The sequence below is a fragment of the Cupriavidus sp. 09_S30 genome (assembly GCF_056930435.1).
The window spans coordinates 57672-171569 of the sequence record NZ_JBXOWI010000002.1 but is presented as its reverse complement, the minus strand read 5'-3'; the positions used below and the strand labels follow the sequence as shown (position 1 = coordinate 171569).

The following is a 113898-nucleotide window of genomic DNA, read 5'->3' as shown; positions in this document are numbered from 1 at the left end:
CAGGTTGAAGAACAGATCTACCCCGACATCCGCGAGGCCGTGCGCGACCTGTGCGCCGGCTTCAACTCCGCCTATTGGCAGCGCGTGGAAGAGCAGAACGCCTTCCCCGAGACCTTCGTGCAGGCGCTGACGCAGGCGGGCTGGCTGTCGGCGCTGATTCCCGAGCAATACGGCGGATCCGGCCTGCCGCTGACCGCCGCCACGGTGATCATGGAGGAAATCAACCGCGCCGGCGGCAACTCGGGCGCCTGTCACGGCCAGATGTATGTGATGGGCTGCCTGCTGCGCCACGGCTCGGAGGAACAGAAGCAGCGCTGGCTGCCGAGCATCGCCTCGGGCGATCTGCGCATGCAGTCGATGGCGGTGACCGAGCCGACCACCGGCACCGACACCACCAAGCTCAAGACTACGGCGGTGCGCAAGGGCGACAAGTACGTGATCAACGGCCAGAAGGTGTGGATCTCGCGCGTGCAGCACTCCGACCTGATGCTGCTGCTGGCGCGCACCACGCCGCTGGAGCAGGTCAAGCGCAAGTCCGAGGGCCTGTCGGTGTTCGTGGTCGACCTGCGCGAAGCCATCGGCAAGGGCCTCACGGTGCGGCCCATCCGCAATATGGTCAACCACGAGACCAACGAGCTGTTCTTCGACAACCTGGAGATCCCGGCCGAGAACCTGATCGGCGAGGAAGGCCGCGGCCTGAAGTACATCCTCGACGGCCTGAACGCCGAGCGCATCCTGATCGCCTCGGAGTGCATCGGCGATGGCTACTGGTTCGTCGAGCGCGCCAGCGGCTATGCGCGCGAGCGCATCGTGTTCGACCGTCCGATCGGCCAGAACCAGGGTATCCAGTTCCCGATCGCGCGCGCCTTCTGCAATGTGGAGGCAGCCAGCCTGATGCGCTACAAGGCCGCCGCGCTATTCGACGCCGGCAAGCCTTGCGGCAAGGAAGCCAACATCGCCAAGCTGCTGGCGGCCGATGCCTCCTGGGAGGCGGCCAACGTCTGCCTGCAGACGCACGGCGGCTTCGGCTTCGCCGCCGAGTACGACATCGAGCGCAAGTTCCGCGAGACGCGGCTGTACCAGGTGGCGCCGATCTCGACCAACCTGATCCTGTCCTACGTGGCCGAGCACGTGCTCGAGCTGCCGCGTTCGTTCTGAGTCCCACTACCCTCATATGACAATTCCCGGCATCCGCCCCCTCGATGGCATTCGCGTGGTCTCGCTGGAACACGCAGTGGCCGCCCCCTTCGCCACGCGCCAGCTCGCTGACCTCGGCGCCAGCGTGGTCAAGATCGAACGTCCCGGCGCAGGCGACTTCGCGCGCGGCTATGACGAGACCGTGCACGGCCAGGCCTCACACTTCGTCTGGCTCAACCGCGGCAAGCAGAGCCTGACGCTGGACCTGAAGCAGGACGAAGCCCAGGCCGTGCTGCACAAGCTGCTGGCCGAGGCCGACGTGCTGGTGCAGAACCTGGCACCGGGCGCCGCCGCGCGCATGGGCCTGGATTTCGACACCCTGCACGCCCGCTACGGCAAGCTGATCGTGTGCGACATCTCCGGCTACGGCGACTCGGGCCCCTACCGCGACAAGAAGGCTTACGACCTGCTGATCCAGGCCGCCGCCGGCCTGATCGGCATCACCGGCGGCGCGGACGAACCCTCGCGCGCCGGCATCTCGATCGCCGACATCGCGGCCGGCATGTACGCCTACAGCGGCATCCTGTCGGCGCTGCTGCAGCGAGGGCGCACCGGCCAGGGCCTGCGTGTCGAAGTCACCATGCTGGAAGCGCTGGCCGAGTGGATGAACTACGCGCTCTACTTCGGCCACTACGGCGGCAAGCCGCCGGCACGCTTCGGCGCCTCGCATCCGGCTATCGCGCCCTATGGCGTGCACCGCACCGGTGGCGGCGGCAGCGTCATCTTCGGCCTGCAGAACGAGCGCGAATGGCAGGCCTTCTGCGACAAGGTGCTGGGCCAGCCGGAACTGATCAAGGACGAGCGATTCGCCAGCAACTCCGGTCGCGTGAAGCACCGCGACGCGCTGACGGCGCTGATCGAGGCACGCTTTGCCTCGATGAACGTCGGCGAGGTCGAAGCGCTGCTGGACGCGGCCCAGATCGCCAATGCACCGATGAACGACATCGAAGCGGTGTGGAACCACCCGCAGCTCGCCGCGCGCCAGCGCTGGCGCGAAGTCGGCTGCCCGGGCGGCCCGATCGGCGCGCTGCTGCCGCCGGCCAACCTGTCCGGAGTGGAGCCCGTGATGGGCGACGTGCCGGCGCTGGGTGCGCACACGCGTGCCGTGCTGGCCGAGCTCGGCTACGGTGCAGCGCAGATCGAGGACATGGAGAAGCGGAAGGTGGTTTGAGTTGCCGGGAGCGGTCGAGGAAGCGGCTTCGCTTGCTCGACCACCTGGTTTTCTTTGTAGTGGTCGATGGAGCAGCAGCGCTTGCTCGACCGCTCGGTTTTCTCCCCTCTCCCACTTGTGGGAGAGGGGCCGGGGGTGAGGGTAAGCGCTTGCGGTTGCGACAACATACCTTCCTACCGGCGGCATGTGCCGCTGGCATGAGGAAACGTAGTCGCAATAGCGAGCGCCGGCCCTCACCCCCAACCCCTCTCCCGCAAGCGGGAGAGGGGAGCGCGATAGTGGCCGATGAAGTGGCGACGCTTCATCGACCGCACGGTTTTCTCCCCTCTCCCACTTGTGGGAGAGGGGCCGGGGGAGAGGGTGAGCGCTTGCGGTTGCGACAACATACCTTCCTGCCGGCGGCATGTGCCGCTGGCGAAAGGAAGCGTAGTCGCAATAGCAAACGCCGGCCCTCTCCCCCCAACCCCTCTCCCGCACGCGGGAGAGGGGAGCCCGACAGCGGTCGATAGGGCGGCATCGCTTCATCGACCCAAAGTTTCCCCTGCCCTTCCCCCTCGCCAACGGAAGGACAAGCAGCAGACAGATCGCAGGACAAGGCAGCACCCGACCAGACAACCTCCTCCGGAGCCGGCATGAGCCAACCCGCAGACCATTCCTACCCCACCCGCCAGCTGTGTGAATTCCTGGCGGGCTTCACCCTGGCCGACGTACCCGCCCCCGTGGTGGAACGCACCAAGGATCTCTTCCTCGACTGGATCGCCTCGGCCATCGCCGGCAAGGATGCCCCGGCGGTCCGCCACATCCAGGAGTTCGCCGCGGCGATGGGCCCGCAGCAGGGTGCGAGCGAGGTCTTCGTCGACCGTCGCCGCACCTCGCCCTATTTCGCGGCGCTGATCAACGGCGCCTCCTCGCACGTGGTTGAGCAGGATGACGTGCACAACAGCTCGGTGCTGCACCCGGCGGCCGTGGTGTTCCCGGCCGTGGTGGCCGCGGCCCAGGCCGAGGGCAAGAGCGGTGCCGAGGTGCTGCTGGCCTCCATCGCCGGCTACGAAGCCGGCATCCGCATCGGCGAGTTCCTCGGCCGTTCGCACTACCGCATCTTCCACACCACCGGCACGGTCGGCACGCTGGCCGCCGCCGCCGCAGTGGCGAAGCTTTACGGCCTGGATGCCGAGGGCATCAACCAGGCGCTCGGCTCGGCCGGCACGCAGGCCGCCGGCCTGTGGGAATTCCTGCGCGACGCGGCCGACTCGAAGCAGCTGCACACCGCCAAGGCCGCGGCCGACGGCCTGCAGTCGGCCTGGCTGGCGCGCGCGGGCTTCACCGGCGCCCGCCAGATCCTGGAAGGCGCCCAGGGCATGGCCGCCGGCATGTCGAGCGATGCCGACCCCTCGCGCCTGACCGATGGCCTGGGCACGCGCTGGGCCACGGCCGAGACCTCCTTCAAGTTCTTCGCCTCTTGCCGCCACACCCATCCGGCGGCAGACGCGCTCAAGGCCGTGATGCAGCGCGAAGGACTGCGCGCCGAGGACATCGCCGGCGTGACCGCGCACGTGCACCAGGGCGCCATCGATGTGCTCGGCCCCGTGGTCAATCCGGTCACCATCCACCAGGCCAAGTTCTCGATGGGCACCGTGCTGGGCCTGGTTGCCGTGCACGCCCACGCCGGACTGGGCGAGTTCGAGGACCACGCGCTGCAGGACGCCAAGGTGGCTGCCTTCCGCGAGAAGGTGGAAATGGCGCTCGACGACGAGATCAACGCCGCCTACCCGCGCCAATGGATCGGCCGCGTGACGGTGCGCACGACCGACGGCCGCACGCTCCAAGGCCGCGTGGATGTGCCCAAGGGCGACCCGGACAACACGCTGTCGCGCCCGGAGCTGGAGGCCAAGGCGGTCCAGCTCGGCGCCTTCCGCCACGGCGCCAGCGAGGCCGAGATGCGCGCCATCATCGCCCGCGTGTGGGCGCTGGAGACCGCGCCTAACGTCAACAACTGGCTGCCCGCCGCCCGCTGAGGGCCCGCATCAATCCGCTTCATCCCATGCAGAACGCCATCACCTATCTGTTCGTTCCGGGCGACCGCCCGGAGCGCTTCGACAAGGCGGCCGCCGCCGGCCCCGACGTGATGATCCTCGACCTCGAGGACGCCGTACACCCGGACGCCAAGCCCGCCGCGCGCGAGGCCATCGCCGCCTGGCTGGGCTCGCGCAGCCCGGGCCCGGCGGCCTACGTGCGCATCAACGACTCCGCTTCGCCGGCCTTTCCCGCCGACATGGCGTGGCTGCGCGCGCTGCCGCAGGGCACGGCACTGGCCGGCCTGATGGTGCCCAAGGCGGAAGACCCGGCCGCGCTTGCCGAGATCGCCGGCGCGTTGCGCCACGTCAATCCGCAGGGTGCGCTGGTGGCCATCATCGAGACCGCGCTCGGGCTGCACCGCGTGGACGATGTGGCCGGCGCCGAGGGCATCGCGCGGCTGGCCTTCGGCTCGCTCGACTACGCCGTGGATCTTGGCTGCGCCCACGTGCGCGAGGCGCTGGCCCATGCGCGTGCGCGCATCGTGCTGGCCTCGCGTGTGGCCGGTCTGGCCCAGCCCGTGGACGGCGTGACCACCGCGCTCAAGGACGAGGCCGTGCTGGCCGACGACGTGGCCCACGCGCGCGCGCTGGGCTTTGCCGCCAAGCTGTGCATCCACCCTGCCCAATTGCAAGCGGTGCGCGCCGGCTTCCTGCCCGCGCCCGAGCAGGTCGACTGGGCGCGCCGCGTGATGGCCGCCACGACCTCCGGCAGCCACGCCGTGCAGGTCGACGGCAAGATGGTCGACCGCCCCGTCATCGAACAGGCGCGGCGCCTGCTGGCGCTGCTGCCGGAATCCACCTAGGCTTCGCCGGCCGCGCGCGCCCGCCACGGCGGCGCGCGGCCCGCTCCCGCACAGAATCGACATGACCCAGACCAACAGCACCCTCGAACACCTGCGCCAGTGGATCGGCCGCAGCGAAACCCGCACCGAGACCCTGGCCCCCGAGCCCGTGATCGGCCTCGCCGCCACGCTGGACCTCGACGGCGAGGCCCTCGCGCGCGGACCGCTGCCGCCGCTGTGGCACTGGCTCTACTTCCTGCCGCGCGCGCCGCAGCGCGAGCTCGGCCGTGACGGCCACCCCGCGCTGGGTGGCTTCATGCCGCCAATGCCGCTGCCGCGTCGCATGTGGGCCGGCGGCGAGCTCACCTTCACGCGCCCGCTGCGCGTGGGCGATACCGTCACTCGCACCTCCACCATCACCGACGTGCAGTACAAGACCGGCCGCAGCGGCGAGCTGTGGTTCGCCACGGTGGAGCATGCATTCAGCGTCGACGGCGAGATCGCGCTGACCGAGCGGCATGACCTGGTGTACCGCGCCATGCCCGAACTGGGCCAGCCGCTGCCGCCGCGCCCGCGCCTGCAGCACACGCCGCGCTGGCAGCGCAGCCTGCGCGCCGACCCGGTGATGCTGTTCCGCGTCTCGGCGCTGACCTTCAATGGCCACCGCATCCACTACGACCACGACTATGTGCGCGACGTGGAGGGCTATCCGGGCCTGGTGGTGCACGGCCCGCTGCAGGCAATGCTGGCACTCGACCTGCTGGCGCGCGAGCAGCCCAGCGCCCGCGTCGCCCGCTTCGGCTTCCGCGGCGTGGCACCGCTGTTCGACCACGACACCGTCACCGTAGGCGGCATGCCGGACCCTGAGCAGCCTGGCCGCATCCTGCTGTGGACGGGCGACGATGCGGGCGGCCAATCGATGGAAGCCTGGGCCGAGCTGGCGAGCTGATCGCCCCGCGCCAGCCGGCGCGCCGCGCGCAGAACAGCGGGACCCGCCCGGCGCGGCGTGGTGTACCCAGGGGCGAGCCCACGCAGAGGAGGAGACATCCGATGACAGCAGCCCGCACCATGCTGCGCACAGCCTGCGCAGCCCTTGCCATCGCCTGCGGCCACGCGGCCCAGGCCCAGCCGACGCCGGCCACGCCGGCCTACCCCACGCGCCCCGTCACGCTGATCGTGCCCTATGCGCCCGGCGGCACCACTGACGTGGTCGCGCGGCAGTTCGCGCAGACGCTGCAGACGGCGCTGGGGCAGAGCGTGGTGGTGGAGAACAAGCCGGGCGTAGCCGGCACCATGGGCGCGCTGGCCCTGCGCCAGGCGGCGCCCGACGGCTACACGCTGTCGCTGATGCCGGTCACGGTGTTCCGCCAGCCCTTCATCCAGAAGACCGCTTTCGACCCTGCGCGGGACTTCACCTACCTGTCGCGCATCACCGGCTACATCTTCGGCGTGGTGGTGCGCGCCGACTCGCCCTGGCGCGGCTGGGCCGACTTCCTGCGCGATGCGCGTGCCCGGCCCGGCAGCGTCAGCTATGGCTCGCCGGGCCAGTTCAGCTCGCCCCACGTCACCATGCTGGAACTGGCGGCCCGGGAGAAGCTGACCGTCACCCACCTGCCGTTCAAGGGTGACGCCGACTGCCTCAACGCACTGATGGGCAACCACGTGCAACTGTGCGCGGCCGGCAGCGCCGCCGGCGCCCTCGTCGACGCCGGCAAGCTGCGTTGGCTCAACCTGTGGACCGCCCAGCGCTCGCCGCGCTGGCCCGATGCGCCGACGCTGCGCGAACTCGGCTACGACATGGTCTCCAGCTCGCCGTACGGCGTGGCAGGCCCCAAGGGCATGCCGCCGCAGGTGGTCGCCATCCTGCAGGACGCGCTGCGCCGCGCCACCGAGGACCCGCGCTACCTGGCCACGCTCAAGCAGATGGACCAGGAACCGATGTACCTCGACAGCGCCGCCTACACCCGCTTCGCCATGCAGCAGATCGCGCAGGAAAAGGCGCTGGTTGAGCGGCTCGGCATCAAGGCGGATTAGTCCGCGCCGCGCCATCATGCCCAAGCGCAGCGCCGGCGTACTGGCGCTGCGCAGCACGGCGCACAATCAGCGCAGTGAGCTGGTGATCGACGGTGAGCCGCGCTACCTGCAACGCAGAAGGCCCGCCGGATGAGTCGCCCGCCTTCGCCAATTGCACCAAACCGAACCATCAGCTGGCTTCTTCGCACTTCTCCAGTTATACTGCACCGTTCTCCGGCGCGACGCCCTCCCCGCGTCCGCGTGGCGCGCTCGCTCTCGCCGGGCGCCCCGCGGCGTGAGCGACGCGCCGCCGCACAGTCCGGCCTGCCCTGCAGGCCGTCACGCAAAGGAGGACGTTCGCAGACATGCATGGTTTGCATCTCACCGCGGATCTGTACGGCTGCCAGTGCGCCACGGCACTGCTGACCGACGACCAGGCGCTGGCAGATCTGTGCCGACAGGCCGTGTCGGCCACCGGCCTGACGATGGTGGCCGAGAAATACCACCCCTTCCCCGAATGGCAGGGCCAGCCTGGCGGCGTTACCGGCGCCTGCCTGCTAGCTGAATCGCACCTTGCCGTGCATACCTGGCCCGAGCGCGGCGGCGTCACCCTCGACGTCTATGTGTGCAATTTCTCGGCCAACAACTCCGCCAAGGCCGAGGCGCTGCTCGACGCGCTGCTGATCGCCTTTGCCCCGGCGCAGCAGAGCACCAACCGCATCCTGCGCGGCAGCACGGAGCCGGAGGACAATGCCAACGAGCTGCTGCTCGAATGGCTGAACCAGGACAGCGCCTACGGCTTCCGCGCCACGCGGCGGTTGGAAACGCTGCGCTCGCCGTATCAGATGCTGGAAGTGTTCGAGACCCCGCAATGGGGCCGGCTGCTGCGCATCGACGGCCGCTACATGACGTCCGAGCGCGATGAGTTCTTCTATCACGAGCCCATGGCCCACGCCGCGGCAATCGCGCACCCGGCACCGCGCAGCGCGCTGGTGGTGGGCGGCGGCGACGGCGGCCTGAGCGAGGAGTTGCTCAAGCATCCGAGCCTGGAACGCCTCGTGCTGGCCGAGCTCGATGGCGAGGTGGTGCGCCTGGCGCGCAAGCACTTGCAGTCCATCCACCGCGGCGCCTTCGACGACCCGCGCCTGACGCTGCGCCTGGGCGACGGTTTCGCCTATATGGCCGATGAGGCGGCCGCCCCAACCGGTGCACGCTTCGATCTCATCGTGCTGGACCTGACGGACCCCGACACGCTTGCGCAGGCGCTGTACACCGAAGACGCGCTTCGCCTGGCGAAGGCCCTGCTGGCGCCCGGCGGCGCGCTGACCCTGCATATCGGCTCGCCGGTGTTCCAGCGCGAGCAGGTGGCACAACTGCTCGGCACGCTGCGCCGGATGTTCGCGCAGGTGCACCCCTTCGGTCTCTACGTGCCCTTGTATGGCTGCTACTGGGGCATGGCCTGCGCCTCCGACACGCTGGATCCGCTCGCCATCGCGGCGGATACCGTGGACGCCCGCATCCGCGAGCGCGGCATCGGCGAACTGCAGTACTACAACGGCGCGGTCCATCTGGCGCAGTTCGCGCTGCCGAACTTCTATCGGGAACTGCTGCAGTCGGCGTGACCGGGCGCGCTGCGCTCCGGTCAAAAAAACGGGGCGGGACGGACTTGGATGTCCGGCCCGCCCCACGCCTAAGCGACCTGCGGCATCAGCCTCACTCTGTCTCGATCTTGGCCGTCTTCACCACCTTGCCCCACAGCGCCAGCTCGCGCTGGATGCGGTCGGCCAGCGGCTTGGGACCGGTCACGTTCAGGTCGTAGCCGACTTCGGTCATGCGGTGCTGGAACTCCGGCACCGCGCCCACAAGCTTCTGCGCGGCCACCAGCTTGTCCACCACATCGGCGGGCAGCTTGGGCGGCCCGACCAAGGCATACCAGCCGGTCAGGTCATAGTCCTTCAGGCCCGACTCGATCAGCGTCGGCACCTCGGGCAGCGCGGAATTGCGCGTGCGCGAGGTCACTGCCAGCGCGCGCACCTTGCCGCCCTGGACATGGCCGACGGCGGTACCCGTGATGTCGAACATGAAGGTGACCTTGCCGCTCATCACGTCGGTCATCGCCGGTGCATTGCCCTTGTAGGGCACGTGCAGCATCTTGACCCCGCTCATCTGCGCCAGCAGCTCCGCCGACAGGTGATTGGACGCGCCCACGCCGGCCGAGCCAAAGGAAACGCCGTCCGGGTGCTTGCGCGCATAGCCGATCAGCTCTTGCACGTTCTTGGCCGGGAAGTCCTTGTTGATCAACAGCACATTGGTGTAGTCGGTGATCAGGCCGATGTAGCTGAAATCCTTGGTCGGGTTGAAGTTCACCGACTTCTGGATCAGCGGGGTCATCGTCATCGTCGGACTGGCGACGAAGTACAGGGTGTAACCGTCCGGCTTGCCCTTGGCGGTCATGTCCGCGGCGATGGCGCCGCTGGCGCCGGCGCGGTTGTCCACCACCACCGGCTGCTTGAGGATGCGGCCGAGCTGGTCGGCGTAGATGCGCGCCGCGGTGTCGACCGGGCCGCCCGGCGCATAGCCCACCAGCAGGCGGATCGGCCGGCTCGGGTAGCCGTCTGCCCAGGCGCTGCCCTGCATGATCGTCAGTAGTGCCGCTGCCGCGGCCATCCATCGCTTCATCTGTTTCCTCCTTGGTTGTCTTTGCGTTCTTCCGCGCTTGCTTGAGGCCTGAGGCCTCAAGCCTCAACCCAGCAGCGCGCGCAGCGGCTGCTTGAGCAGCTTGCCGCTGGCCGTGGTGGGAATGGTTTCGATCACGCGAATCTCCGCCGGACGCTTGTACGGTGCCAGGCTGTCGCGCAGGTAGGCCGCCAGCGCGGCGTGGTCCGGCGCGGCACCCTCCTGCGGCTCGACGAAGGCCACCACTTCCTCGTTGCCGTCGGCCGTCTGCCTGCCGACCACCGCCGACTGCCGCACGCCGGGGAAGGCATTGATGACGGCCTCGACTTCGATCGGGTAGACGTTGAAACCCGAGCGAATGATCAGGTCCTTGGAGCGGCCCGAGATGAAGAGCGCGCCATCGGCGTCGAGGTAGCCCAGGTCGCCGGTGTTGAGCCAGCCGCCGGGCAGCAGCGCCTCGGCGGTCTGCTCGGGGTTGCGGTAGTAGCCGGCCATCACGCCCGGTCCGCGCACACGGATCTGGCCGCGCTCGCCGGCTGGCAGGGTCTTGCCTTCGGCGTCGGTGATGTCGATCTCCACGCCTTCGACGATGTAGCCGGCCGAGCAGTCGGCGCGCGGTGCGTCCATGCGGGTGATGAACAGCGAGCCAGCGTACTCGGTGATGCCGTAGCCGTGGTGCAGCGGCTGGCCGAACCATTGCTCGACGTCGCGCTTGAGCGTGGGATCGAGCGGCGCGCCGCCGGTGTACAGGTAGCGCAGCCGCGGATAGCCGCCGGGCGGGTGCGCGCGCGTGGGCGCCACCGCCATCAGCCGCGTGAACATGGTCGGCACGCCCTGCAGGATGGTGATGCCGGGCTCGGCGAGCGCATCGAACACCTCGCCCGCATCGAAGCGCGGCCGCAGGATCAGGCTGGCGCCCGCGTACAGCGTGGCCATCAGCACCGTGGCGATGCCGAAGATGTGCGACATGGGCAGCGCGCCGTAGGCGATGTCGGCCGGTCCCAGGTTGCGCGAGGTCGCCGAGATGCGGGCGAAGTGCGTCAGGCCCGCGTGCGGCACCATCACGCCCTTGGGCGCGCCGGTGGTGCCCGAGGTGTAGATCAGCGTGGCGACGGCGCGCGCCTCTTGCGAGGACACGCGTGCCGGCGGCGTGGCCGCGCGCAGCACGTGCATGCCGGCATCGAACACCGTGCAGTCGTTGGGCTGCGCGCCCAGGCGCTGGCCGTGGCCGGCTGCCACGTCGGAGACATGGCCGGTGAAGAAAGTCAGCAGCGGCGCCGCGTGCTCGCGGATGGTGTCGATCTCGCGCGCCGACAGGCGCGCATTGACCTGGATCGGCCAGGCATGCAGCGCGCTGCAGGCGAACATCAGCACCACCATCTCGCTGCAGTTCTCGCCGGCCACCAGCACCCGGTCGCCCTCGCCCACGCCCTGCGCCGCCAGCCAGTCGCGTGCGGCCTCGATGCGCCGCCACAGCTCGCCGTAGCTGACGACCGCGCCCGCTTCGCGCAGGCAGGGCGACTGTGGCGCCAGTCCGGCCCAGTGCCGGGGGATCTCGTGGATGAATTCAGGATGGAAAGACGACATGATGCTCAGCGATGACGTTAGTGCGGGAAAGCCAATGCAAGGCGCAGGCGGCCGGTGCGCATGCGGTGAGCATGTCCGGGGCCGGCCGGCGCACGGATTCAGTCGGCGCGGATATGGGCCGAGCGGATCAGCCCGTCCCACTTCTCGTACTGCGCGCGCATGTAGACGCCGAACTGCTCCGGCGTCGACGGGAACGGCACGGTGCCCTGCTGGGCCAGCCGCGCGGCCAGGTCGGGCTCGCGCAGCGAGGCCACGATCTCAGCATTGAGCCGTTCCACCACGGGGCGCGGCGTGCCCGCCGGCGCCACCACGCCGAACCACGCGGTCAGCTCATAGCCCTTGACGCCCGCCTGCGCCAGCGTGGGCACGCCGGGGAGCTGCTCGGAGGGCTTCTCGGTGGTGACGGCCAGCGCACGCACACGCCCTTCACGCACGAAAGGCAGTGCGGTCGAGATACTGTCGAACATCATGGTGATGCGTCCGCCGATCAGGTCGGTCATCGAGGCGGCGCTGCCCTTGTACGGCACGTGGCGGATGTCCACGCCGGCCAGGTGCGTGAACAGTTCACCGGCCAGGTGGGAAGAAGAGCCCACGCCGAAGGAACCGTAGGTCAGCTTGCCCGGCTCGCGGCGCGCGAGCGCCAGCAGTTCTTCGACATTGCGCGCGGGCACCGAGGGATGGACCACCAGCACATTGGGCAGGTAGGCCACCGAGGCGACCGGCGCGAAATCCTTGAGGGGGTCATACCCCGGCTTGTCATACAGGCTCTTGTTGACCGCCAGCGAGCCGAAGGTGCCGAACAGCAGCGTGTAGCCGTCAGCCGGCGCGCGCGCCACCGCCATCGCCGCGAGGTTGCCGCCGGCGCCGGGGCGGTTATCGATCACCACCGACTGGTGCAGGCGAGCCGACAGGGCATTGCCGATCTCGCGCGCCAGCAGGTCGGTGGCGCCGCCCGGCGGAAAGGGCACGACCAGGCGCAGCGGCTTGTCTGGGTAGGCGCCCTGCGCACTGCCCGCGCCCAATGCCAGGCCGATTGTCAGCAGTGTGATTCCCAGCGCCAGCGCGCGTGTGATCCAGCGGGCCATCAGCTATGTCTCCTTGTTCCGCACTCGTTCGGCGCGTTGTCTCGTCCAGTCGGAACTGGTGTGCCACCCACTTGGGGCACGGAAGCAGTGTGCGGCAGTGCCTGCCGGCTTGCTATTCCGATTTGACTAAGGCCGCCTTCGGTCCAGGCTGGGACGGCCGCAAAGTTCGGCGGGACGCGGCCTGGGCGGCCACGGTTTTGCTGCTGCGAAGGTGCGCTTTGCGATTGCGGAAGAAGCGAACGCCGCGCCGCCCATACAATCGGCCCACCACGACGAGGCGCGCGCTCGCGCCGCCTCCGACACTCAGGGGACAAGCAGATGGATTTGCGTTTCACCGCTGCGGAACAGGCATTCCGCGAGGAAGTGCGCGGCTTTGTGCAGGCCAACCTGCCCGCCGATATCCGCGCCAAGGTGCTGGGCCACCAGCGCATCGAGAAAGACGACTACGTGCGCTGGCACCGCATCCTGCACGCGCACGGTTGGGGCGCGCCGAGCTGGCCCAAGCAGCACGGCGGCACCGGTTGGAACGCGCTGCAGCGCCTGATCTTTGAGATCGAGGCCTTCCGCGCCGGCGCGCCGCGCCTGCTGCCCTTCGGCCTGACCATGATCGGCCCGGTGCTGATGAAGTACGCCAGCCCCGAGCACCAGGCGCGCTTCCTGCCGCGCATCCCGACCGTCGAGGACTTCTGGTGCCAGGGCTATTCGGAGCCCGGCTCAGGTTCTGATCTGGCCTCGCTGAAGACGCGCGCAGTGCGCCGCGGCGACAAGTACATCGTCAACGGCCAGAAGACCTGGACCACGATGGCGCACTTCGCCGACTGGATCTTCTGCCTGGTGCGCACCGACCCCGAGGCCAAGGCACAGGAAGGCATCTCGATGCTGCTGATCGACATGAAGTCGCCCGGCGTGACGGTGCGCCCGATCAAGACGCTCGACGGCGGCCACGACGTCAACGAGACCTGGTTCGAGGACGTGGAGGTGCCGGTCGAGAACCTGCTGGGCGAGGAGAACCGCGGCTGGACCTACGCCAAGTACCTGCTCGGCCACGAGCGCACCGGCATCGCCGGCATCGGCCACTGCAACCGCGAACTGCGCCAGCTCAAGCACTACGCCAGCCTGGCCACCGACGGCGCCGGCCGCCCGCTGATCGAGGACGTGCGCATGCGCGACAAGATCGCCAGGATCGAGATGGACATCATGGCGCTAGAGATGCTGCTGCTGCGCGTGGCCACGGCGGACGCCGCCGGCCAGGGCCCGGGGCCCGAGGCTTCCATCGTCAAGATCCGCGGCTCGGAGATCCAGCAGGACCTGGCCATGCTGCAGATGGAAGTGGCCGGCCCCGATGCCTGGCCCTACTCGCCGCAGTGGCTGGAGCCGGGCGCCACCCAGCCGGTGGCCGGTCCGGACTGGGCCGCACCCGCCGCCTCCACCTACTTCGACATGCGCAAGACCACCATCTACGGCGGCGCCACCGAGGTGCAGAAGAACATCATCTCCAAGATGATCATCGGATTCTGAAGGAAGCAGCGGACATGGATTTCACCTACAGCGAAGAACAGCGGATGCTGGCCGACAGCCTGCGCCGCTTCATCGATGCCGAGTACACCTTCGACGCGCGCCGCAAGAACGCGCGCGGCGGCGGCAGCCTGGACCGCGCGGTGTGGGGCAAGCTTGCCGAGATGGGCGTGCTGGGCCTGACCGTGGACAGCGAATACGGCGGCTTCGGCGAAGGCGCCACCAGCCAGCTCGTGGTGCAGCGCGAACTGGGCCGCGGCCTGGTGCTGGAACCCGTCACGCCCAGCAGCGTGATGGCGGCCGCCGTGCTCGGCGCCTACGGCAGCGATGCGCAGAAGCAAGCCTGGCTACCCGCCATCGCCGGCGGCGAGCGCATCGTCACGCTGGCCTACCTGGAACCGGGCTCGCGCTACCGCCCCGAGGCCGCGCGCGCCAGCGCCACCCGCAGCGGCAATGGCTACGTGCTCAACGGCAGCAAGAGCCTGGCCTGGCACGGCGAGGCGGCCGACGCCTTCCTGCTGACCGCGCGCGTGGCCGGCAGCGACGAGATCGCGCTGTTCCTGGTGCCGCGCGACAGCGCCGGCCTGACCGTGACGGGCTACCCGACCATGGACGGCCTGCGCGCGGCGGACCTGAAGCTGGCCGACGTGGCCGTGCCCACCGACGCGATGGTGGGCCAGCCGGCCGACGGCCTGGCCGCGCTGGACCTGGGCCTGTCGCACGGCATCGCGGCGCTGTGCGCCGAGGCCGCTGGCGCCATCGAAAAGCTGATCGAGATCACCGCCGAGTACCTGCGCACGCGCCAGCAGTTCGGCAAGCCGCTGGCTGCCTTCCAGGCGCTGCAGCACCGCGTGGCGGACATGCTGGTGCAGAAGGAGCTGGCGCTGTCGATGGCCTACGTCGCCGCCCAGGCGCTGGATGAAAGCGATCCGGCTCAGCGCCGCCGCATGCTTGCCGCGGCCAAGATCACGGTGGCCAAGGCCGGCCGCTTCGTCGGCCAGCAGGCCGTGCAGCTGCACGGTGGCATGGGCATGACCGACGAGCTGGCGGTAGGCGACTACTTCAAGCGCCTGACCATGATCGACCCGCTGCTGGGCGACAGCGACTACCACCTGCAACGCTACACGCAGGTGATGGAAGACTGACGGCCGACTGACGCTGGCCGCGCGTGCCGGCGCGGGAATCCCCCGCCCGGCACGCGCCCTTTCCTTCCGCTGCTCCGCCATTTGCAATCCGGGCGAGGCAACACCATACTGTGCGCTATCGCAATCACGCCCAGGCGAGTTTCCGATGAGCCACGCACACCGACCCGGCCAGCAAGGCCATGTGGGCCACACGGCACCGGCGCATGATGACCATGTGCACACACGCGAGACCGGCCATGACGGCAGCCACGGTCACCACCACGATCACGATCACGGCCACGAAGGCAGCGCGCTCTCCGAGATGGACCTGCGCGTACGCGCACTGGAATCGCTGCTGACGGACAAGGGCTATCTCGATCCCAAGGCGCTCGACGTGCTGATCGAGACCTACGAGCACCAGGTAGGCCCCCACAACGGCGCGCGCGTGGTGGCCAGGGCCTGGGCCGATCCGGCCTACCTGCAATGGCTGCGCGACGATGCCACCGCCGCCATCGCATCGCTCGGCTACAGCGGCCGCCAGGGCGAGCATATGCAGGTGCTGGAGAACACGCCCTCGGTGCACAACATGGTGGTCTGCACGCTGTGCTCCTGCTATCCATGGCCCGTGCTCGGGCTGCCTCCGGTCTGGTACAAGTCTGCGCCCTACCGCTCGCGCGCCGTGATCGACCCGCGCGGCGTGTTGCGCGACTTCGGCGTGGAACTGCCGCAGGAGACCGAGCTGCGCGTGTGGGACTCCACCGCCGAGCTGCGCTACCTGGTGCTGCCGATGCGGCCCGCCCGCACCGAGGGCTGGAGCGAGGAAGCGCTCGCCACGCTGGTGACGCGCGACGCCATGATCGGCACCGGCGTGGCGCTGACGCCTGACGCTGCTGCACATGCCGCCGCACGTGCCGCTGCGCAAGGAGGCCAGCCATGAACGGCGCGCAGGACATGGGCGGCATGCAAGGCTTCGGCCCCGTACAGCCCGACGCCGACCCGCATCCCTTCCACGCCGACTGGGAACGCCGTGTGCTGGCCTTCACCGTGGCCATGGGCGCCTGCGGCAAGTGGAACCTCGACGCCTCGCGCGCAGCGCGCGAGAGCCTGCCGCCGGCGCAGTATCTGACCAGCAGCTACTACGAGATCTGGTTCGAGGGCCTGAAAAAGCTGCTGCTTACGACCGGCATGGCGACGCAGGAAGAGATAGAGAGCGGGAAGCGCAGCATCCCGCCCGTCCCGGTCGCACGCGTACTGGCTGCCGACCAGGTCAGCGCGGCCATGCTGCGCGGCGGCCCGAGCGAACGGCCGGCGCCCGGCCCCGCACGCTTCGCCGTCGGCGACGCGGTGCGCACGCGCCAGCTCCACCCGGCCACGCACACCCGGCTGCCGCGCTACTGCCGAGGCCGGCGCGGACGCATCGTCAGCGTGCACGGCGCGCACGTCTTCCCCGACACCAATGCCATCGGCCAAGGCGAGCAGCCGCAATGGCTGTACACCGTGCGCTTCGAGGCGGCGGAACTGTGGGGCGCCGACACCACGGCGTCCTGCGTGCACGTCGATTGCTGGGAACCCTATCTGGAGGCAATGCAAGCATGAGCCGCCCCGACCTCGACGGCCTGCGCGCGAGCCTGCCCGATCTCCCCTGCGGCGCGGAAGGCCCCGTCTTCAGCGCCCCCTGGCAGGCCCAGGCCTTCGCCATGACGCTGGCGCTGCACCAGCGCGGCGCCTTCACCTGGAGCGAATGGGCCACGCACCTGAACCGCGCCATTCGCGATGCGCAGCAGGCCGGCGACCCGGACCTGGGCGACACCTACTACCAGCACTGGCTGACGGCGCTGGAGCGCATCAGCGCGGAGAAGGGACTGGTGTCCGATCCCATGCTCGAACAGCGCCGGCAGCAGTGGGATGAGGCAGCGCGGCGTACGCCGCATGGGCAGCCGATTGTGTTGGGAATCGCGCCGGGAGAATAGCGCGTTGGATTTCGCCCTGCACTGGTTTGCTCCCCTCTCCCGCTTGCGGGAGAGGGGTTGGGGGAGAGGGCAGGCGCTTGCGAATGGCGACGTGCTGGACAACACCGACGGCTTCGTTCTGGCGCTGGCGTGCTGGACAACACCGGAGGCTTCGTTTGGATGTGGTGCCTTGCTAGACCACCCCTCTCCCCAACCCTCTCCCCATGAGGGGAGAGGGAGCCAAGACACTATGCTTGGCCAACGGCGTTGGCACACCTTGTCGGCTTCGTCTCACCTTGGCGTGCTGGACAACACCGGCGGCTTCGTTGCTTGTGGCGCCTTGCTAGACCACCCCTCTCCCCAACCCTCTCCCCATGAGGGGAGAGGGAGCCAAGACACTATGCTTGGCCAACGGCGTTGGTACATCTCATCGGCTTCGGCTGGCGCCGGGGTTCACGCCGCGACGGTTTCATGAATCGAGCGCCTTCCGCAGGCCGGCGCCCATTCACATCGGCGGCATGGTACCGCCCAGCCGTGCAGCGGCCAACACCGTAAAGGCCAGCAGTACACTCTCCAACCCCAGGCTGACCAGCAGCGGCCGGCGCGCCGCCACGCTGCCGCCCAGCACGCGTGGCAGCGCCACCCAGCGGTTCCAGGCGCCGAGGCCGGCCGCCGCAACCACCAGCGCCAGCTTGAACGCCAGCCACTGGCCGTACTCGCCGAGGCCGCCGCTGCCGTTGCCGAGCAGGCGCCACAGGTTGACCAGGCCGGTCGCGGCCACCACCGCCAGGCAGGTGGCTGCCACTTGCGACAGGCGCCGCAGGAATGCGTCCGGCCAGGCCGCGGCGCGGCTACGGCCCCGCAGCTGCAGCCATGCCACCAGCACGCTGCCCGCCCAGGCGCAGCCGGCGCCGATGTGGAGCGCATGCACCCACACCACCAGGCTGGCGAGGCCGTGCTCGGCCGCGTGTCCGGTGTCCGCCTTGGCCAGCAGGAACAGCAGCAGGCCGGCCGCCATGGCAAGACTCGGCCACGGCCGTGCCCGCGATGCGGGGCGCGCGGCAGATGCCGACGGCGCCGCCAGCGCTGCGCCCGCCAGCACCATGCCGAGCGCACCCAGCAACCACATGGCGCCATTGTGCGTTTGCCACAGCACCAGCCAGGTCGCCCCAGGCAGTTCAGCGGGCGCGGCCTCGGTCAGCACCAGCGCATTGAGCGGGAGAGCGGCCGCAAACAGCAGGCACAGCAGCGCCAGCGCCGCGCGCGCCCAGGCGCGCGCCGAACCCGATGGCCAGGCCGGCGCCAGCAGCCGGATGCCCAGCAGTGTGCCGAGCGCGAGCAGGACAGCGCCGGCCAGCAGCCAGTTCAGCGTGCCAGCCACGCTGCTTGCGGCGCTCCCCACCTACTTCACCGTGAAGCGGTAGCTGCCCTGGGTACGGTGGCCGTCCTTGGACACCACGTTCCAGTTGACCGTGTAGGTGCCGGCGGCCAGGCTGCCGTCGAGCGGCAGCAGCAGCACGCTCGGGGCGGCCGGGTCGACGCTGGCCTTGGCGCTGGTGACCGGCTTGCCGGTGCCATCCATCACCACGATGCGGCTGAGCGCCCCCTCCAGCGGCTCCGAGAACGCCAGCCGTACCTGTTGCGGGGCGGGCTGGGCGGAACCCGCTGCCGGCGATTGCTGCTGCAGGCGAGCGTGCGACCAGGCCGCACCGGCGTAGAGCAGCAGCAGCGCGCAGGCGCCGCGGCGCAGGATGGGGAGAAGGCGGTCTTGTTTCATGCGGGGGTGTGTGGAAAAGAGGAGGAGGAAGTCGATGGCACGCTACGCCTTGCGCGGAACGTCCCGCGGCAGGGCTCCGGCGGCTTCATGCGCGCACCGGACGCCACGCGGCGGCATGCGCCAATGCTACGCGCACAGGTGGCGGCGTGGGAAGTGCAAGAGCCGCCACCGTTATGGATTGCTGGAAACGCTCAGGTATGACAGATACTCTCCGGCAGCCAACATCGGCAAAAGTCGATGACGCGACTGTCGAAATCGGCGCACGAATGGTCGGTGCGATGGCAGGACGGATTTTCGAAAAGGACAGGGTGAGTGGAGGGCATCGTGCGATTGCTCGTTTTCGGACCAGGCTGTTGCGCTTGATCCCATGTGCATCGGGCCTCAAATCACCGGGCAGCGAGCAGCCCGGTCACCTAAACTTTTCCTAATTGCATCCCGAGCATCCCATGCGTGATTGTCGGCAGCGGATTGCATCGGGTCGCGCACTATTCCAAAGGGTAACGCGGCGTTCGTCCCCGTCAACCCGCTCAAAACAAAGCGCGGAGGCCGTATGAAGGAAAAAGAACAATCTGATTCATCGGCGTCCGGGAACGTGAGCGACGACGTCAGCGACGCCTCTCGTCGCCGCTTCCTCCGCAACACCGTCGCGGCGGGCGCCGGGGCGCTTGTCTTTCCCGCCGGCGGCGCTGTTCCCGACGCGCGTGCCGCAACCGGGTCCGCCGCGCGAGCACGCGACAAGCTGCCGAACTTCCTGATCCTGATGTGCGACGAGAATCGCTTTCCGCCGATCTACGAGTCCACACAAACCCAGGATTTCCGTCAAACCTATCTCAAGACGCAGAACCTGCTGCGCCAGAACGGCATAGATTTTCAACGGCACTACGCGGCGTCGGTAGCCTGCTCACCCAGCCGGGCGTCGATCTACACCGGGCAGTATCCGTCGCTGCACGGCGTCACACAGACCACCGGCGCGGCCAAGGAATCCTTCGACCCGGACGTGCTCTGGCTCGACCCCAACAGCGTACCGACGCTCGGGGATTACTTTCGCGCCGCAGGCTACACCACGTACTGGCGCGGCAAGTGGCACGCGTCGGATGCCGACATGCTGATCCCGGGCACACACACTCAGCTCGTGAGCTACGACTCGACGAGCGGTGCCCCAGACAAAGCAGCCGAAGCGGTCTACAGCAATGCCGATCGCCTCGATCGCTTTGGCTTCACCGGCTGGATCGGACCCGAGCCACATGGCAAATCACCGCTCAATAGCGGTTCTTCGGTGCCACCCGGTCAACAGGGGCGCGACGTCGGTTTCGCGCAGCAAGCCAGGAACCTGATCCAGCAGCTCGACCACGACAGCAACGCCAACCCGTGGCTCATCGTGACTTCGTTCGTCAATCCGCACGACATCACGCTCTGGGGCCTGTGGGCGAACACCGGGAAGGTCGGGGATTTCTATTTCTCCATTGATCCCTACGTGCCGACCGTGCTGTTCGACCCCGTGCGATTCAACCAGACACAGCGTGACGATCTATCGAAGAAACCCTCGGCGCAGGCGTCCTATCAGGAAAGCTACAAGGAATGGATGCAGCCGATCCTGAACGACCCGGTGACGCTCGCGAAGTACTTCCGCTACTACTACCAGTTGCAGAAGAACGTCGACGATCAGATGATGACCGTCTGTCAGGCACTGCTCGCGTCAAGGTTCGCCGACAACACGATCGTCCTCTTCACCTCCGACCACGGCGACCTGCTTGGTTCGCACTCCAACATGCATCAGAAGTGGTACACGGCCTATGACGAAGCGATCCGCGTTCCGCTGATCATCTACAGCAAGACGCTGTTTCCGAATCCACGATCAGTCGACGCGCTGACCAGTCACGTGGATCTTCTGCCGACGCTGCTGGGACTCGCAGGAATAGACGCCGAACACATTCGCCGGCAACTCGCCGAAGATCACTCCGATGCGCTGCCGCTAGTGGGCCGTAATCTTGCGCCGCTGGTGCTGGGCGAGGTTGCTCCGGCAAGCGTCAACGACCCGCTTTATTTCATGACCGATGATGATCCGAGTCGCGGGCTCAACCAGGACAACTGGACCGGTATCGGATACAACTCCGTCGTGCAGCCGAATCACCTGGAAACGGTGATCGCGCGCCTGGCCGATGGAAAGGTCTGGAAGTACACGCATTACTTCGACAATCCGCAGTTCTGGAGCACGCCAGGCTACCCTGGCGATACCGGCGATCCGAGCTACCCGAAAGTCGAAGACGTGGTGACTCGCCAGGTGGAACCGCCTCCCGCACCGCCGCCGTATCCTGGTGCGGACGTGGGCCCGCAACCGATTGCGTACACGGTGACGGTCAAGTCGACGCCGCACAGCGACGAATTCGAGATGTACAACGTCACCGATGACGCGATGGAGCTCGCCAACCTCTATGACGACGGGATCCATGCGGCGCAGCAGCGTCAACTCGCACAATTGCTGAAGCAGCAGCGATGTGCGAAGCGGCTGACGCCGCAAAGCGGGACCGTTTCGGGACAACCACCAAGCTGCCCGTAGACGCGGCCGTTATAGTGCGGCGACAGGTCCGCCGAGGCATTACCCGCCCGCGGGTCGGCGCCCGCCTGCTGCGCCGGCGCCAGCAGGTCGCGCGCGGACAGCCTGCGGAACACCATGCCGAGACGTTCTGGCGCGCGCCATCGATCCGGCGGTGTGCCGCGGTGGCGGGCGCTCGGGCGGATGCGAGCGCTGCGCAGAGAGGTGGGAAGTAACTGCCTAGCTGGCGTGGGTCCGGCACGCGCGGAGCAAGGACATGCCTATTGCAAATGCAAGCGAGTTGTCGGGGGGCTACCGCCTGCCATGTTTGCTCCATGGCTGGTCGCAGATCCCGCTTGCGGGGCCATGCTGCTAGTGCGCCGGCAGATGCCGGCGCACCCTCTACGGCTACAGCGCCGCTGCCGTCCCCAGAAGCGCCGTCGACTGGCTCGACAGCGTCCCGCCATTGCCATGCACCAGCGCAATCTCGGCATCCTTCACCTGCCGCTCGCCGCATTCGCCGCGCAGCTGGCGCACCGCTTCGATGGTGATGAACATGCCGTACATGCCCGGGTGCACGCACGACAGGCCGCCGCCGTTGGTGTTGACCGGCAGCCGTCCGCCCGGCGCGATGGCGCCACCGGAGACGAAGGCGCCGCCCTCGCCCTTGGGACAGAAGCCCAGGTCTTCGAGGAACAGCAGCGTGTTGATGGTGAAGGCGTCGTAAAGCTCCAGCACATCGACGTCGGACGGCTTCAGGCCGGCCATGGCGAAGGCGCGCTCGCCGGATTCCTTGGCGGCCGTCACGGTGAGGTCGGGCATGCAGGAGATCTGGCGATGCCAGGTGGCCGTGGCATTGCCCAGCACGTAGACCGGCGGCTTGGCCAGGTGCTTGGCGCGGTCGGCGCGTACCATCACGTAGGCGCCGGCGCCGTCGGTGACCAGGCAGCAGTCACGCACGGAAAGCGGGTCCGAGACCATGCGTGCCTTGAGCACGTCCTCGATCGAGAGCGGATCGCGCATCATGGCTTCGGGGTTGAGCTGCGCCCACTTGCGCGCGGCCACCGCCACTTCGGCCAGGTGCTCGCGCGTGGTGCCGTACTGGTGCATGTGGCGCTGCGCGGCCAGCGCGTAGGAGCTGATCGGGCTCAGCGGCTGGTAGGGGTTCTCATAAGGCTGCGGATCGAGCACGGCGCGCACCTTGCCGATGCCGGCGCGGCCCACGGTCGAGGTGCGCTGGTTGCTGCCGTAGCAGACCAGCACCGCATCGCAGATGCCGGCTTCGAGCGCCATCATCGCGGGCAGCATGTGCGCCACGAAGCTGGAGCCGCCGATCATGGTGCTGTCGACGAACTTCGGCTGGATGCCCAGGTACTCGGCCACGGGCATCACCCACATGGTGGCGCCCACGCTGGCGGTGGCGATGCCGTCGATGTCGCGCATCGACAGGCCCGCGTCCTTGACCGCCGCCTTGGCGGCCTCCACCAGGATTTCCATTTCGGTCTTGCCGTGCGCCTCGCCGAGGCCGGCCTGGCCCACCCCTACGATGGCCACGCCACCGCGCAAATTGGAACCGCTCATGTTCTTCAGCCCTCCACCGGATCGAACACCACCAGGGCGGGTTCGCCCTCGGCCTTGCCTGGCGCCACTCTCGCCTTGACGCGCATGCCGATGCGCACCGAGGTGGGTGTCACGCCCTCCACACGGCTCATCATGCGCACGCCTTCATCCAGGTCGACCAGCGCGACGTTGTAGTCGCCACCGGCTTCCGCCTTGCGGCGCACGACCGTGGTGGAGTAGACGGTGCCGGTGCCTTTCGGCGCGACCCAGTCGAGGTGATCGCCGCCGCAGTGCGGGCAGATGTTGCGGGGAAAGAATACGTGCCGGTGGCAGTCCTGGCACAGCTGGATACGGAAATTGCCGGCGGCCAGTGCCTCGGCGTAGACCTTGTCCGGACCCGCCGCCGCTTCTTGCTGGGGCATGGTGTCTCCTGGGTTGAACGATGCTCGTGCAGGCGCGCCGCGCGTGGCGCGGCCCGCCTGGATGGGATTGCCGATGGCGCGCTGCGCACGCATGGCTCGACCGTGAGATTGCCGCAGCTGACGCGGCGCCGCAATTCCGATCTGCCGAAGGGTGGATTTTCGAATGCGGAAAGCCGACCAGGCTGCTCACGCGGCGCGGCCGCACCCTTGGGGCTTGAAGACGCGCTCGGTGGCGGCCGGGAACCGCGCCAGCTTGTCCGCCGGACGGCGCGGACGCGCCACCAGCTCGCCGCCGCAGTTAGGGCAGCGGCCAGCCAGGACCCCATCCGCGCAATCGGCGCAAAAGGTGCATTCGAAGGAACAGATGCGCGCATCTGCGGCATCGGGAGGCAGATCCTTGTCACAGCATTCGCAGCCGGGGCGAAGTTGCAGCATGGCGGACTCCTTATCAGCGTTTCCGGATAGAGAATCAATCGCCTGGCCTGCGGGCACGCTCAGGACATGCCCGCAGGCAGGCTTCAGATCACCAGCTCGATCAAGAACGGGCCCTTGCGCTGGTTGGCGCTGCGGAACAGGTCGGCGAAGCCCTCCATGTCGACGGCGCGCGCGGCCTCCACGCCCATGCCGTTGGCCAGCTTGACCCAGTCGAGGTCAGGATTGCCCAGGTCCAGCATGTCGAGCGCGGTCTTGCCGGGATTGGCGCCCACGCCCGCCAGCTCACCCAGCAGGATGGCGTACTTGCGATTGGCCAGCACCACCACCGTGACATCCAGTCGTTCGCGCGCCATGGTCCACAGCGATTGCAGTGTGTACATGCCGGAGCCGTCGGCCTGCAGCGCCACCACGCGGCGGTCGGGCACGGCCACGGCGGCGCCGGTGGCCAGCGGCAGGCCGTCGCCGATGGCGCCGCCGGTCAGTTGCAGCCAGTCGTGCGGCGCCGCATGCATGGTGCCGGGATAGAAGGCGCGGCCGAAGCTGACGCTCTCCTCCACCACCACCGCCTGCTCAGGCAGCAGCGCGGTCAGCGTCTGCGCCACCGCTTCCGAGGTGACCGCGCCGCGCGCGATCTCCGGCGCCGGCTTGCCGGCCGCGGGCGGCTTGACCGCGGGCGCGCCGAGTTCGTCGGCCAGCCGTGCCAGCGCCTCGCCGAGGTCTTCCTCGGGTCGGGCCAGTACGTGGATGGCGGCGTCTTCCGGATAAGGCCGTGGCGACTGGCCCGGGTAGGCGAAGAAAGTCACCGGCGGCGGCGCACCGACCAGGATCACGTTACGGATGCCGGCCAGCCTGGCGCGCGCCACGTCGCCCGCGTAAGGCACGCGTTCGACCGCGAAACGGCCGCGCCCGCGCGACACGCGTGCGTTGGACATCGGCGTGATCAACCGCGCGTCAGTGGCGGCGGCGATGCGGTGCGCATCGGCCAGCGCGCCCTCGCGCAATGCCGCGCCGGCCAGCACCAGCAGCGTGGGCTGGCCCGAGCGCAGCACTCTCGCGGCCTGCTGCACGGCATCGGGCGAGACCTTGGGCACGGCCAGGTCGGGCAGCGGCGCGGCCACGCGGCCGCCGGCATCCCAGCACACATCGGAAGGCAGGATTAGCGTGGCCACGCCGCCCGGCGCGCTGCGCGCGGCCTGCACGGCCGTGGCCGCATCGGCGCCGACCGAGGCCGCGTGCGTGGCGGTGCGCGTCCATACCGAGACCGGGCGCGCCCAGCCTTCGGTGTCGGCCGTCAGCGGCGCGTCGAGCGGACGGTGATAGGTGGCCTGGTCGCCGACGATATTGACCACCGGCGTCTGCGCGCGGCGCGCGTTGTGCAGGTTGGCCAGGCCGTTGGCCAAACCCGGGCCGCAGTGCAGCAGGGTGGCCGCGGGCTTGTCGGCCATGCGCGCGTAGCCGTCGGCGGCGCCGGTGACGACCCCCTCGAACAGCCCCAGCACGCAACGCATGCCGGGAATGCGGTCCAGCGCCGCGACGAAGTGCATCTCGCTGGTGCCAGGATTGGCGAAGCAGGTGTCGACGCCGCAGGCCAGCAAGGTCTTGACCAGGCTCTCGGCGCCGTTCATTTGTTCTGGAGTCTCCATGTTCTCGGTTCCGTTGGGTGGGATGGGAGGCGGTTCGGCTTCAGCAATCGTCCTGGCCTTCCCTGCGCCCGGGGGCGAGCAGGTCGAAATCCAGGCAGACGAACTCGGTCGGGAATTCGATGCGGGCGTAGTAGACGATGACGTCGTCGACGCAGGCATAGCGGCGCAGTTCGGCCAGCGGCGCGCCCACAGGCAATTCCAGGCGCGCGGCGGAATCGGCCCCGGCGGCCACGATCTGCAGGCGCTGGCGGGCAGCATTCACCTTCAGGCCCGGAAAACGGTCCAGCACCGGCACCGAGGCGCCCTGGCGAAACGCCTCGGGATCGCGCGCGAAGACGCCGGCCTCGATGAACACCTCGCCGATGGCAAAGGGCCGCCCCTGCTGCGTGTGCAGCCGGTGCAGGAAATGGTAGGCGTCCGCGCGCACGGCCGGGCATGGCATGCCCAGGTCGGCCGGCAAGGCCACGTCGGCGGCCGATTCGTGCAGCGCGATGGTGGCCAGGCGCTCGCCCACGGCCACGGCCTGGTCCCAGCTCATGGGCAGGCTCAGCGGGCGGCGCTCGCGGCAGCGCGCCTTGACGAAGGTGCCCTGCCCGCGCGCCCGCGCGATCAGCCCCTCGTCCTCGAGCACGGACAGCGCGTTGTGCATGGTCATGCGGGCCACGCCGAACTGGCGGCATAGGGCGTCGAGCGAGGGGATGCGCGCATCCAGCGCCCACTCCCCGCTCTCGATGCGGCGCCGGAAGATGGTGGCCAGCTGGAGGTAGACGGGCTCGCGGCTGCGCGAAAGCAGGTCGCTGGCGGTCGTTTGCGGCATGGGGCAGCGCGGGACTGGTGTGATGGGATTGGCGTGAAGGCGGCCAGGATCGGTGGCCTTGGCAGTCGGAAAGCCAAGGCCAGCCATGACTCTATAAAGGTCTACTTACCTAGACTACTAGGGTATACCGCAGCCCAGGACGGTACGGCCGGGCGCGTCGAGGGCGCGTCGGTCTACGCACTTGTTCCCATTGTCCGAAAGCGGCGCTTGCATTAGGCTGGGCCTCCACCTGGGTGACCTCTCCGGCTCCCGCGGCCGGTCACTGGAGATGCGATGATGCCCCCTCAGTCGATGCCGTCGCAGCAAGCGGCGCGCATAACCGTCTCGAGCTTCGACCAATGGCGTGAAGTGATCGACACCGGCTTCCTGCCACTGGACTATGCGCGCGAATCGCGGGGCCGCTTCCATTGCGATGTCAGCTACGCGCGCTTCGGGGACTGCGCGGTGGCGGACATGCAGGTCAGCGCGCACCGCGTGGCGCGGCTGACGCGGCAGGCCGAGGGCTCCGACGCGGGCTTCTTCAAGGTCTTCTGGCAACTGCAGGGCCGCAGCCGCGTGGCGCAGCGCGACAACCGCGCCGCGCTCGATCCCGGCATGTGGACCATCTACGATACCGCCCAGCCCTACAGCATCGAGCTGGACGACGGCGCCCGCGCGCTGGTGCTGCTAATGCCGCAGGCACACGCCTACGGCTGGCGCCGCGCGGCCACGACCCTGGGCGGCAAGGCGCTGCGCGGCGAGGGCGCCTCGCGCATCGCCATGTCTGCGCTCGGTGCGCTGCTGCACGACAGGTGCGCCGGCCACCTGCTCGACCAGCAGGGACAGCTCGTGTTGCAGGACTCGGTGGTCGCGCTGGTGGAGACCGCGCTGCAGGGCGGCGGCGCCCTGCCCGCCCCGGCGCCGGCCGGGCCGGACGACGCACGCCTGCGGCGCATCCGCGAACTGATCGACGAGCGCCTGGCGGACCCGGAGCTGTCGGCACAGGACCTGGCGGCCGCGCTCAACGTCTCCCGCCGTACGCTCTACAACCTGTTCCGCGAATTCGGCCTGACCCCGCATGCCTACATTCAGTCGCGCCGCCTGCGCCAGGCCTCGCTGCGGCTCGCGTGCGACGGCGAGGCGCAGCGCAGCATCACTGAGATCGCCTTCGCGCTGGGCTTCGCCGACGCGGCGCACTTCAGCCGCGTCTTCCACGAACGCTTCGGCATGAGCCCGTCGCAATGGCGTCAGCGCCACGCCACCGCGCGCGACTGAGCCGACCCGCCGGGGCGGCCGCAGCGCGCCGCACGCCTTTGCACGCAGCGGCAAGCGTTGTGCACCGGCAGGCAAGCCACGCCGCATGGCGGGTGCTACTTTTGTCGTCCACCTCGTCCAACGCGAGGCATGAGCCACGAACGACAGGAGACAACGATGAACGCACCGATGGAAGGACACCAGGGCCTGGAGCGGGCCATCCGCAGCGCCATGCTGATCGACGGCGAATGGCGCCAGGCCGCCAGCGGCGAAACCTTTGCCGTGTTCGATCCCGCTACCGGCCGCGAGATCGCGCGGGTGCCGTCGGGCGCGGCGGCCGATATCGATGCCGCGGTCGCGGCGGCGCGCCGCGCCTTCGACGGCGCCGCCTGGCGTGACACCTTGCCGGCCCAGCGCGAGCGCCTGCTGCTGAAGCTGGCCGACCTGGTCGAGCAGCATGGCGAAGAGCTGGCGCGCCTCGAGACCCTCAACAACGGCAAACTGCTGGCGCACTCGCAAGGCATGGAGGTGCCTGGCGCGGTGCAATGGCTGCGCTACATGGCCGGCTGGGCCACCAAGATCGAAGGCAGCACGCTGGAGGTGTCGGTGCCCTTCCCGCCGGGCACGCGCTACAGCGCGATGACGCGGCGCGCCCCGGTGGGCGTGGTGGGCGCCATCGTGCCGTGGAATTTCCCGCTGCTGATGGCGGTGTGGAAGATCGCACCGGCGCTGGCCTGTGGCTGCACGGTGGTGCTCAAGCCCGCCGAGGAAACGCCGCTGACCGCGCTGCGGCTCGGCGAACTGGCGCTGGAGGCCGGCTTCCCGCCGGGCGTGCTCAACGTGGTGACCGGCGATGGCGTGCCGGGTGCGGCGCTGGTGGCGCACCCTGGCGTGGACAAGATCACCTTCACCGGCTCGACCGAGGTCGGCCGCCTGATCGGCGCGCGCTGCGGCCAGGACATCCGCCGGGCGGCGCTGGAGCTGGGCGGCAAGAGCCCGGTGATCGTGCTCGAGGACTGCGACCCGGCCGTGGCCATCCAGGGCGCGGCCGGCGCCATCTTCTTCAACCAGGGCCAGGTGTGCACCGCCGGCTCGCGCCTGTACGTGGCACGCAAGCACTATGAGCAGATCGTCGCGGGCCTGGGCAAGGTGGCCGACGCCACCGTGCTGGGCTCGGGCTTCGACCCGGCCAGCCAGATGGGCCCGCTGGTCTCCTCGCGCCACCGCGACAAGGTGATGGGCCTGATCGGCGGCGGCCGCGCCGAGGGAGCGGAGATCGTTGCTGGGGGTTCCGCGCTGGACCGCGAGGGCTATTTCGTACGGCCCACGGTGGTGGCCAACAGCGCGTGCAAGGACCTGACGCTAGTGCGCGAGGAGGTGTTCGGGCCGGTCGTGGTGGCCATGCCTTTCGATGATCCCGAGGCCGTGCTGGCCGAGGCCAACCGCAGCGAGTACGGCCTGGGCGCCAGCATCTGGAGCAATGACCTGCGCGCGGTCCAGCGCCTGGTCGATGGACTGCATGCCGGCACGGTCTGGGTCAACACGCACAATGTGGTCGATCCCAACCTGCCGTTCGGCGGCTACAAAGCCTCGGGCGTGGGCCGCGAGCATGGGCGTTCGGCGATCGACGCTTATACCGAGATCAAGTCCGTCTGCATGGCCTACTGAGCCGGGCCACGCGCGCCGGGATGCCGCGCCCTGGGCGCGGCGTCAAATCCGCGCAAGACGGAGAGCCCCGCGGCGCAGTGCGCAGCAGCTCCCCCACAAGACAGAAAGACAGAAAGACAGAAGAAGAAAAGGAGACATCATGACCCACGCATCGAAGCCTGCCGCGCGTCGCCGCGCGCACCCAGCCACCCTTGCCGCTCTCGCCGCCCTCGCCGCTCCGCTCGCCCTGGCCATCGTCGCCGCCCCGGCCGCAGCCGCCGAGGGCAAGGCCAAGGAAGGCGCCGCGCGCATCCGCGCGGCCACCGGCGCCGTCGACGGCGCCTTCATCCAGGCCAACGCGGCCAAGACCCCCGACTGGCCGAGCTATGGCCTCGACTATTCGGAAAGCCGCTTCAGCCGGCTTACCCAGCTCAACACCGACAACGTCAAGCAGCTCGGCCTGGTCTGGTCCTACGACCTGGAATCCACGCGCGGGGTCGAGGCTACGCCGCTGGTGGTGAACGGCATCATGTACGTCACCGCCTCATGGAGCGTGGTGCACGCCATCGATACACGCACCGGCCGCCGCCTGTGGAGCTTCGACCCGAAGGTGGACCGCGGCATCGGCTACCGCGGCTGCTGCGACGTGGTCAACCGCGGCGTGGCGCTGTACGAGGGCAAGGTCTACGTGGGCGCCTACGACGGCCGCCTGATCGCGCTCGACGCGGCCAGCGGGCGCAAGCTGTGGGAGAAGGACACCATCATCGACCACAAGCACTCCTACACCATCACCGGCGCGCCGCGCGTGGTCAAGGGCAAGGTCATCATCGGCAACGGCGGCGCCGAATACGGCGTGCGCGGCTACGTCACCGCCTACGACGCCAACAGCGGCGAGCAGAAGTGGCGCTGGTTCACGGTGCCGGGCGACCCCGCCAAGCCCTTCGAGGACGAGGCGATGGAGCGCGCCGCCAAGACCTGGGACCCGGCCGGCAAGTGGTGGGAAGCCGGCGGCGGCGGCACGGTGTGGGACACCATGGCCTTCGACCCCGACCTGAACCTGCTCTACGTCGGCACCGGCAACGGCTCGCCCTGGTCGCGCAGCAGGCGCAGCCCCGCCGGCGGCGACAACCTCTACCTGGCCTCCATCGTCGCGCTCGACCCTGACACCGGCAAATACGTCTGGCACTACCAGGAGACGCCGGGCGACAACTGGGACTACACTTCGACGCAGCCGATGATCCTGGCCGACCTCAAGGTCGGCGGCGAGCCGCGCAAGGTCATCCTGCACGCGCCCAAGAACGGCTTCTTCTTCGTTATCGACCGCACCAACGGCAAGTTCATCTCCGCCAAGAACTTCGTCGACGTCAACTGGGCCAGCGGCTATGACCAGAACGGCCGCCCGATCGAGCTGCCCGAGGCGCGCGACGGCGCCAAACCCTACGACGCCATTCCCGGCCCCTACGGCGCGCACAACTGGCACCCGATGTCGTTCAACCCACAGACCGGCCTGGTCTACCTGCCGGCCCAGCACGTGCCCATCAACCTGATGGACGACAAGAACTGGACCTTCAACAGCAACCAGCCCGGCCAGCCGCATGGCAACGTGGGCTGGAACACGGCCAAGTTCCTCAATGCCGAGCCGCCCAAGAGCAAGCCCTTCGGCCGCCTGATCGCCTGGGATCCGGTGCAGCAGAAGGCCGCATGGACGCAGGAATACGTCTCGCCGTGGAACGGCGGCACGCTCGCCACGGCCGGCAACCTGGTGTTCCAGGGCACGGCCGACGGGCGCTTCATCGCCTACAACGCCACCAGCGGCGACAAGCTGTGGGAAACGCCGACCGGCACCGGGGTCATCGCCGCGCCCGTCACCTACATGGTCGACGGCAAGCAGTACGTGTCGATCGCGGTGGGCTGGGGCGGCGTCTACGGCCAGGCGCAGCGCGCCACCGAGCGCAAGGGTCCGGGCACCGTCTACACCTTCGCCGTGGGCGGCAAGGCCCCCATGCCCGCCTTCGTGGCCTACCAGCAGGGCGCGCTACTGTCGGGCGTGAAGTACGATCCGGCCAAGGTGCAGGCGGGCACGGGGCTGTACGTCAGCAACTGCGTGCTGTGCCACGGCGTGCCGGGTGTGGACCGCGGCGGCAACATCCCCAACCTTGGCTTCATGCACACGGCCTACATCCAGAACCTGGACAAGTTCATCTTCAAGGGCCCGGCGATGTCGCGCGGCATGCCGGACTTCACCGGCAAGCTGAGCATGGATGACGTGGAAAAGATCAAGGCCTTCATCCAGGCCACCGCCGACGCCGTGCGGCCCAAGCAATGATGGCTGCGGTGCGGGCCGGCCGGCGCCGCCGCTGGCTGGCCACCGCGCTGGCCGCCGCCCCGGCCGCGGCAGTGCCGGCCGCGGCATGGGCCGCCGTGGCCGGCGCAGTGGCCGAGGACACCCTGTCCGACGTGGTGGTCAGCGCCAGCCGCGCCGAGCAGCAACGCTTCGACGCCCCGGCGGCCATCGACACGGTGCCGCTCGACCCGCTGGCTACGCCCACGCCCGGGATCAATCTCTCCGAAGTGCTCGGGGGCGTGCCCGGCATCAGCGCACGCGACCGGCAGAACTACGCGCAGGACCTGCAGCTCGCGGTGCGCGGCTTCGGCAGCCGCGCCACCTTCGGCGTGCGTGGCGTGCGCCTGCTGGTCGACGGCATTCCCGCCACCATGCCGGACGGGCAGGGCCAGGCGTCCACCGCCGACCTCGTCAACGCCAGCCGGGTAGAAGTGCTGCGCGGCCCCTTCGCCACGCTCTACGGCAATGCCTCCGGCGGCGTGGTGCAGGTCTTCTCGCCCGACCCGCCCAAAGGGCAGGCCATGGCGCGCGCCACCACGGGCCTGGGCTCGGACGGGCAATGGATGACCGGCCTCACTGCCGGCGGCGGCAACGACAAGCTCGGGGCCACCCTCGATGCTTGGACCTTTTCCACCGACGGCTACCGCGACCACAGCGCGGCGCGGCGGCGCCAGCTCAATGCCAAGGTGGTCGCCGAGCCGGCCGCGGGCACGCGCGTCACCGCGCTGCTCAACCTGTTCAGCCAACCACAGGCGCAGGACCCGCTGGGGCTGACGCGCGCCCAGGCCGACGCCGATCCGCGCCAGGCCATCGCGCTGGCCACGCAGTTCAATACCGGCAAGACGGTCGAGCAGAACCAGGGCGGCGTGGTGGTCGAGCACAAGCTGGGGGCGCAGGACAGTCTCGCCTTCCGACTCTACGGCGGCACCCGCCGGCTCACCCAGTTCCTCGGTTTCAGCGGCGCGGCGCCCAGTTCGTCGGGCGGCATCGTGGACATCGGCCGCAGCTATGGCGGCGGCGCGCTGTCATGGCAGCATGACACGCGGCTGGCCGGCCTGCCGCTGCAGTGGACGGCGGGCATCGAGGCAGACGGCATGCGCGACGCGCGCACCGGCTTCGTGAACCAGAACGGCACGCAGGGCGCGCTGCGCCGGGACGAGACCGACCGCGCCAGCAACCTGGGCGCCTATGCCCAGTTCGATTGGACCGTTCATCCGTCTTGGCGCCTGGTCGGCGGCCTGCGGGCCAGCCAGGTGCGGCTGGCCATCGACGACCACTTCATCACCGCCGCCAGCCCCGACGACAGCGGCACCGTCACCTATCGCCAGGTCAATCCGGTGCTGGGCGTGGTCTGGCACGCGCTGGACTCGCTCAACGTCTATGCCAACCTCGGCCGTGGCCTGGAGACGCCGACGCTGACCGAGATCGCCTATGGTCCCGGCGGCACCGGCGCCAACCTGGGCCTGCAGCCGTCCACCAGCCGCCAGGGCGAGATCGGCATCAAGTGGCAGACAGCCACCCAGCGGCTGGAAGCCACGGCCTTCGATGCCGACAGCCACAACGAGATCGTGCCGCTGTCCAACGACAGCGGCCGCGCCACCTACCAGAACGTGGACGGCGTGCGGCGACGTGGCCTCGAGCTGGGCTGGAGCGGACGCTTCGGCCCGGGCGGCCGCATCGGCGCCGGCCTGAGCTACACCTTGCTGGACGCCTACTTCGGCCAGGCCTTCCGTAATGCACAGGGACTGATGGTCAGCGCGGGCAACCGCCTGCCCGGCACCGCTCGGCACAGCCTGGGCGCCGACGCCTCCTACGAGGCGCTGCCCGGCCTGGTACTGGGCGCCGGCATGCACGTGGAAGGCCGGGTCTTCGCCGATGACCTCAACACCCAGGCAGCCCCGGGCTACGCCACCTTCAATCTGCGCATGGGCTACACCTTCCGCGCCGGCGGCGCCCGCTGGTATGCCTACGGCCGCATCGACAACCTGACCGACCGGCGCTACATCGGCTCGGTCATCGTCAATGAGAGCAATGGCCGCTACTTCGAGCCGGCGCCGGGACGGCGCTTCTTCATCGGCCTGCGGGCAGAGATCTAGGCGGGGATTCGGCGCAACAAGGCGCAACAAGGCGCAACGAGGCGCAACGAGGCGGACCGCCGGGCCGGCGGCCGCGAGCGGCCCCGGCTGCGGGAACTACGCCGGCACCAGCCCGCTCGCCGGATCGTGCCGGCACGCACCGGCCGGCTGGGTTTCCAGCCAGCCGTAGACGACGGCCTCGATGGCCTCGATGCGCTGCAGCTTGCGCCGGTAGGCCGAGCGCTTCTTCGAGGGCAGTGACATCACGTCGCGCCGCGGCTGCGCCACCGGCACCGCCACATTGCCGCAGGGCAGGCCCTGCCCGCCGGCCTCGGCCCAGAAGCTCTCGTAGTCGGCCAGGATGGCGCGCGGCGTGTGGCGCTGGCGCCCGACATGGTTCATGCGCGAGACCGCGACAACGCGCGTCACGCCCAGCGCGGCCCCCAGCGCCAGCAGCGCATCCATCACCGCATCCTTGGGCCGCAGGCCGTCGCAGGCGCGCGTGGCCTCGCGGATCCAGTCGCGGCTGGCCTCGCCCGCCGGACCCTGCAGGCCGCCGACGAACAGTTCGATGCCGTGCTCGCCGTGCCTCAGGTAGAAGCTCAACTGCGCCAGGCAGACGCCGCGCGCCTGGTCCATCCAGTAGAAGGCCAGCTCGCCCTCTTTCGGATTGGGGCCGGAATCGGCCAGCCGCAGCGCGTAGGGCGCGTCGGGCAATGCCCAGGTAAACCCACCCGACAGGTAGATGCGTTCGCTGACGGCGACCGGCAGCCTGGCGTGCATGATGCGGTAGTGCTCCAGCACGATGCGCGCGCGCTCGTCGAAGCCCAGCCCGAAGCGGGCCAGCGGCCGGAAGGGCCGCTCCAGCACCGCCGGGCGCGCCGCCGCGACACGCCGCAGCAGGCCACACGACGCCACTGCGCCCAGCCATGTCCGCACCGCCATGGCGCGAAAGGCCGAGCGGCCGATCAGCTTGATGCGCTTGAGCCACCAGCGCCGGACGCCGACGGGGTGACAGAACGCCGAGACCGTGCCCAGCGTCGACAGATACCGCCAATAGATAAGCGGGCCGGCCTGGGGCAACAATCCCCGGGCGTCCGGCCCCGCGAGCCCGGACAGGCTCGACCAAGGTCCTTGCACGAAACGCTCCCCTTCTTACGCCGCGGGAGGTGCCGGTCACCGGTCTTGTCTCCCGCCGCGCCATTACGCGACACCTCTGCAGCGGGCGTCCCGCATGGCCGCCCCGTGTTCCACCGCTAAACCGGCGGCTCCGCTGTGTATCAAGCCGCACACTATTGTAATTTGTTGTAACGCTTTGAAATATGACAGGTTGACTGATTTCCACCACAAAATCGGCAGGCAACAGGTGGAGGCAGGGGCCGGCCTTGCGCGAGCCGTCGATCCACGCTCTGCGGAGGACGTCGGCGCGTCTCCGCTCCCCTATGGTGTGCTCGCGGCGCCACAGGCATCCGGCGTGGGTGTTTGGCACGGCGGACGATGCGCTGAAGTAAGGTACGTGCGCGTGGTCGGCACGCTGCGCTGAACCACCGCCACCCCGCCGCTGGCGGGGCCCCGAACGCAAAGCGGGCCGGCATCAAGCCGGCCCGTTTTGCGTCAACGCTGGCGCCGATACAGCCGCCCTAGCCGCGTCCGGCGCGTCGCTCGGTGGCGAAATAGCACAGCGCCAGCAGCGGCAACGCCAGGCCGAAGCGGCTGGCCAGCGTCCAGCCGCCCGTGGCATAGGCCCATGCCCCAAGCGCCGAGCCGGCCGCGCCGCCAACGAAGAAGATGGCCATGAACAGGCCGTTGAGCCGGCTGCGGTGCTCGGCGCTGAGGGCGAAGATGGCGCGCTGCCCGACCACCAGGTTGGCCGCCACGCCGAAGTCGAGCACGATGGCCGCCACCGTCAGCAGCGCCAGCGCCAGCGGCGAGCCGCTCGGGCCGACGCCGCTCAGCGCGAAGGCGCCCGCGGCCAGCGCCATGGCCAGCGCGGTCATTTGCCGGCTGCGGCCGCGATCGGCCAGGCGCCCGCCGATCGGCGCGGCGATGGCGCCGGCCACGCCGGCCAGCGCGAACAGCGCGATGCCCCGCTGGCTCAGCCCGAAGTCCGGGCCGGCCAGCCACAGCGGCACCGTGGTCCAGAACAGGCTGAAGGCGCCGAACATGCAGGCCTGGTAGGCGGCGCGCCGGCGCAGGACCGGCTGGGTGGCGAGCAGCGTCGCCATCGAGCGCAGCAGGTCGCCATAGCGCACGGCTGGCGTCGGCTGGCGGCGCGGCAGCAGGCGCCGCAGCACGGCTGCGAGCACGGCCATGCCCACCGCCGATGCCGTGAAGATGGCATGCCAGCCCCAGCGGTCGGCCACCAGGCTGGACACCGGCCGGGCCAGCATGATGCCGAGCATCAGCCCGCTCATCACGTTGCCGACCACCCGGCCGCGCATGGCCTCCGGCGCCAGGTGGGCAGCGAAGGGCACCAGCACCTGCGCCGCCACCGAGCACAGCCCGATGGCGCCCGCGGCCACCAGGAAAGGCGCCGCATGGGTGGCGACGCCCGCCAGCGCCAGGGCCAGGGCGCTGGCCCCCAGCAGCGAGACGATCAGCAGCCGGTTCTCGATGATGTCGCCCAATGGCACGATCAGCAGCAGCCCGAGCCCGTAGCCCATCTGGATCAGCGTGACGATCAGCCCCGCGGCCTGCGGCGACAGGCCCAGGGCCTGCCCGATCGGCCCGATCAGCGGTTGCGCGTAGTAGAGATTGGCGACGACCAGCCCGCAGGCGGTGGCCAGCAGCGGCGTCATCCAGACGGCGCCGCCGACTGGGCCGGCATGCGCACGCTCGGCGACATGCGAGGCAGGAGAGGCGGTCTGGCAGGAGGAAGGGCTTGGCGAAGTCATGACGATCCGGCTCGGTGCGGCGGCGCATAGACGGCCGCGCCCGTGCGGCATTGCAGCAAAGGCTGCATGATGCCCGATCCGCGCCAAGCCTGCAGGCGGCGACGACGACGGGCCGCACCCATGCCGCGCGTGCCACCTCAAGGCGGCGTGCGCGTGGGGGCATCGGCCGTCTGGCACCGGGTGACGGGCACGGCGCGCTGCGGCTTCCTGGTCATGAAGCCGCGACCGGTCAGCGGGCCAGCCCCGCCGCCCGTCCCGCTACCCGTCCCGTACGGGCCTCAGTCGGCGGCGCGCACCTTGACCTTGCCCGCCGCCTCCTTGGCGCGCATGCGGGCCACTTCCACGTCGGTGTCGTGCGCCAGCGCCACGCCCATGCGGCGCTTGGCGAAGCTCTCCGGCTTGCCGAACAGGCGCAGCTCGGTCTGCGGCACGCGCAGCGCCTCGTCCACGCCGTCGAAGACCACCGCCTTGGCGTCCACCCCGCCGTAGATCACGGCGCTGGCGCCCGGGCTCTTGAGCGCGGTGCTGACCGGCAGGCCCAGGATGGCGCGCGCGTGCAGTTCGAACTCGTTCTGCCACTGGGTGATCATGGTCACCATGCCGGTGTCGTGCGGACGCGGGCTGACCTCGCTGAACCAGACCTGCTCGCCCTTGACGAACAGTTCCACGCCGAAGATGCCCTGCCCGCCCAGGTTGGCGGTGACCGCGCCGGCGATCTGCTGCGCCTTCTGCAGCGCCACCGGATGCATCGGGTGCGGCTGCCAGCTTTCGACGTAGTCGCCGCTGACCTGAACATGGCCGATGGGCTCGCAGTACTGCGTTTCCACCTCGCCGTCCGCGCCGCGCGCGCGCACGGTCAGCAGCGTGATCTCGTAGTCGAAGTCGATGAAGCCCTCGACGATCACGCGGCCGTGGCTGACTCTGCCGCCGGCCATGGCGTAGTCCCAGGCGGCGCGCACGCCCTCGGGACCGTCGATCTTGCTCTGGCCCTTGCCCGAGCTGCTCATCACCGGCTTGACCACGCAGGGATAGCCGATGCCGCCGTCGATGGCCGCCTGCAACTCTTCCAGCGAATCGCAGAAATGGTAGGGGCTGGTGGGCAGGCCAAGCGTCTCGGCGGCCAGGCGGCGGATGCCTTCGCGGTCCATGGTCAGGCGCGTGGCGCGGGCGGTCGGCACCACACGCACGACGCCGGCTGCCTCCAGCGCTTCCAGCGCGGGCGTGGCGATGGCTTCGATCTCGGGCACCACCAGGTCCGGCTTCTCAGCCTCGATCAGCGCCTTGAGCTGGTCCGCGTCGCTCATGGCGATGGTGCGCGCATGGTGGGCGACCTGCTGGCCCGGCGCATCGGCGTAGCGGTCCACCGCGATGGTCTCGACACCGAGCCGCTGCAGGGCGATCAGCACCTCCTTGCCGAGCTCGCCGGAGCCGAGCAGCATCACTTTGGTCGCGCAGGGAGAAAGGGGGGTTCCGATGGAGCTCATGTCTGTCAGTTCTTCTTCGAGGCCGGGTAAAACCGCGATTGTAAGTCCTGCGGCTGCCTGCCGACGCACGCGCGGCGCGCACGGAACCGCTGCCCCGCCCGGCCCGCGTCGGCGACGCCGCTTAGAGCCGGCAGGGACGGGCGCCGAAGGACCAACGATCCGGCAGGTCGGAAGCCGGCGCCTGCAGCAGCATTTCCTGCCCGCAGGCCCGGCAGCGATAGCTGTAGACCTTCAGCCCGGCTTCATTGCGCAACACCGGTCCGGGCATCAGATCGCGGTGTGGCGGAAAGTGCCCCGGCCGGCCGGCCTGATCGTGACATCGCTCGCATGGTGACATGTCTCGCTCCCTCGCCGGTCGTAGCCGGCATCGCCCGGCGCCATGGAGGGCCGGACCGACGCGCCGGCCACACGGCGCACCGGGGCCTGCCGCGCAACGCATGCGGCACAATTCCCGTCGCATGCGGCACTGCAGCATCGATTATAGGAAGCCTGCGTGAAGCTGCGGCAGCGGCCGCGCTCGCGTGTTGCGCATTGCGCAAATTCGGCCTGCGCAAGCGCCTCCGGCGTCACTGCTCGCGGCGCGAAAGTCCCCCGCGGGGGCTAATGCCGTTCAGTTAGACGTTGTGCTTGAGCCTTCTGGGTGGTCTGCGGCGCAATATGCTGATTGCAGGGCTTCGGTGTTAGGCGGCGGCTTTGGTCTGCGAGACAACAGCTTGTTTCGACTCCCCTGCGGGGAGCCGACCTACTTTCTTGTCTTGCCAAGAAAGTAGGCAAAGAAGGCGCGCCGGATGCGGCTTAACCCCCCCTCGCGGGCTGGCTGAAAGAGCGGCCGGGCCCCAACTCACATCGCCTTACGGCGATGCTCAGACAGGGGGCCCTCTTTTCCGCTCTTTCAGCCAGCCCGCGAGGCGCCGCATACGGCAGGGTAAGGACGCCACGCCTCGCTGCGCATCGGGTGGCAGGTGAAGCGCCAGCTTCGCAGTCGCTTCACGCTAGAGACCTCAGCAGAATTGGCCGTATCGCGAGCACTCGCCAGCCGCCGGTTTGGCCGTTCCCTCCCGTTGTGCGGCGCCTCGCGATTTGCCGCGGCCGCCGATGAAGCCCGTCCGCTGTTTGAGCGGCCGCAGGACGCGAGTTCGGACGGGCGCGGCGGCCGCAGGACGCGAGTTCGGACGGGCGCGGCGGCCGCAGGACGCGAGTTCGGACGGGCGCGGCGGCCGCGGCAAATCGCGAGGCGTCTTTCGCCGCGCCCGGGTCGCCTTCTTTGCCTACTTTCTTGGCGAGACAAGAAAGTAGGTCGACTCCCCCCGCAGGGGGAGTCGAAACAGGCCGTTGCCTCGCAAACCAATGCCGCCGCTTAATACCGAAGGCCTGCAATCAGCATATTGCGCGGCAGACCACCCAGAAGGCTCAAGCAACAGAAGGCCATAACAGCCACGCACCGCCCAAAGAAAAAGGCGCCCACAGGCGCTCCCCGCGGGAGCGGCCTTGCCCATATATCCCGCCTTCAGGCTCTTGACGCCTCACACCTAGGCCAGTTCGATCGGCCCATGGTCGTCGCAGTGATCACCGTGCGGATGGTGCAGATGCCCGGCGACGAGGTAGTCGACGTGGTCGCCGTGCGGCACGGGCTCGTGCCCGCAACCGGGCCCGTGTACGTGTCCGTCCACATGGCCGCCGCAGTGATGCCCGGGCGTGCACTGGTCAGGATTCTTCGCGCTGACCGCGATCCGGTGCTCGTCGACATGGCCGCCATGCGGATGGTGCAGGTGGCCGTCGTGCAGGTAATCGACATGGCCCTCGTGCAGGATCGCCGTGTGGCCGCAATGTGCGCCGTGCTTGTGGTCGTGGTGGGCGTGGTGGGGTTGATTGCAGGTGCTCATGCGCTGCCTCTCTTCGATGGCGGACGGATAGCCGACCGATTGCGGACCGGCAGCCCCGCCGCCGTGGCGCCCGCGGTACATGGCGCGGCGGCGCGGGCCGGCGCGAGATCGCACGGCCTTCGGCCCTTCCTCATGGTAGTTCACGCATGGCCGTGCCACGGACCGCCCGCAGCCGCTCCCTGGAGGAAGCAGGCCACCGGCCGCCTTGATCCGATCTGCATGCGCCACGCGCCACTCTTTACACAATCTTTGCACCGCCGGGCGTTAGATAGAGGCAGGAAACGCAAAAGAGAGGCGCGCAATGGCGGCCATTGACGGAAAAGGTCGGAGAGATCAAGGAGAGTTGGCAATGCTCAGAGTGCTGGTTCCGGTCAACGGATCGAAACATGCGCTGGACGCGGTGCGGCACGCCGCGTTCATGTATCGCGACAAATGTGTCTCGGAGGTGGTGCTGCTCAATGTCCAGACACCGCTGGAATCGGGGCGCGCCGCCGCCTTCCACTCGGTGCAAGAGCTGCGCAGGATGGAGACCATGGATGGCGAAGCCGCCTTGCGCGCTGCACGCAGCATCCTGGACGATGCCGGCGCGCGCTATGTGGCGCAGGTCAAGGTGGGCGACATCGCGCAGACCATCGCCGACACTGCCGCTGCCAACGACTGCGACGCCATCGTGATGGGCACCGCGGCACGCTCGCCGATGGGCGAGCTGCTGGTTGGACGGCTGTCGAACAAACTGATTCGCCTTTCGCGTGTGCCGGTGACCCTGGTCAAGTAGAAAAGGAAACCGGCGAGGCAGAACGGGAGAGACGCCGGAGAGATGGCCGCGGAGAGCTGCGGCGGCGCGTGTGGCGACGCGAAGGCCCGTGCGGTCAGTTCCGCTCATTGCACATTCATCGGCAGCAGCACCATCTGCTTGCCCTGCAGGTGCAGTTGCTCCTGCAGCTCGATCGGAGTCTGGTTGTGCAGGAAGGCCGTGATGAAGTTGACGTGCTTGAAGATAAGCTTGCTGGCAAAGCAGACACTGTTCGGGTACTCGACGGTCACCGCATCGACCAGGCGCATGAATTCCCGCAGCGGGTTCGTGCCATAGGCGGCGCGCGCATCGGCTGCCAACCCGTGGCGCTGGCAGCAGGCCACGTAGTAGCGCAGCGATTCGCCCACCGTCTGCTGCAGGCGGTGCAGTGTCTCCTGCCCCTCGTAGCTCTGCGCATCGACCTCGCCCACGGCGAGGAAAATCACATTCTTGAAGTGGCCGGGAAACAGGCGCTCCACCCATAGCAGCGCATGCATGCTGACACCGCGATGCTTGCCCACCAGCAGGATGGCGGTCGGCGCCGACGGGTCGAGCGGGCGCAGGCGCCCCGCGTCGACCAGCGGCGGGGTGCCGGCGAACAGGGCGTCGGCACGCGCCAGTTCGGCACGCGTGGCAGTGTAGTGGCGCTTGACGTAGAGGCACAGCGCGATGACCAGCCCCGTCACCAGCACCGTCAGCCAGCCGCCCTCCGTGAACTTCTCCACCAGCGTGATGACCAGCACGCTGGCCGTCACCGTCAGGCCCAGCAGCGACAGCGCGAAGTGCACCAGCCAGCGCGGCTCCGCGCGGTGGCGCCACCAGTAGACGCACAGGCCGAACAGCGACATGCTGAAGGTCAGGAACACGTTGATGCTGTACAGCACCACCAGCACCGCCACCTGGCCACGCGTCCACAGCAGGATCAGCAGGCTGGCCACGCCCATCACGATCACGCCGTTCTGCCGCACCAGCCGCGCGGAGAGGTCACGGAAGTGGCGCGGCACCCAGTAGTCGCCGGCCATGTTGGACAGCACCGCCGGGCCATCCAGAAAGCCAGTCTGCGCACCCACCATCAGCAAGCCCGCTTCCGACGCCAGCACCACCGCGAGCAGGCCATGGTTGAGGAGTGCGGAATCGAAGCCGAAGTTGCCGATCACACTGCGGAAGACCACGGCGTTCAGCGTCTGCCCCTCCTGCGGCGTGGCGTGCCACAGCATGTAGAGGAGGATGATGCCGCCCGCGGTGAAGGCAAGTGAACTGGCCATGTAGAACATCGTCCACTTGCCATTGGTCACGCGCGGCTCGGCCAGCATGTTCACGTTGTTCGAGACCGCCTCCAGGCCGGTATACGTGCCGCCGCCTAGCGAGAACGCGCGCATCAGCAGGGCGAGCATTACCACCGCCCCCATCGACTGCGACATGCTGGATGCTTCGCCGAAGGCATCGGGCACCACGGCGCCAAGCCGCTCGCCATGCACGGCGACGCCGTACACGATCAGGCCGAAATGCAGCACCACGAAGGCCAGGAAGATCGGCATCAGGACCAGGATCGATTCCTTCATGCCGCGGAAGTTCAGCCCCGTCATCAGGACGACGATCAGCAGTTCAGTGGCGAGCTTGAAGGGCTGCGCCCCGACCGGCAGCAGGCTGAAGAAGGCGTCGACGCCGCTGGCCAGCGAGGTGCTGACCGTCAGCACATAGTCGACCAGCAGCGCCGCGCCGGAGACCAGGCCCGGCATCGGCCCGAGCAGGGCGGTCGCCACGCGGTAGCCGCCCCCGCCGCTGGGGAACAGCTCGATCACCTGGTTGTAGCCGATCGCGATGACGAAGACCGTGGTCGCCGTGGCCACCGCCAGGAACAGTGCCAGCGGCGTGTGCGCGCCCAGTGCGAGAAAGGCCTCTTCGGGGCCGTAGCAGGAGGATGACAGGCCGTCGGCGCCCAGCCCCACCCAGGCCAGCACGGGCAGCACGGCAATGGCGTGCCGCGTGCCCGGCGCCAGCGGGTCCAGCGGCTGGCCAGCCAGCAGGTTTCGCCACTTGGACTGTTGCGCCATCGTGATCCCCCATGCCCGCTTGCTGCACGGCAACAGCGGATGCGCAGGATGCCCGGCCGGCAATGCCAGCCGCGCCAGGCGGCATGAGCGGGGCCCCGATGTGACTAATCTAGCTGCTAGCCGCGCCCAGCGCCAGCCCGCCCGGTGTGCGCAATGACGCGCCGGGGCGCGATGTCGTGCACGACGCGCTCAACACGCTCAACGCGCTCAATGGGCTCGGCAGGCTCAACGCCGGCGGAGCGCTCCCACCTATCTGGAATGCGACAGCTCAGGCACGCATCGCCTGTTCGCAACAGGGACACACGCGCACGAGCCTGCCCCCCGCCGCCCCGCCAGATCCGGCCGGCGCGAGCACAGCACAGCGGCACCCGGCCACAGCCACGGCCTCCGCCGGGTCGCCGTACCGACCGATGCGGTAGTGCACGCCCAGTTGCACGCGGCGCTCCCATTCGCCCGAAGGATCGAGACTGCAGCAGCCAGAGCCGCGTCTGCCGCGACCAGTGATGGATGGTGTCCGCGCCGACGCCTAGATGGCGCGCCGCTTCCGAGATGGACCAGTGGCGTGAAGCCAGGCCGAAGAAGGCGCGCAGCTTGCTTTCCGGGCGCAACCGCGCCATGGGGGTGCCGGTCAGCCGATTGAAGCGGCGCCCGCAGGCTCGGCACAGGAACTGCGGGAGCCCCGAGCTATCGCAGCCGCAAGCGCTCGCCCCTACCACGCCGCAGCGCGGGCAGGGCGGCGGCCGCCGGCTCGGCGAGCGCAATCGCTGCCAGGCCGACAGCAGATAGTCGGCCAGCGCCAGGTCCGCCGGCACGGCGGCCACGCTGGGCCGCCAGTGCGTCAGCACCACCGCCTCGCGCACCGCACCGGCCAATACGCCGTCCTGCCGCGTTGGCCTCGCCCCGTCCCGCTCGATGTCCGCGCCGCCCCCTTCAGCCGCGCGCCTCATCCGCGCACATTGCCCGGCAGCACGGAATTCCGGTTGCCGGGCTTGGCAGGCTTGGCCGGCTTCTGCGCGCCGGCGCCCGCGGACTTGCCCGCGCCCGCAGCCAGCACCGGGCTGGTGATCAGGCTGCATGCCAGCAGCACACCTGCCAGGCGGCAACGGTTTCCATTCTTGGTGTTCATTTCTGCTCTCCCTGTGATGTGCCGGCTGGCAGGCGCCAGCCGGACACGTTTGGCCGCGCCGGTCTCAGCCCGCTTCGGCCGGCGTCAGCGAGGCGCCATCCGGACCATCCGGGCCGCCCCGGCCATTGCGGTGGCGGTTGACCCAGGCGAATACCACCGGCAGCACCAGCAAGGTCAGCAGCGTGGTGGTCACCATGCCGCCTACGATCACCAGCGCCAGCGGACGTTGCGCCTCGGAACCGATGCCGTGCGACAGCGCCGCCGGCAGCAGGCCCAGGCCCGCCAGCATCGCCGTCATCACCACCGGGCGCAGCCGCAGCGAAGCGCCCTCCACCACCGCCTCGTGCAGGTCATCCGACTGTGCCAGACGGTTCACGTAGGAGATCAGGATCACCCCGTCCTGGATGGCGATGCCGAACAGCGAGAGGAAGCCGATGCCCGCCGAAATGCTCAGCGTCTCGCCGGCGATGTGCAGCGACAGCAGCCCGCCGATGGCGGCGAACGGCACGTTCAGCACCACCATCAGCGCATCCTTGAAGTTGCCGAAGGTGCTGTACAGCAGCAGGAAGATCACCAGGATGGTCAGCGGAACGATCACGGCGAGCTTCTTCTGGGCGACCTTCATCTGGTTGAACTGGCCGTCCCAGAAGATGGTATAGCCGGCCGGCAATGCCATCGCCTTGGCCACCTTGTCCTGCGCCTCGGCCACCGCGCTGCCCAGGTCGCGCCCGCGCACGCTGAACTTGATGGCGATGTAGCGCTTGCCGGACTCGCGGTAGATGAAGAAGGGACCGTCGGTCGCTTCCACCTTGGCCACCATCGACAGCGGGATGCGCTGGCCGTCCGGCGTATCCACCAGCAGGCGGCCGATGACATCCGGGCTGCTGCGCGCAACGTCGTTCAGGCGCACGGTCAAGCCGAAGGTCTTCTCGCCTTCCAGCACCTGCGTGACCGGGTCGCCGCCGATGGCGTACTGCACCACGGTCTGGACGTCTTCCACGCTGAGGCCGAAGCGCGCACTCTTCTCGCGGTCCACCGAGATATTCAGCGTGGGCTGGCCCAGTTCCTTGAAGATGCCGACGTCAGCCAGGCCCGGCACCTTCTTCAGCACCGACTCCACTTCCTTGGCCATGTCCTGCAGGGCGAGCAGGTCGGTGCCGTAGATCTTGACCGAGTTCTCGCCCTTGACCCCCGACAGCGCCTCGTTGACGTTGTCCTGGATGTACTGCGAGAAGTTGTACTCGATGCCCGGGATGCGGCTGAGCCGCTTGGTCAAGCGCTCGACCACCTGCTGCTTGGTCACGCCCTTGGGCCATGCGTCGCGCGGCTTGAAGTAGAGCGCGTACTCCTGGTTGTAGACGCCGGCGGAATCGGTGCCGTCGTCCGGGCGCCCGATCTGCACCGACACGGTGGACACCTCCGGCTGCTCGCGGAAATAGCCGCGCAGTTCGCGGGCAAGACCGGCCGAGTAGTCGAGGTCGGTCGTGACCGGCAGCGTCACGCGCAGCCACAGGTTGTTTTCCTCCAGCGTGGGCAGGAACTCGGTGCCGAGGTAGCGCGAGCTGTACAGCGTGGCGGCCAGCCCGACGAAGGCGGTCAGGAACACCATGCCCGGGCGCTTGAGCAGCGCGCGCAGCAGCGGCTTATAGGCGTTGAGGATCACCTCGATGAAGCGCGGCGAGTGCGGACGCAGCGTGCCGCTGAAGACGAAGGACGTCACGGCCGGCACGAAGGTCAGCGCCAGCACGATGGAGGCCAGCAGCGCGAAGCCCATGGTGAAGGCCATCGGCTTGAAGATGATGCCTTCCACGCCCCCCATGAAGAACAGCGGCGAGTACGCGACGATGATGATGCCGGTCGAGAAGATCATCGCGCGCTGCACTTCGCCGGTGGCGTTGACGATGGCGTCTTCCGGCTTGGCCTTGCCCTCCTCCAGGTGCCGCATGATGTTTTCCATCACGATCACCGCGGCATCCACGATCAGCCCGAAGTCGATGGCGCCGAGCGAGATCAGGTTGGCCGGCACCTTGAAGTGGTCCATGTTGATGAAGGACACGCACAACGCCAGCGGGATCACCGCCGCCACCACGGCCGCCGCGCGGAAGCTGCCCAGGAAGATGAACAGCACGATCAGCACCAGCGAGATGCCGATGAACAGTGCATGCTCGACCGTGCCCATGGTGATGTCGAGCAGGTTCTGGCGGTCGTAGAAGGTCTTGACCTGGACATTGGCGGGCAGCACGTTGCGGTTGATCTCGGCGATCTTCTCGCGCACGCGCGCCAGCACCTCGGTCGCGTTCTCGTCGCGCTTCATCAGCACGATGCCCTGGACGATGTCGTCATGCTGGTCGAACTGCACCATGCCCAGGCGCTGGGCATGACCCTCGCGCACCTCGGCGATGTCGCGCACGCGCACCGGCACGCCGTTGGCCACCGACACCGTCACGTTGCGGATGTCGTCCAGCGTCTGCAGCAGGCCTACGCCGCGCACCACAAACTGCTGCTCGCCCGCCTTCATCAGGCCGCCGCCGGTGTTGGCGTTGGCGCTGGTCACCGCGTCGATGATCTGCTTGAGCGTCAGGCCGTAGGACTGCATCTTCTCGGGCGTCGGCACGATGTGGTACTGCTTGACCATGCCGCCGAAGGCGGTGATGTCGGCCACCCCGGGAACGTGCTTGATCTCCTTGTAGACGCTGTAGTCCTGCAAGGTCTTCAGCGTGGTCAGGTCCACGCCGTCGCCTTCGATGCGGTAGCGCAGGATCTCGCCCGTGGCGTCGCCGTCGGGCGAGAGGTCAGACTGCACACCCTGCGGCAGATTGGCCTGCGACAGGTAGGTGACGAAGTTCTGGCGGGCCTTGAAGTTGTCCACGCCCTCCTTGAACTTGACCGTCACCACCGACAGGCCGAACAGCGACACCGAGCGGAAGGACTGCACGTCCGGCACGCTGGCCAGTGCGTTCTCCACCGGGATGGTGATCTGCTGCTCCACCTCCACCGTGCTGCGTCCCGGCCACTGCGTGATGGCCTGCACGGTCACCGGCGCCACGCCGGGATAGGCCTGCAGCGGCAGCCGCAGGAAGCTCAACACCCCGGCCACCAGCAAGGCGATGGCCAGGAAGACGATCATCAGGCGACGCTTGATGATGGCGCGGATCGGCGAAAAGGCCATCTCAGGACTCCTGCTTGAGCATCAGCTCGTTGAGCAGCATGCCCCCCTGCGTGATCACCTGCACCGGCTGCGCCAGCGGCACGCCCTCGGTCACGGCGAACTTGCCCTCGCCGTGCGGCATGCCCTGCACCACCTGCCGGCGCACGTGCTTGTCGTCCGGCTGAGTCAGCAGCACCAGCTTGCCCTGGTCCTTGACGATGGCCGACTGCGGCACCACCAGCGCCGCCCGGCTGCCGGTCACGATGCGCGCGGTAGCGTACATCTCCGGCTTGAGCATGCCGTCCGGATTGGGCACGTCGCAGCGCACCTGCAGCGTGTGCGTGTCGGCATCCACGTTCGGCGCGATGAAGCTCACGCGCCCCGTGTAGCGCCGCCCCGGATACGCCGGCGTCTCGATCTCGATGGCCTGGCCGAGCTTGACGTGGCGGATGTCCTGCTCGTACAGGTTGCCGGTGAACCAGATCGAGCTGGTGTCGATCACGCTCATCAGCGAATCGCCCACGTTCAGGTACGAACCCTGGTCCATGTCGCGCTTGACGATGGTGCCGCCGATCGGCGCGCGGATCGTCAGCGTCTCGGAGATGGTGCCGCGCTCGCGGATGCGCGCGATGTCTTCGTTGGTTGCACCCAGCACGCGCAGCTTGTTCTCGGCCGACTGCATGGTCAGGCGCGCGTCGTCGAGCAGCTCCTTCAGGTCGCTGCTCGAGAGCGTGTGGTAGGCGTTGTGCGACAGCAGGTACTCGTTCTGCGCCGCGATGTAGTCCGGCGAATACAGCTCGGCCAGCGGCTGGCCTGCGCGTACCTTGGCGCCCTCATACACGAGAATGCGCTCCACCCGCCCGGCCACGCGCGCCGAGGCCAGCTTGGCCTGTTGCACGTTGTAGGCCAGCTTGCCCGGCGTGGGCATGTCGATGCGCACCGGTTCGGCGCTGAAGGTGGCGCTCGCGACCACCTTGGGATCGAAGCCGCCCTCGGGCAGCGTCAGCGTGGTCGGCACCACGCGCGGCTTGGCCGCCACCGCCTTGCCCTGCACGCTATCCGCGCCCTTGCCGGCAATATTGCCGGCCCGATTGCCCGTCCCTTCGCGCGCCGCGCCGCCCGCCAGCGCATCGGCCGCCTCGCGCTGTGCCCAGTACTTGCCGCCCACGGCGCCGCACGCCAGCGCCACCGCCAGGCTGGCGCCCATCATCAGATTCTTGTTCATCTGTTCAGATCCCGCTAACCGTCAAAGAATTTCCCGCCCAACCGCTGCCGCCAGCGTGTAGTACGCCTGGCGCGCGTCCGACTCCGCCTGCGCCACCGCCAGCTCCGCATTCTTCAGCGCGGTGCTGGCCGTCAGCAGGTCGGTAAAGTCGGCGTTGTTGTTGGCATAGTTGGTGAAGGCCATCTTGTAGGCGGCCATCGCCTCGGGAAGCTGTCGGCTGCGCAGGAAATCCATCTGGTTGACGGCCTGGCGCAGATTGTTGTGCGCGGTGTTGACGGCCAGCAGGGTCTGCTGGCGCACGGATTGCTCATTGGCGTCGGAGGCCACCTTGTTGGCCACCGCCTCGTCCACCCCGTACCGCTCCTTGGTGAAGAAGTACAGCGGGATGATCACGTCGAACTCGATACCATAGCTGGCCGGCTTGAACCCCAGCGGCGGATTGTTGCCGTTGAAGGTGCCGATGACCTGGAAGTCCGGCAGGTAGGCCTTGCGCGCCAGCCGCACGCCCTTCTCCGCCGCCTCGACCAGGTAGCGCGAAGAGCGCACGCTTGGGTGCTCGCGCAGCGCGATGTCTTCCAGCTCGCCCAGCGGCACGGCCGGCAGGCGGGTCGGGCTGCCGTCCTGGCGCAGCTCCATCGGGAAGCCGGGCACCTTGCCGATCAGCGTGTTGATGGTCTTCAGGCCGTTCTCATACTGGCGCTCCAGCGTGAAGGCATCGTTCTGCGCGCTGCTTTGCGCCACTTGAGCGTTCAGGTAGTCGACATAGCCGGCTGCGTTGTTGGCATAGCGGATGCGCGCCACCTGCTTGATCTGCTCCAGGCGCTTCACGTTGAGCTTGAGCACGTCGAGCTGCGTCTTCTGCGACAGCGCCTGGAAATAGCCAGTGCTCAGCTCCGCGTAGAGCTGCAGGAACAACGCGTCACGCTGCGCGTCGAGCGATTCGGCCTGCGTGTTGGCAATGTCCGCTGCCAGCGACTTCTTGCCCGGGAAGGGAAAGGCCTGCGTCAGCGTGTAGCTGAACTGCTCGGCGCGCGCCAGCGCGAGCGGGCTGTTCTTGGGCAGGTTGCCCCAGATGAACCCCACCTGCGGATTGTCCGGCGCCGCGATCTGCGGCACCTGGGCCTTGGCGGCCTGGTACAGCGCGCGGGCCTGGATCAGTTGCGGATTGTTCGCGCGCAGCTCCTGCGACAGCTCCCACAGCGAGAAGCCCGGACCGACCAGCCCCTTGATCGGCTCCTGGCCCGGCTCCCCGCCGCCCGGGGCCTGTGTCTGTGCCGGCGCCGGCACAGGCGCCTGCGCCACCGCCTTGGGCGCGGTGCTGCCCGAGACCCGATACCAGCCCTCGCCGGCCGCGGCAGGTGCCGCCGCCGTGCGCTTGCCGGCGCGCACCACGGCGGCCGGATCCGTATCGCCCCTCAGCTCCACCGCGAAAACCGGCTGGCCGAAATGGGCGAGCAATGCCAGCACGCCCGATGCCAAGCTGGCAGGTTTCGTCTGCATCAACACGCTTTTCCCTTCTTTTATCTTTTAGTGGCGCATTTATCGCAAGCACAGCTTTCAGCGACCTTTCCGCCACATTACAGATAGCTTTCGGTCGGGCTAGGGGTTTCCCCTTCTTCACGCCGGGGCGCCGGGCCTGGCTTCCCGGAACCGTGACTTATCATGGGGGTTCCAGGTAACAACCCACGAAGGCGAAGCAATGCGCGCCCACCCACCCGAGCAGTCCGACCTGGCCCGCCTCGGGGCCGCCGAACTGGCACAGGCCCTGGCCGAACGCCGCTGGAGCGCACTCGAGGCCTGCGACGCCGCCATCGCCCGGATCGAGGCCTGCGACGGCGCCATCAACGCCGTGGTCGTGCGCGACTTCGAGCGTGCCCGCGCACAGGCGCGCGCGGCCGACGCGGCGCTGGCGCGCGGCGAGCGGCGGCCCTTGCTGGGTGTGCCGATGACGGTCAAGGAATCGTTCAATGTGGCGGGCCTGCCGACGACCTGGGGCTTCGCCTTCGCGCGGCAGGTGCCGGTCACGGAGGATGCTGTCGCCGTGGCCCGGCTCAAGGCCGCCGGCGCGGTGATCCTCGGCAAGACCAATGTGCCGGTCGCGCTGGCCGACTACCAGAGCAGCAATCCCGTCTACGGCCGCACCGGCAATCCGCACGATCCGGCGCGCACGCCGGGCGGCTCGTCCGGCGGCGCGGCCGCGGCGCTGGCGGCAGGCTTCGTGCCGCTCGAACTGGGCTCCGACATCGGGGGATCGATCCGCGTGCCCGCCCACTTCAGCGGCGTCTGCGGCCACAAGCCGAGCCAAGGCCTGCTGCCCACGCGCGGCCACGACTTCCCGGGCTATGCGGCCGCGCCCGACCCGCTCTCGGCGGTGGGACCGCTGGCGCGCCGCGCGGCAGATCTGGAGCTTGCGCTCGACGTGCTGGCAGGGCCCGACCACGAGACCGGGTCGGCCTACCGCCTGGCCCTGCCGCCCGCGCGGCACGGCGGCCGGATGAAGGGCCTGCGTGTGCTGGCGCTGGACGCGCATCCGGTCGCGCGCGCCTGCGCCGAGGTGCGCCAGGCGGTGGAGACGGCCGCAGGCCGCCTCGCCGCAGCGGGCGCCGAGGTCGCGCACGCCAGCGCGCTGCTGCCCGACCTGGCCGCCCTGCACGAGGACTACGCGCAGGTCCTGCTCACCATCTCTACGCGCGGCGGACCGGACGCGCCGCCCTCGATCTCCGCGCACGCCTGGCTCGGGCTGATGGACCGGCGCATGCAATGGCAGGCGCAGTGCCGGCGCCTGTTCGAGGCCTTTGACGTGGTGCTGCTGCCGCCGTTCGGCACCGCCGCCTTCCCTCACATCGAAGCGCCGGACTGGGGGAGCACCACGCTCGACATCGACGGCGAGCCCGCGCGCTACTGCGACCAGCTCGCCTGGGCCGGCCTGGCCACCCTGCCCGGCTTGCCGGCCACGGTGGTGCCGGTCGGCCGCGATGCGAAGGGGCTGCCGCTGGGCGTGCAGATCGTCGGCCCGCTGCTCGAAGACCGCACGCCGCTGGCCGTGGCGCGCTGGCTGCAGGAAAACGGAAGCTGAGCCGCCCGCGCGGCGGTTTCATCGACGCCGCGCCGATGATCCCCGGCCGGGCTTCAGGGCTGGCAGGCGGCGGGGCATAGCGCCTTGGCCGTCTGCGCGAAGAAGCCATCGTAGACCTCGCGCTCGAGCACGGTCTTCGTGCGCGAATCGCCATTGCTGTCCCACACCGTCCGCTCGAAGCGCGCGCGCACGGCCGATGCCCGGCCGCCCTCTTCCGCCCGCACCAGCACGATGGCCTTCATCCGCTCATGATCGGACTTGGCGGGAAACATGCTGGTGTAGGACTTGAGCGCACCGCGCAGCAGCTGTCGCCACTTCGGCACCAGCGTTTCGCTGCGGCCCGCCTCCACCAGCCCCGTTTCCCTGTCCACCGACACGGGCGCGAAGCCGAGCGCGGCAAGCGCGCTTGCCGCGGCGTCGAGCGTGCGGGCCGGCGCCGCATCGGCATAGGTACGATCGCGCATGGCATGCAGCGCCTGCCGCTCCGTATCGGTCAGGTCCACATCGACCTGCCGCGAGCTGTAGCGCACCAGCGTGCCGCCGCTGCCGGTTTCCCGTTCGTTCGCGGGAGGGCCCGCGCACGCGGCCAGCATCGGCAGGAGGCCGGCGCACGCCAGTGCGATCGCGCGGCGGCGGGCCGGCATCCACGCCAGCGGCCGGCTGGAAGGCTTCGAAGCCGCAGAGGGAGGGAGCGGCGATGGAATCAGCATTTGGGGATTCTCCTGTCGCGCTTATGATAGGGATCCGGCTGCACTGCAACAAACGAGTTTTTCTGACCGACGCTGTAGAACTTCTTCGCCATCCGACCATGCGCCGCTTGCCGCCATTGAACGCCTTGCGCAGTTTCGAAGCTGCCGGGCGGCTGAACAGCCTGACCCTTGCCGCCGAGGAGCTGAACGTCACCCAGAGCGCCGTTGCGCAGCAGATCCGCGTGCTCGAGAGCTTCTTCGGGCAGAAGCTGTTCGAGCGCGACGGGCGCTCGCTGCGCCTGACGCAACGTGCCCAGCACTACCTGGTCGACGTCGCCAGCTGCATCGGGCGCCTCACCGAAGCCACCGAGCAGATGTTCGACGGGCCAGGCCGCCGCCAGGTCAGAGTCAACACCTCAGCTTCCTTCGCCCATGGCTGGCTGCTCCCGCGGCTCGCGCAGTTTCATGCGGCCCATCCCGGCATCGAGATCCAGGTGGTGTCCACGCCCGACCGGGAGATCGAGCGGATCGACGAAAGCAGCGACGTGGTCATCCGCCGCTACACGCCGGACCTGCGGCGCCGAGGCTTCGTATCGCGGCCCCTGCTGGCCAATGCCGCAATCCCGGTCGCTGCGCCCCATCTGCCGGCGCTGCAGGCCGTGCGCGCGCCGTCCGACCTGCGCGGCGCGCCGTTGCTGCACTACGCCGGACTGCCGCAAGCCTGGCAATACTGGTTCCACCGGGCGGGCGTCAGCGTCGGAGAAACGCTGCGCGGCCCCTTCTACGAGGAGTTCTTCCTGCTGATCCAGGCGGCCGTGAGCGGCCTGGGCATCTGCCTCGCGCCACGCGCGGTGGTACAGCACGACATCCGCCAGGGGCGGCTGGTCGCCTTGTTCGAAGAGGTCCTTCTCGAAGGGCCGCCGTTTCACTGCCTGTACCGCGACGATGCGGACGACAGGCCGCTGGGCAACTTCGTCGACTGGTTGATGCACTGCGCGTCCGACGAACGCGGCGCCGTGCCGGCCGGGTAGCGGGCCGGCCGGTTCCTGCCCCGGGGCGCTTCATCGGGGCGGCCATGCGGTTGGCGACATGCTCCGGCATTTCGTCGCAATTCCCTGCCGCGAAGCGCACATGGCAACGATCATTCAGGTCACCACCCCACCCGCCACGCGCGCCGACGCTGGGACGCTCCCCGCCCGCCGCGCGGCAAACCCGGAGACCTGCCATGCTGATCGCCATCTTCCAACACACACCCGGCTGGGTCTGGCTGCTGCTCGCGGCCCTGATCGCCTATGGCCTGGCCCAGACCTCGCCCAAGCAGATGAGCGCCACCCGGGCCATGGCGGCGCCGCTGCTCATGGTGGCGCTGTCCGGCGCCGGCGTGGTAGCGGCGTTCGCGCATCAGCCGCTGGCGCTGGCTGCGTGGGTGGCCAGCCTGGCCACGGCGCTTGGCCTGGCGCGGCGCGCCGGCCTGTGGCAGGGCATGCGCTGGGCGCCGGCGCAGCGCCATCTGATTGTGCCGGGCAGTTGGCTGCCGCTGGCGCTGATCCTGTGCACCTTCGCCGTCCGCTTCGCCGCTGGCGTCACGCTGGCACGCGACCCTGCGCTGGCCTTGCGGACTGACCTAGGGATTGTCTTCGCTTTCGCCTATGGTGGGGTCAGCGGTATCTTTCTGGCACGCGGACTCCTGGCTTGGCGCCTGACCCGCGCGGCGGTGCCCCAGGGCCTGCCGGGCTGAACAGGCGGCAGACCCGCCACTTCCCACCAACGACGCTCGCGCACGACGCGCACGACGCGCACGACGATTAGCCGGCAAACCATGCACGCTCCCGACCGCATCCTGCTCTACACCGCCGTTCCCGCCGTCTTTCTGTCGGCGCTGCTCGAGGGCATCGTGCTCTCGCGCCGGCAGCACTATGACTGGCGCGCCTTCGGCGTGTCGGCGCTCGACCTGGCCGCGCGCATCGCCATCGGCATCGCCCTGCCGCTGTCGATCGCGGGGCCGCTGGTGCGGCTGGCCTACGAGCACCGGCTGGCAACCTTGCACCTGACGGACTGGTCGGCCATCCTGCTGCTCTTCGTCGGCCAGGAGTTCTTCTACTACTGGTACCACCGCGCCGCGCACCGCATGCGCTGGTTCTGGTGCAATCATGCGGTACACCATTCGCCCAACGATCTGAACCTCTCGGCCGCGTTCCGCATCGGCGTGCTGGGCAAGGCAAGCGGTACCGCGCTGTTCTTCGTGCCGCTGGCCTGGCTGGGCTTCCCGCCGGCCACCGTGTTCGCGGTGCTGTCGCTCAACCTGCTGTACCAATTCTGGATCCATGCCACCTGGATTCCCCGGCTGGGCTGGCTGGAGGGCATCCTCAACACGCCCTCCGCCCACCGCGTGCACCATGCCTCCAACCTCGAATACCTCGATGCAAACTATGGCGGCGTGCTGCTCGTCTTCGACCGGCTGTTCGGTACCTACCTGCCCGAGCGGCGCGACCTGCCCTGCCGCTATGGCCTGGTGCACCCGATGACCAGCTACAACCCGCTACACATTGAGTTTGCGCAGTGGCGCGCGCTGCTGCGCGACCTGGCATCGGCGCGCAGCCCGCGCGCGGTGCTGGGCTACCTGTTCATGCCCCCGGGCTGGTCGCCAGACGGCCCGGGCGAGACGACCGAGGCGCTGCGCGCCAGGCAGCGCAGCGGCGGCCCGGCAGGCGCTGCGGCGGACGCCCTCGCCTGCGCAGCCCCCACCGAGGCCGTCCCACAGCCGGCCGCCCACGGTCCGGCGGGCGGCTGAAGTCATGTCCGGCATCGCTAAACCCGCCGCCCGGTGGTCCGTCCTGGGGCGCGAACTGACAGTCTGCGCGGTCATCTCACTGGGCTGCGCGCTGTTCTTCAGCACGATGTTCCGCGAGCCGTTCGGCATCAACCTGGTCTACGCGACCTGCATCACCGCAATGATCCAGTCGCTGATCCGTGCCGGCCGCTACGTCATCCTGCGCTGGGTCGAACATGGGGGGAAGCAGGGCAGGCTTGCCGTCTCCGGCGAGCGCGCCTGGCCGCACTGGCGGCTGATGCTGCCGTGGATCATGGCATCGGGCGTGCTCGGCTACGCCGGCGGCCACGCCCTGGCCACCCTGCTGACCGGCGGCCCCGATCCACGGCTGGCCTTCCTCGACAACCCGCGCGCTCTGATGCTGAGCATGATTGTGGTGCTGGCGCTCTCGGTCGGCATCACGTATTTCCACTACTCGCGCGCCCGGCTGGCCGCCACCGAGGCACGCGCGCAGGCCGCGCAGCGCAGCGCAGCCCAGACACAGCTGCGCCTGCTGCAGTCCCAGCTCGAGCCGCACATGCTGTTCAACACGCTGGCCAACCTGCGCGTGCTGATTGGCCAGGACCCGCAGCGCGCGCAGGACATGCTGAACCACGTGATCGCCTTCCTGCGCGCCACGCTCGACGCCTCCCGCTCCGGCGCCCACCCGCTCGCCGCCGAATTCGCCCGCATCGGTGACTATCTCGCCCTGATGCAGATCCGCATGGGCGAGCGCCTGCGGGTAGAGACCGAGCTGCCGCCCGCGCTGGCCGCACTGCCGGTGCCGCCGCTGCTGCTGCAGCCGCTGGTGGAGAACGCCATCAAGCATGGGCTGGAGCCCGCGGTGGCAGGCGGCTGGATCCGCCTCACGGCGCGCAGCGAAGCCGGCATGCTGGTGCTCACCGTGCGCGACACGGGCGTGGGGCTGGGCACGCTACCGCCCGATCCCGGCTGCTTCGGCACCGCGCAAGTGCGCGAGCGGCTGGCCCACCTGTTCGGCGAGCGCGCCGTACTGGAACTGCGCGCCGCCGCAGACGGCGAAGGCGGCACGGAAGCCATCGTGCGCCTGCCGCTGCCGGACACTGCGCCGCAGGACGCTCGCGAACCCCGCCAAGCCCGGGAGGCTCGGGACGCCCAGGCCGCACCCGGCGCCGACGCCCCGCGGCCAGCACAACACCAACCCTTGACCCACCGATGAACGCCACCGCCCTGATTGCCGAAGACGAAGCCCTGCTCGCCGCCGACCTGCGCGCGCAACTGACACGGCTATGGCCCGGGCTGGATATCGTTGCCATGGCCGGCGACGGCGCCACGGCGGTCGAGCGCGCGCTCGCACTGCAGCCGGACGTGCTCTTCCTCGACATCCGCATGCCAGGCATGAGCGGACTGGAAGCCGCGCAGGCCGTGGCCGAGGACTGGCCCGACGGCGGCCGACCGTTTCCGCTCGTCGTCTTCGTCACCGCCTACGACAACTACGCGCTGCCCGCCTTCGAGCACGCGGCCGCCGACTACGTGCTCAAGCCGGTGCAGCCCGAGCGGCTGGCCAAGACCTGTGCGCGCCTGCAGGCCGCGCTGGGACACCGCGCGCAGGCGGCCGACGGTACAGGCACCTGGCAGGCCCCGCTCGAGCAGCTGCGCGCGCTGCTGCAGAGCGGGATCGCGCAGCCGCCGGCCAGGCCTGCGCCGCTGCAGGTGATCCAGGCCAGCGCCGGCAACACCATCACCATGGTGCCGGTCGACGAAGTGATCTACTTCGAAGCCGCGGACAAGTACGTGCGCGTCGTCACCGCCACGCACGAGCACCTGATCCGCATGACCCTGCGCGAACTGCAGCAGCGCCTGGATCCCGACGTCTTCTGGCAGGTCCACCGCAGCACCATCGTGCGCTGCACCGCCATTGCCAGCGCGATCCGCGACGACGCCGGCAAGCTCACACTGAGCCTGCGGGGCCACCCCGACAAGCTGAGCGTGAGCCGGCTGTACGCGGATCTGTTCCGGGGGATGTAGGCAAGCGGGCCGGCGCGCCTCGCCCGGCCGGCGGCCGCCCCGCCGGTGCGCGTTAACACCAATGGAGTCCATGTCTCCCGCAAAAGACACTTGGGTCGCGACTCTAATGTCGCTAATCAATGACATCCGCGCCCGTCGCGCGCACGCCCTTGTCAGGAGACATCCGCATGGATCGCCGCCAGTTCCTCACCGCCGCCGCGGCCGCCGCCCTTCCGCTTCCCGCTCTTGCCGAAGACTGGCCCAGGCGTCCGGTACGCCTGGTCGTGGCCTACCCCGCCGGCGGCGGCACCGACGTGGTGGGGCGGCTGTTCGCCGACTACCTCGGCAAGCTCACCGGCCAGTCCGTGGTGGTGGAGAACAAGCCGGGCGGCGCCACCATCCCCGCCACGCAGGACGTGATCCGCGCCAAACCCGACGGCCACACGCTGCTGCTCACGCTGGGTTCGTCTGCCACCTCCGGCGCCCACATCAACAAGGTGCCCTATGACCCGCTGACCGACCTGACCGCGCTGGCAGAGTTGGGCCGCGCGCCTGTGCTGCTGGTGGCGAACAAGGATGCCCCCTTCTCCACACTGGCCGAGATGATCGCCTACTCGAAGCGCAGCAAGACGCCGCTGCATTCCGCTTCCTACGGGCCGGGCACCGCCTCGCACTTCGGCCCGCTGCTGCTCAACAAGCTCTCCGGCTCCCGCCTCGAACCCGTGCTGTACAAGGGCTCGGCGCCGGCCACCCAGGACCTGGTGGGCGGCGTGGTGCCACTGATGATCGACGGCCTGACCACCGCCGTGCCCCTGTACCAGGCAGGCAAGACCAAGGTGCTGGCCAGCACCACGCCCGAGCGCACGGAGATGGCGCCGGGCGCGCCCACCTTCCGCGAGCTGGGCTATCCCGGCATGGAGGTGCTGAGCGGCTACTTCGCACTGTTCGGCCCCAAGGGCATGCCCGCCGACACCGTCGCCGCAGTGTCGGCCGCGGCACAGAAGGTGCTGGCCGACACCGCGTACCACAAGCGCCTGTTCGCCATCGGCGTGCTGCCGCCGCAGGCGGTCACGCCGGACGCGTTCTCCGCGCAGGTCAAGGCAGACCATGCGCGCTGGGGTCAGTTCATCAAGGAGATCGGGTTCAGCCTGGATGCCTGAGGGGAGCGCACGCTGCTGTCCGCATAGATTGGCGCGGCTACATGGCCGCACCTTTGGATATACAATTTGTCTTTGTATATCCATCGATGGAGTCACCCATGCAAGTTGCAAAGTGGGGCAATAGCCTCGCCGTGCGCCTGCCGGCGAGCGTAGTGGAAGCGCTGGACCTGCGCGAAGGCGACGATATCGAGATCGTGATCGAGCAGCCGCGCACCTTCGCCGTCAGCAAGAAGCCGGGAACAGACGAACTGCTGCAACGCCTGCGCCGCTTCCGCGGCAAGCTTCCGGCAGACTTCAAGTTCAGCCGGGATGAGGCGAATGAGCGAGGCTAAGTCTCCCCGGGGTGCCAAGGCTGGGAAAGCCGAGGTATTCCTGGACAGCAATGTGGTGCTCTACCTGCTGTCGGCCGATTCCGCCAAGGCAGACCGCGCCGAGGCGCTGCTGCGCGCCAGGCCCGTCATCAGCGTGCAGGTGCTGAACGAAGTGACCCACGTCTGCGTGCGCAAGCTCGGGATGGCCTGGAACGAGGTCGGGCAGTTTCTGGAACTGGTCAAGAGCCTGTGCCGGGTAGCGCCGCTGACGGTGGACGCGCACGACCTGGCGCGGCGGATCGCGGCACGGCATGGCCTGGCCTTCTATGACGCGTGCATCGTGGCCTGCGCGTCGCTCGAGGGATGCCGGACGCTCTATAGCGAAGACATGCAAGATGGCCGGGTCTTCGAGGAAGGCCTCACGCTGAAGAACCCCTTCGTGTGAGGCGGCGGGAAACCGTGCGCGAGGTGGCGCGGCGTCAGGCCGTACACGCCCCACCCATCCCGCCGCTCCCCGCCTGCAAACAAAAAACCCGCCATCGCCCCAAGGGCGATGGCGGGTCGCAGCGCAAGCGCGCAGCGCTTACTCGGTCACAGCATCCGGCAGGCCGTGGTTGTTCTGCTCCTCTTCATCCGGCCAGCTACGGCCGACCATCCACTCGTACAGCGTCGGCAGCACGATCAGCGTCAGCAGCGTGGCGGTGATCAGCCCGCCGATGATGACGATGGCCAGCGGACGCTGGGTCTCGGAGCCGATGGCGCGCGAGATGGCCATCGGGAACAGGCCCAGCATGGCCAGCAACGCGGTCATCAGCACCGTGCGCAAGCGGTCCATCGAACCGGTCAGCACAGCCTGGCGCACCGGCATGCCCTCGTCGCGCAACTGGTTGAAGTAGGTCACCATCACCACGCCGTTGAGCACGGCCTGGCCGAACAGCGCGATGAAGCCGATCGCCGCCGACACTGACAGCGGGATGCCGGTCAGGAACAGCGCGAACACGCCGCCGATCAGCGCGAACGGGATGTTCGAGATGATCAGCGTGGCGCTCTTGAACGACTTGAAGGCGTTGAACAGCAACAGGAAGATCAGCAGTACCGACAGCGGCACCACGATCGACAGCCGCGCCATGGCGCGCTCCTGGTTCTCGAACTCGCCCGACCAGCTGATCTTCACGTCGTCGGCCTTGACGTTCTTGGCCACCAGCGCCTGCATGTCCTTGACCACGCTGCCCATGTCGCGGTCATGGATGAAGATGCCGATCGAGGTGGTGCGCTGGCCGTTCTCGCGGCTGATGTTCATCGCGCCCGAGGCGGCACGGAAGCTCACCAGCTGCGACAGCGGCACCTGCGCGCCGTCGACCGTCTGCATGAAGATGTTCGGCAGGTTGGGCAGCTCGCGCTCACCCGGCTTCAGCCGCACGGCCACGCTGAAGTGCTTCTCGCCTTCCCACAGCTCGGTCGCCGCCTTGCCGGCCAGCGCGGTTTCCATCAGGTCCTGCACGTCGGCCACGTTGATGCCGTAGCGCGCGGCCTGGGCGCGGTCGAAGTCGAGCACATATTGCGGCAGCTCACCGTCGCGGTCGATAAAGGCGCGCATCACACCCTTGACCGACTGCACGTTGGCCAGGATCTGGTCGGCCACCGCCTTGTTGTGCTCCAGGCTGTCGCTCTGCACCTTGATGACGATCTGGCCCTTGATCTGCGAGATGCTCTCCAGGATGTTGTCGCGCACCGGCTGCGAGAAATTGGGCTCGATGCCGGGCAGCAGCCGCAGGTTGTGGTTGATCTCCTTGATGATCTTGCGCTTGTCGTAGTCGGCGCGCCACAGCTTGTCCGGCTTCAGGTCAACCAGGATCTCGACGGTGTTGATCAGCTTCGGATCGGTGCCGTCGTCGGGGCGGCCCACCTTGGAGATGGTGGTGTTCACTTCGGGCGTCTGGCGGATCACGCCACGCAGCCGGCGCGCCTGGTCGCGCGCTTCGACCAGCGAGACCGAGGCGGGCAAGTCGAAGCTGACCCACATCGAGCCCTCGTCGAGCTCGGGCAGGAACTCGCTGCCGAGGAACTTGCCCACGCCAAGCGTGGCCACCAGCAGGCCCACGGCGATGCCGACCACCGCGCGCTTGTGGTCGAGCGCCCAGGCCAGCATCGGCTGGTAGAGCCGCTTGCAGTAGCGCACCACGAAGTTGTCCTCGTGGGCGATGTTCTTCTTGAGCAACAGGTAGCACAGCAGCGGCACCACCGTCAGCGAGATGATCAGCGAGCCCACCAGGGCGCCGGTGACGGTATAGGCCATCGGGGCGAAGATCTTGCCCTCATGGCGCTGCAGCGTGAAGATCGGGATGTGGGCGGCGATGATGATGACCATCGAGAACACGGTCGGCCGGCCTACCTCGGTGGCGGCCTGCAGGATGGCATGCAGGCGCGCCTTGCTGTCCTTGATCTGCTGCTCCTTGAGCTCACCCAGGCGCTTGAAGATGTTCTCCACCACGATCACCGCGCCGTCCACGATGATGCCGAAGTCCATCGCGCCCAGCGACAGCAGGTTGGCGGGAATGCCCACCCAGGTCAGGCCGATGAAGGTGGACAGCAGCGCCAGCGGGATCACCAGCGCCACGATGGCCGCCGCGCGCACATTGGCCAGGAACAGGTAGAGCACGGCCATCACCAGCAGCGCGCCCTCGACCAGGTTGCCGAACACGGTGTGCAGCGTCTTGTCGATCAGCGTGGAGCGGTCGTAGTAGGGCACGATCTTGACGCCGCGCGGCAGGATCTGCGAATCGAGCAGCTCGATCTTCTTCTTCAGCGCCTCCAGCACGAGCGAGGGGTTCTCGCCCTTGCGCATCACCACGATGCCCGAGACGATGTCGTCCTCGTCATCCTGGCCCATCAGGCCCTGGGGCGGTGCCGCACCCACCTTTACGTCGGCGATGTCCTTGACCAGGATGGGCGTGCCACCATTCTCGGCCACCACCACGTTGGCGATGTCGGCCGAGCTGCGGAAGCTGCCCAGCGAGCGCAGCAGGTACTGCTGCCGCCCGTGCGCCACGGCGCCGCCGCCGGCGTTGGCGTTGCCCCGCTGCAGCGCGGTGAACAGTTGCGCGAGCGAGACCTTGTAGTCGCGCATCTTGCCGAGGTTGGGATTCACCTCGTATTGCTTGATGGAGCCGCCGATGGTGACCACGTCGGCCACGCCGGGCACCTGGCGCAGGTTCTTCTCCACCACCCAGTCCTGCAGCGTGCGCAGCTCCTGCGGGGTGTAGCCCTTGCCGCTCAGCCGGAAGCGGTAGATCTCGCCGATCGCGGTCGACAGCGGTGCCAGGTCGGGGTGCACGCCATCGGGCAGGTCGACGCTGCGCAGCCGCTCGATCACCTGCTGGCGCGCGGTCACGTCGGTGGCCTTGTCATTGAAGGTCACCATCAGGAAGGACAGGCCGAACTGGGTATGCGAGAACACCCGCACCGAATTGGGCGTCCCCGCCAGCGCGGTCTCGATCGGGATGGTGACCTGCCGCTCCACTTCCTCGGCGGCGCGCCCCGGGTAGAGCGTGATCACGTTGACCTGGATGTCGGAGACGTCCGGGAAGGCCTCGATGGGCAGGTTCTTGAAGGCGGCGAGCCCGCCGCCGACGAAGATGATCAGGCCGAGCCAGACGAACAGCTTCTGGTGCAGCGCGAAATTGACGATGCGCGAAATCATGTGGCGGCTGTCCTCAGTGCTTCTCGGCCGCGCGCGCGGCGTTGACCGCCGTGGCATCGCGCAGGATGTCCTGCAGGTAGAGGTTGCCGTCGGTCACGACCTCCTCGCCGTCCTTGAGGCCGTCCAGCACTTCGGTGGTGCCCGGCAGCGTCAGGCCCAGCTTGACCTGGCGGCGCACAAAGGTGTTCGGCGCGCTGCGCACGAACACATAGTTGCGGTTCTCCGCCAGGAAGACCGCTTTCGACGGCACCGCGATGCCGTCGAAGGAGGCCGCGCGCAGCTTGGCGGTGACGTACATCTCGGCCTTCAGGCGGCGGTCCTGGTTGGGCACGGCCAGCCGCACCTTGATGCTGCGCGCGGTCGGATCGACGTAGTCGGCGACCTTGACCACCTTGCCAGTGAAGGTCTCGCCCGGGTAGGCGGCGGACAGGAGCTGCACGTCGACGCCGGGCTTGAACAGGGCGATATCCGCCTCGGCGGCGTCGATCTGGGCCCACAGTACGGTGGGGTCGGTCACCAGGAACAGCGGTGCGGCCGGCGGCTGGTCGGGACGCAGTTCCATGCCGGGGTTGATATTGCGCTCGACCACCAGGCCCTCGATGGGGCTGCGCAGGGCGAAGCGCTGGTTGACGATGTCGGCGCCGGCCTGGCCGTACTGGCGCAGGGCGGCCTGGGTCCGCTGCAGGTCAGCGGCGGCGCGCGCGGCGTCGGCCTGGCTTTGCTCAAGCTCCTTCTGCGCGACGATGCCCGCGTCGTACAGTTCGCGCTGGCGCGCCAGCGCCTTGGCCGCGACCGCGTGATCGGCGGCCGCCTTGCGCGCGTCGGCCTGCGCCGAGCCGAAGTCGGGGGAGGTCAGCATGGCGAGCGACTGGCCCGCCTTCACGCCGGTACCCGGCTGGACCAGGATCTCGGTGACGCGGCCGGCGAAGGGAGTGGCCACGCGCACGGTGCGGTCCTCGTCCCAGACCAGCCGGCCCGGCAGGCTCACCATGCGCTCGCCGCCGCGCTTGACAGGCTCGCCGGCAATGCCGGGCAAGGCTTTCACATTGGCGGGAAACGCGATGGTGGCCCCGCTCACCTTCGGTTCGCCGTCATCCTTGGGTGCCTCGGCCTTGCCGCAGGCGGCCAGGGCAAGCGCCGCCAGGGACAGCGCGACCAGCCGCGCCGGCATGCCGAGGCGGTTCAGGATCGAGGATTCGGCGATTGTCACGGACTGCGGATCAAGGATGCGGCGCATCGGTACGGACCTGGGAATTCGTTGAAGAGCTGGGGCGGCTGGCGCCGCCGGTGGAAGAGGACGACTGCAGGGAGGCGCGGTACGCCGAAAGGGCCTTGGCGAACTCGCCCTGCACGGTGACCGCGTCCAGGCGTGTCTGGCGCAGCGCGCGGCGCGCGTCGAGCAGGTCGAGCACGCCCGACGCGCCCTTGCCGTAGGCGAACTCGGCGCTGGCGGCCACGCTCTCGGCCGTGGGCAGCACGGCCTCGCGCATCTGGCGCAGCGACAGCCGCGACGCCTCGACCTGGTCATGCAGGCGCCCGATCTCGTTCTGCGCCTCGAGCATGACGCGGTTGCGGTCGTCGAGCGCGGCGTAGTAGTCCACCTCGGCACGGCGCGCCTCGCCGCCGAAGCTGTGGCGCACGTGCAGCGGGATCGACAGGAATACGCCGAAGCTGTTGCCCGTGCCGGTCTGATTGGCTTCGGACACCGGGTAGTGCTCGGCCTGCGCGCCGACGGTGACGTCGGGCACGCGCCCGGCGCGGGCCAGGTCGCGCGCGGATGCCGCGGCGGCCAGGCGCGCCTCGGCGGCGGTGACATCGGGCCGGCGCTCCAGGGTATCGGGCCCGGCCAGCGGCGCCGCGGCGTCCAGCGCAGGCCAGTCCGGCACCAGGCGGTTGTCCTGCAGCGTGCCCGGCACGCCGATGGACTGCGCCAGCGCCGCCTTGTCGCGCAGGTGGTCGGCGGTGGCCTGGCGCAGGTCGGACTGCGCGCGCAGCGCGTCGAGCTGCAGCTTGGTCACATCGGCGCGTGCCACGTCGCCTGCCTTCAGCCGGTTCTCGTTGGCCTGCTGGGTGCGCCGGTACAGCTCGACCGTTTCCGTCAGCACGGCCACCCGCTCCTGGCTGACCGCCGCACTGTAGAAGGCCTGGTCGACCGCGGCCGACTGCTGGGTGATGACCGCTTGCAGCAGTTCGCCGGCGGCGACATTGGCGCGCCGGGCGGTTTCCGTGCGCAGCCCGCCCTTGTTGGCGGTCTCGATCACCTGGTCGATGCGGATGGTGGAATCCACCGTCTTGTTGCGCGGACTGCCACTGCCAACGCCCAGGTGCGGGTTGATGTTGGCCACGCCCAGGCTGAGCACCGGGTTGGGCCGCTGCGAAGCCACCTGGATGTCGGCCTGGCTGGCTTCCTCATTGCGCCGGGCGGCAATGATGTCGCGGTTACACCGCTGCGCATCCAGGCGGGCCTGTGCCATTGTCAGGGCGGCCTTGGCCGGCGGCGGCTGGCAGGGCCCGTCCGCCGGCAGAGGCGAGCTGTCCGCCTGCGCGCCTGTAGTGGCAACTGCGAACAGCGCAGCGGAAGCTGCACGTAAAAAAGAAAAGCGCACGATCAGAAGGCTTCGATTCGAATCAATAGTGAGATCGGGGATCCCGCGGGCGCGAGAGTCGATTGGCGCACAAACGCAGCGAACTTGCGCAGTTCTTGCTGCAATCTGTGGCATACCTGTTGGCAACCTGCCGAGGAAAGGCGCGCGCGCAAACCCACCGGCGAGATTCAAACCGATGATGATTACAAACGGCTTTCAACCTGGCAAGAAAATGCGAGGCCGCGTGGTATTACGGCGAATACCCAGGGGAAACCCCAGGCATATCAGAAGCCACCCTGCATCACGCGGCACCGCGGCGAATCGGCCGCCGGTCCCCCTGATCGTGATACGGGTGCGGGGCAGAGCACGGCACCCTGCCCACCGCGCGCTCCGCCATGATGGCTGCCATGCGGCCGCACCGCGCGCGGATGGATGCCTGGCGTTCGACGGCCTCAGGGAGACAGCGCGATGGCGCTCAGGCTGCTGCCCACGCCAACCAAACCGAGCCCGGTGACCAGCGTCAGCGCGCCGCTGGCCGGGTCGATGGCGAAGACACCGATGCCACTGCCGTTGCCGCTCGTGACGTAGACGAAGGTACCCGAGGCGTCGACGGCCAGGGCCGTCGGGCTCCGCACCACGATAAAGGGACTGCCGTTCACCGGTTTCAGCGTGCCCTTGGTCGCGTCCGCCGCGAAGGCCGACACCGTGCTGTCATTGCCATTCGCCACGAACACGAACCGTCCATCCGGGCTGACGGCGACAGCCGACGGTTGCGAACCGGTGACAAAAGGACTGCCGGCAACGATCTGCAGGAAACCATTGGCCGCGCTGGTCGAGAACACGGAAACGGTGTTGCTATCGCGGCTGGCCACATAGATGAACGTGCCTTGCGGGTTGATGGCGACGGCCTCCGGCGTGCGGCCGGTCGCCTGCGCGCTGCCAAGGACCAGACTGAGGGCGCCGCTGGACGGATTCACGGCATACGTCGATACCGTGTCGTTGTTGGCCTGGTTGAGCAGGTAGGCAAAGGTGCCGGCGGGATGCAGCGCGAGGGCGAAGGGCCCGCCCGGCGTCAGGAACGGGCTGCCGGTGATATTGCTCAGACGGCCCGTACCGCTATTGATTGCCAGCGCGGAAACGGTGCCACTGCCGAAATTGGCCACATAGGCGAAGGTGCCGGCGGGATGGATGGCCAGGGAAGTGGGCGAGAGGCCCACCTGGACGTCGCCCAGCAGTGGCACGACCGTACCATTGGCCGTGTTCAATGAAAAGGCCGAGACGGAACCGGAGCCCTTGTTCGCGACATAGGCGAAGGTGCCGACAGGGTTCACCGCGACCGCGACCGGCGTCTGGCCGGTGAGGACCGCGAGGCCGCCCGTCGCCGTCAGTGCGCCGCTGGTGGCGTTTAGTGCGAACGTCGTCAGGCTGTTGCCGGTCGAGTCCGTCACCAGCGCGAACTGGGTGCGGGTCGTGCAGGCGACCAGCACGCCGGTCACGTTGGCCGAGCCCATGGTGCCGCTGCCATTGCTGACGGCGCAGCGCTGGCCGGACGGCTGGACGGCGACCGTGACAGCAAACGGGGCGCCGCTGGCCAGCCCCGCCGAGAACTGGAAGTTCCCGTTTGAATTGACGACCGTCAGGTCGGTCCTGTTGTTGAACAGCGAAACTGAAGTGCCTGGTAACAGGCCGGACACTACGCCGCCCACGGTCAGTGAACCGCTGCCGCTGCCGGGGCTGGTGAGGAACACACTGCCGCCATCGCCGCCGCTGCATCCACCCAGCCCGGAAACGAGGGCCAGCACGATGGCGAGCGTGCGGCCTCTGGAAGCAATCGTCATCTCTGTCGACCCCCAAGCTAAACCGGCGGTGGCGCATCCGGCTCCCCGCACGCATGCCCGGCGCGCCGCGTGACGGCGACGTGCCATTGGGGAATTGTGGTATCCCCTGAGGCGAAGTCAAGCGCGCACGGTGCGCCACCACGCCTACGTGGCCGCCCCTTTTGGACGTCTACAATGGGAGGCCACGGAAACAGGCCGCAAAAAAGGGGAAACAGCATGCCCAAGCGAGCACGGGACGCCTTCGAGGCCACGCCCACGGAGACCACGCCGGAGGGCCTGATACGCCTCATTCATCACATCACCCATGCCGCCAGCCACGGCCTGCTCGACCCGGAATTCGTGCGCAAGCTCGGCAAGCGGGTGGAAAAGGAAGCCGAGCTGCTGAAAAGCTCGGCCAGCCTCGACATGTCCCAGGCCGGAACGCTCGATGAAGCGCTGATCCGCCTGGCGAGCGTGGTCTGCGCTTCGGAGGGCGCGCTACTGACCCGGGCCGTCAACCGGCTGCGGGCGGCCGACGCCTGAGCACGGGCCGCCGCGTCATCCCATCCCCGCCTCGCGCTCTGCCTGCTGCCGCACACGGGCCAGCATGCGCCGCCGGATGAGTCCGCTGACCGGACGAATCGCATACCAATAGGGCGCGAAGCGGCGGCGGACAGCCGGCGTGGGGCAGAACACGCGCGTTTCGGTGCACAGCACGGTCCGGCCGGCGGCATCCGCATCGGCAGCAAACCCCATCACCAGCCGGCACACGTCGGTCCGCTCGTTCGACTTGAACAGCTCCGGCGTGCGGATATCCACCAATCCATAGTCTGCGCGCCAGAAGGCGCCGGTCAGCCCGTAGGCGAGCGCGCGGTCGCCGTCGCGGCCCAGGAAGGTGAAATCGCCCAGATCCAGCGCGGGCCGCTGCGACAGGCCGAGCAGGCGCGACGGCAGTTCACGCAGCCGGATGGCCAGCCGGATGAAGGCATCGTCCTGCGCACGCTGGCCCGCAGCGCAATCCATCACAATGCCGGCCGGTGCGCGGATGACGGTGGTGTGGCACTCGTGGAAATCGTAGCCGGGCAGGAATTCGTCGATCAGGGTCATGGCGTGACTATGCCATGCGCACCGGCGATTCTGCATAAGGCGGAACGGACGGGCCCGGCCGCTCAGCCCTGCAATCCGGCCTCGATGCGCGTCGTCAGGCGCGCGAACCACGCCCGCAGCGCGCCGTCGATCGGCGCCAGGGGCACCGAACAGGCAAGGATGCGGTAGACCCCGCTGCGCGGTAGCTTCGAGGCCTTGGCGGGATCCAGCCAGGCATCGTTGCCGACCAGCAGCGACAGGGTCTCGAGGCCGATCAGGATCGGCCACAGGCAGGCCAGGCGCAGGCGGATGGCGTTCGCGGGAATGGCGAGCGTGTAGGCGATCGCCTCCTGGAAATGCGCTAGAGTCGTGCGCACCATCGCGTGCATCAGCGGCCGGCCACGCTGCGAGGCATCGGGCAGCAGCAGGTCTTCCGGGCGCAGGCCGAAGCGCTCGAGCATGGCTTGCGGCAGGTAGCAGCGGCCGATGCGCAGGTCCTTGCCGCAGTCGCGCAGCACGTTGACCATCTGCAGCGCCTTGCCGAAGCGCACGCCGCGCGCCAGCATCGCCGCAGGATCGCCCTTGAGCGTGCCCGGCAGGTGGGCGTAGGTCATCTTGGTCCAGAACTCCCCCACGCATCCCGCGACCAGATACGTATAGGTATCGAGCTCCGCCGGCTCCTGCAGCGCGACGATGCGGCCCGAACGCTCGTCGGGGAAGGTGCGCAGGTCGAACTCCATGCCCTCGGTGAGCGTGCTCACGATCTCGCGCACGGCCTGCCGGTCGGCGAGGTCGAGCTGCGCCAGCACGTCCAGCGCGGGGCCCAGCGATTCCAGCAGCACGCGTTCGTCCGACTGGGTCTGCTGCCCAGCCACCTCCTCGGCCAGGCGCCGCACCAGCGTGCCGTCGTCGGCCGCGCCATTGACCCGATCGCGCAGCGACAGCAGCAGCTCCAGGCGCTGCCCGGGTGGAATCAGCGCGGTATCGGCAATCGTGTCAGCAGCGCGCGCCAGCAGGTAGGCCAGGCCGACCGGATCGCGCATTCCCTCCGGCAGGATGCGCAGCGTCAGGTAGAAGGAGCGCGAAACGCCTTTGAGCAGCGGGCCGAGCAGGAAGGCCCGGGAGGGAGTCGACATGGCAGGGGAAGAGACAGGGACGGGGAATACGGAAAATGCAGCCGCATTGTATCGTCCCCGCGTACGCCGCCAGGCTTCAAGGCGCGCCGCTCTCGTCCAGCCGCTGCACGGCGGGGGCCACGTCCTCCGCCGCAGCCACCCGCATCACGCGAGGCGACGCGGCGTCGAAGCCGGTATCGGCCTCGTGGGCCCAGGTGACGTGGTAGGGCATGTAGATGCCCCAGCCGCCCAGCGCCACCACCGGTTCGATATCCGAGCGCAGCGAGTTGCCGACCATGGCGAAGTGTCGCGCATCGATGCCGAGGCCGCGCAGCACGCGGCGGTAGGTGGCATCGTCCTTCTCCGACACGATCTCGATGCGCTCGAACAGGCTGGCCAGCCCGCTCTGCGCCACCTTGCGCTCCTGGTGGATCAAGTCGCCCTTGGTGATCAGCACCACCCTGTGCCGCGCGGCCACGGCCCGCACCGCCTCGCGCATGCCGGGCAGCAGCTCTACGGGGTGCGTGAACACGGCCTTGCCGATGGCCAGGATCTCGCGCATGTCGGCGCCGCTGATGCGCGCGTCGGTCAGCGCGATGGCGGTCTCCATCAGCGACAGCGTCATGGCCTTGACGCCATAGCCGAACAAGCGGGTGTTGGCGCGCTCCATTTCCAGCAGCCGCTCCCGCACCCGCGCCTCGGCCACGTCGACATAGCGTCCGACAATGGCTTCAAAGTCCGCGTGGGCCTGCTGATAGTAGCCTTCGCTGTGCCACAAGGTATCGTCGCCATCGAAGCCTACGATCTCGATCATGCTGTTCTCCTGTCTGCATCCGGCGGTGGCGCGCCGCCACCCGCCACTATCAGCCTAGCGTACGCGGTCGGCGCGGGTGCGTCCACGCATAAAGCATGCGCGGCGGCGCGCTCAGCAGGTCTCGACCAGGCGCGCGGCGGTGCCGTCCGCGAGCGTGATCCGCGTCCAGCGGCAGCGGCTGGAGCGGATCGGCACCAGCGCGCTGCGGTTGGCGCCCGTATCGAACTCCAGCGCCGGCGGCGCGAGCACGCCGCGCCAGCCCAGTGCCTCCAGCGCCAGCTCCCGGCGCAGGATCTCTTCGGTGGCGAAGCGCAGCATCGGCCGGCCCATCAACGCGGACAGCGGCGCCTGGAACTCGGCGGCGCGCGCCGGCGAGCATGCCAGCAGCCGGTGCGTCAGGTCGCAGACCAGGTGCATCGGGCGCGGACTGTCGCAGATCAGCCTGGCCAGCGCGTGGTCGGCCGCTGCGCTGAGCCGCGCCGACAGCAGCCGCTCCACCTTGGCCCGCTCCGCCGGCTCCATCAACATGGCCCCAGACTCCCAGCGGGAAATGGTGGACTGGGCCACGCCGAACAGCGCGGCGGCGTGCGCCTGCTTGACGCGGTGCAGCCGGCGCCAGCGCCGCAGCGCGGCACCCAGCGGCGCGGAGATAGGAAGCAGATCGGTCATGGCGGTGAGGGGCGGTCGTGGACACGGCCACGTGGGCCGGGTCAGCCAGCATAGGCCCAACGTGTTGCTCGGAGCAACGGGCGCCATGTCGCGCACGATCGATACGCACCAGGTGAGCCGCTCGAACAACATCAACGGTTCACTGAGCTACGACGTCATTCGCACGGCCCCGCGCCGTGCCGGCGCGAACGCCACCGCGCTTGCTGTCGCGAGAACGGCCACGCCCGCTGCGCCGTACATCATCACCCAGCCGAACCCGTGCACGAGCGCCGCATGCAACGCCGCGCCGGTCGGGTCGGCCTGCGCAAGCGCCGGCGCGATCGCCTGCAGCCCGTCGGTGCGGCCGGACGCGATTTCCTGCGCGAGCGTGCGCAGCGCCGCGTCGCCGACCGTGCCGCCAATACCCGCTTTCAGGCTCGCGACGATCCCTGCAACCAGCACGAAGCCCATCGCCGCGATATTCAGCGCGAGCGAGATCATCCGCGCGCTCATGTCGATGCCGGACGCCATCCCGGCGCGCGTGCTCGGCACCGCGCCGGTCGTCGTGTTGGTGACGGGCGTGTTGGTGAGGCCGAGCCCGATGCCGGCGATCACGCAGCCGGGCAGCATTGTGAGCCAGCTCGCATGCTCGGCCGCGCTACCGATCCGCATCAGCGCGAAACCCGCCGCGATCGTGAACAGGCCGCCCGGAATCACGACGCCCGGCCCGTAGCGCAGCGCGAGCCGCTCGCCGACCGGCGGCGCGATCAATGTTGGCAGCGTGTACGCGAGCAGCGCGAGGCCGGCTGTCACGCTGTCGTAGCCGAGTGCAACCTGGAACCAGATCGGCAGGTAGATCATGAACGGCCAGAAGCTGAAGTTCATCCCCATCGAACCGAAGATCGCGCCGGTGAACGCGCGAATCCGGAACACGGAGAAATCGAACATCGGCCGCGCGCTCGCGCGCTCCGCGACGAAGAAGCCGGCGAGCGCCAGCACGGTCGCGCCGAGCACGCAGAGGCCCGCTGCGCTCGTCAGCCCGAGTTCCGCGCTTTGCGTGATATAGAAGGCGAGGCCGAGCACCGCGAGCGACAGCGTGACGATGCCTGCCACATCGAGCTTGCCCGCGTGCGGATCGCGCGACTCCTGCACCGCGCCGCCGATCAGCGCGAGCGCGACGGCCGCAAGCGGCGCGTGGACGAGGAACACCCACGGCCAGCTGGCAAGCGCGACGATCGCGCCGCCGACGATCGGCCCGAAGCCGAGCCCGATCCCGAACACGATCCCCCAGATCCCGAACGCGCGGCCGCGCTCGCGGCCCTCGCGGAACTGGTGCGACAGCACCGCGATCTGGCAGATCAGCATCGCGCCGCCGCTCGCGCCCTGCAGCAGTCGGCCCGCGACGAGCACCGGCACGTTCGGCGCGAGCCCGCACAGCAGCGAGGTCGCGCCGAACAGCACGGTGCCGATCACGTACACGCGCTTGCGGCCGAACCGGTCGGCTAGCGTGCCGGCCGCCATCAGCACGGTCGTGCACGCGATCGTGTACGCGTTCATGATCCACTGCATGCCGTTGAAATCGCCGTGCAGCACGTGTTCGAGCGTCGGCAGGATCACCGGCACGCTCGAAATTTCGAGGCCGAACATCAGCGACGTGAGACAGACGGCCGCGAGCGCGACCGCATTCCTGCGGGAGTCGGATAGCGTCATGCGTATTGCGCGGCGACCCGCGACGGGCCACCGCGCCTCCAATCGAAGAAGATGCGCCGCGCGCGGCCGGTGACGCGCGCTGAACGGGAATCGGTACTATAGTGAGAATTGCCTTCCCCATTGACGCCCGTCTTTCTCATGACTGGGGAACCTCAGGACCCAATCGACGATATCCGCGATGACCGACAAACTCGATGGCGTAACGACCTTCGTCCAGGTAGTGGAATCGGGCAGTTTCGCGCTGGCCGCGGAGCGGCTCGACATGACGCGCTCGGCGGTCGGTAAGGCGATCGCGCGGCTCGAGAAGCGGCTCGGCGCGCGGCTGCTGCAGCGCACGACGCGCAGCCAGAGCCTGACCGACGACGGCCAGGCGTACTACGACCGCTGCGTGCGCGCGCTCGCCGAACTGGAAGCGGCGGAAGCCGATCTCGACTGCGGCCGCCACGAGGCGCGCGGCAAGCTGCGGCTGAGCGTGCCGCTCGCGTTCGGGCATCACTGCGTGATGCCCATCGTGCTCGACCTCGCGCACACCTACCCGCATCTGCGGATCGATGTGTCGATCACCGACCGTTTCGTCGATCTCGTCGAGGAAGGCATCGACCTCGCGGTGCGGATCGGCACGCTCGCCGACAGCACGAGCCTCGCGGTGCGGCGGCTCGGCACGCAATACGGCAGCCTCGGCGCGGCGCCGTCGTATCTTGCCCGCTACGGGATGCCGAAGACGCTCGACGACCTGAAGCACCACCGGACGATCGCGTATTCGCGCTCGGGCGTGATTCAGCCGTGGGACCTGCGCGCGCCGGATGGCTCGACGGTGCGCGTCGACATGCCGCACCAGCTGAGTTTCGACGACGTGCAGGCGATCGCGGCGGCCGGTGCATCGGGGTTCGGGATCGCCTGGCTGCCGAGCTGGCTGCTCGACTATTACGTCAAGCGCGGCGAGATGACGGTCGTGCTCGACCGCTGCTTCGTCTGCGAAGGGGACATTCACGCGATCTGGCCGAAAACGCGCTACCTGCCGCGCAAGACGCGCTGCGTGATCGACGCGCTCGCGCAGGCGATTCCGCCGATGATCGAGCGATGAGTTGAAACGTGCGCGCCGCGCGGCGCGGCGGCTACGCGCTCACGCCGGCCGGAAGCACCGCCGGCCCGCATGGAAGGCGGCGCAATACGATCGATGCTCGGTAGCGCCGCGCGGATGGCCTGCGCTCAGCAGGGCGAGTTGCCCACCGCCGCCACGGCCCTGCGACCCCGCCGAGCCACGGCAACGGAGACCGCCCACAGCACGAAGCCGCCCAGCGCCAGCAGGCTGCCGACCCAGCCCGGCGAGGTCCAGCCCTGGCCCGCCGCGATGGCCAGGCCGCCCAGGAAGGGTCCGAGCGCATTGGCCGCGTTGAAGGCGGAGTGGTTCAGTGCCGCGGCCAGGCTCTGCGCGTCCTCGGCCACGTCCATCAGGCGCGTCTGCAGCACGGTGGCAAGAGAGCCGCCGAGGCCGATCAGGAAGACGCTCAGGGAGATGGTCCAGACATTGCCAGCCATCAGCGGGAACAGGGCCAGCATGGCGGCGCTCCACAACAGCAGCACGCCGGCCGTGCGCATCAGCGCGCGGTCGGCGAACAGCGGCACCACCATATTGCCCACGGTCATCCCCAGGCCGAACACGCTCAGCACCAGCGGCGTCGTCGTGGCCGGAATGCGGGTCACTTCGGCGAGGATGTCGGCCAGGTAGGTATAGACCGCGAACAGGCCGCCGAAGCCCACGGCGCCGATGCCCAGGGTCAGCCAGACCTGGGGGCGCGCCAGCGCGCCAAGCTCGCGCAGCGGGCTGGACGCCGGATCGGCCGGCGTGTCAGGCGCGAACAGCCGCACGCAGGTCATGGTCAGCACGCCCAGCAGGGCCACCAGGCCGAAGCTCCAGCGCCAGCCGACCGTCTGGCCCAGCCAGTTGGCCAGCGGCACGCCGATCACGGTGGCACAGGTGAGACCGAGGAAGATGCGACCTACCACCAGCGTGCGCCGGTTGGCCGGCACCAGCGAAGCCGCCGTCAAGGCGGCGATGCCGAAATAGGCGCCGTGCGGCAGCCCGCTGAGGAAGCGGAACAGCAGCATCCAGTGGTAATCGGGGGCAATCGCGCTCAAGGCATTGCCGGCGGCGAACATCGCCATCAGCAGGATCAGCTGGGTGCGGCGGGCGAACCGCGCGCCCAGCACGGCCATGACCGGGGCGCCAACCACCACGCCGAGCGCGTACGCGCTGATGACGTGGCCCGCGGTGGGCGCGTCGATGCCCAGGCTCTGTGCGAACGCGGGCAGCAGGCTCATGGTCGCGAACTCGGTGGTGCCGATGGCAAAGCCGCCCACGGCCAGCGCGAACAGCACCAGCCCGATCCGCTGCTGCGGCCCGGCCTCCCCCTGCGCACGCGTCTGATGATTGCGGGTCACGGGCTGGCCTGCGGCATCGGCGGCGCGGGCTTGGGCTGGGGGCGGCATCTGTTCTACACCTCGTTGGATCAGGGATGTGGCAAGGCCGCCGGTCGGGCGGCCGCCAGGCAGGCGATGCGCGCCGGATCGGGCCGCATCGCGGCTGATCATTATATTGCGATGCAGCAAATCGCGCTGGCGACGCCACGCGCGGGCGGGAGCGGCAGCCAGGACAGCGGCGCCGGTGCCCAGGACAGGAAGGCGGCGGAACGGCCGTGTGAGGACAGCGGGAGGCCCCGAAGATCCTAAGGCGAAACGGGGGCAGGCCATGACAGTCCGACCCCATGCCCGGCAATGCCACCGCGCGGGCCCACCCGCGCGGCGTGACGAAGTCCGCTGCCGCTCAGGCCGCGCCAGCCTCGGCGAGTTGCCGGCGCCGCGCCTCGCCCTGGCGGTTGAACATCCAGCCCGGGTACTCGGCCGGCAAGGCACTGGCCGAGTCGAGCACGGCCAGCTCCTCTGCGCTCAGCGAGATGCCGGTGGCGGCGATATTGTCCTGCAGCTGGTCCGGCCGCTTGGCGCCGATGATCACGCTGGTCACCACCTTCTGGTGCAGCAGCCAGGCCAGCGCGATCTGCGCGACCGAGACATCGCGCACACGCGCCATGCCGCGCATGGCGTCGATGACGTCATAGGCGCGGTCCAGGTTGACCGGCGGGAAATCGAACGTGGTGCGGCGGCTGCCGGCCTCGGCGGTTACGTCGCGGCCATACTTGCCGCTCAGCAGGCCGCCGGCCAGCGGGCTCCAGACCATCAGCCCGACGCCCTCGCTCTGCAGCATCGGCACCAGCTCGCGCTCCAGGTCGCGCCCGGCGACGGTGTAATAGGCCTGCAGCGAGGCAAAGCGGGCCAGGCCGAGTCGTTCTGCAATGCCCAGCGCCTTCATGATCTGCCACGCGGCCCAGTTCGACACGCCGACATAGCGCACGTGGCCCTGTTGCACCAGCGTGTCCAGCGCGCGCAGCGTCTCCTCGATCGGCGTGGCGGGGTCGAAGCCGTGCACCTGGTAGAGATCGATGTGGTCGAGCTGCAGCCGCGCCAGGCTGGCCTTGACGCCGTCCATGATGTGGTAGCGCGACAGCCCGCGCGAATTGGCGCTCTTGCCGGTCTCGCCAAACACCTTGGTGGCGACCACCACGTCCTCGCGCCGCACCTTCAGGTTCTTCAGCGCCTGCCCGGTGATCACTTCCGAGCGGCCTTCGGAGTAGACGTCGGCGGTGTCGATGAAGTTGATGCCGGCTTCGAGCGCGCTTGCCACCAACCGCTCCGCATCGGCCTGCTGGAGATCGCCGATCTGGCTCCAGAGCTGCCCTTCGCCGCCGAAGGTCATGGTGCCCAGGCACAACTCCGAAACGAACAAGCCGGTATTGCCGAGTTTCCTGTAACGCATGGTAAAGACTCCTGGAATGGAAGGTTCGCGCAGGCGGGCGCCTGGCATGGCTGACGGCGGGTGGCGCTATCGCGCCGCACCTTACAGCACCATCGGCACCATCGGCACCCGCCGCATCGCTGGAGAATTATGCAATCCGGCGACCGGTTTTCCACTGCACGATCCTCGCGCTTTCCTGCCCATTCCTACGCAGCCTCCACGCGGCCGGCGGAACCACCGCCCCGCCCTTCGCTGCCCAATGTATCTCGACAGCCATACGGCCGGCAGCAATCCTCCGGCGGGGCGCCGGATCCTCCTGATTTCCTGCCTGATTCTCCAGACTTGCCGCAGACATGGCGCCGGAGAAACAGGCAGTGCCCGGTTCGGCGTTAAGCTAGCGGACAACGACAATCGATAGCGGGGCAGCGCGATGACCACCACCCAGCCGCGGCAGACCGGCCCGCACCCGCGCGGACTCGCGCCGGAGCAGTTCGACCCGCCGCCGATGCCGCCGCGTCGCGAACTGGTCGCCCTGCTGGCCCGCCACACCGGCAGCCTGGAAGGCTCCATCGAGACCGCCGTGCCGGGGCTGCGGATCCACCGCATCATGCACCCCGGCGAGCCCAAGCATGTGATCCAGGCCGCCGCCTTCGCCGTCATCGCCCAGGGCGCCAAGCGCCTGCTGATCGGGGACGAGGCCTACGAGTACGATCCGATGCACTACCTGGTTTCCTCGGTGGACCTGCCCGCGGTTGCCCAGGTCTCCGTGGCGAGCGCCTGCGAGCCCTACCTCGGGCTGCGCCTGGAACTGGACACCGCGGAGATCCGCGCGCTGATCAGCGACGCCACGCTGCAGCCGCCGGAGCGCGGCGAACCCTCGCGTGGGCTGTACGTGCACCCGCTCGACCCCACGCTGCTCGACGTGGTGCTGCGCCTGCTGCGACTGCTCGACAGCCCGCGCGACATCCCCATCCTGGCGCCCATGATCAAGCGCGAGATCCTGTACCGGCTGCTGATGAACGGCCAGGGCGCGCTGCTGCGCCAGACTGCGCTGCACGACAGCCAGGTCAGCAGAGTGTCCAAGGCCATCCGCCTGCTGCGCGAGCACTACGCGCAGCCGCTGCGCGTGGACGCCATCGCACGCGACGTGCACATGAGCGTGTCGTCGCTGCATTTCCATTTCAAGGAGGTGACGGCGATGAGCCCGCTGCAGTACCAGAAGCAGCTGCGCCTGCAGGAAGCGCGCCGGCTGATGCTGACCGGCGACATCAGCGTCGCGCTGGCGGCGCGCGCGGTCGGCTACGAAAGCACCTCGCAGTTCAGCCGCGAGTACAGCCGCCTGTTCGGCGCGCCGCCGCTGCGCGACAAGCGCCGCTGGCAGGAGGAAGGCGAAGCGGCGGCGCCGGTGCGGGACGGCGCCATGGCAGCAGTGGCGCCCTGAAGTGGCGCCCTGAAGTGGCGCCCTGACGCATCAACCGCGCGCCAGCAGCATATCGGAGGCACCAGTACAATGTGGCGGCCCGATTGCGGCACGGCGCGCGACGGGCGCATCAATACCGCAATGGAGACGAAGACAATGCTTTGGAAAGCAGCACCGAGCGTGGCCGAACTACAGGCCAGGCACAAAGACACCGCCGTGACGCATCTCGGCATCGAGTTTCTGGAGATCGGCGAAGACTCGCTGACCGCGCGCATGCCGGTCGACAAGCGCACCGTGCAGCCCTTCGGTATCCTGCACGGCGGCGCATCCGTGCTGCTGGCCGAGACCCTCGGCAGCTGCGCCGCCAGCCTGTGCCTGGACCCGCAGACGCACTATTGCGTCGGCCTGGACATCAACGCGAACCACCTGCGCTCGGTCACCTCGGGCTACGTCATCGGCAAGGCCACGCCCATCCACGTCGGCCGCTCCACCCACGTCTGGTCCATCGACATCCGCAACGAGGAAGGCAAGCCCGTCTGCATCTCGCGCATCACGATGTCCATCCTGACTCGTTGATCCCGCGCTGATCCCGCGCCGGCGCACGCCGGCAAGCCCCCGCGCTCAGCCCGGCCGGTAGGTGGCGCGGAAGGTATGCGCCACCGCCTCCATGCAGGACAGCAGCCGCGCCGCCGCCAAGGTCAGCGGCCGGTCGCGCCGCACCACGATGGAAGCCACGATCTCGGGCAGCGCCTCGCGCAGGCGGATCACCGAGACCGGCTGCTGGCGCAGCTCGAGCGCGAAGGTGGGCTCGGTCACCAGCGCGAGCACGTCCGTCGTCTTCAGCAGCGCCACCGTCGGTGCCAGCGATTGGCAGCGCAGGATGCGCTCCGGCGCCTCGAGCCCCTGGGCGGCAAAGAACTGTGTGAAGCTGCGGTCGAAGTCGTCGCCCGGCTCGCTGGCCAGCATCCACTCCGCCTCGCGCAGCCTGGCCAGCGAACGCGAGCGGGCGAGCGGATGGCCACGGCGCGCGGCCACCAGCAGGCGCATCGGCAGCAGCGCGCGGGGCTCGGCAAAATCCGGCCAGCGCATGCCCGGCACGTTGTTGACCACGGCAAAGTCGGTCTGCCCATCGCGCAATGCATTGAGCGCCGACGACAGCGAGGCCTCGCGAAAGCTGACCGAGGTCTTGCCATCCTCCCGGCGGAAGGCGGCGAACGCCTCCGGAATGAAGGCGCGCGCCACCGCCGAGGAAACGGTTGCCGACACATGGCCGCCCGCGCCGTCGCGCATGGCGAGCAGGTCTTCGCGCGCGCGCCGCATGTCCTCCACGATCTGCCGGGCGCGTACGCGGAACGCCTCGCCGTACTCGGTCAGGCGCGCGCCCGCCACCGAGCGCACCAGCAGCGGCACGCCCAGCATCTTCTCCAGCTCGCGCACGGTGAAGGTCACGGCGGGCTGTGACAGCCCGAGCGCGCGTGCGGCGCCGTGCAGGCTGCCCTGCTCGACGACCGTGAGAAAGACCTGCAGTTGATGGTGTTTCATCGACGCTCCGCCACCATGCCGCCATCCTGGCGGCCGGGACATGGAAAGCTGCAGTGTAGGGGATCGGTGGGCGGGTGAGGCGGGTGATAAGGAAACTTGATCGGCTTCCAGATTTCTTGTCTTGTGCCGCCGGCCGAGTGGCCGGATCATTTCCCGGCAAGGCGCGGGCGCGCCGCGCGCCACCGATGATAACGACAGAAAGGGAGGCAGACCGATGGACGTCGCAGTGCATTTCGCCGAAAGCTATGCCGAGGCAAGAGAGAAGTTCCTGGCCGCCGCGCGCGCCAGGGGCCTGGAAGTCGAGCGGGCCATCCACCCCGACCAGGCCGGCCCCGCGGGCGAAGCGCTGTCGATCGACAGCGCGCTGTTCTCTCCGCCCGGGGCCCGCGCCGTGCTCGTGCTCACCTCGGGCACCCACGGCGTCGAAGGATTCTGCGGATCGGGCTGCCAGGTTGGCCTGCTCGGCGACGACATGCTGTTCGCCAGGCTTGCAGAGGCCGGCGTGGCGCTGCTGATGGTGCACGCGGTCAATCCCTACGGCTTCGCGCATCTGCGGCGCGTCAACGAGGACAATGTCGACCTCAACCGCAACAGCGCGGACTTCGCCACCGCGGCAGACAGCAATCCGGCCTACCTCGAGGTCGACCCGCTGTTGCTGCCGGCCTCGTGGCCGCCGAGCGAGGCCGACCAGGCCGCGCTCAACCAGTACATCGCCACCAAGGGCATGCAGGCCCTGCGCGACGCCATGACCAGCGGCCAGTACCGCGTGCCCGACGGCATGTTCTACGGCGGCACGGCGCCCTGCTGGAGCACCCGCCAGGTCGGCGAGATCCTCGCGCGCCACCTGCCGCGCTACGCCGGCATGGCCTGGATCGACATCCATACCGGACTGGGCCCCTACGGCCACGGCGAGAAGATCTTCGTCGGCAGCGACTCTGACGAACTGGCACGCGCCAGCGCCGCCTGGGGCACCGACGTGCTGCCGATCACGGCGCCTGGCTCGGTCTCCGCGGTAGTGGAAGGCGCGCTAGTGAATATCGCCTACAAGCAGTTCCCCACCATCGAGAAGACCATCCTGGCGCTGGAATTCGGCACGCTCGAATCGATGCAGGTCATGCAGGCGCTGCGGGCGGACCACTGGATGCACCGCCATCCGGACGTGCCCGCGGACACCCGCGCGGAAATCCGCGAAAACCTGCGTGACGCCTTCTACTGCGACACGCCGGACTGGAAGGGCCTGGTCTACGGACAGGCCCGCGTGGCGGTGCTGCAAGCGGTGGGCAGCCTTGCCCGCCACGCCGCCGCGCAGTAGCCGCAGAGCCGATGCCATCCTGGCCGCGCCGTCGGCGGCCGGACGGCTAGGAGGCCGGCTAGGTTTTCCGCCGGAACACCAGGCTGAAGTTGTTGGCCGGCATCGGCACCACTTCCTCCAGCACCAGTCCGGCCGCCTCGCCCAGCGCCACCACGTCCTCCATCTCGCGCACCCCCCATTCCGGGTCGGCCGCGCGCAATTGCGCGTCGAAAGCGGCGTTGCTGGGCGCGGTGTGCGCGCCATCCCGGCGGTAGGGACCGTACAGGAACAGCACGCCGCCTGGCGCCAGCAGGCGTCCCGCGCCGGCGAACAGCGCCTGCGCGGCGGCCCAGGGCGCGATGTGGATCATATTGATGCAGACCACCGCCTGCGCCGCATCGACGCCCCAGGGCGCCTGCAGCACATCCAGTGCCAGCGGCGCACGCACATTGGCCAGGCCGGCATGCGCCGTCCACGCCGCGATGGACTCGCGTGCCGCTTCGTCGGGATCGCTCGGCTGCCAGCTCAGGCCGGGCAGCGCCGCAGCGAAGTGCACGATGTGCTGGCCGGTGCCGCTGGCGATCTCCAGCACCAGGCCGGATGCCGGCAGCACGCGCCGCAGCACGGCCAGGATCGGTTCCCGGTTGCGCTCCGCCGCGGGCGCCACGTGGCGCGCGTCGGGATTGGGCTGGCTGCTGCTCATGGGTTCTCCTGTGGCGATGAGGATGGTCGGGGTGCAGCCGAAAGCCTAACAGGGGCGCCGGATGCCGTACAGCCAGCCGGTCCGGGCCGCTTCGGCCCAGCCTGCAGGGGCGGGGTGGCAAATCAGGTCGGGCCGGCTGAAGCCATCGGCCATTGCCCGCCAAACCCGGCTAAATCACACTCTCGTCAAGAAGCAAGACGCCGGAGCGGGCCGCACCCGCCGAGGCGACAGAGAAAGTTATGGAGACCATCATGCGTGACTACGCCGAGGCCATCGCCGGCTTCAATTTTCAGGATGCCCTCGCCGACCGGATCAGCGGCAACCTCGACGCCATCAACGCCTGCGTCGAATGCTGCAGCCGCCACGCGCTGCCCGGACGCATCGCCTTGTTCTGGGAGAGCCGCGACGGCACCAGCGAAACCTGGACCTTCACCCAGCTCGACCAGCTCTCGGCGCAGTTCGCCAACTTCCTGAAAGACCAGGGCGTCCAGCCGGGCGACCGCGTCGCCGGCCTGTTGCCGCGCACGCCCGAGCTGCTGGTCACCATCCTGGGCACTTGGCGCGCCGGCGCGGTCTACCAGCCGCTGTTCACCGCCTTCGGGCCCAAGGCCATCGAGCACCGGCTGCAAGGCTCAGGTGCGCGCCTGGTGGTAACCGATGGCGCCAACCGCGGCAAGCTCGACGAAGTGGCGGACTGCCCCGCCGTGATGACCGTGGCCGGCGCCAAGGGGCGTGGCCTCACGCGCGGCGACTTCAGCTTCTGGGCCGAGATCGAGCGCCGTCCCGCCACCTTCGCGCCGGTGATGCGCCGCGGCGACGACCCCTTCATGATGATGTTCACCTCCGGCACCACCGGCCCCGCCAAGCCGCTGATGGTACCGCTGAAGGCCATCGCCGCCTTCGTCGGCTATATGCGCGACGCCGTCGACCTGCGCCCCGAAGATGCCTTCTGGAACCTGGCCGACCCGGGCTGGGCCTACGGCCTGTACTACGCCGTGACCGGCCCCCTGGCACTGGGGCACCCCACCACCTTCTACGACGGCCCCTTCAGCGTGGAAAGCACCTGCCGGGTGATCAACAAGTACGGCATCACCAACCTGGCCGGCTCGCCCACCGCCTACCGTCTGCTGATCGCCGCCGGCGAAGCCGCCGCGGGGCCGCTGCGCGGCAAGCTGCGCGCGGTCAGCAGCGCCGGCGAGCCGCTCAATCCCGAGGTGATCCGCTGGTTCGCCAATGCGCTGGGCACCACCATCCACGACCACTATGGCCAGACCGAACTGGGCATGGTCCTGTGCAACCACCACGCCTTGGGACACACCGTACGCATGGGCGCGGCCGGCTTCGCCAGCCCGGGCCACCGTGTGGTGGTGGTCGACGATGAAGGACGCGAGCTGAGCCCGGGCCAGCCCGGCACGCTGGCGATCGACATGGCGCAGTCGCCGATGTGCTGGTTCGCCGGCTACCACGGCACCAAGACCAACGCCTTCGTCGGCCACTACTACCTGACCGGCGACACCGCCGAACTCAACGACGACCACAGCATCAGCTTCATCGGCCGCGCCGACGACGTAATCACGACGTCCGGCTACCGGGTCGGCCCCTTCGATGTGGAAAGCGCGCTGATAGAGCACCCGGCGGTCATCGAAACGGCGGTGATCGGCAAGCCCGATCCCGAGCGCACCGAGCTGATCAAGGCCTTCGTGGTACTCGCCCCGGCCTACCAGCCCACCCCGGAACTGGCCGAGGAACTGCGCCTGCACGTGCGCCGGCGCCTGGCCGCGCATGCCTATCCGCGCGAAATCGCCTTTGTCGACGAACTGCCGAAGACGCCGAGCGGCAAGGTGCAGCGCTTCATCCTGCGCAACCAGGAAGTGGCGAAGGTGAAGGAGGCGCAGGCCTGAGCTGCCTGCCCGCCCCCGGCCGCGCCCGTCCTGCGCGGCGCGGTGCGGGCGCCCTGGCGTCTGCCATACTGTGCTCCCGGCCCGAGTGGCCGCTGCAGGATCGACAGGCATGGCCGAGCAGGACAAGACACAGCACGCACGGCGCGACGGCGACGCGCCGCCCGGGACACCCCGCGCGCGCCTGCCGCTGCCCACGCTGCTGAACCGGATCGCCATGGCCGTGCTTGCCGCCGGCCTGCTGGCTGCCGCGCTGATCTTCGTCTTCGCCGCCCCCGCTGCACCCGATCTGCTCGAGAACGACGCTGCGCGCCGCCAGTACGAATTCGAGCTGGAGAAGATCGGCGGCAAGGCGGCGGTCCTGGCGGCGGATGTCACTAACTGGTTCGGCAGCCTCTGGCATGGACGCACGCTGGCGTGGACGGTGGCGGTGCTGAGCCTGGTGATCGCGGCGGGTTGCGCCTGGCTGGCGCGGGAGATAGCGCTGCATGGGGGCGGCGGGCCGGACGATCCGCACGACTGAGGGCGGCAGCGGCTCCCGGCTGCTGGATGTCCGAGCCGCGGCGGGCCCGCGGACACCTCATTGTGCGACGTACTGCGTCCCTGGCCGGATCGCCGCTAAGCCACGATTGTCGGGCCAGCCGTCTACTATATTCGAGTGACGGCTGGATGCATGGCCTCCACGGCGTGCTGCATCCTGCGCACGATGGCACGCACAGTATGCAGCGACCGCGAAGGAGGCCTCTATGACACGACGCTTCGACGCCATCATCATCGGCACCGGACAATCCGGCCCGCCGCTCGCCGCACGGCTGTCCGGCGCGGGCATGAAGGTGGCCATCATCGAGCGGGCGCGCTTCGGCGGCACCTGCGTGAACAACGGCTGCATCCCCACCAAGACGCTGATCGCCAGTGCCTACGCGGCCCACCTGGCCCGGCGGGCCGGCGAGTATGGCGTGGTCATCGGCGCACTGGTCACGGTCGACATGAAGCAGGTGAAGGCACGCAAGGACACGATCGCGGGGCGCTCCAGCCGTGGCGTCGAACAGTGGGTCCGCGGCCTGGAGAACGGCACGGTCTTCCAGGGCCACGCGCGCTTCGAGAGCGCGCACACCGTGCGGGTCGATGACGAACGGCTGGAGGCCGAGCGGATCTTTATCAATGTCGGCGGACGCGCGCTGGCGCCGCCGATGCCCGGCCTCGATCAGGTGCCCTATCTCACCAACGAGAGCATGATGGACGTGGACTTCCTGCCGGAGCACCTGATCGTCGTCGGCGGCAGCTACGTGGGGCTCGAGTTCGGCCAGATGTACCGGCGCTTCGGGTCGCGGGTGACGGTCGTCGAGAAGGGTCCGCGCCTGGTCCAGCGCGAGGATGAGGACGTGTCGCAAGCGGTGCGGGAAATCCTGGAAGCCGAGGGGATCGACGTGCAGCTCGATGCCAACTGCTTGAGCGCGCGGCCCGGCGCGGGCAATGTGATCGTCGGATTGGATTGTGCCGAGGGCCCCCGCGAAGTAGCGGGCTCCCATCTGCTGCTTGCCGTCGGGCGCGTGCCGAACACCGACGATCTCGGCCTCGACAAGGCCGGGGTCGAGACCGATGCGCGTGGCTACATCAAGGTGGACGAACAGTTGCGCACCAATGTCCCCGGCATCTGGGCGCTGGGCGACTGCAACGGCCGCGGCGCATTCACCCATACGTCATACAACGACTTTGAGATCGTGGCGGCAAATCTCCTCGACAAGGATCCGCGCAAGGTGTCGGACCGCATCGTGACCTACGCCATGTTCATCGACCCGCCCCTTGGCCGCGCCGGCATGACGCAGGCGGAGGCGATTCAATCGGGGCGCAGGCTGCTGGTCGGAACGCGCCCGATGAGCAGAGTCGGGCGCGCCGTCGAGAAGGGCGAGAGCCAGGGATTCATGAAGGTGATCGTCGACGCGGACAGCGGGGCGATTCTGGGTGCCACCATCCTGGGCGTGACGGGCGACGAAGTCGTGCATTCGCTTCTCGATGTGATGTACGCGAAGGCGCCCTATACGACGATCAGCCGTGCGATGCACATCCATCCGACCGTGTCGGAGCTGGTGCCGACGCTGCTCCAGGAGCTGCGGCCGCTGCCGTAGCAGCCGGAACTGCCGCGGAAGCGCCGGCCGCTTCCGGACACCCCCTGCGCTAAGGTATGCTGTCGCCTTCCGAACGGTCTTCTCCCGAGGGGAACATGCGGCGCGTCGTATTCAATCAGAAGGGCGGGGTCGGCAAGTCGACCATCGTATGCAATCTGGCGGCCATCAGTGCCACTGAAGGCCTGCGCACCCTGGTCATCGATCTGGATGCCCAGGGAAATTCGACCCAGTATCTGCTTGGCGCGCAAGCCGGCGAGGCCAGCCCGACCGTGGCGGATTTCTTCGAGGCGTCGCTGACCTACAGCTTCAAGCCGGTCGATCTGACGTCCTATATCCACGCGACGCCGTTCGAGAACCTCGATGTCATGCCGGCGCACCCCGATCTGGATTCGCTGCACGGCAAGCTCGAATCCCGCTACAAGATCTTCAAGCTGCGCGACGCCCTGCTGGAGCTGGAGGCAGTCTATGATGCGATCTACATCGACACACCGCCGGCGCTGAATTTCTATACCCGCTCCGCGCTGATCGCCGTGCAGCGCTGCCTGATCCCGTTCGATTGCGATGACTTCTCGCGCCGCGCCCTCTACACACTGCTCGACAACGTGAGGGAAATCCAGCAGGACCACAACGATGCGCTGGAGGTCGAGGGGATCGTGATCAACCAGTTCCAGCCCCGAGCCAGCCTGCCGCAGAAGCTGGTCGACGAACTGGTGAGCGAGGGCCTGCCCGTGCTGGACTCGCGGCTGTCTTCGTCGGTGAAGATCCGCGAATCGCACCAGCACGCCACCCCCATGATCCACCTGGATCCGCGCCACAAGCTGGCCCAGGAATACCTGGCCCTGCATCGCGAGCTGGCAGGCTAGCGCATTGCCGAAGCGCGCTGCTCCGAAGCGGTGGCGCGCCCCGAACAGCGAAACGGCCGGGCTGCGAGCCCGGCCGTTTCCTTTTGCGCGCCAGCACGCGGGCAGACTCTTCAGGCTTCGATCTGCTCCAGCACCTGCCCCTTGGTCTCGATGCCGAGGAAATGCACCGCCACCGCCGTCAGCAGCGGCACCAGCGCGAGCGCCAGGAAGGCATGGTCGAGCTTGCCGTTGCCGATGGTGCCGGCCACCAGCGACGGTGCCACGATGGCACCGATCTTGAGCCAGGCACCGCCGAAGCCGCAGGCGGTGGCGCGGATGCTGGTGGGGTAGAGCTCCGGCGTGTAGACGTAGGCGGTGATGAAGCCGCTAGCCAGCAGGCCCATGGCCAGCGCGCAGAAGGTAGCGACCACATAGAGCGAGCTGTCGTGGAAGACGCCCGCCAGTGCCAGCGACAATGCGCACAGCACGAAGGACACAATGATCACCGGCTTGCGTCCCACCTTGTCCACCAGCATGGCGCAGGCCAGCGAGCCCAGCACGCCCAGCACCGAGGCGGCGGCGGCCAGGTTCAGCGCCAGTTGAAGCGGCGCATGGTAGACGGTCTTGTAGATCGTGGGCAGCCAGGTGGAGAGGCCGTACTGGATGAAGCCGCAGGTGGCCCACAGCATCCAGACCGCGAGGGTGCGCCCGCGGTAGGCGCGGCCCAGCAGGTCCTTGACGCTGCGGCGCGGGTGCTTGCGCATCAGCGTGTCGTAGTCGCGGCTGCCGTCCAGCGGCGGCAGCGGCGCCTTGGCGCGCGCCTCGAAGGCGCGCAGCGCGGCATCGGCCTCGGCCAGGCGGCCGCGTTCGGCCAGCCAGCGCGGCGACTCGGGCACCGCGCGGCGCAGGATGAAGAGCAGCACCACCGGCGCGCCACCGATGAAGTACATGATCTCCCAGCCGAAGTGCGGCACCAGCCAGGCACCCACGGCGTTGGAAACCAGCAGGCCGATCGGGAACACCACCTCGTACAGCAGCACGAAGCGCCCGCGCCCGTGGGCGCGCGTCACCTCGTTGATATAGGTGGCGGCCACCGGCAGCTCGCCGCCCAGCCCCACGCCTTGCACGATGCGCAGCACGGCGAAGATCTCGAAGGAGGTGGCGAAGCCGCAGGCGATGCTCATCAGGCCGATGATGCCCGCGCTCCAGGCGACGGTGCGCAAGCGGCCGACGCGCTCGGCCAGCGCGGGAAACAGCAGCGTGCCGATGAGCTGGCCGAAGGCCGGCGCGCCGATCAGGAAGGCGACCTGCCCGGGTGTGAGCGACCACTTGGCGATCAGCAGGGGCAGCGTGGCGGCGATGACGATGACGTCGAAGCCGTCGAAGAAGGTGGCCAGGCCGATCAGCAGGCGCGCGCGCACATGCATGGCATTGCCGGGCATGCGCTCGATGCGCGCGACGATCTGGCCGGGCGTGGTTTCGCCGGCTACCGCGGCGGCCTCATGCGATTGGCTGGAGGACGGGGCGGGCACGCTGGCGCCGGGGGCGCTCAGGGGGGCGGTTTCTTGTCTCTGGATCAACACGCTATGCCTTTTCGTGGTCTCAGCCGGGCGGCGTGGCAGAAAGGCCGGCGCCCGGCGATTGGCGTGGCGGCGCGCGCTATCGGCGATTTGCCTGCGCCTTGCCTTGTGGTCTGACACCGCCACGCCGGATATCCGTTCAATCGGATGGTGCCGCCGGCACGCGGCCAGCGGCGTCTGTCTTGCCCCGGGGACGGGCGCCCCGGGGCGGCCCGCACCCCTACAGGTCGAGTACGAGCCGCGCCCCCTTGCAGCCCGAGACGCAGACCATCATGGTCTTGCCGGACTCGCGCTCGCTCTTGCTCAGCACGCTGTCGCGATGTTCGGGCAGGCCTTCGAGCACGCGGGTCTCGCAGGAACCGCACACGCCCTCGCGGCAGCTATGGTCCACCTCCACGCCCACTTCCAGCAGCGCGTCGAGCAGGGACTTGCCGGCCGGCACCGTCAGCCGCTTGCCGCATTGCGCCAGCTCGACGGTGTATTCGCCCTCCTGCACGGCGGAAACGGCGGGATCGGCGGCGAAGCGCTCGATATGCACGTTCTGGTAGCCGAGGCTGGCGCAGGCGGACTCGAAGGCCTGCAGCATCGGGCCCGGGCCGCAGCAGTAGAAGTGGGTGTCCGGCGTGTGCCCGGCCAGCCTGGCCGCCAGGTCGGGCGCCCCGCCCTGCTCTTCGTCGAGATGCAGGCGCAGCGCGTCGCCATACTGTTCCAGCTCATCGAGAAACGCCGCCTCGGCGCGCGAGCGCGCGCAGTACAGCAGCTCGAAGGAGCGGCCGAGCTGCGCCAGCCGCCTGGCCATGCAGGCGATCGGCGTGATGCCGATGCCGCCGGCCACCAGCACGGTGTGGGCAGCGCTCTCGTCCAGCGCGAAGTGGTTGCGCGGCGCGGTCACGGGCAGCGTGGCACCCACGCGCAGCTGCTCGTGCACGTAGCGCGAGCCGCCGCGGCTGGCACGGTCGTTCAGCACGCCGACCACGTAGCGGTCGCGCTGTTCGGGCGCGCCGCACAGCGAGTAGCTGCGCACCAGCCCGTTGCCCAGGTGCAGGTCAATATGCGCGCCGGGCGCGTAGGCTGGCAATTCTCCGCCTTCGGCTGCGCGCAGTTCCACGCTGATGACGCCGCGCGCCTCGTAGCGCATGGCCTGCACGCGCATCGTCAAGGTCTGGCTGGTACTCATGACTGTCTTCCTTCCTGCTGCTGTCTTCTATTGCTGCTGTCTCATTGCCGCCGCCTACCCACTGCGGGGCCGTTCAGCGCTTTTCCGTGAGGAACTTGCCTTCCGGGCCGCCGGCGTTCTTCTGCCGGCGCGTGTTGCCGTCCAGCCCGCCTTCGATCGCCCATTCGGCGAAGCGGGTCGGGCCCGGCTCGAACTCGCGCGGCTCCCAGCGCGCATCGAGCTGGTCTTCGTCGGCGTAATACTCGATCAGGCCGCCGGCCGGGTTCTTGAAGTACCAGAAGTAGGCCGACGAGATCGGATGCCGGCCCGGGCCGAGCTGGGTCTCCCAGCCGCAGCGCGAGACGTGCAGGCCGCCGCCGAACACTTCGTGGATGTCGCGCACGGTGAAGGCGACGTGGTTCAGCCCTCTCTTGCCCTGCGGCAGCTGCAGCAGGAACAGGTCGTGGTGGCCGCCCTCGGGCGCACAGCGCAGGAAGGCGCCGCGCGCGGGATAGCGGTCGGACGGCACGAAGCCCAGCTTCTCGGTATAGAAGCGCTCGGTGGCCGCCACGTCCTTGACGAAGAACACCACGTGGCCGACTTCCACAGGCTGCGCGCGCTCGTAGATGGGCGCGGGCTGGTTCAGGCGCGGCTTCTCGTTCCAGGTGTTCATGCGCGCGCATTCCACCTGCACCTCGCGCTTGCGGGTGAGCTGGAAGCGCACGGCCAGGCCGTTGGGATCGGTGCAGCCGATGCGCCCGCCGGCTTCGATGAAACCGGCCTCGCCGCGCATGGCCTCGGCCAGGCGCGCCAGCACCGCCGGCGTGTCCACGCCCCACACCACTTCGCGCAGGGTCGGACCGTCCTCGATGGCCGGCGGCAGCGCGGGGTCATCGGTGCGGCGCACCAGCACACGGCAGCCGTTCAGGGTTTCGAAGTCGAGGCCGGCGGCATCCTCGCGCAGCAGGGACAGGCCCCAGTCGGCGAAGAAGCGCTTGCAGGCGTCCAGGTCGTCGGCACCGTAGACGATTTCGTCAATGCCCAGGATCGTGTTCATCTTGCTGTCTCTCTCAATCTATCTCTCTCGCTCGCGGGGCGCGCGGTGCCGGCTCAGTCGGCCCAGGGCAGCGGCTGTTCGTTCAGGCCCCAGTACACGCTCTTCTGCTCCATGTACTGCAGGATGCCGAGCCGTCCCTTCTCGCGCCCGAGACCGCTGTCGCGCCAGCCGCCAAACGGCGTGGAGATGGAAAACTGCTTGTAGGTGTTGATCCACACATTGCCCGCCTGCACGGCACGGGCGAAGCGCCAGGCGCGCTTGTAGTCGCGCGTCCAGATGCCGGCGGCCAGCGCGTAGACGCTGTCGTTGGCCTGTGCGATCAGGCTTTCCTCGTCCTCGAAGGGCATGGCCACCAGCACCGGCCCGAAGATCTCTTCCTGGCAGAGGCGCGCGCGGTTATCCAGCCCTTCGATGATGGTGGGCGTGTAGAAGTAGCCGCCCTCGCAGCCGGCCACGGTGGGGCGCAGCCCGCCGGTGCGCAGCTGGCCGCCGTCGGCCACGCCCATCTCCACATAGGATTCGATGCTGTCGCGGTGCCGGTCGGTGATCAGCGGTCCCATCTGGGTGCGCTCGTCGGCCGGGTCGCCCACGCGCAGCCGTGCCGCGCCCGCGGCCAGGCGCTCCATGAAGGCCTCGTACAGCGGGCGCGCGACGAACAGCCGCGAGCCGGCGATGCAGGACTCGCCCGAGGAGCTGAAGATGCCGTACAGCACGCCGTTGACGGCGTGGTCGAGGTCGGCATCTTCGAACACGATGGTGGGCGACTTGCCGCCCAGCTCCAGCGACACCGGCATCATCTTGTCGGCCGCGATGTGGGCGATGTGGCGGCCCGTGCTGGTGCCGCCCGTGAAGGACACACGGCGCACCAGCGGGTGCTTGGTGATGGCGTCGCCGATCACCGAGCCCTTGCCGGGCAGCACGCTGACCAGGCCCTTGGGCACGCCGGCTTCCTCGCAGATCTTGGCCAGCTCCAGCGCCATCAGCGGCGTGACCTCGGCCGGCTTGACCACCACGGCGTTGCCCGCGGCCAGTGCCGGCGCCATCTTCTGCGCCTCGCTGGCGATCGGCGAGTTCCACGGCGTGATCGCCGCCACCACGCCCATGGGCTCGTGCACGCTCATGGTCAGGCAATCGCCGCGCGACGGGGTGATGGCCTCTTCCAGCGTCTCGCAGGCGGCCGCGAAGAACTGGAAGGTGCCGGCGGCGCTGGCCACCAGCGCGCGCGTCTCGCTGATGGGCTTGCCGTTGTCCAGGCGCTGGCGCTGCGCCAGCGGCTCGGCGCGTGCGCGGATCAGCTCGGCCACGCGGTACAGCACGGCGGCACGCTCATGCGGCTTTCGCTGTGCCCAGCCGCTGGTCTCGAAGGCGCGTTGCGCGCCCTGCATGGCCTCTTCCACGTCGGCCACGCTGGCGGCGTGCAGCTCGGCCACCACCTCGCCGGTGGCCGGGTAGCGCGTCGCATAGCGTTCGCCGGTGCCCAGGCGCCACTCTCCCGCTACGCAGATCGGCAGGCATTGATCAGTCTTCATCTCGCTCTCTCTCGGTCTTGCCGTGGCCCTGCCCGGCGCCTCAGATGGATACCGCGTGCGCGCGGTTGCCCAGTGCCCGCACCACGCTGAACACCGTCAGCGCGGACGTCTTGGGATTGGCCGCCAGCGGCTTGCCGCGCATGGTCAGTTCGAAGCCGCCGAAGGCGCCGCGCGCCGCCACGTGGTGCACGTTCTCCTGCTCGGCCGGGTCGGCCAGCAGCTTGACCTGTGTGCGGTCCAGGCCCAGCCCCGCCAGCGACAGCGTGGCGGCGACGTTGGCGTTCTTCGGGTATAGGCGCGCGGCGTCGCGCGCCGTGCCTTCGAAGATCACCTGGGCCTGCGTCAGCGCGGCCAGGTCACACACCTGCTCGGCCGGCGTACCCAACCAGGCGCGCGGCGGCTTGCGGCCGGTGTAGACGACCTCGTCCAGCCCGCCCACGCGTGCCGCAGCCAGCGCGTCGATGGCGCCGATGGCGCCGGACAGCAGCTGCACCTGCGTGCCGCCGCTTCGCGCCGCGGCCTCCAGCCGCTCGACCAGCCCCGGCTCGGAGAGCGCACCCACCGATACCACCAGGCAGGCGATGCCGCGCTCCAGCGCCGGCACGATGTGCTCGGCCAGCGCCTGGTGGCCGGCGCACTCGACCAGCAGGTCGGGCCGCGCCTCACCGAGCTCGCTCACCACGCGGACCTGGGGCGCCAGTCCGGCCAGCGCCTGCCGGGCCTCGGCCTGCGCCACCTCGGGCACGATCACGGCGTCGAAGGCGACATCCGGATCGTCCTTGAGCAGTTCCAGCACGCCGCGCCCGATCGCGCCGCAGCCCACCATCGAAACGTGCAGCATCTCGCGCTCCCTAATCTCAGGCCGTCACCGTGGCGCGCTCGGCGGCGCGCGCTTCCTGCTCGCCCTGCGCGTCGGCCGACGTGGCCTTGTTCACCGGCGGGCCGGCGAAGGCGGTCTTGAAGCTGCCGATGGCGAGCATGTCGATCTCCAGCAGGAAGGGACCCGGCTCGGCCGTGGCCTGCTCCAGCGCGGCGGTGGCGTCAGCCAGGTTGCCCACGCGGCGGTGGCGCAGCGACAGCGACGCGGCCAGCTGTGCGTAGTCGGGCGTGTGCAGCTCCACGTAGTGGCGGCGGCCGCCATACTGCGCGTCCTGGATGTTCTTGATCACGCCATAGCCGCGATCGTTCATCAGCACGATGACGAGGTCGGCACGCTCCTGCACCGCGGTAGCCAGCTCGCCCAGGTTCAGGATGAAGCCGCCGTCGCCGGCCAGGCAGAAGGTCGTCTTGCCCGAGGCGGTGGCCGCCGCGCCGACCGCGGCGCCGATGCCCATGGCCAGGCCCTGGCCGATGCCGCCGCCCAGTGCGTGCACGCCGGCGCGCGAATCGAAGATGCGCAGCTCGCGGTTGCCCCAGGTGCTGTTGGACACGGTGACGTCGCGCACCCAGTTGAACTGGCGGCCGACCGCGGCCTGCAGCGACTGCACCAGTGCCGCGTAGGGGCCGAGGCCGTCGACCAGGCTGCCGACGGCGGTGTCATGCGCACGGCGCAGGTCGGCGGCGAAGCCGGCGTCGACCTTGAGCTTGCGTTCCAGGCGGTCGGCCAGGCCGGCCAGCGCCAGTGCGGAGTCGCCGCAGACGAAGGCGTCGCTGGCATAGCAGCGGCCTTCGGCCGAAGGATCGGCATCGATGCGGTACAGCGGCCGCGGCAGCTTCAGTTCGTACTTCAGCGTTTCGTTGCCGCGCAGGCGCGAGCCCACCACCACCATGGCGTCGCAGCCCTGGTAGAAGGCCTCGATCGGCTTATGCAGGTTGTAGGCGCCCAGCGAACGCGCATCGTCCTCCGGCACGATGCCGCGGCCCTGCGTGCTGGTGACCACGCCGAAGCCCAGGTCCATCAGGCGCTTGACCTGCGCGCCGGCATGGCGCGCGCCGCCGCCCAGCCACAGCATCGGGCGCTTGGCCTTGGCCAGGCGCTCGGCCATCTCGTCGAGGGCCTCGGCCGAGGGCACGTGGGTGGGCACGGCGAGCGGACGCAGATCGGCCGGCAGTGGGATCAGCGCGGACTGGATGTCGATCGGCACTTCCACGCTGACCGGGCCGGTGGGCGCGGTCAGCGCGGTCTGCACCGCGAGCTTGAAGGTGGACAGCGCGGTGTCGGCGCTGCGCACACGGAAGGCGGCCTTGGACACGGCCTTGAGCATGGTGAGCTGGTCCGGCGCCTCGTGGATGTAGGCCAGGCTCTGGTCCAGGTAGGGCGTTTCGATCTGGCCGGTGATGTGCAGCAGCGGCGTGCCCGCGGTCAGCGCCTCCACCATGGCGCCGGCGGCGTTGCCGGCGGCGGTGCCGGTGCTGGTCAGGCATACGCCCAGGCCGCCGGTGGTGCGGGCGTAGGCGTCGGCCATATTGGTGCCGCCGGCCTCGCCGCGCGCCGGCACGAAGCGGATCTTGCCGCGCTCGCCCATCGCGTCGAGGATGGGCATGTTGTGGATGGAGATCACGCCGAAGGCGGCCTTGACCCCACACTGTTCGAGAAAGGCGGCAATGGCGGCGCCGACGGTGACTTGCGGTTGTTCGTTACGCATGACGGGAGTGTCCTCCGGAGATATCGATATGGCTGCCCGTGGTGTACGAAGACAACGGCGAGGCAAGGAACAGGATGGCGCGCGCGGCTTCCACCGGCAGGCCGAGGCGACCGAGCTGGATATGCTTCTGCTCGGCCAGGCGCGCGGTCCACGCGGCCCAGTCGAGGTGGCGGTCTTCGGCGGGGCGCGCCTCGAAGCGGCGGCGCCACTGGCCCGACTCCACCAGGCCCAGCAGGATCCCGTTGACGCGGATGCCCTTGGGGGCGAATTCGGTGGCCAGCGAGCGCACCAGGTTGTGCACCCCGGCGCGTGCCGCCGAGGTCGCCACCATATGGGGCTCGGGCTGCAGCGCCAGCAGCGAATTGACACAGACGATGGCTGCGTCGCGGCCGCGCTCCAGCTGCGGCAGGAAGGCCCGCGTCGGGTGGATCACGGAGAAGAACTTGAGCCGCAGTTCCTCGGCCCAGGCTTCGTCCTCGGTATTCGCGAAGGTCGACACGCGGCCCTGGCCGGCGTTGTTGACCAGCATCTGCGCCGGTCCCAGCGCCGCCTCGGCGGCGGCGGCGAAAACGCGCACCTGCTCGGGGTCGAGCACGTCGCAGCGTGCCGCATACAGCTTGGCGCCGGCAAAGCGCGCGCGCAGGCCGGCTTCGGCTTCGCGCAGGCGGGCTTCGTCCCGGCCGCACAAGGCCACCGATGCGCCCGCTTCGAGCAGCAATTCCACGGTGGCCAGTCCTATGCCCGACGAACCGCCGGTCACCACGGCCACGCGGCCGTCCAGATCGATCATCGGCATCCCATCACCTTGTTCATCATTCTCGGTATAAGTTGACTACCTTGTTCTCCGCCGCCGGACGGTAGTCCAGCAAGCGCGACAGCTCGTCCGCCGCGCGGCGGACCTTCTCCACCATCGAGTCGAGCTGCGCCGGGTCGATGCGCGACGAGGGAATCGTCGCGCCCATCGCCGCCGCCACCTTGCCGCCGCGGTCGCGCACCGGCGCCGCGATGGTGGAAATGCTCGCCTCGAAGAAGCCTTCCTGCAGCACATAGCCGCGCTCGCGGTCGCGCTGCACCATCTCGAACAGTTCTTCCACCGTGCGCGGCGTGCTCTCGGAGAACACCTCGAGCTGCGGCTCGGGGTAGAGCTGGCGCAGCTCGGCCAGCGTCAGGTCTTCCAGCAGCACGCGGCCGAGCACGGTGGCATGCGCCGGCAGGCGGGTGCCCACGTTCACCGAGCTGGCGAAGGGCGTGGGCGCCACCGACTTGGCCACGTAGACGATCGAGCGCCCGTCGCGCACCACCAGGTTGCACGGGTAGTGGATGTCGTCGCGCAGGCGGTCCAGCAGCGGCCGGCCCAGCTCGGTCAGCTCCAGCGAAGCCAGGTATTCGAAGCCCAGGCGCAGCACGGCCATGCCCAGGCGGAACTCGCGCCCGCCATCGGTGCGCTCGACGAAGCCCATCATCTCCAGCGTGGTCAGCAGGCGGAATACGGTGGAACGGGGCACCTGCAGCCGGCGCGCCAGCTCGGCCGCCGACAGCGTGCTGTCCTTGCGGCTGAATTCGCACAGCAGGCGCAGGCCGCGCTCCAGGCCCGGCACGATGTACTTTTCCTGGAGGTCTTCGGGCATCGATGCTTTGCTCATGGTCTTGTTCATCCTTGCGGTTGGCGATGGGTCAGTGTGGCACGGCGGCGCCGGCGGACGCCGCCTCGGGCAGCAGGCTGCGCACGATGCGCGCCAGGGCCTGTGGCTGCTCGATATAACACACATGACCGGCATCGGGCACAAGGCCGAAAGGCAGGTCCAGGCGCTGTGCCAGCGCCTCGCTGGCGGCCGGCGTGGTGACCACGTCGGCGGCGCCGCAGGCCACCTGCACGTCCACGCCGACGGCGCGCTGCTGCAGGTAGGGTTCGATTGCATCACCGCACAGCATGGCCACCGCCTGGCGGTAGCCGGCTGGGTTCAGGCGCCCCATATTCCAGCGCACCCAATCGCGCGCGCCCGCGTCGGCGGCGGCGCTGAGCAGCCGCTGCGGGCCGCGCTCGGCGAGGCCTTCCACGCCGAGCTGCGCCAGTGCCTGCAGGCGCTGCGCCGACACCTGCGCCGCCTTCTCCTGCTGGCCGGGCGCGCCATAACCCTGCGCCGGGCTCACCAGCAGCAGCCGCGACGGCAGCAGCGCGGGCCGCGCCTGCGCCACGTAGGCCGCTGCCATCAACGCGCCCAGCGAATGGCCGACGATCACGTCCGGGCGCAGCGCCAGCGCCTCCAGCAAACCCTCCAGCCGCGCGGCGTACTGCGACGCCAGCGGCGACGCCTGCGGCAGCGCGTCGGAGGCACCGTAGCCTGGCGCATCCCATGCCAGCACCCTCGCGTGGGCCGCCAGCAGGCTGGCGCAGGGCAGCCAGGAGGCCGCGCCCGAGCTGATGCCGTGCAGCAGCACCACCAGCGGGCCCTGCTTGCCACCGCTGCGGTAGGCCATGCGGGCACCGTCGGCCAGCACGGCCGTGCGCTCGGCAAAGCCGGCGTCCAGCTCGGCGAGCAGGGCTGCCGGTGCCTGGGCGTTGTCCACCGCCGCGCCTGCGCTGACTGGCAAGGATGCGTTCACGATCTCACCCGCGCTTGATCTGGGTGAGCGGGTGCTCGGGCGGATAGGTCGGCGTGATCGGCTTCTTGGCGCCCAGCATCACGCACATCAGCGCGTCTTCCTCGCCGATGTTGATTTCCTCGCGGTACACGCCGGGCGGCACCGAGACCAGGTCGCGGTCGGTCAGGATGGTCTCGAAGCGCTCGCCGTCCTTCTCCAGGATCAGCTTGATCTTGCCGCGCAGGATGAAGAACACCTCCTCCACGTCGGTATGCAGGTGGGACGGGCCTTCATGGCCCGCCGGGATGATCATGGTGGAGAAGGTGAAATGCTCCGACGGCACCGTGTTGGTGTCGGCCGCCACGCCCGTGCCGCCCGTGCCGAGATAGCGCATCTGCGCGCGGCGGTACTTGGGGTCGTAGTCGGCCTGGAACTTCAGCGCGTTCCAGTCGTAGCGGCGGGTGGAGAAGCGCGCCACGCGGCTTTCCATCCATTGGTCGAAGCTGGCGTCCTCGGGACGGTCCCACGACCGCTTCACCTGGTTCGCTTCGCTCAGATCGCTCATCTCTCTCTCCTTCTCTGATTCAATGCATCACAAAACCGCCGTTGACCGCCAGCGTCTGGCCGGTCACGAAGCGGGACAAGTCGGACAGCGCGAACACCACCGCGCCGCACACATCCTCCGGCACTTGCTCGCGCGGGATCGCGCGCTGCTCGCGGTACATCTCGTGGCGCTTGGCGGGGACGTACTCGGTGGCTTCCACCAGCGTCAGCCCGGGCGCGACGGCATTCACCGTGATCTGCGCCTCGCCCAGCTCGCGCGCCAGCGAGCGGGTCATGCCGATGATGGCGCTCTTGCTCGCCACGTAGGCCAGCAGCCGGGGCGCGCCCCACAGCGGGGTATCCGAAGCCAGGTTGACGATGGCGCCGCGGCCCGAGGCGCGCAGGGCATCCAGGCAGGCGTTCGTCATCAGCCAGGTGCCGCGCACGTTCACCTGCATTACGCGGTCCCAGGTGGCGATGTCGATCTCTTCACTGCCGCGGCCGCCGGAGTCGGTGACCGCCGCGTTATTGACCAGGCCGTCGAGGCCGCCGAGTCCGGCGATCGCCTCCTGCGCGCAGCGGCGCACCGAGGCCGGGTCGGACAGGTCCAGTTCCAGCGGCAGCACGGTGTGGCCGCGCTGCGCCAGATCGGCGGCGGCGGCGCGCACGCGCTCGCCCAGCACGTCGGCCATCGCCACGGCGGCACCGGCCTGCGCGATCGCTTCGGCGAAGGCCAGGCCCAGGCCGCGCGCGGCGCCGGTCACCAGCACGCGCCGGCCGGCCAGCAGGCCCTTGTTGGCGGCGTCAGGCATGGGCGGCGGCTCCACTGGCAGGCTGCAGCATGGCGACCGGCTGCTCGGCCACCTCCTGCTCGGCGCGGCGGCGCAGCAGGCGGCGCACGCGCGTGATACCGATGTCATGCTGGTACAGCGTCTCGTGGTCGCGCGCGTTCGGCGCCAGCGATTCGAGCACCACGCGGTCCTGCTCCAGCACGTCCCAGTGCAGGCGCTCCAGGCGGTTGCGGTAGAGGAAGCGCCAGACGTCGCGCTGCCAGCCCTGCACGTGGCGGGTGCGCCAGAAGAAGACCATGCAGTGCTCGGGGTCCACCGGGGTGGCGATGCCGACGATGCCGAAGGGACCGCCGGGGCCGACCTTGCGCTGGTAGGGAATCGACAGGCGCAGCCATGGCGTGCCGGTCTCGCCGAATTCGACCCAGTCGAAGTTCACGCCGCGCTGGCCGGTCTTCTCGAAGATCAGGCCATGCTCGGTCTCGACCACCTGCATCACGGCCGACTTCTCACCGCTGGCCATTGAGTGCGACACCGCATGCAGGTAGGCGCCGTGCATCGGATCCATGACGTTGTCCACCGCGTAGCGGTAGTTGCAGTCCCAGTGAGCCACACACAGGAAGTGGCTGTGCTCCTCGCTCTCCAGTTCCTCGGGCAGGCGCAGTGCGTCGGCCTCGGTGGGAGCGCGGTCGCCGAACCACACGAAGATGGCGCCGGCCTTTTCCTGCACCGGGTAGCTGCGCACACAGGTCTTGCCTTCCATCGGGCAGCTGTCCACGGCCGGCACGCTCTTGACCTGGCCATCTCCGCCCACTTCCACGCCGTGGTACCAGCAGGCAACGCGGTCGCCCAGGTTCCAGCCCATCGACAGCCGCGCGCCGCGGTGCGGGCAGCGGTCTTCCAGCGCCTGCACCTGGCCGGCGCCATCGCGCCACAGCACCAGGTTCTGGCCCAGGCGGGTCAGGCCGACCGGGGCATGGCGCACCGCCCACGAGGCGGCCACCGGGTACCAGTAGTTGCGCAGCCCGGTATTGAGCCGCTCTTCCACTCTTGCCTGCTTGTTCGATTCCATCGTCATCTCTCCAATCCTTGTTGCCCGGCGCGCGGTCCGTTCAGGCGCCCAGCCGGCGCATCTCGGCGAGGAAGCGCTCCTCGGTCCAGCGCTCGCCATCGGCGCACAGCAGGCCGGCGGCATTGAAGGCGCGCACGATGTCCTCGGGACTCTCGGCGCCGGCCTCGAAGGCGGCCTGCAGCGCATCGCCCAGCGCGTTCTCATAGGCGGTCGGCGCCGCGGCACGGGTCTGCCAGACGAGGTTGGCAACCTTGCCGGGCTGCTCGATGCAGCCCTTGCCGGCCACGTTGTTCGGCACCGCCTTTTCCCAGGGCGCGAGGTTCGGGTTGTATGCGACGTCGTCCATTGCGCTTGCTCCTATCCTTTTCTTGCCAGCTTCCGCCGCGACAACGCGGCCCGGGCTTCGCTTTGCGTTTCGTTTCACTAACGAAACAACGATTCATATATTGAACAGAAAGAACTATAGACAAGAAATCGGGAAATGCAGACTGGGGTTAACCCAGGACGCTGCCAGGAAGGGGCTGAGGGGAGTCCAGCGCATCACTCGGCGCAGCGCCATTGCGCGGAAAAGCGCATCGCAGATCACCTTGAAGCGTGAGCGGCAGCCCCGCGTAGCGGAGATTTCGTAGGGCTGTGGGGTGCAAAAGCTGACACCGCCTGAAGCAAAGCGGCAATGCGCTGCATCACGCGGCATCGGCAACGGCTGGCACCGGGAGACTGCGCGCGCCGGCCCCTTCTCCCGCAAGCGGGAGAAGGGAGCCAACAGAGCGAGTTCAAAAGCGACGGCCTCAGGCTTCCAGACTCATCGGCATGGCGCGGCGGCGCTGCCGGGTGGCCTGGTAGAGGGCATGGGCCACGGCCGGCGCCACAGGCGCCAGCGCGACCTCGCCGCAACCCTGGGGTGGGCGGTCGCTGGCAACGATCTCCACCTCGATGCGGGGCATCTCGGCCAGCGAGATCACGCGGAAGTCGTGGAAATTGCTTTGCTGCACCACGCCGTCCTTGAAGGTGATCTCGCTCTTGAGCGTGTTGCTGAGCGCAAAGCCGATGCCGCCTTCGATATTGGCGCGGATCAGGCCCGGGTTGATGGGCCTGCCCGCGTCGACGGCGCACACCACGCGCCGCACCTTGAACGCGCGGCCGGCGCGCTCCAGCTCGACCGCCATCGCCACATAGGTCTGGAATGCCTCGCCGCGCCCGGTGTACACGTTGAAGGTGAAGCCGCGCGTCACGCCCGGCGCCGGCTTGCCGTCCCAGCCCGCCCGCGCGGCGGCGGCATCCAGCACGCGCAGCGCCAGCGGATCGTGCGCCAGCAACGCGCGCCGGTAGCGATAGGGATCGATGCTCGCGGCGTCGGCCAGCTCGTTGACGAAACTCTCCAGCATGAACACGCTGGAGGTACTGCCCACGCTGCGCAGGAAGCTGACCGGGATCGGCTGCTTGACGTCGATCATGTCCACCTTCAGGTTGGGCACCTTGTAGGCGAGGTCATAGACCGCTTCCAGCATGGTTTCGTCCCAGCCGCCGTTCTGCGCCATGCGCTCCTTCTTGATGACGCCGTAGAGCGACTGGCCCGTGATGCGCGCGTGCATGGCCTGGGGCATTCCCTGCGCATCGAGCACGGCACGGAAGCGACCCGACACGCCGGGACGGTAGAAACCGTGGCGGATGTCATCCTCGCGCGAGCGGATCACCTTGACCGGCCTGCCGACAGCCGCCGAAGCGCGCGCGGCATGGACCACGAAGTCCGGCAGGTATTTGCGCCCGAAGCTGCCGCCGAGAAAGGTGGTATGCACGATCACCGCTTCGGGCTTGCGGCTGAACAGCTTGGCCAGCGCATTGCGCACGAAGTCCTGCCCCTGGATCGGCCCCCACACCTCGATGGCGTCCTCGCGCACGTGCACGGTCGCGTTCACCGCCTCCATGGTCGCGTGCACGACATAGGGCGTGTGGTAGTCGGCCTCGATCACCTTGCCGCCGCCCTTGGCAAGCGCGCCGTCGGGATCGCCCAGCCGGGTCGCGACCACGGCCTCGCCGGCAGCGAGCGCGGCGCTGCGCGCGGCGAGGATGGCCTCGCTGTCCAGGCCCTTGGCGGGTCCGGGATCGATCTCCAGCTCCAGGGCATCGGCGCCCTTCTTGGCCTGCCAGTAGCTGAGCGCGACCACGATGGCGGCGTCCGGCGCCTGCACCACTGCCTGCACGCCGGGCATCCTGCGCACCGCGTCGGCGTTGCGCAGCCCCGTGACCTTGCCGGTCACCGACGGCGGCATCTTGAGCGCGCCCACCAGCATGCCGGGCACCTTGACGTCGATGCCGAACTCGGCGCTGCCATCCACCTTGGACGGTGTGTCCAGGCGCGGCAGTGCCTGCCCGATCAGCTTGTGCGCCGCCTCGTTCTTGAGCCGGGGCGATGGATTGAGCGGCAGCCGCGCCGCATCGGCAGCCAGTTCGCCATAGCCCAGCGAGCGGCCGGTGGCGCCGTGCACCACGCGGCCCAGCTCGGTGCGGCACTGGCTGGGCCGGACATTGAGCCGCCGGGAGCCCGCCCGCAGCAGCACCTCGCGCGCCTGGGCGCCGGCGATGCGCAGGCGCTCGTAGAACAACGTGGCCGACATCGATGCGCCGACAAACTGCTGCGGTTCTTCATAGGCGGCACCGGTGCGGTAGGCATCGCGTCCGGTCACGAAGACCACCTCGACCTGGCGCCAGTCGGCATCCAGCTCATCGGCCAAGACCTGCGGCAGGCCGGTGAAAACACCCTGGCCGGCCTCGCATTGCGACAAACCCAGCCGCGTCTTGCCATCGGCCTCGATCCAGATCCAGTCGGTCAGCTCGTTGCTGCCGTGCGGCCCGCTGTCGACGGTGCGGCCAGCCAGCACCGGCAAGGGAATGCATAGCGCGCCGGCAGCGGCCGCGCCGAACTTGAGGAAAGCGCGCCGCGACACGCGCGCCGGCGCCTGCCTATCACTTAGCGGCAACATGGATCGCCTCCCGGATGCGGTGATAGCTGGCGCAGCGGCAGATATTCGTCACCGCCTCGTCGATCTGCTGGTCGCTCGGATGCGGATGCTGCTTGAGCAGCGAGGCCACCGCCATCACCATGCCCGACTGGCAGTAGCCGCATTGCGGAACATCCTTGGCGATCCAGGCCTGCTGCACCTTGTGCGAACGTGCAGGCGCCAGCCCCTCGATGGTGGTGACGCGGCGGCCCGCCACGGCGCTGGCCGGCGTCACGCACGAGCGCTGCGCCACGCCGTCGATATGGACGGTGCAGGCGCCGCACATGCCGATGCCGCAGCCGTACTTGGTGCCCGTCAGTCCCGCGCTGTCGCGGATGACCCAGAGCAGCGGCGTTTCGCCGTCGCCGTCGAAACGGCTGGCTTTCCCGTTCAGTTCGTATTCCACTCGCTTCCTCCTGATGCGGTACACCGTGCGGCTTCGCGCCTCACATCCGCCTGGTGGCGCACACCGATCTCGGCACCATATGTCTCATATATGAAACATCGGTTTTCTGGTAGAACGAGCGAACTATAAGACCTGCGCGAAGGAAGGTTCATGCGGGCTAACCCCTAGGCATTTTCGCTCCCGTCATCGAAGCGCCGACCGCGACCTGCGCGGCAAACCCGGACGGCCTTGTCGCATTGCCGATTCATACCGGCTCCACGTTGACCGTGGCCCACGCCGGAAACGGACCGCTACCGTCGCATTCCCGCTTCACTAGGGATAACCCCCCTGCATCCCCTTGCCGGATAGCGACTATATTTCCCCATCGGTTCCATATATAAGCCAACGTTTCATATATGAAACAAATGTGCGGCAACGCGCATAACAAAACGCTCCCGGCAGGCTCCGGCTGGCACGATGCGGATCGGCAAGAAGGCCGTCGCGATGGGCACGCAGACTCGATGACCTGGGCGCCATTCGACGCCCGTCCCCAAGTCCGGGAGCCGCGGAAGCGGGAACACCACCACAACCGATAGCAATCGGATAAGAGGAAAAGAGGAGGAATCAAGAAATGAAACTCGCAAGGCTTGCCGCCGGCATGCTCGCCGCCGCGCCCCTTGTTGCCGCGCCCCTTGATGCCGCGGCCCAGTCGGTGACGCTGTATGGCGTCATCGACACCGGCATCGAATACGTGAACCACGTCGGCGCCGCCAAGGACAACCTCGCACGCGTGCCGACCCTGACCGGCACCGTGCCGTCGCGCTGGGGCCTGCGCGGCACCGAAGACCTCGGCAACGGGCTGAAGGCGAACTTCGCCCTCGAATCCGGCTTCGCCCCCGATTCGGGCGCGTCCAACCAGGGCGGCCGCCTGTTCGGCCGCCAGGCCTGGGTGGGGCTGAGCAGCAACAACTGGGGCCAGGTCAGCTTCGGCCGCCAGTACACCATGCTGTTCTGGGCCACGCTGGACACCGACATCCTCGGCCCCAACGTGTACGGATCAGGCTCGCTCGACAGCTACCTGCCCAACACCCGCGCCGACAACGCCATCGCCTATAAAGGCAAGTTCGGCGGCCTGACGGCGGGCGCCACCTACAGCTTCGGCCGCGACACGGTCAACGCCGGGCCCAGCCCATCCGGCACCAACTGCGCCGGCGAGACCCCGGGCGACAGCCGGGCCTGCCGTGAATGGTCGGCGATGCTGATGTACGAGACCAACTGGTGGGGTGTGAGCGCGGCCTACGATTCGCTGCGCGGCGGCCCGGGCGCCTTCGGCGGCCTGACCAAGAGCAGCCTGACCGATAACCGGCTGGCATTGGGCGGCTACATGCTGCTGTCCAACACCAAGCTGGGCCTGGGCTGGATCCGCCGCGACAACGACGGCAGCCCGACGCCCAAGAGCGACCTGATCTACGGCGGCGCTTCCTATGACATCACGCCGGCATTCAACATTGCCGGCCAGGTCTACTGGCAGAAGTACCACAACAGCGCCAACAAGGCCTGGCTGTACGCGCTGCGCGGCACCTATGCCTTCAGCAAGCGCACCTCGGTCTATGCCACCGCCGGCTTCATCGACAACGGCGGCAAGCTCGCGCAATCGGTCAGCGGCGGTGCGCCCGGCTCCAACCCCGCACCCGGCGGCAACCAGTTCGGCACGATGATCGGCATCAAGCACATCTTCTGATCGACCCTGGCGCTCGTCCAGATCCGATTCGCACCGAAGCGGCGCGTACGGGCGAGCGCATGCGCGCCGCCGGCCACAGGCAGGCAGCGCAATGAAGGAGACCCGCCAGCCGCGCCCGGCTGGCGCGGCCCCGGGCCGACGACAGCGATCAGAAGCCCAGGCTGGCGAGCAGGTCGTCCACCTGCGACTGGTCCGACACCACGTCGGCCTTGCCCTCGGGACTGACCTGCGGGCCGTTCATCAGCGTGGCCGGCGCTTCCGTGCGGCGATCGGCCGGGACGTTGTCGATCAGCATCTGCAGCAGTTCGTGCTCCAGCGTGCGGATCATGTCCATCATCTTCTTGATGACCTGGCCGGTCAGGTCCTGGAAGTCCTGCGCCATCATGATGTCCAGCAGGTGCGAGGCGGTGGCCCGGGTCTGCTGCGGCACCTCGGTCAGAAAGGCGCGGGTATCCAGCACCAGCTCGCGCGCGTCGCCCAGTTCGACTGGCTCCTTGAACCAGGCCTCCCAGCGCTGCTCCAGCCCCTCCGCCTGCTTCTCCAGCCCGGCCTGGATGGGCTGGGCCAGCTCCACGGCGTTCAGCGTGCGCTCGGCCGCCTGCTCGGTCATGGCGGCGATGTACTTCAGGCGATCGCGGGCATCGGGAATGGCCTGCGCCGCGCGCTCGATCTCTTTGTCGAGACCCAGCTCCCGCATGCTGTCGCGCAGCATCCGTGTCAGATTGCCAATCCGATGGATGATCTGTTCGGTCGCATCGTTGCTGTAAGACGGAATCGTCGCCATGTCGCCCATCTCAGCCTTCCTTGCTCAGCTTCTCGAAGATCTTGGTGATCTTTTCGTCCAGCGTCGCCGCGGTGAACGGCTTGACCACGTAGCCGTTCGCACCGGCCTGCGCGGCGGCGATGATGTTTTCCTTCTTCGCCTCGGCCGTCACCATCAGCACCGGCAGCTTGGCCAGCGCAGCGTCGGCGCGGATCGCCTGCAGCATGGTCAGGCCGTCCATGTTCGGCATGTTCCAGTCGGAGACGACAAACTGGAAGCTGCCGTCCCGGACCTTCTCCAGCCCGGCGGCGCCGTCCTCAGCCTCTTCCACGTTGGAAAAACCCAGCTCCTTGAGCAGGTTGCGGATGATCCGACGCATGGTCGGGAAGTCGTCGACCACCAGGATCTTGATGTTCTTGTCCACTCTTACGGCTCCAAAACAGTTGTGGATGATTGCAATCTCGGCAGGCGCCCCTTGCGGCGATGGCCCGGACACCTGCCCGTTTGTGTCGTTCTGCGTCTTGGTGCGCCTTTTCTGCGTTTCTCGCGTTTCCCGTGCTTCCCGCGTTCACCACGCTTTCTGCATGCGCCTCTTTTCCGGCCGCCCTGCCTCGCGGATGCTCAGACCCGCTGGGCGCGCGCGCCGAAGGTAGCCAGCCGCGCCATCACGCGCTGCGTCATCGCGGCCAGCGGTACCACCTCATTGACCCCACCAGCGGCAATCGCCTCCTTGGGCATGCCGAACACGATGCAGCTTTGCTCGTCCTGCGCCAGGCTGTAGGCACCGGCCTCGTGCATGCGCCGCATGCCCTGCGCGCCGTCCCGGCCCATGCCGGTCAGGATCACGCCGATGGCATTCTTGCCCGCATGCTGGGCCGCCGAATCGAACAGCACGTCCACCGACGGACGATGCCGGTTGACCGGCGGCTCCTGCGACAGGTGCGCGACATAGTTGGCACCGCTGCGCGCCAGGCGCAGATGCATGTCGCCCGGCGCGATATAGGCATGGCCGGGCAGCACGCGCTCGCCGTGCTCCGCCTCCTTCACGGTGATCCGGCACAGGCCGTCGAGCCGCTGCGCGAAGGACCGCGTGAAGCCGGCCGGCATGTGCTGCACGATCAGCACTGCGGGGCTGTCCGGCGGCAGCGGCATCAGGAATTCCTTGATCGCTTCGGTGCCGCCGGTGGAGGCGCCGACGATGATCAGCTTCTCGGTGGAAAGCAGCGGGCTGCGCAGCAGGGGAGCGGGTGGCGGGGCGGCCACGGCGGGCGCGGCCGCGCGCAGGCGTGCACGCGATACCGCGCGGATCTTGTCGGCGATGGTATCGCTGTACTCGATCAGGCCATCCCGGATACCGAGCTTGGGCTTGGTGACGAAATCCACCGCGCCGAGTTCCAGCGCGCGCATCGTGATTTCCGAGCCACGCTCGGTCAGCGACGACACCATCAGCACCGGCATCGGACGCAAGCGCATCAGCCGTTCGAGGAAGTCGAGGCCGTCCATGCGCGGCATTTCCACGTCCAGCGTCAGCACATCGGGATTCAGCCGCTTGATCATCTCGCGCGCCACCAGCGGGTCGGGGGCCGTGCCGACCACCTCCATGTCACCCTGGCCGTTGATGATCTCGGTCATCAGGCTGCGGATCAGCGCGGAATCGTCCACGCATAGCACCTTGATCTTGGCCACGCTCATCGTTCTCTGGTCCTTTCGCTTCAGGAAGTCGTGGAAGTGCCTGGGCGGCGCTCGAACAGCTCGGCGCGCCCGCGCGCCGGGGCTGCGGCAATGGCGCTGGCCAGCGCGCGCTCGTCGCGCGCCACCACCACCTGGTCGTCCTGGCGTGTCAGCCGGCGCACCAGCGCCAGCCCGCTGCGCGGAAAATAGCTCACGCGCCGCGCGTGGGGTCCGCGCAGGTCCTGCGCCGCCACGCGGATGTTCTCTGTCTTGAGATAGCGCAGCACGAAGTCCGCGTTGCGGTCACCGATGTTCAGCGTGGTCATATTGGCCAGCACCGCACCGCCGCCGAACACCTTCGCCTCGAGCCGCTCGCGGCGCGCGCCGAGCTTGAGCAGTTCGTTGACCAGCACCTCGAGTGCGTAGCAACCGTAGCGCATCGACGGTGACAGCATGCGGTCCGCGCCGGCGCCCTCGTCGTCCGGCAGCATGAAGTGGTTCATGCCGCCGACGCCTGCCTGTTCGTCGCGGATGCAGGCCGCCACGCAGGAGCCCAGCACCGTGGTCAGCACCACGTCATCGCCGGTGACGTAGTACTCGTTGGGCAGCAGCTTGATCGCCTGCTTGCCGAACTCGCGGTCGAAGTAGGTGCGGGTGGCGATCGCCTCGGGTATTTGCAGTGTGTGCATCAGCCACCTCCGGCGCGCGCCGCGGACGATGCCAGCTCGTACACGGTCTGGCCGCGCAGCTGGAAGGCGCGCGTCACATAGGAGAAGTTCTCCGAGTGCCCGGCGAACAGCAGGCCGTGCGGCTTGAGCAGTGGCACGAAGCGTTCCAGGATGCGTCCCTGCGTCGGCTTGTCGAAGTAGATCATCACATTGCGGCAGAAGATCGCATCGAAGCGCGCCTGGATGCCCCAGTCCGGCGCGAGCAGGTTCAGCGGCGCGAAGTCGATGGTGGCTGCCAATTCCGGCTTGACCTTCACCGAGCCGGCCCGCTGCCCGTTGCCCTTGAGGAAGAAACGCTTGAGCTGCTCGGTCGGCAGCTTGGCCACCTGCTCCGCGGTATAGATGCCGCTGCGCGCCTTGGCCAGGACCTGGGTGTCGATATCGGTGGCCAGCACCGTGGCCGCGCGCTCGCCCAGGGCCTCGGCCAAGGTGATGGCGATCGAATACGGCTCCTCGCCGGTGGACGCGGCCGCGCACCACACCGAATAGGGCCGGCCGTGCTTCTTGGCATGCGCGGCCAGCAGCGGGAAGTGGTGTGCCTCGCGGAAGAACGCGGTCAGGTTGGTGGTCAGCGCGTTGGTGAAGAACTCCCACTCCGGCGAACGATCGTCGGCTTCCAGCTGCGCCAGGTAGCTGGAGAAATCGCTGAGCTGCAAGGCGCGCAAGCGGCGCGCCAGCCGGCTGTACACCATTTCCCGCTTCTGGCTGCCGAGCGAGATGCCCGCGCGCCGATGGATCAGCGCGCGGATCTTGTCGAAATCCCGCTCAGTGAGCAGGAAATCCCGCTGCTCGTCGCGCCGCGGGGCACCGGCGGCGGGCGCCAGCACGCTACGGGTACCGCCCGCCGCCGGGGCCGGTGAGCGTGGCTGCGTCATGTGCTGACTCCGCTGCTGCGTGGGCGAGGTCCGGGCCTCAGGCCACGGCGCTCTCGACCAGTTCCATCTCTGCGCTGGTCATCAGGCGCTCGATGTCGATCAGGATCAGCATGCGGCCATCGACACTGCCGAGGCCGGTCAGGTATTCGGTCGACACCGACACACCGAACTCGGGCGCGGGCTTGATCCCCTCGCCGGTGAGCGTCAGTACGTCGGACACGCCATCGACGACGATGCCGACCACGCGACCCGCGATGTTCAGGATGATCACCACCGTCTGGTGGTCGTAGCGCACGTTGCCCAGGCGGAACTTCAGGCGCAGGTCGACGATGGGCACGATCACGCCGCGCAGGTTGGTCACGCCCTTGATGAAGTCCGGCGCGTTGGCGATGCGGGTGACGGCGTCATAGCCGCGGATCTCCTGCACCTTGAGGATGTCGATGCCGTATTCCTCGGTGCCCAGCGTGAAGACGAGGAACTCCTGTCCCGCAGCCTCGCTGCCGGGCGTGTCGATATGTCCGATGCCGGCCATGTTGTCTTGTCCTCCAGAGCTTGAGCGGTTACTGCACGACCACCGCGTCGTGCCGGCGCACGCCGGTACGCTGCAGGGCGCCAACGTCGACGATCAGCGCCACGCTGCCGTCGCCCAGGATGGTGGCGGCGGAGATGCACGGCACCTTGCGGTAGTTGGTTTCCAGGTTCTTCAGCACCACCTGGTGCTGGCCGATCAGCTGGTCGACCAGCAGCGCAAAGCGCTTGCCTTCGGCCTGCAGGATCACCGCGATGCCCTGCGTGGGCTCACTCACGGCATCGGCCACGTTGAACACCTTGTGCAGCTCGAGCAGCGGCAGGTATTCGCCGCGCACGTGCATCACGCGTTCGGTGTTGGCGGCGGTGCGCACGTCTTCCTGCTTGGGCTGCAGCGACTCCATCACGCAGTTCAGCGGCAGGATGAAGGTTTCCGCGCCGACCTTGACCGACATGCCGTCAAGGATGGCCAGCGTCAGCGGCAGCACGATGCGGATGGTGGTGCCGTGGCCGGGACGCGATGCGATCTCGACATGCCCGCCCATTTCCTGGATGTTGCGCCTGACCACGTCCATGCCGACGCCGCGGCCGGACACGTCGGTCACGGCCTCGGCGGTGGAGAAGCCCGCCGCGAAGATGAGCGGCCAGACCTCCTCGTCCGGCATCGTCTCCGACACCGGCAAGCCGTTCTGCATCGCCTTGGCCAGGATCTTGTCGCGGCGCAGGCCGCCGCCGTCGTCGCTGACCTCGATGACGATATTGCCGCCATGATGCTGCGCCGACAGGATCAGCTGGCCGGTCGGGTCCTTGCCCGCGGCCACGCGCTTGTCCGGCGTCTCGATGCCGTGGTCCAGGCTGTTGCGCACGAGGTGGGTCAGCGGGTCGATGATCCGCTCGATCAGGCTCTTGTCGAGTTCGGTCGCCTTGCCGAATGTGACCAGGTCGATCTGCTTGCCCAGCTTGCCGGCGAGGTCGCGCACCAGGCGCGGGAAGCGCGAGAAGACATAGTCCATCGGCATCATGCGGATCGACATCACCGCTTCCTGCAGGTCGCGCGCGTTGCGCTCGAGCTGCCCCATGCCGGAAAAGAGCCGGTCGAACAGCACCGGGTCGAGCGTGGACGCGGTCTGCGCCAGCATCGACTGGGTGATCACCAGCTCGCCGACCAGGTTGATGATCTGGTCGACCTTCTCGGTGGCCACGCGGATGGAACCCGATTCATGGCCGTGGGCGGCCGCGGCCGGCGTTGCCTTGCCCTTGTCCTTGGCCGGCGCGGCCTGGGGCGCCGCGGGTGCCGCGGGTGCCGCGGGTGCCGCGGGTGCCGCGGGTGCCGCCGCAGCGGGCGCCTGCACGGCGGCAGCCGAGGCCGGCGCTGCCGCCGGCTCCGCTGCGCTGGCTGCCTCGGGCTGCGCCGGGGCCGGCTCCACCACGATCTGGTCGCCGTCGATCACGAAGCAGCAGACCGCGATGATGTCATCGGCGCTGCATTGGGTGGACAGCCAGATCGCCAGCTCGCCTTCCTGTTGCTGCTCGCCGGTGATCTCGCCCAGGTTGGCCAGCTCCTCGCGCAGCAGCGCCTGGTCGGCCGCCGACACCTTGAGCAGGCGCACCTTCAACGCACCGCCGGCCGGCGCCGACGCGGCCGGAGCGGGAGCCGGAGCCGCGACCGGTGCGGGCACGGGCGCAGGTGCGGCAGAAGCTTCGCCGTCGGCCTCGCGCGCCAGCTGCTGCAACACCGCGCAGATGCGCGCCATCGTTTCAGGATCGGGTTCGGTACCGTTTCGGTAAGCGTTGAGCTGATCTTGCAGCACGTCCTTGGTTTCCAGAAAGGTGTCGATGATGGTCCTCGACAGCGCCATCTCCCGCCGCCGGGTGCGGTCCAACAGGTTTTCCAGCAGGTGCGTGGTGTCAGTGAGCGCGGTGAAGCCGAAGGTGGCGGCGCCGCCCTTGATCGAATGCGCGGCGCGGAAGATCGCGTTGAGCTCTTCCGCGTCGGGGGCTTCCAGATCCAGGCCGAGCAGCAACTGCTCCATTTCTTCGAGGAGCTCCTCCGCTTCCTCGAAAAAGGTCTGGTAGAACTGCGTGATATCGATATCGACAGACATGGCCGTCCTGACTCTCTAGATTGCCTGGAGAGGCGTGCCGCCCGCGCGGGCCGCCCGCCTCATTTGCTCTTGCCCTGCGCTGCCGGCGCGCTGGCGGCCTCGCTCAGCGCGTCGCGCATTTCCTCTCCTGCCTGCCCGGCGCGGGCCTGCACGGCGACTTGTGCCGCGCTGGCGTTCTCCGCCTCGAAGCGGGCCTGCGCGCGCGAGTTCAGTACCACGATGCTGATGCGCCGGTTCACCGGTGCCAGCAGATCGGACCGGTCGAGCGGCATGGTCGCGGCCAGCCCGAGCACGCGCAGCACCTTGCCTTCGTTCATGCCGCCGCTGATCAGCTCGCGCCGCGATGCATTGGCGCGGTCGGCCGACAGCTCCCAGTTGCTGTAGTCGCGTTCGCCGTTGCTGTAGTTGGTCGCATCGGTGTGGCCGGACAGGCTGACCTTGTTGGGCATGTCGTTCAACACCGGCCCGATCTCGCGCAGGATGACCCGCATATAGGGTTCCACGCTGGCGCTGCCGGTGCGGAACATCGGGCGGTTCTGCGTATCCAGGATCTGGATGCGCAACCCCTCGCTGGTGATGTCGAGCAGCAGCTGCGGGCGGAACTGGCGCAGCACCGGGTTGTTCTCGATGATTTGCTCGAGCCGGTTCTTCAGGGCGCGCAGCCGCTGGCCCTCCTGCTGGTCGCGGCGCTTCTGCGCGGCGTCCGGGTCGTTGTCGGTCGCTCGCGCGACCTCGCCGTCCTGGTTGGTCGGGTCCTTGCCGCCGCCGGGAATCACGCTGGACGACAGGCTGCTCTTGTTGCCGCCGGCAATCGCCACCTTCAGCGGCGTGCGGAAGTACTCCGCCACGCCGACCAGCGCCTTGGGCGAGGCGGCACTCAGCAACCACAGCACCAGGAAGAAGGCCATCATCGCCGTCATGAAGTCGGCGTAGGCGATCTTCCAGCTATGGTTGCCGTGCGGCTTGGCGCGCGCCTTGCCACGACGGACCACGATCGGGCGCATCTCGTGCGAGTTGCTCATCGCAATGGCTCCTGCCCGTCAGGTGAGGCTCTTGACCTCGCGGACATGGTCGTCCAGTTCGAGGAAGGACGGGCGTTCGCTGGAGAACAGCACCTTGCGGCCGAACTCGACCGCCACCAGCGGCGCGTAGCCGTTGAGCGAGGCCAGCAGCGTGACTTTGATGCACTCGTACATCTTGACCGTCTCAGACACCTGGTGCTCGATGCGCGAGGCCAGCGGCGAAACGAAGCCGTAGGCCAGCAGGATGCCCAGGAAGGTGCCGACCATGGCGTGCGCGATCAGCGCCCCCAGCTCGGAGGGCGGCAGGTCGGCCGATGCCAGCGCGTGCACCACGCCCATCACGGCGGCCACAATGCCGAAGGCGGGCAGCCCATCGCCGACGCGCGCCAGCGCATGGGCCGGCACCTCCGCCTCGTCGCGGAAAGTCTCGATCTCGTGGTCCATCAGCGCCTCGATCTCGAAGGCGTTCATATTCCCGTTGACCATCATGCGCAGATAGTCAGTCAGGAATTCCATCATGATGGGATCCGCCAGGATGCGCGGGTACTGGCTGAAGACGCTGCTGGCGGCGGGATCGGCAATCTCCTTCTCGAGGAAGAGGATGCCTTCGCGGCGCGCCTTGGACAACAGCACGTAGAGCAGCGCCATCACTTCCATGTACAGCGCCTTGTTATAGCGGCTGCTGCGGAACAGCTTGGGCAGCGCGCGCACCGTGGCCTTCAGCGCCTTGCCACTATTGGCGCTCACGAAGGCACCGAGGGCAGCGCCCCCGATGATCACAAGTTCTGCCGGCTGGTAAAGCGCGCCCATATGACCGCCCGTCATGGCGTACCCGCCAAGCACGGCAGCCAGCACGATGACATAGCCGATGACTACTAGCACGATGATTCCCCGTCAGATAAACACGTCAGGCGCGCAGCGGCGCGCCGGGACCGGTACAGCGGCCGCATGCAGACACTGTCCCGGACCCGCGCTCGCCCGGCCCGGACGAACCGCGCTCAGGCTGCGGCTCGATTGGACGGGGCGTCCTTCGAGAGCTTCTTCGCCTTGCCTGCCCGCGACGGCGGCCGGCACAGACTGCACACGAACCGCGCGTGCGGTTCATAAGCGTGCGTCACGAACTGGCCACCGCAGCAGGTGCAGGTGGAAAGCTGGAGCATATTGCTCTCGAAAAACCTTACTAACGTCCAGGCACGGGTGAAACTTAAGACAATTTCGCTTCCCAGCAGCGAAACATGCTCCAGGTAGAGCCGGTAGCTGGCGACCACACCGCGGATGCCGGCCGTCTCGCCCTGCTTGACCATGAACTGGTACGCGGAGAAGAACAAGGAGGAGTGGATATTCGGCAGCCAGGTAGTAAACCAGTCTGTCGAGAAGGGCAGCATGCCCTTGGGCGGAGAGACGCCGCGCAGTTCCTTGTACAGGCGGATGAGACGGTCGCGCGAGAGCGTGGTCTCGGCCTCCAGCACCTGGAGCCGGGCACCGAGCCCGATCAGCTCGATTGCCAGTTGGGTCTGGTTGGCGTCCTGCAGGACGCTTTTGCGGTTGGGCACCGGAGCCGCGGTGAAACTCCGGGCAGGCTGAGCCTGGAGCAGCGCGGTCAATTGAGGGACTCCAGCGGCTGGCGCGCCAACAGGATGGCAGCGTGTATCTGCTGCATGTCGTGGCCCTTCGCGGTATGCGTCAGGCTGGACAGGAGCGCGTGATCGTCGAAGCGGAAGCGGCACAGCACCATATTGGAGGCGGCCAGCTTGACGAGTTGTGCTGAGGTCAGCTTGGCAAGAATGTCGGCAATTTCCTTGCTGACGCCAAGCCTGAACATGGCTTCGACTTGATTCTCGCGCACAAGCCGTTGCGCGAGCAGCAGATAAGCGAGGTTAACCTCCCTGATCTCCTGGAGAACTTCACTGCTTTCCAATTTTTCCCCGCTACCAAAAAACCCGCCGATCGCTTGTCCAGCGCTTACCGACTGCTTGAGCAGCCGGCGGCCAGATCGTGTGTATGCAATTCGGGCAGGTACAACGCACGACAAAAGAGACTGCCACCCGCCACACTTAACCGAAGCGTTACAAATGTTACAGAGTGTAAGTGCGGCTGCTACGTTTATATCGGCAATCCGACCCACCTGCCAATCCCCACTTACGTTGGGGTCGAATGCAATGTCGCACCAAACATACATGAGGCCGCGATTCTGGCAGGTGTCATATAGCTGTCATCTGATCTGCATCAAAGATGTAGCGATACGGTAGCCGTCTTGGTACAGGACAACGCGCTGCTTGCGTGCATTCCACTATTGACGAGCGAGGCGTCAATAGACTAGTCCGCCGAATCATTGGATTGGGAGATGAAGGACATGCAATGCGGGAGTCGGCGCTAGACGCAAAGCGCGGCAATAGCACGGCTATTGCGAGCATTTGCAACGATCCCGCTGAGTCGCCCCAGCCCGCATGGCGTGGTGGGGACCAGCCGATTTCAATGATTCAGTGGGCTAGCAGCCGACGCAGCCAGGCCGCGATCCTGGCGAAGACGTCGTTGGGCTCTTCGCGGAAGAGTTCTGGACGCGCGTGCGTGAGTTGATCCATGACGCGGCTGACCTCGTCAGCGTTGACCGAGCCGTACTCAAGCGCCAGCCCCAGCAGCGCCCTCACCTCGCCGACACGCGAGCGGGCCAGTGCCGGGTTGCGCTCGGTCTGCACCGCGTACATCAGGTCGTAGGCGCGCGAGCGGAAGCTCTCGGCCACCC

General features: G+C 68.7%; 98 protein-coding genes (2 of these 98 running past the window's edge). 37 read left to right on the top strand and 61 right to left on the bottom strand.

Translation table 11 applies throughout. The annotated features are described in order from the left end of the window. From AC1Z3O_RS20970 to speE, 7 genes are all read left to right on the top strand, one after another. Nucleotides 1–1158: the 3' portion of an acyl-CoA dehydrogenase family protein gene (locus tag AC1Z3O_RS20970; RefSeq protein ID WP_483517814.1), read on the top strand. It extends 12 nt beyond the left edge of the window; the window shows 1158 of its 1170 coding nt (coding positions 13–1170); its start codon lies beyond the left edge, outside the window; its stop codon occupies nucleotides 1156–1158. 16 nt (nucleotides 1159–1174) lie between these two features. Continuing rightward, nucleotides 1175–2368, top strand: coding sequence for a CaiB/BaiF CoA transferase family protein (locus AC1Z3O_RS20965; protein WP_483517813.1), 1194 nt, complete (start codon nucleotides 1175–1177; stop codon nucleotides 2366–2368). A 632-nt stretch (nucleotides 2369–3000) separates the two neighbouring features. Then, a complete protein-coding gene (locus AC1Z3O_RS20960; protein WP_483517812.1) occupies nucleotides 3001–4383 on the top strand; it encodes an MmgE/PrpD family protein in 1383 nt (460 codons plus the stop codon). A gap of 26 nt (nucleotides 4384–4409) precedes the next feature. Beyond that, nucleotides 4410–5246, top strand: a complete 837-nt coding sequence (locus AC1Z3O_RS20955; RefSeq protein ID WP_483517811.1) for an HpcH/HpaI aldolase/citrate lyase family protein — start codon at nucleotides 4410–4412, stop codon at nucleotides 5244–5246. A gap of 61 nt (nucleotides 5247–5307) precedes the next feature. Continuing rightward, the gene (locus tag AC1Z3O_RS20950) at nucleotides 5308–6174 is read left to right on the top strand and encodes an HTD2 family dehydratase (RefSeq protein WP_483517810.1); all 867 of its coding nucleotides are present in this window, start codon (nucleotides 5308–5310) and stop codon (nucleotides 6172–6174) included. A gap of 101 nt (nucleotides 6175–6275) precedes the next feature. Beyond that, nucleotides 6276–7259, top strand: a complete 984-nt coding sequence (locus AC1Z3O_RS20945) for a tripartite tricarboxylate transporter substrate binding protein (protein ID WP_483517809.1) — start codon at nucleotides 6276–6278, stop codon at nucleotides 7257–7259. Between the two features lie 344 nt (nucleotides 7260–7603). Then, on the top strand, nucleotides 7604–8860 hold the full coding sequence (speE, locus tag AC1Z3O_RS20940) for a polyamine aminopropyltransferase (protein WP_483517808.1): 1257 nt from the start codon (nucleotides 7604–7606) through the stop codon (nucleotides 8858–8860). Nucleotides 8861–8951: 91 nt separating this feature from the next. Here speE and AC1Z3O_RS20935 read toward each other — a convergent pair whose 3' ends face one another. The 3 genes from AC1Z3O_RS20935 to AC1Z3O_RS20925 all read right to left on the bottom strand — a co-directional run bounded on the left by AC1Z3O_RS20935 (nucleotide 8952) and on the right by AC1Z3O_RS20925 (nucleotide 12586). Beyond that, the gene (locus tag AC1Z3O_RS20935; protein WP_483517807.1) at nucleotides 8952–9917 is read right to left on the bottom strand and encodes a Bug family tripartite tricarboxylate transporter substrate binding protein; all 966 of its coding nucleotides are present in this window, start codon (nucleotides 9915–9917) and stop codon (nucleotides 8952–8954) included. Between the two features lie 63 nt (nucleotides 9918–9980). Then, nucleotides 9981–11501, bottom strand: a complete 1521-nt coding sequence (locus AC1Z3O_RS20930) for a class I adenylate-forming enzyme family protein (protein ID WP_483517806.1) — start codon at nucleotides 11499–11501, stop codon at nucleotides 9981–9983. 98 nt (nucleotides 11502–11599) lie between these two features. Next, a complete protein-coding gene (locus AC1Z3O_RS20925) occupies nucleotides 11600–12586 on the bottom strand; it encodes a Bug family tripartite tricarboxylate transporter substrate binding protein (RefSeq protein ID WP_483517805.1) in 987 nt (328 codons plus the stop codon). Nucleotides 12587–12904: 318 nt separating this feature from the next. Between AC1Z3O_RS20925 and AC1Z3O_RS20920 the strand changes: the two genes are divergently transcribed. From AC1Z3O_RS20920 to AC1Z3O_RS20900, 5 genes are all read left to right on the top strand, one after another. Beyond that, the gene (locus AC1Z3O_RS20920) at nucleotides 12905–14104 is read left to right on the top strand and encodes an acyl-CoA dehydrogenase family protein (protein ID WP_483517804.1); all 1200 of its coding nucleotides are present in this window, start codon (nucleotides 12905–12907) and stop codon (nucleotides 14102–14104) included. 14 nt (nucleotides 14105–14118) lie between these two features. Continuing rightward, nucleotides 14119–15246 carry an acyl-CoA dehydrogenase family protein gene (locus AC1Z3O_RS20915; RefSeq protein ID WP_483517803.1) on the top strand — a complete coding sequence of 376 codons (1128 nt, stop codon included), beginning with the start codon at nucleotides 14119–14121 and terminating at the stop codon, nucleotides 15244–15246. Nucleotides 15247–15391: 145 nt separating this feature from the next. After that, nucleotides 15392–16162 (top strand): nitrile hydratase subunit alpha, encoded by a 771-nt coding sequence (gene nthA, locus AC1Z3O_RS20910; protein ID WP_483517802.1) that lies wholly within the window; start codon nucleotides 15392–15394, stop codon nucleotides 16160–16162. Further along, nucleotides 16159–16821 carry a nitrile hydratase subunit beta gene (gene nthB / locus AC1Z3O_RS20905; protein ID WP_483517801.1) on the top strand — a complete coding sequence of 221 codons (663 nt, stop codon included), beginning with the start codon at nucleotides 16159–16161 and terminating at the stop codon, nucleotides 16819–16821. The genes nthA and nthB overlap by 4 nt, the downstream gene beginning before the upstream one ends. Further along, nucleotides 16818–17195, top strand: a complete 378-nt coding sequence (locus AC1Z3O_RS20900) for a nitrile hydratase accessory protein (protein WP_483517800.1) — start codon at nucleotides 16818–16820, stop codon at nucleotides 17193–17195. The genes nthB and AC1Z3O_RS20900 overlap by 4 nt, the downstream gene beginning before the upstream one ends. A gap of 484 nt (nucleotides 17196–17679) precedes the next feature. On the opposite strand, the gene AC1Z3O_RS20895 is transcribed toward AC1Z3O_RS20900, so the two are convergent. Then, the gene (locus tag AC1Z3O_RS20895; RefSeq protein ID WP_483517799.1) at nucleotides 17680–18555 is read right to left on the bottom strand and encodes a CopD family protein; all 876 of its coding nucleotides are present in this window, start codon (nucleotides 18553–18555) and stop codon (nucleotides 17680–17682) included. A gap of 21 nt (nucleotides 18556–18576) precedes the next feature. Next, nucleotides 18577–18951 (bottom strand): copper homeostasis periplasmic binding protein CopC, encoded by a 375-nt coding sequence (copC, locus tag AC1Z3O_RS20890; RefSeq protein ID WP_483517798.1) that lies wholly within the window; start codon nucleotides 18949–18951, stop codon nucleotides 18577–18579. A 550-nt stretch (nucleotides 18952–19501) separates the two neighbouring features. Between copC and AC1Z3O_RS20885 the strand changes: the two genes are divergently transcribed. Next, nucleotides 19502–21508 (top strand): sulfatase-like hydrolase/transferase, encoded by a 2007-nt coding sequence (locus tag AC1Z3O_RS20885; protein WP_483517797.1) that lies wholly within the window; start codon nucleotides 19502–19504, stop codon nucleotides 21506–21508. A 384-nt stretch (nucleotides 21509–21892) separates the two neighbouring features. On the opposite strand, the gene AC1Z3O_RS20880 is transcribed toward AC1Z3O_RS20885, so the two are convergent. From AC1Z3O_RS20880 to AC1Z3O_RS20860, 5 genes are all read right to left on the bottom strand, one after another. Then, nucleotides 21893–23065: a thiolase gene (locus tag AC1Z3O_RS20880; RefSeq protein WP_483517796.1), complete on the bottom strand. Its 1173-nt coding sequence runs from the start codon at nucleotides 23063–23065 to the stop codon at nucleotides 21893–21895. A gap of 5 nt (nucleotides 23066–23070) precedes the next feature. Next, the gene (locus AC1Z3O_RS20875) at nucleotides 23071–23466 is read right to left on the bottom strand and encodes a Zn-ribbon domain-containing OB-fold protein (RefSeq protein WP_483517795.1); all 396 of its coding nucleotides are present in this window, start codon (nucleotides 23464–23466) and stop codon (nucleotides 23071–23073) included. A gap of 186 nt (nucleotides 23467–23652) precedes the next feature. Further along, a complete protein-coding gene (locus AC1Z3O_RS20870; protein WP_483517794.1) occupies nucleotides 23653–23901 on the bottom strand; it encodes a DUF1272 domain-containing protein in 249 nt (82 codons plus the stop codon). An 83-nt stretch (nucleotides 23902–23984) separates the two neighbouring features. Beyond that, a complete protein-coding gene (locus tag AC1Z3O_RS20865) occupies nucleotides 23985–25526 on the bottom strand; it encodes an acetolactate synthase large subunit (RefSeq protein ID WP_483521875.1) in 1542 nt (513 codons plus the stop codon). A gap of 58 nt (nucleotides 25527–25584) precedes the next feature. Then, nucleotides 25585–26361 (bottom strand): GntR family transcriptional regulator, encoded by a 777-nt coding sequence (locus AC1Z3O_RS20860; protein WP_483517793.1) that lies wholly within the window; start codon nucleotides 26359–26361, stop codon nucleotides 25585–25587. A gap of 273 nt (nucleotides 26362–26634) precedes the next feature. Between AC1Z3O_RS20860 and AC1Z3O_RS20855 the strand changes: the two genes are divergently transcribed. The 4 genes from AC1Z3O_RS20855 to AC1Z3O_RS20840 all read left to right on the top strand — a co-directional run bounded on the left by AC1Z3O_RS20855 (nucleotide 26635) and on the right by AC1Z3O_RS20840 (nucleotide 33681). After that, a complete protein-coding gene (locus AC1Z3O_RS20855; protein WP_483517792.1) occupies nucleotides 26635–27615 on the top strand; it encodes a helix-turn-helix domain-containing protein in 981 nt (326 codons plus the stop codon). 156 nt (nucleotides 27616–27771) lie between these two features. Beyond that, nucleotides 27772–29262: a phenylacetaldehyde dehydrogenase StyD gene (gene styD, locus AC1Z3O_RS20850; protein WP_483517791.1), complete on the top strand. Its 1491-nt coding sequence runs from the start codon at nucleotides 27772–27774 to the stop codon at nucleotides 29260–29262. A 139-nt stretch (nucleotides 29263–29401) separates the two neighbouring features. Next, nucleotides 29402–31567, top strand: coding sequence for a PQQ-dependent dehydrogenase, methanol/ethanol family (locus AC1Z3O_RS20845; RefSeq protein WP_483517790.1), 2166 nt, complete (start codon nucleotides 29402–29404; stop codon nucleotides 31565–31567). Next, on the top strand, nucleotides 31567–33681 hold the full coding sequence (locus AC1Z3O_RS20840; RefSeq protein WP_483521873.1) for a TonB-dependent receptor family protein: 2115 nt from the start codon (nucleotides 31567–31569) through the stop codon (nucleotides 33679–33681). The genes AC1Z3O_RS20845 and AC1Z3O_RS20840 overlap by 1 nt, the downstream gene beginning before the upstream one ends. Nucleotides 33682–33777: 96 nt before the next feature. Here the strand turns inward: AC1Z3O_RS20840 and AC1Z3O_RS20835 are convergent, their stop codons facing one another. From AC1Z3O_RS20835 to AC1Z3O_RS20815, 5 genes are all read right to left on the bottom strand, one after another. Next, nucleotides 33778–34800, bottom strand: coding sequence for a DUF535 family protein (locus AC1Z3O_RS20835; protein WP_483517789.1), 1023 nt, complete (start codon nucleotides 34798–34800; stop codon nucleotides 33778–33780). A 500-nt stretch (nucleotides 34801–35300) separates the two neighbouring features. Next, a complete protein-coding gene (locus tag AC1Z3O_RS20830; protein ID WP_483517788.1) occupies nucleotides 35301–36554 on the bottom strand; it encodes an MFS transporter in 1254 nt (417 codons plus the stop codon). 278 nt (nucleotides 36555–36832) lie between these two features. Then, entirely contained in the window at nucleotides 36833–38038 is a 1206-nt protein-coding gene (gene purT / locus AC1Z3O_RS20825; RefSeq protein WP_483517787.1) for a formate-dependent phosphoribosylglycinamide formyltransferase, read from the bottom strand. A gap of 121 nt (nucleotides 38039–38159) precedes the next feature. After that, nucleotides 38160–38306, bottom strand: coding sequence for a hypothetical protein (locus AC1Z3O_RS20820; RefSeq protein WP_483517786.1), 147 nt, complete (start codon nucleotides 38304–38306; stop codon nucleotides 38160–38162). A 1261-nt stretch (nucleotides 38307–39567) separates the two neighbouring features. Beyond that, nucleotides 39568–40065, bottom strand: coding sequence for a hypothetical protein (locus AC1Z3O_RS20815; RefSeq protein ID WP_483517785.1), 498 nt, complete (start codon nucleotides 40063–40065; stop codon nucleotides 39568–39570). 205 nt (nucleotides 40066–40270) lie between these two features. On the opposite strand from AC1Z3O_RS20815, the gene AC1Z3O_RS20810 reads away from it, so the two are divergent. Beyond that, entirely contained in the window at nucleotides 40271–40696 is a 426-nt protein-coding gene (locus AC1Z3O_RS20810; RefSeq protein WP_483517784.1) for a universal stress protein, read from the top strand. A gap of 104 nt (nucleotides 40697–40800) precedes the next feature. On the opposite strand, the gene AC1Z3O_RS20805 is transcribed toward AC1Z3O_RS20810, so the two are convergent. The 5 genes from AC1Z3O_RS20805 to AC1Z3O_RS20785 all read right to left on the bottom strand — a co-directional run bounded on the left by AC1Z3O_RS20805 (nucleotide 40801) and on the right by AC1Z3O_RS20785 (nucleotide 49767). Then, a complete protein-coding gene (locus AC1Z3O_RS20805) occupies nucleotides 40801–42768 on the bottom strand; it encodes an APC family permease (protein WP_483517782.1) in 1968 nt (655 codons plus the stop codon). Nucleotides 42769–43711: 943 nt separating this feature from the next. After that, entirely contained in the window at nucleotides 43712–43894 is a 183-nt protein-coding gene (locus AC1Z3O_RS20800; protein ID WP_483517781.1) for a hypothetical protein, read from the bottom strand. A gap of 64 nt (nucleotides 43895–43958) precedes the next feature. Further along, nucleotides 43959–47063, bottom strand: coding sequence for an efflux RND transporter permease subunit (locus AC1Z3O_RS20795; RefSeq protein WP_483517779.1), 3105 nt, complete (start codon nucleotides 47061–47063; stop codon nucleotides 43959–43961). 1 nt (nucleotide 47064) lies between these two features. Beyond that, the gene (locus tag AC1Z3O_RS20790) at nucleotides 47065–48267 is read right to left on the bottom strand and encodes an efflux RND transporter periplasmic adaptor subunit (RefSeq protein ID WP_483517778.1); all 1203 of its coding nucleotides are present in this window, start codon (nucleotides 48265–48267) and stop codon (nucleotides 47065–47067) included. Nucleotides 48268–48288: 21 nt separating this feature from the next. Beyond that, nucleotides 48289–49767 carry a TolC family protein gene (locus tag AC1Z3O_RS20785; RefSeq protein ID WP_483517777.1) on the bottom strand — a complete coding sequence of 493 codons (1479 nt, stop codon included), beginning with the start codon at nucleotides 49765–49767 and terminating at the stop codon, nucleotides 48289–48291. Nucleotides 49768–49966: 199 nt separating this feature from the next. On the opposite strand from AC1Z3O_RS20785, the gene AC1Z3O_RS20780 reads away from it, so the two are divergent. Next, nucleotides 49967–51343 (top strand): amidase family protein, encoded by a 1377-nt coding sequence (locus AC1Z3O_RS20780; RefSeq protein ID WP_483517776.1) that lies wholly within the window; start codon nucleotides 49967–49969, stop codon nucleotides 51341–51343. Between the two features lie 53 nt (nucleotides 51344–51396). On the opposite strand, the gene AC1Z3O_RS20775 is transcribed toward AC1Z3O_RS20780, so the two are convergent. Further along, nucleotides 51397–52053, bottom strand: coding sequence for a hypothetical protein (locus tag AC1Z3O_RS20775; protein WP_483517775.1), 657 nt, complete (start codon nucleotides 52051–52053; stop codon nucleotides 51397–51399). A 125-nt stretch (nucleotides 52054–52178) separates the two neighbouring features. Here AC1Z3O_RS20775 and AC1Z3O_RS20770 point away from each other — a divergent pair, with 125 nt between their 5' ends. The 8 genes from AC1Z3O_RS20770 (at nucleotide 52179) to AC1Z3O_RS20735 (ending at nucleotide 58743) form a co-directional block, all read left to right on the top strand. Beyond that, nucleotides 52179–53063 carry a LysR substrate-binding domain-containing protein gene (locus tag AC1Z3O_RS20770; RefSeq protein WP_483517774.1) on the top strand — a complete coding sequence of 295 codons (885 nt, stop codon included), beginning with the start codon at nucleotides 52179–52181 and terminating at the stop codon, nucleotides 53061–53063. A 44-nt stretch (nucleotides 53064–53107) separates the two neighbouring features. After that, nucleotides 53108–53770, top strand: a complete 663-nt coding sequence (locus AC1Z3O_RS20765) for a DUF6622 family protein (protein WP_483517773.1) — start codon at nucleotides 53108–53110, stop codon at nucleotides 53768–53770. Nucleotides 53771–53851: 81 nt separating this feature from the next. After that, nucleotides 53852–54823, top strand: coding sequence for a sterol desaturase family protein (locus AC1Z3O_RS20760; RefSeq protein ID WP_483517772.1), 972 nt, complete (start codon nucleotides 53852–53854; stop codon nucleotides 54821–54823). A 4-nt stretch (nucleotides 54824–54827) separates the two neighbouring features. Continuing rightward, nucleotides 54828–56039, top strand: coding sequence for a sensor histidine kinase (locus tag AC1Z3O_RS20755; protein WP_483517771.1), 1212 nt, complete (start codon nucleotides 54828–54830; stop codon nucleotides 56037–56039). Further along, nucleotides 56036–56848 carry a LytR/AlgR family response regulator transcription factor gene (locus AC1Z3O_RS20750; protein ID WP_483517770.1) on the top strand — a complete coding sequence of 271 codons (813 nt, stop codon included), beginning with the start codon at nucleotides 56036–56038 and terminating at the stop codon, nucleotides 56846–56848. Before AC1Z3O_RS20755 ends, AC1Z3O_RS20750 begins: the two co-directional genes overlap by 4 nt. A 167-nt stretch (nucleotides 56849–57015) precedes the next feature. Beyond that, nucleotides 57016–57987, top strand: a complete 972-nt coding sequence (locus AC1Z3O_RS20745) for a tripartite tricarboxylate transporter substrate binding protein (RefSeq protein ID WP_483517769.1) — start codon at nucleotides 57016–57018, stop codon at nucleotides 57985–57987. Nucleotides 57988–58085: 98 nt separating this feature from the next. Next, nucleotides 58086–58319 (top strand): AbrB/MazE/SpoVT family DNA-binding domain-containing protein, encoded by a 234-nt coding sequence (locus AC1Z3O_RS20740; RefSeq protein WP_483517768.1) that lies wholly within the window; start codon nucleotides 58086–58088, stop codon nucleotides 58317–58319. Continuing rightward, nucleotides 58306–58743 carry a PIN domain-containing protein gene (locus AC1Z3O_RS20735; protein WP_483517767.1) on the top strand — a complete coding sequence of 146 codons (438 nt, stop codon included), beginning with the start codon at nucleotides 58306–58308 and terminating at the stop codon, nucleotides 58741–58743. Before AC1Z3O_RS20740 ends, AC1Z3O_RS20735 begins: the two co-directional genes overlap by 14 nt. A 138-nt stretch (nucleotides 58744–58881) precedes the next feature. Here the strand turns inward: AC1Z3O_RS20735 and AC1Z3O_RS20730 are convergent, their stop codons facing one another. The 4 genes from AC1Z3O_RS20730 to AC1Z3O_RS20715 form a co-directional block, all read right to left on the bottom strand. Then, the gene (locus tag AC1Z3O_RS20730; protein ID WP_483517766.1) at nucleotides 58882–61998 is read right to left on the bottom strand and encodes an efflux RND transporter permease subunit; all 3117 of its coding nucleotides are present in this window, start codon (nucleotides 61996–61998) and stop codon (nucleotides 58882–58884) included. A 13-nt stretch (nucleotides 61999–62011) separates the two neighbouring features. Further along, nucleotides 62012–63169, bottom strand: a complete 1158-nt coding sequence (locus tag AC1Z3O_RS20725) for an efflux RND transporter periplasmic adaptor subunit (protein ID WP_483521871.1) — start codon at nucleotides 63167–63169, stop codon at nucleotides 62012–62014. A 49-nt stretch (nucleotides 63170–63218) separates the two neighbouring features. Beyond that, nucleotides 63219–64472 carry a TolC family protein gene (locus tag AC1Z3O_RS20720; RefSeq protein ID WP_483517765.1) on the bottom strand — a complete coding sequence of 418 codons (1254 nt, stop codon included), beginning with the start codon at nucleotides 64470–64472 and terminating at the stop codon, nucleotides 63219–63221. Between the two features lie 563 nt (nucleotides 64473–65035). Further along, entirely contained in the window at nucleotides 65036–66508 is a 1473-nt protein-coding gene (locus AC1Z3O_RS20715) for a lactonase family protein (protein WP_483517764.1), read from the bottom strand. A gap of 129 nt (nucleotides 66509–66637) precedes the next feature. On the opposite strand from AC1Z3O_RS20715, the gene AC1Z3O_RS20710 reads away from it, so the two are divergent. After that, the gene (locus AC1Z3O_RS20710; RefSeq protein ID WP_483517763.1) at nucleotides 66638–66943 is read left to right on the top strand and encodes a hypothetical protein; all 306 of its coding nucleotides are present in this window, start codon (nucleotides 66638–66640) and stop codon (nucleotides 66941–66943) included. A gap of 15 nt (nucleotides 66944–66958) precedes the next feature. On the opposite strand, the gene AC1Z3O_RS20705 is transcribed toward AC1Z3O_RS20710, so the two are convergent. From AC1Z3O_RS20705 to AC1Z3O_RS20685, 5 genes are all read right to left on the bottom strand, one after another. Then, the gene (locus tag AC1Z3O_RS20705; protein ID WP_483517762.1) at nucleotides 66959–67507 is read right to left on the bottom strand and encodes a hypothetical protein; all 549 of its coding nucleotides are present in this window, start codon (nucleotides 67505–67507) and stop codon (nucleotides 66959–66961) included. A gap of 62 nt (nucleotides 67508–67569) precedes the next feature. Further along, complete coding sequence (locus tag AC1Z3O_RS20700) at nucleotides 67570–68622, bottom strand: phytoene/squalene synthase family protein (protein WP_483517761.1); 1053 nt, start codon at nucleotides 68620–68622, stop codon at nucleotides 67570–67572. Between the two features lie 76 nt (nucleotides 68623–68698). Next, nucleotides 68699–69415 (bottom strand): HAD family hydrolase, encoded by a 717-nt coding sequence (locus AC1Z3O_RS20695; RefSeq protein WP_483517760.1) that lies wholly within the window; start codon nucleotides 69413–69415, stop codon nucleotides 68699–68701. A gap of 111 nt (nucleotides 69416–69526) precedes the next feature. Continuing rightward, nucleotides 69527–70084: a helix-turn-helix domain-containing protein gene (locus tag AC1Z3O_RS20690; protein WP_483517759.1), complete on the bottom strand. Its 558-nt coding sequence runs from the start codon at nucleotides 70082–70084 to the stop codon at nucleotides 69527–69529. A 147-nt stretch (nucleotides 70085–70231) separates the two neighbouring features. Further along, entirely contained in the window at nucleotides 70232–71773 is a 1542-nt protein-coding gene (locus AC1Z3O_RS20685) for an MFS transporter (protein ID WP_483517758.1), read from the bottom strand. Nucleotides 71774–71951: 178 nt separating this feature from the next. On the opposite strand from AC1Z3O_RS20685, the gene AC1Z3O_RS20680 reads away from it, so the two are divergent. Next, nucleotides 71952–72857 (top strand): LysR family transcriptional regulator, encoded by a 906-nt coding sequence (locus tag AC1Z3O_RS20680; protein ID WP_483517757.1) that lies wholly within the window; start codon nucleotides 71952–71954, stop codon nucleotides 72855–72857. A 125-nt stretch (nucleotides 72858–72982) separates the two neighbouring features. Here AC1Z3O_RS20680 and AC1Z3O_RS20675 read toward each other — a convergent pair whose 3' ends face one another. Continuing rightward, the gene (locus tag AC1Z3O_RS20675) at nucleotides 72983–74215 is read right to left on the bottom strand and encodes an MFS transporter (RefSeq protein WP_483517756.1); all 1233 of its coding nucleotides are present in this window, start codon (nucleotides 74213–74215) and stop codon (nucleotides 72983–72985) included. Nucleotides 74216–74597: 382 nt separating this feature from the next. After that, a complete protein-coding gene (locus AC1Z3O_RS20670) occupies nucleotides 74598–75644 on the bottom strand; it encodes an aldo/keto reductase (protein WP_483517755.1) in 1047 nt (348 codons plus the stop codon). A 484-nt stretch (nucleotides 75645–76128) separates the two neighbouring features. On the opposite strand from AC1Z3O_RS20670, the gene AC1Z3O_RS20665 reads away from it, so the two are divergent. Together AC1Z3O_RS20665 and AC1Z3O_RS20660 are read left to right on the top strand one after the other, a co-directional pair. Next, nucleotides 76129–77064: an AraC family transcriptional regulator gene (locus AC1Z3O_RS20665; RefSeq protein WP_483521869.1), complete on the top strand. Its 936-nt coding sequence runs from the start codon at nucleotides 76129–76131 to the stop codon at nucleotides 77062–77064. 135 nt (nucleotides 77065–77199) lie between these two features. Then, complete coding sequence (locus AC1Z3O_RS20660; RefSeq protein ID WP_483517754.1) at nucleotides 77200–77619, top strand: hotdog fold thioesterase; 420 nt, start codon at nucleotides 77200–77202, stop codon at nucleotides 77617–77619. A 45-nt stretch (nucleotides 77620–77664) separates the two neighbouring features. On the opposite strand, the gene AC1Z3O_RS20655 is transcribed toward AC1Z3O_RS20660, so the two are convergent. Then, entirely contained in the window at nucleotides 77665–78585 is a 921-nt protein-coding gene (locus AC1Z3O_RS20655; protein WP_483517753.1) for a LysR substrate-binding domain-containing protein, read from the bottom strand. 214 nt (nucleotides 78586–78799) lie between these two features. Here AC1Z3O_RS20655 and AC1Z3O_RS20650 point away from each other — a divergent pair, with 214 nt between their 5' ends. Then, complete coding sequence (locus AC1Z3O_RS20650) at nucleotides 78800–79897, top strand: M14 family metallopeptidase (protein ID WP_483517752.1); 1098 nt, start codon at nucleotides 78800–78802, stop codon at nucleotides 79895–79897. 58 nt (nucleotides 79898–79955) lie between these two features. On the opposite strand, the gene AC1Z3O_RS20645 is transcribed toward AC1Z3O_RS20650, so the two are convergent. Then, nucleotides 79956–80579: a DUF938 domain-containing protein gene (locus AC1Z3O_RS20645; protein WP_483517751.1), complete on the bottom strand. Its 624-nt coding sequence runs from the start codon at nucleotides 80577–80579 to the stop codon at nucleotides 79956–79958. 251 nt (nucleotides 80580–80830) lie between these two features. Between AC1Z3O_RS20645 and AC1Z3O_RS20640 the strand changes: the two genes are divergently transcribed. The 4 genes from AC1Z3O_RS20640 (at nucleotide 80831) to AC1Z3O_RS20625 (ending at nucleotide 85466) form a co-directional block, all read left to right on the top strand. Further along, a complete protein-coding gene (locus AC1Z3O_RS20640) occupies nucleotides 80831–82480 on the top strand; it encodes an acyl-CoA synthetase (protein WP_483517750.1) in 1650 nt (549 codons plus the stop codon). Nucleotides 82481–82589: 109 nt separating this feature from the next. After that, complete coding sequence (locus tag AC1Z3O_RS20635) at nucleotides 82590–83000, top strand: hypothetical protein (RefSeq protein ID WP_483517749.1); 411 nt, start codon at nucleotides 82590–82592, stop codon at nucleotides 82998–83000. A 223-nt stretch (nucleotides 83001–83223) separates the two neighbouring features. Beyond that, nucleotides 83224–84603: an FAD-containing oxidoreductase gene (locus AC1Z3O_RS20630; RefSeq protein ID WP_483517748.1), complete on the top strand. Its 1380-nt coding sequence runs from the start codon at nucleotides 83224–83226 to the stop codon at nucleotides 84601–84603. Between the two features lie 95 nt (nucleotides 84604–84698). Further along, nucleotides 84699–85466 carry a ParA family protein gene (locus AC1Z3O_RS20625; protein ID WP_483517747.1) on the top strand — a complete coding sequence of 256 codons (768 nt, stop codon included), beginning with the start codon at nucleotides 84699–84701 and terminating at the stop codon, nucleotides 85464–85466. Nucleotides 85467–85576: 110 nt separating this feature from the next. Here the strand turns inward: AC1Z3O_RS20625 and AC1Z3O_RS20620 are convergent, their stop codons facing one another. The 15 genes from AC1Z3O_RS20620 to AC1Z3O_RS20550 all read right to left on the bottom strand — a co-directional run bounded on the left by AC1Z3O_RS20620 (nucleotide 85577) and on the right by AC1Z3O_RS20550 (nucleotide 101743). Further along, the gene (locus AC1Z3O_RS20620; RefSeq protein WP_483521867.1) at nucleotides 85577–86887 is read right to left on the bottom strand and encodes an MFS transporter; all 1311 of its coding nucleotides are present in this window, start codon (nucleotides 86885–86887) and stop codon (nucleotides 85577–85579) included. Between the two features lie 358 nt (nucleotides 86888–87245). Beyond that, a complete protein-coding gene (locus AC1Z3O_RS20615) occupies nucleotides 87246–88202 on the bottom strand; it encodes a PDR/VanB family oxidoreductase (RefSeq protein WP_483517746.1) in 957 nt (318 codons plus the stop codon). 73 nt (nucleotides 88203–88275) lie between these two features. Further along, nucleotides 88276–89238 (bottom strand): VOC family protein, encoded by a 963-nt coding sequence (locus tag AC1Z3O_RS20610; RefSeq protein WP_483517745.1) that lies wholly within the window; start codon nucleotides 89236–89238, stop codon nucleotides 88276–88278. 53 nt (nucleotides 89239–89291) lie between these two features. Further along, nucleotides 89292–90767 (bottom strand): aldehyde dehydrogenase, encoded by a 1476-nt coding sequence (locus AC1Z3O_RS20605; protein WP_483517744.1) that lies wholly within the window; start codon nucleotides 90765–90767, stop codon nucleotides 89292–89294. Between the two features lie 40 nt (nucleotides 90768–90807). Then, nucleotides 90808–91608 carry an aspartate dehydrogenase gene (locus tag AC1Z3O_RS20600; protein ID WP_483517743.1) on the bottom strand — a complete coding sequence of 267 codons (801 nt, stop codon included), beginning with the start codon at nucleotides 91606–91608 and terminating at the stop codon, nucleotides 90808–90810. A 16-nt stretch (nucleotides 91609–91624) separates the two neighbouring features. Beyond that, nucleotides 91625–93352 carry a thiamine pyrophosphate-binding protein gene (locus tag AC1Z3O_RS20595; RefSeq protein WP_483517742.1) on the bottom strand — a complete coding sequence of 576 codons (1728 nt, stop codon included), beginning with the start codon at nucleotides 93350–93352 and terminating at the stop codon, nucleotides 91625–91627. Then, entirely contained in the window at nucleotides 93345–94148 is an 804-nt protein-coding gene (locus AC1Z3O_RS20590; protein ID WP_483517741.1) for an SDR family oxidoreductase, read from the bottom strand. The genes AC1Z3O_RS20595 and AC1Z3O_RS20590 overlap by 8 nt, the downstream gene beginning before the upstream one ends. Before the next feature lie 16 nt (nucleotides 94149–94164). Next, entirely contained in the window at nucleotides 94165–94995 is an 831-nt protein-coding gene (locus AC1Z3O_RS20585; protein ID WP_483517740.1) for an IclR family transcriptional regulator, read from the bottom strand. Nucleotides 94996–95026: 31 nt separating this feature from the next. Beyond that, nucleotides 95027–95956, bottom strand: coding sequence for an alpha/beta fold hydrolase (locus AC1Z3O_RS20580; protein WP_483517738.1), 930 nt, complete (start codon nucleotides 95954–95956; stop codon nucleotides 95027–95029). A 4-nt stretch (nucleotides 95957–95960) separates the two neighbouring features. Continuing rightward, nucleotides 95961–96500, bottom strand: a complete 540-nt coding sequence (locus AC1Z3O_RS20575) for a cupin domain-containing protein (protein ID WP_483517737.1) — start codon at nucleotides 96498–96500, stop codon at nucleotides 95961–95963. 19 nt (nucleotides 96501–96519) lie between these two features. Then, nucleotides 96520–97290 carry an SDR family oxidoreductase gene (locus AC1Z3O_RS20570; RefSeq protein ID WP_483517736.1) on the bottom strand — a complete coding sequence of 257 codons (771 nt, stop codon included), beginning with the start codon at nucleotides 97288–97290 and terminating at the stop codon, nucleotides 96520–96522. After that, nucleotides 97283–98338 (bottom strand): Rieske 2Fe-2S domain-containing protein, encoded by a 1056-nt coding sequence (locus tag AC1Z3O_RS20565; RefSeq protein WP_483517735.1) that lies wholly within the window; start codon nucleotides 98336–98338, stop codon nucleotides 97283–97285. Before AC1Z3O_RS20565 ends, AC1Z3O_RS20570 begins: the two co-directional genes overlap by 8 nt. Nucleotides 98339–98378: 40 nt before the next feature. Then, nucleotides 98379–98684, bottom strand: coding sequence for a recombinase-like helix-turn-helix domain-containing protein (locus AC1Z3O_RS20560; protein ID WP_483517734.1), 306 nt, complete (start codon nucleotides 98682–98684; stop codon nucleotides 98379–98381). Between the two features lie 442 nt (nucleotides 98685–99126). Then, nucleotides 99127–101319 (bottom strand): xanthine dehydrogenase family protein molybdopterin-binding subunit, encoded by a 2193-nt coding sequence (locus AC1Z3O_RS20555; protein ID WP_483517733.1) that lies wholly within the window; start codon nucleotides 101317–101319, stop codon nucleotides 99127–99129. Next, nucleotides 101303–101743 carry a (2Fe-2S)-binding protein gene (locus AC1Z3O_RS20550; RefSeq protein ID WP_483517732.1) on the bottom strand — a complete coding sequence of 147 codons (441 nt, stop codon included), beginning with the start codon at nucleotides 101741–101743 and terminating at the stop codon, nucleotides 101303–101305. Before AC1Z3O_RS20550 ends, AC1Z3O_RS20555 begins: the two co-directional genes overlap by 17 nt. A gap of 610 nt (nucleotides 101744–102353) precedes the next feature. Here AC1Z3O_RS20550 and AC1Z3O_RS20545 point away from each other — a divergent pair. After that, on the top strand, nucleotides 102354–103463 hold the full coding sequence (locus tag AC1Z3O_RS20545; RefSeq protein ID WP_483517731.1) for a porin: 1110 nt from the start codon (nucleotides 102354–102356) through the stop codon (nucleotides 103461–103463). Between the two features lie 148 nt (nucleotides 103464–103611). On the opposite strand, the gene cheZ is transcribed toward AC1Z3O_RS20545, so the two are convergent. The 12 genes from cheZ to AC1Z3O_RS20485 form a co-directional block, all read right to left on the bottom strand. After that, complete coding sequence (cheZ, locus tag AC1Z3O_RS20540; RefSeq protein ID WP_483517730.1) at nucleotides 103612–104247, bottom strand: protein phosphatase CheZ; 636 nt, start codon at nucleotides 104245–104247, stop codon at nucleotides 103612–103614. Nucleotides 104248–104257: 10 nt separating this feature from the next. After that, nucleotides 104258–104650, bottom strand: a complete 393-nt coding sequence (cheY, locus tag AC1Z3O_RS20535) for a chemotaxis response regulator CheY (protein WP_483517729.1) — start codon at nucleotides 104648–104650, stop codon at nucleotides 104258–104260. A gap of 197 nt (nucleotides 104651–104847) precedes the next feature. Further along, entirely contained in the window at nucleotides 104848–105918 is a 1071-nt protein-coding gene (locus tag AC1Z3O_RS20530; protein WP_483517728.1) for a protein-glutamate methylesterase/protein-glutamine glutaminase, read from the bottom strand. Between the two features lie 20 nt (nucleotides 105919–105938). Beyond that, a complete protein-coding gene (cheD, locus tag AC1Z3O_RS20525) occupies nucleotides 105939–106586 on the bottom strand; it encodes a chemoreceptor glutamine deamidase CheD (protein ID WP_483517727.1) in 648 nt (215 codons plus the stop codon). Further along, nucleotides 106586–107500 carry a CheR family methyltransferase gene (locus AC1Z3O_RS20520; protein ID WP_483517726.1) on the bottom strand — a complete coding sequence of 305 codons (915 nt, stop codon included), beginning with the start codon at nucleotides 107498–107500 and terminating at the stop codon, nucleotides 106586–106588. The genes cheD and AC1Z3O_RS20520 overlap by 1 nt, the downstream gene beginning before the upstream one ends. Nucleotides 107501–107537: 37 nt before the next feature. Then, the gene (gene cheW, locus AC1Z3O_RS20515; protein ID WP_483517725.1) at nucleotides 107538–108032 is read right to left on the bottom strand and encodes a chemotaxis protein CheW; all 495 of its coding nucleotides are present in this window, start codon (nucleotides 108030–108032) and stop codon (nucleotides 107538–107540) included. A 28-nt stretch (nucleotides 108033–108060) separates the two neighbouring features. After that, nucleotides 108061–110133: a chemotaxis protein CheA gene (gene cheA / locus AC1Z3O_RS20510; protein WP_483517724.1), complete on the bottom strand. Its 2073-nt coding sequence runs from the start codon at nucleotides 110131–110133 to the stop codon at nucleotides 108061–108063. 59 nt (nucleotides 110134–110192) lie between these two features. Continuing rightward, a complete protein-coding gene (gene motB, locus AC1Z3O_RS20505; protein WP_483517723.1) occupies nucleotides 110193–111155 on the bottom strand; it encodes a flagellar motor protein MotB in 963 nt (320 codons plus the stop codon). Between the two features lie 18 nt (nucleotides 111156–111173). Next, the gene (gene motA / locus AC1Z3O_RS20500; RefSeq protein WP_483517722.1) at nucleotides 111174–112037 is read right to left on the bottom strand and encodes a flagellar motor stator protein MotA; all 864 of its coding nucleotides are present in this window, start codon (nucleotides 112035–112037) and stop codon (nucleotides 111174–111176) included. A gap of 116 nt (nucleotides 112038–112153) precedes the next feature. Next, nucleotides 112154–112759, bottom strand: a complete 606-nt coding sequence (gene flhC / locus AC1Z3O_RS20495; protein ID WP_483517721.1) for a flagellar transcriptional regulator FlhC — start codon at nucleotides 112757–112759, stop codon at nucleotides 112154–112156. Continuing rightward, the gene (gene flhD / locus AC1Z3O_RS20490) at nucleotides 112756–113073 is read right to left on the bottom strand and encodes a flagellar transcriptional regulator FlhD (protein ID WP_483517720.1); all 318 of its coding nucleotides are present in this window, start codon (nucleotides 113071–113073) and stop codon (nucleotides 112756–112758) included. Before flhD ends, flhC begins: the two co-directional genes overlap by 4 nt. Before the next feature lie 562 nt (nucleotides 113074–113635). Then, nucleotides 113636–113898, bottom strand: the end of a protein-coding gene (locus AC1Z3O_RS20485; RefSeq protein WP_483517719.1) for a DUF4088 family protein. It continues 472 nt past the right edge of the window; only the last 263 of its 735 coding nucleotides appear in the window; its start codon lies beyond the right edge, outside the window; the stop codon is at nucleotides 113636–113638.

Excerpts from the sequence above, each read along its gene's own strand:
- cheZ (WP_483517730.1), bottom strand. The coding sequence starts at position 104,247 with ATGGCGACGATTCCGTCTTACAGCAACGATGCGACCGAACAGATCATC.
- AC1Z3O_RS20730 (WP_483517766.1), bottom strand. The coding sequence starts at position 61,998 with ATGATTTCGCGCATCGTCAATTTCGCGCTGCACCAGAAGCTGTTCGTC.
- AC1Z3O_RS20710 (WP_483517763.1), top strand. The coding sequence starts at position 66,638 with ATGCCCAAGCGAGCACGGGACGCCTTCGAGGCCACGCCCACGGAGACC.
- AC1Z3O_RS20950 (WP_483517810.1), top strand. The coding sequence starts at position 5,308 with ATGACCCAGACCAACAGCACCCTCGAACACCTGCGCCAGTGGATCGGC.
- AC1Z3O_RS20840 (WP_483521873.1), top strand. The coding sequence starts at position 31,567 with ATGGCTGCGGTGCGGGCCGGCCGGCGCCGCCGCTGGCTGGCCACCGCG.
- AC1Z3O_RS20870 (WP_483517794.1), bottom strand. The coding sequence starts at position 23,901 with ATGCTGCAACTTCGCCCCGGCTGCGAATGCTGTGACAAGGATCTGCCT.
- AC1Z3O_RS20660 (WP_483517754.1), top strand. The coding sequence starts at position 77,200 with ATGCTTTGGAAAGCAGCACCGAGCGTGGCCGAACTACAGGCCAGGCAC.
- styD (WP_483517791.1), top strand. The coding sequence starts at position 27,772 with ATGAACGCACCGATGGAAGGACACCAGGGCCTGGAGCGGGCCATCCGC.
- AC1Z3O_RS20855 (WP_483517792.1), top strand. The coding sequence starts at position 26,635 with ATGATGCCCCCTCAGTCGATGCCGTCGCAGCAAGCGGCGCGCATAACC.
- AC1Z3O_RS20585 (WP_483517740.1), bottom strand. The coding sequence starts at position 94,995 with ATGAGCAAAGCATCGATGCCCGAAGACCTCCAGGAAAAGTACATCGTG.
- AC1Z3O_RS20755 (WP_483517771.1), top strand. The coding sequence starts at position 54,828 with ATGTCCGGCATCGCTAAACCCGCCGCCCGGTGGTCCGTCCTGGGGCGC.
- speE (WP_483517808.1), top strand. The coding sequence starts at position 7,604 with ATGCATGGTTTGCATCTCACCGCGGATCTGTACGGCTGCCAGTGCGCC.
- AC1Z3O_RS20760 (WP_483517772.1), top strand. The coding sequence starts at position 53,852 with ATGCACGCTCCCGACCGCATCCTGCTCTACACCGCCGTTCCCGCCGTC.
- cheD (WP_483517727.1), bottom strand. The coding sequence starts at position 106,586 with ATGCACACACTGCAAATACCCGAGGCGATCGCCACCCGCACCTACTTC.
- AC1Z3O_RS20955 (WP_483517811.1), top strand. The coding sequence starts at position 4,410 with ATGCAGAACGCCATCACCTATCTGTTCGTTCCGGGCGACCGCCCGGAG.
- cheW (WP_483517725.1), bottom strand. The coding sequence starts at position 108,032 with ATGGCCGGCATCGGACATATCGACACGCCCGGCAGCGAGGCTGCGGGA.
- AC1Z3O_RS20635 (WP_483517749.1), top strand. The coding sequence starts at position 82,590 with ATGGCCGAGCAGGACAAGACACAGCACGCACGGCGCGACGGCGACGCG.
- AC1Z3O_RS20780 (WP_483517776.1), top strand. The coding sequence starts at position 49,967 with ATGCGCGCCCACCCACCCGAGCAGTCCGACCTGGCCCGCCTCGGGGCC.
- AC1Z3O_RS20965 (WP_483517813.1), top strand. The coding sequence starts at position 1,175 with ATGACAATTCCCGGCATCCGCCCCCTCGATGGCATTCGCGTGGTCTCG.
- AC1Z3O_RS20570 (WP_483517736.1), bottom strand. The coding sequence starts at position 97,290 with ATGCCTGACGCCGCCAACAAGGGCCTGCTGGCCGGCCGGCGCGTGCTG.
- AC1Z3O_RS20695 (WP_483517760.1), bottom strand. The coding sequence starts at position 69,415 with ATGATCGAGATCGTAGGCTTCGATGGCGACGATACCTTGTGGCACAGC.
- AC1Z3O_RS20685 (WP_483517758.1), bottom strand. The coding sequence starts at position 71,773 with ATGACGCTATCCGACTCCCGCAGGAATGCGGTCGCGCTCGCGGCCGTC.
- AC1Z3O_RS20900 (WP_483517800.1), top strand. The coding sequence starts at position 16,818 with ATGAGCCGCCCCGACCTCGACGGCCTGCGCGCGAGCCTGCCCGATCTC.
- AC1Z3O_RS20820 (WP_483517786.1), bottom strand. The coding sequence starts at position 38,306 with ATGCCCGGACCGGTGTTGCGCAATGAAGCCGGGCTGAAGGTCTACAGC.
- AC1Z3O_RS20920 (WP_483517804.1), top strand. The coding sequence starts at position 12,905 with ATGGATTTGCGTTTCACCGCTGCGGAACAGGCATTCCGCGAGGAAGTG.
- AC1Z3O_RS20625 (WP_483517747.1), top strand. The coding sequence starts at position 84,699 with ATGCGGCGCGTCGTATTCAATCAGAAGGGCGGGGTCGGCAAGTCGACC.
- AC1Z3O_RS20605 (WP_483517744.1), bottom strand. The coding sequence starts at position 90,767 with ATGAAGACTGATCAATGCCTGCCGATCTGCGTAGCGGGAGAGTGGCGC.
- AC1Z3O_RS20600 (WP_483517743.1), bottom strand. The coding sequence starts at position 91,608 with ATGCTGCACGTTTCGATGGTGGGCTGCGGCGCGATCGGGCGCGGCGTG.
- AC1Z3O_RS20775 (WP_483517775.1), bottom strand. The coding sequence starts at position 52,053 with ATGCTGATTCCATCGCCGCTCCCTCCCTCTGCGGCTTCGAAGCCTTCC.
- AC1Z3O_RS20935 (WP_483517807.1), bottom strand. The coding sequence starts at position 9,917 with ATGAAGCGATGGATGGCCGCGGCAGCGGCACTACTGACGATCATGCAG.
- AC1Z3O_RS20930 (WP_483517806.1), bottom strand. The coding sequence starts at position 11,501 with ATGTCGTCTTTCCATCCTGAATTCATCCACGAGATCCCCCGGCACTGG.
- nthA (WP_483517802.1), top strand. The coding sequence starts at position 15,392 with ATGAGCCACGCACACCGACCCGGCCAGCAAGGCCATGTGGGCCACACG.
- AC1Z3O_RS20720 (WP_483517765.1), bottom strand. The coding sequence starts at position 64,472 with ATGGCACAGGCCCGCCTGGATGCGCAGCGGTGTAACCGCGACATCATT.
- AC1Z3O_RS20830 (WP_483517788.1), bottom strand. The coding sequence starts at position 36,554 with ATGACTTCGCCAAGCCCTTCCTCCTGCCAGACCGCCTCTCCTGCCTCG.
- motB (WP_483517723.1), bottom strand. The coding sequence starts at position 111,155 with ATGAGCAACTCGCACGAGATGCGCCCGATCGTGGTCCGTCGTGGCAAG.
- AC1Z3O_RS20735 (WP_483517767.1), top strand. The coding sequence starts at position 58,306 with ATGAGCGAGGCTAAGTCTCCCCGGGGTGCCAAGGCTGGGAAAGCCGAG.
- AC1Z3O_RS20530 (WP_483517728.1), bottom strand. The coding sequence starts at position 105,918 with ATGAGCGTGGCCAAGATCAAGGTGCTATGCGTGGACGATTCCGCGCTG.
- AC1Z3O_RS20670 (WP_483517755.1), bottom strand. The coding sequence starts at position 75,644 with ATGCGTTACAGGAAACTCGGCAATACCGGCTTGTTCGTTTCGGAGTTG.
- AC1Z3O_RS20885 (WP_483517797.1), top strand. The coding sequence starts at position 19,502 with ATGAAGGAAAAAGAACAATCTGATTCATCGGCGTCCGGGAACGTGAGC.
- AC1Z3O_RS20865 (WP_483521875.1), bottom strand. The coding sequence starts at position 25,526 with ATGAACGGCGCCGAGAGCCTGGTCAAGACCTTGCTGGCCTGCGGCGTC.
- AC1Z3O_RS20650 (WP_483517752.1), top strand. The coding sequence starts at position 78,800 with ATGGACGTCGCAGTGCATTTCGCCGAAAGCTATGCCGAGGCAAGAGAG.
- AC1Z3O_RS20945 (WP_483517809.1), top strand. The coding sequence starts at position 6,276 with ATGACAGCAGCCCGCACCATGCTGCGCACAGCCTGCGCAGCCCTTGCC.
- AC1Z3O_RS20800 (WP_483517781.1), bottom strand. The coding sequence starts at position 43,894 with ATGAACACCAAGAATGGAAACCGTTGCCGCCTGGCAGGTGTGCTGCTG.
- AC1Z3O_RS20880 (WP_483517796.1), bottom strand. The coding sequence starts at position 23,065 with ATGAGCGGTTCCAATTTGCGCGGTGGCGTGGCCATCGTAGGGGTGGGC.
- AC1Z3O_RS20805 (WP_483517782.1), bottom strand. The coding sequence starts at position 42,768 with ATGGCGCAACAGTCCAAGTGGCGAAACCTGCTGGCTGGCCAGCCGCTG.
- AC1Z3O_RS20590 (WP_483517741.1), bottom strand. The coding sequence starts at position 94,148 with ATGCCGATGATCGATCTGGACGGCCGCGTGGCCGTGGTGACCGGCGGT.
- AC1Z3O_RS20680 (WP_483517757.1), top strand. The coding sequence starts at position 71,952 with ATGACCGACAAACTCGATGGCGTAACGACCTTCGTCCAGGTAGTGGAA.
- AC1Z3O_RS20785 (WP_483517777.1), bottom strand. The coding sequence starts at position 49,767 with ATGCAGACGAAACCTGCCAGCTTGGCATCGGGCGTGCTGGCATTGCTC.
- AC1Z3O_RS20655 (WP_483517753.1), bottom strand. The coding sequence starts at position 78,585 with ATGAAACACCATCAACTGCAGGTCTTTCTCACGGTCGTCGAGCAGGGC.
- AC1Z3O_RS20610 (WP_483517745.1), bottom strand. The coding sequence starts at position 89,238 with ATGAACACGATCCTGGGCATTGACGAAATCGTCTACGGTGCCGACGAC.
- AC1Z3O_RS20925 (WP_483517805.1), bottom strand. The coding sequence starts at position 12,586 with ATGGCCCGCTGGATCACACGCGCGCTGGCGCTGGGAATCACACTGCTG.
- AC1Z3O_RS20700 (WP_483517761.1), bottom strand. The coding sequence starts at position 68,622 with ATGTCGACTCCCTCCCGGGCCTTCCTGCTCGGCCCGCTGCTCAAAGGC.
- AC1Z3O_RS20750 (WP_483517770.1), top strand. The coding sequence starts at position 56,036 with ATGAACGCCACCGCCCTGATTGCCGAAGACGAAGCCCTGCTCGCCGCC.
- AC1Z3O_RS20790 (WP_483517778.1), bottom strand. The coding sequence starts at position 48,267 with ATGAACAAGAATCTGATGATGGGCGCCAGCCTGGCGGTGGCGCTGGCG.
- AC1Z3O_RS20860 (WP_483517793.1), bottom strand. The coding sequence starts at position 26,361 with ATGCCGCAAACGACCGCCAGCGACCTGCTTTCGCGCAGCCGCGAGCCC.
- nthB (WP_483517801.1), top strand. The coding sequence starts at position 16,159 with ATGAACGGCGCGCAGGACATGGGCGGCATGCAAGGCTTCGGCCCCGTA.
- AC1Z3O_RS20715 (WP_483517764.1), bottom strand. The coding sequence starts at position 66,508 with ATGGCACGTCGCCGTCACGCGGCGCGCCGGGCATGCGTGCGGGGAGCC.
- AC1Z3O_RS20565 (WP_483517735.1), bottom strand. The coding sequence starts at position 98,338 with ATGGAATCGAACAAGCAGGCAAGAGTGGAAGAGCGGCTCAATACCGGG.
- AC1Z3O_RS20725 (WP_483521871.1), bottom strand. The coding sequence starts at position 63,169 with ATGCCGGCGCGGCTGGTCGCGCTGTCCCTGGCGGCGCTTGCCCTGGCC.
- AC1Z3O_RS20740 (WP_483517768.1), top strand. The coding sequence starts at position 58,086 with ATGCAAGTTGCAAAGTGGGGCAATAGCCTCGCCGTGCGCCTGCCGGCG.
- AC1Z3O_RS20560 (WP_483517734.1), bottom strand. The coding sequence starts at position 98,684 with ATGGACGACGTCGCATACAACCCGAACCTCGCGCCCTGGGAAAAGGCG.
- AC1Z3O_RS20810 (WP_483517784.1), top strand. The coding sequence starts at position 40,271 with ATGCTCAGAGTGCTGGTTCCGGTCAACGGATCGAAACATGCGCTGGAC.
- AC1Z3O_RS20915 (WP_483517803.1), top strand. The coding sequence starts at position 14,119 with ATGGATTTCACCTACAGCGAAGAACAGCGGATGCTGGCCGACAGCCTG.
- AC1Z3O_RS20620 (WP_483521867.1), bottom strand. The coding sequence starts at position 86,887 with ATGCCCGGCAATGCCATGCATGTGCGCGCGCGCCTGCTGATCGGCCTG.
- AC1Z3O_RS20745 (WP_483517769.1), top strand. The coding sequence starts at position 57,016 with ATGGATCGCCGCCAGTTCCTCACCGCCGCCGCGGCCGCCGCCCTTCCG.
- cheA (WP_483517724.1), bottom strand. The coding sequence starts at position 110,133 with ATGTCTGTCGATATCGATATCACGCAGTTCTACCAGACCTTTTTCGAG.
- AC1Z3O_RS20615 (WP_483517746.1), bottom strand. The coding sequence starts at position 88,202 with ATGAGTACCAGCCAGACCTTGACGATGCGCGTGCAGGCCATGCGCTAC.
- AC1Z3O_RS20640 (WP_483517750.1), top strand. The coding sequence starts at position 80,831 with ATGCGTGACTACGCCGAGGCCATCGCCGGCTTCAATTTTCAGGATGCC.
- AC1Z3O_RS20765 (WP_483517773.1), top strand. The coding sequence starts at position 53,108 with ATGCGGTTGGCGACATGCTCCGGCATTTCGTCGCAATTCCCTGCCGCG.
- AC1Z3O_RS20795 (WP_483517779.1), bottom strand. The coding sequence starts at position 47,063 with ATGGCCTTTTCGCCGATCCGCGCCATCATCAAGCGTCGCCTGATGATC.
- copC (WP_483517798.1), bottom strand. The coding sequence starts at position 18,951 with ATGAAACAAGACCGCCTTCTCCCCATCCTGCGCCGCGGCGCCTGCGCG.
- AC1Z3O_RS20645 (WP_483517751.1), bottom strand. The coding sequence starts at position 80,579 with ATGAGCAGCAGCCAGCCCAATCCCGACGCGCGCCACGTGGCGCCCGCG.
- AC1Z3O_RS20575 (WP_483517737.1), bottom strand. The coding sequence starts at position 96,500 with ATGAGCGATCTGAGCGAAGCGAACCAGGTGAAGCGGTCGTGGGACCGT.
- AC1Z3O_RS20665 (WP_483521869.1), top strand. The coding sequence starts at position 76,129 with ATGCCGCCGCGTCGCGAACTGGTCGCCCTGCTGGCCCGCCACACCGGC.
- AC1Z3O_RS20545 (WP_483517731.1), top strand. The coding sequence starts at position 102,354 with ATGAAACTCGCAAGGCTTGCCGCCGGCATGCTCGCCGCCGCGCCCCTT.
- AC1Z3O_RS20705 (WP_483517762.1), bottom strand. The coding sequence starts at position 67,507 with ATGACCCTGATCGACGAATTCCTGCCCGGCTACGATTTCCACGAGTGC.
- AC1Z3O_RS20555 (WP_483517733.1), bottom strand. The coding sequence starts at position 101,319 with ATGTTGCCGCTAAGTGATAGGCAGGCGCCGGCGCGCGTGTCGCGGCGC.
- AC1Z3O_RS20845 (WP_483517790.1), top strand. The coding sequence starts at position 29,402 with ATGACCCACGCATCGAAGCCTGCCGCGCGTCGCCGCGCGCACCCAGCC.
- AC1Z3O_RS20595 (WP_483517742.1), bottom strand. The coding sequence starts at position 93,352 with ATGCGTAACGAACAACCGCAAGTCACCGTCGGCGCCGCCATTGCCGCC.
- purT (WP_483517787.1), bottom strand. The coding sequence starts at position 38,038 with ATGAGCTCCATCGGAACCCCCCTTTCTCCCTGCGCGACCAAAGTGATG.
- AC1Z3O_RS20520 (WP_483517726.1), bottom strand. The coding sequence starts at position 107,500 with ATGACGCAGCCACGCTCACCGGCCCCGGCGGCGGGCGGTACCCGTAGC.
- AC1Z3O_RS20875 (WP_483517795.1), bottom strand. The coding sequence starts at position 23,466 with ATGCCCCAGCAAGAAGCGGCGGCGGGTCCGGACAAGGTCTACGCCGAG.
- AC1Z3O_RS20960 (WP_483517812.1), top strand. The coding sequence starts at position 3,001 with ATGAGCCAACCCGCAGACCATTCCTACCCCACCCGCCAGCTGTGTGAA.
- AC1Z3O_RS20690 (WP_483517759.1), bottom strand. The coding sequence starts at position 70,084 with ATGACCGATCTGCTTCCTATCTCCGCGCCGCTGGGTGCCGCGCTGCGG.
- AC1Z3O_RS20630 (WP_483517748.1), top strand. The coding sequence starts at position 83,224 with ATGACACGACGCTTCGACGCCATCATCATCGGCACCGGACAATCCGGC.